Raw genomic sequence first — 115,343 nt, 5'->3', positions numbered from 1 at the left:
TCCCAAGGATATCCTGCTCGTTACCGGCATGTCGGGCGCGGGGAAATCGACCGTGTTGCGCACGCTCGAGGATCTCGGCTGGGAAGTGGTCGACAATCTCCCGCTGCTGCTGCTCGATCGCTTGCTCAATGCGCCGTTGCCCGAGGGGTTCGAGCGTTCGGCACAGCCGCTCGCGCTCGGCATCGGCGCGCGGACGCGCGATTTCGATCCCGAGCGGATCGTCGAGCGAATCAAGCAGCTGCGCGAAGTCCATGGCTATGACATCGGCACGCTGTTCCTCGATTGTGCGGGGAACGAGCTCGAGCGGCGCTATTCCGAGACGCGGCGGCGGCATCCGCTCGCGCTCGACCGGCCGGCATCGGACGGCATCGCGCGCGAACGCGAATTGCTGGCGCCGCTGCGCGGCTGGGCGAACCGGCTGATCGACACGACGAACCTAACCGCGAACGAACTCGCGCAGCAAGTGCGCGCGACGTTTTCGGGCGAGCAGCTCGGCGAGCGGCTCGGCGAGCCGACCTTGTCGGTGATGTCGTTCGGCTTTGCGCGCGGGTTGCCGCGGACGGCTGACCTCGTTTTCGACATGCGCTTCCTGCGCAATCCACATTGGGTGCCCGAGCTGCGCCCGGGGACCGGGCTCGATGCCGACGTCTCGGCCTATATCGCGCAGGACCCGGCGTATGACGCCGCGCTCGCGCAGATCGAGTCGCTGCTGCTGCTGCTGCTCCCGCGCTACCGTGCCGAGGGAAAATCGTATGTTACGATCGCCTTGGGCTGTACCGGAGGGAGACATCGCTCGGTCCATGTCGCGCAGCGGATCGCCGCGCGGTTGCGCGCCGAGGGATTTTCGCCCACGGTCGCGCACCGCGATCTCGCCGCTGCACCGCAAGACTCACTTGAGGGTGCGCGCGACGGGACGCCCGATGAGATTAGGGACGATGGGGCGCGTGTTGCATGAAGTGGGTGGGACGATGATCGGACTGGTTCTCGTGACCCACGGCCGTTTGGCCGATGAGTTCGTGACGGCGATGGAGCATGTGGTCGGCAAGCAGGAGCATGTCGCCACGGTCAATATCGGCCCCGAGGACGATATGGAGGCGCGCCGCAACGACATCGCCGAGGCGATCGGTCGCGTCGATACCGGGCGCGGGGTGATCCTGCTGACCGACCTGTTCGGTGGGACGCCGTCGAACCTCGCGATTTCGCTGATGGAGCGCGGGCGGATCGAAGTGATCGCCGGCATCAACCTGCCGATGCTGATCCGGCTCGAATCGGCGCGCAAGAAAATGAAGATCGTCGATGCCGTCGCCGCCGCGCGCGAGGCGGGGCGGAAGTATATTTCGGTCGCCTCCGAGGTTCTCGGCGAGGCGGCCGCCTGATGTCGGTCAAGCGTTCGGTGTTGATTACCAACAAGCGCGGGCTGCATGCGCGGGCGAGCGCCAAGTTCGTCACGCTCGCCGCCTCGCAGCCGTGCGAGCTGCAGGTCGAGAAGGATGGCGCCGGGTCGGTGACGGGCACCTCGATCATGGGGCTGATGATGCTCGGCGCGGCGATGGGCGACACGATCTCGATTTCGGCCGAGGGCGAGCATGCCGAGACTGCGGTCGGCGCGCTGTGCGCGCTGGTCGAGGCGAAGTTCGGCGAGGATTGAGCCACCCCTTCCCCCCTCCCGCTTGCGGGAGGGGTAGGGGGTGGGCACGCGCTGTCAGCGTCAGCTACCGTACATGTCGGGTGCCCACCCCCAGCCCCTCCCGCAAGCGGGAGGGGAGTAAGAAGAAGATGATGCCCCGCGAGATCACCGCTTATTCCAACCCGCTGATCAAGCGCATCCGCAGCTTGCGCGAGAAACGCCATCGCCGCGAGGAAGGGCTATTCCTGGCGGAAGGCCTGCGCATCCTCACCGAGGCGCGCGAGGCCGGGCGTATCCCGCACTATCTCTTCTTCGCCCGCGACAGCGCGGCACATCCGCTCGTGCTCGCGCTGGTCGAAGCGGTCGAAGCCGCGGGTGGCGAGGCGATCGAGACCGTCCCCGACATTCTCTCCAAGCTCTCGGGCAAGGACAACCCGCAGGCGGTGGTCGGCGTCTTCGCCGAATTCGCGCACGCGCTCGACACGCTCGACCGCGGCGCCGCGGGGATCTGGCTGGTCGCCGAGCGGCTGCGCGATCCGGGCAATCTCGGTACGATCCTGCGCACCGGCGACGCGGTCGGGGCTGGCGGGCTGATCCTGATCGGCGAATGCGTCGACCCCTTTTCGGTCGAGGCGGTGCGCGCGAGCATGGGGGCGCTGTTCACCGTGCCCGTCGTCCAGTGCGAGTGGAGCGCGTTCCTGCCTTGGCTGCGCAGCGGGCCGGGGCAGCTCGTCGGCCTGAGTCTCGATACCAGCGTCGATTATCGCTCGGCGCAGTATCAGGCGCCAACCTTTCTGCTCACCGGCAACGAGGCGCAGGGCATGCCCGACGCGTATGCCGCGCAGTGCGACCTGCTGGTCAAGATCCCGATGCTCGGCAAGGCCGACAGCCTCAACGCCGCGGTCGCGACTGCGGTGATGGCGTATGAGGTGCTCGGGCAGCAGGCAAGGCGCGGCTAGGTCTTTTTGCGGCGCTGGTCTGCGATATAGCTGAGCTCGCTCTTCGCCTTGGCGTCGTTGGGGTCGAGCTCGAGGCATTTGCGATAGAGCGCCTCGGACTCGTCGAGCTTGCCCTGTTCGGTCAGCGCATAGCCCATGCAGCGCCAGGCAAAGCCGTGCTCGCTCGCAACCGCGTCGGGCGGCGCGAGATCGGCGAGCCCCGCCGCCCTGGTGCACAGATCGAGCATCTTGGGCCAGTTGCGATCGGGCCGGTAGGTCTGGCCGAGTTCGGTCAGGAAGTGCGCGTGCATCGGGGCGAGCGCGACGACGCGCTCGTATACGGCGCGCGCTTCGGGCAGGCGCTTGAGATCGACCAGCGCGAACCCTTTGACGTATAACGCAGTGCAATAGCCCGGGCCGAACGCGACCGCGTCGTGTTTCTCGGACGCGGCGAGCGCCATATAGGCGAGCGTCTGCGCGGTCGACATGCCGCAATAGATCTTGCGAGTCTCGCCCGAATATGTCGATTGATAGGCTGCGATCACCGGCTCGATCCGGGCAAGCGCCGCCTCAGGATGGCCGTCGAGCACGGCGCGCGACGCGGTGTCGATGGCTTCCTTCTGCGCCGCATCGATATCGGGGGACGCGGCCCCACCAGCGGTCGGCGCGCCAATCAGCAGCGCCAGTGCCATCCACGCTGTGCCGCTCATCCGCCGTCCCCGCTCAGTGAGGCCTATTCTGACGCCTTTTCCTCGGCATGCGTCAAGAGCTTCGAAGTCTCGTCATAGCGTGCGAGCGCTTCGACCGGTGACACATCCTCGAGCTCGCGCGCGCCGGTCTCGATGTTGAGGTCGCGGAACTTGCGGCCCGTCACCATCAATCGGCCGTTAAAAGAGTTCGAGAAGCTGTTGAAATTGTTGACCGCACTGTTGAGCCCGGCGCCGACCTTGCGCAGATCGTCGGCCACCTTGGCGAGCCGGTCGTGCATTTCCTTGCCGAGCCGGCCGATCTCGGCAGCTTCCTTCGCCAGCCGCTCCTGACGCCATACCGCCGCGACGGTGCGGGCGATCGCGATGAGGTTGGTCGGCGTTGCCAACAGCACGCGCTTTTCGAACGCGAAGTCCCACAGCGTCGGGTCCTGCTCGAGCGCGGCGGAGAGGAAATGCTCGCCGGGCACGAACATGATGACGTAGTCGGGCGCGTCGGCGAACTGGCTCCAATAGGCTTTGTTACCGAGCCCGTTGACGTGCGCGCGCATCGCGGCTGCGTGGAGCGCGAGGCCCTTGGCGCGTTCCTCCTCGTCAACCGCGCCGAATGCGTCCTGGTAAGCGTTGAGCGACACCTTGGCGTCGATCACCAGCGCACGCCCGCCAGGCACCTTGACGATTGCGTCGGGGCGGAGCCGCCCCCCTGCCCGCTCGTCGGCATCGCCACTCGCGACCGAGACTTCGGTCTGGAAATCGGTGTGTTCGGACAAGCCACAGGTTTCGAGCACATTTTTCAATTGCTGCTCGCCCCAGCGCCCGCGCGACTTGGGCGCGTTGCGGAGCGAGTTGACGAGCTTGGCGGCCTCGCTCGAGACCTTTTCCTGGCCGACGCGGAGGCCCTCGATCTGGCCCTTCAACTGGTCGAAAGCGCTGACGCGGTCGAGCTCGACCTTGGTCACGGCCTCCTCGTAACGCAGCAGGCGGTCGCTGACCGGCTGGAGCATCGACTTGAGGTTCGCGCCCGCGGTCTCCTCCGACTGGCGGAAGCGTTCGTCGGCGCGCTTGAGGAAGGCGTTCTGCGCGTCGGCCAGCAGCTTGTTCGAAACCTCGGCGAATTGCGTCGCGAGCAATTCCTTGGCGTGGAGCAGTTCGGCGATGCGAGTCGCGTGCGCGTCGCTCACCATCTTCTCGCGCGCCGCAGTGACTTGCCGGATATCGGCGATGCGGCCCTCATAGGTGTCGCGTTCGGCGCGTTGGCGCGCTTCGCTGGTGGCCTGCATGTCGGCGAGACGATTTTCGAACGCCGCGGTGTGGGTCTTGAGCGCGGTGTTCTCGAGCCGGGCGACATCGCGTTCGTCGCGGATCGTCGCGAGCTCGACGCGGAGCTGGTCGGCCGCACGCGCGCGTTCCTCGGCGCTGGCGAGATCGACGATCGCGCGTTTGAAATCCGCCTCGCGCGCGGCCGAATCGGCACGCGCGGCGGCGACCGGCTTGCTGCCGAACACCCAGCCGAGCGCGAGCCCGATCAGAAGCGCGGCTATCGCCACCAGGGCTATCGTCAATCCGGTCATCGTGGGTCTCGCTGGAACATTCTGCGAACCCGTAGCTTGCGCGATCGGGATGGTAAATGGTTGCGCGACAGACCGAATGGCGACGCGCGAGGGCGCCTCGCCTGCAGCATTCTCCATCTCCCTTTTTGCGCGGGATTTGGTAGGGCCGTCGTATGCTCACCGATATCGCGATCTCGCGCGCCGCCACTTTGCAACCCATCGGCGCGATTGCCGCCGCAGCCGGGATCCCGCCCGAGGCGGTCGAGCCGTATGGCCATCACAAGGCGAAGATCGATCTGGCCGCGCTTCCCGCGACCGCGCATCAGGGCAAGCTGATCCTGGTCACCGCGATCAACCCAACCCCGGCGGGCGAAGGCAAATCGACGACGTCGGTGGGGCTCGCCGACGCGCTCAACCGCACCGGGCGCAAGGCGATGCTCGCGTTGCGCGAGCCGTCGCTCGGCCCGTGCTTCGGCACCAAGGGCGGGGCGACCGGCGGCGGCTATGCGCAAGTCGTGCCGATGGAGGACATCAACCTCCATTTCACTGGCGATTTCCATGCGATCACCTCGGCGCACAATCTGCTCGCGGCGATGATCGACAACCATGTCCATTGGGGCAATGCGCTCGACATCGACGTGCGGCGGATCGTGTGGCGGCGCGTGCTCGATATGAACGACCGCGCTTTGCGCGATATCGCGCAGTCGCTCGGCGGGCCGGCCAACGGGTATCCGCGCGAGAGCGGGTTCGACATTACCGTCGCCTCGGAAGTGATGGCGATCCTGTGCCTCGCGAGCGACCTCCACGATCTCGAGGCGCGGCTCGGGCGAATCGTCGTCGCCTATACGCGCGGGAAGCAGCCGGTGACGGCGCGCGACCTCAAGGCCGATGGTGCGATGGCGGTGCTGCTCGCGCAGGCGATCAAGCCCAACCTCGTCCAGACGCTCGAGGGCACGCCCGCGTTCGTCCATGGCGGGCCGTTCGCCAATATCGCGCATGGTTGCAATTCGGTGATCGCGACGCGCGCTGCCTTGGGGCTGGCGGATTACGTCGTGACCGAGGCCGGGTTCGGGGCGGATCTGGGGGCGGAGAAGTTCTTCGACATCAAGTGTCGCCAGGCGGGATTGAAGCCAGCTGCGGCGGTGATCGTCGCGACCGTGCGGGCGCTCAAGATGAACGGCGGTATCGCCAAGGCCGATCTCGGCGCGCCTGATGCCGAGGCGGTGCGACGCGGTGGCGTCAATCTCGCACGGCATATCGAGAATGTCCGCGCGTTCGGGGTGCCGGTGGTGGTGGCGATCAACCGCTTCGACGGTGATACGCCCGAGGAAGTCGCGGTGATCCATGAAATCGCAGAGCACCAGGGCTGCGAGGCGGTGCTGTGCTCGCATTGGGCCGAGGGTGGCGCGGGCGCGGTTGAGCTCGCCGACAAGGTCGCGGCGCTGGCCGAGCATCCGTCACAATTCGCACCGCTTTATGCCGATGATCTGTCGCTGTTCGACAAGATCAACACCGTCGCGACGCGGATCTACCGTGCCGAGGAAGCGGTTGCCGAGCCGTCGGTGCTGGCGCAGCTCGCGCGGTTCGAGGCGGCGGGGTTCGGGCATCTGCCGGTGTGCATGGCCAAGACGCAGTACAGCTTCTCGACCGACCCGGCCAAGCTGGGGGCGCCGACCGGGCATGTCGTGCCGGTGCGCGAGGTGCGCCTCAGCGCAGGCGCGGGGTTCGTCGTGGCAATCTGCGGAGAGATCATGACGATGCCGGGCCTGCCGCGCGTGCCGGCGGCGGAGGGGATCCGGTTCGGGGCTGGGGGCGAGATCGAGGGGCTGTTCTAGCCTTCTCCCTCTCCCGCTTGCGGGAGACGGTCGGGGTGAGGGCCGTGCCGCGCGCGTCCCTTACTGCCCTCACTGCGCTCGGCCACCCTCTCCCGCAAGTGGAAGAGGGAGTGGGCGATCACGCCGCCTTGCGCATCTTAGTCAGCTTCTTGAGCAGCATATCGCGCTTGAGCTTCGAGATGTGGTCGATGAACAGTACGCCGTTGAGATGGTCGATCTCATGCTGCAGCGCGGTCGCGAGCAGGCCGTCAAGGTCGCCCTCCTGGACCGCACCCTGCTCATCGAGCCAGCGGGCGCGGCAACTGGTGGGGCGCTCGACCTCGGCATATTGCTCGGGGATCGACAGGCAGCCTTCGTTGTAGAACGAGGTTTCCTCGCTCACCGATACCAGCTCGGGATTGATGTAGACGAGCGGCTTGCGGACCGGCTTGGCGTCTTCACCCTCGCCTTCGGTCTCCTGCAGATCGATCACGACGATGCGCTGCTCGATCGCGACCTGCGTCGCGGCGAGGCCGATGCCGCGGGCGTCGTACATCGTGTCGAACATGTCGGCGACGATTTTCCGCACGGCGTCGTCCACCGTTTCGACGGGCTTGGCGACGGCGCGGAGGCCGGGGTGCGGGACTTCGAGGATTTCTAGGACTGCCATTCCCGCGAGCTAGGAAAGGTCGGGGGGCGCGTCAAGGTTTCAGCTGCGGAATGGATTCACGCAAAGGCGCGAAAGCAGAAGAAGATTGGTTCGCGCAGAGGCGCGGAGGACGCGGAGGCGGCGTGCGTGTGGGGTATCGCCCCCGCAGCGGGCAGCCTCAGTCTTTGCGGCTGGCGATGACGCGGGCGGCCGCGCGGCGCAATCAGCTCTCCGCGCCGATCGCTCTCCTGTCTTCTTCTCCGCGTTTTCTGCGCCTCTGCGCGAACCACATCTTCTTGACCGCGTTGCTGGCTAAGCCACCGGCCGCCGCGCACGCAGGGCCTGCGCCAAAGTGCCCTCGTCGAGATAATCGAGCTCGCCCCCGACCGGCAAGCCATGCGCGAGCTGGGTGATGCGGATCGGGAAGCGTTCGATCCGTTCGGCGATGTAATGCGCAGTGGTCTGGCCCTCGAGCGTCGCATTCATCGCGAGCACGACCTCGTCGATCCCGCCATCCGCGATCCGCCGCACGAGCGACTCGATCGCGAGATCCTCGGGCCGCACGCCCTCGAGCGCGGACAGCCGACCGCCGAGCACATGGAAGCGCCCCGGGAACAGCCGCGAGCGATCGAGCGCCCACAGATCGGCGACTTCCTCGACGACGCACAACGCGCGCGCATCGCGGCGCGGGTCGGCGCATACGGCGCACGGATTGGTCGTGTCGATATTGCCGCAAATCGAGCAGTTTGAAAGGTTTTTCTCGACCGCCATCAAAGCGTTGAGCAGCGGCGCGAGCGCCCCCTCGCGCTTCTTGAGCAGATGCAGCACCGCCCGCCGTGCCGATCGCGGGCCGAGCCCGGGCAGTTTGGACAGCGCTTGCGTGAGTGCTTCGATTTCGGGAGAGGCCATCGCCTAGAGATAGGGGGCGGAACGGCGTTCGTCACTATCCGTCGCCCCGGCGGAGGCCGGGGTCGATCGAGCGGCCCCCCGGCTGGCTCCGGGTGACGGGACTTGCCTTTGCGCAGCCCCGATCGCAAAGCGCGGGCATGCGGATACTCTTCATGGGCACGCCCGATTTCTCGGTCCCGGTGCTGCAGGCGCTGGTCGATGCCGGGCACGACGTCGTCGCGTCGTACAGCCAGCCGCCGCGACGCGCCGGGCGTGGCAAGGCGCTCAAACCCTCGCCCGTCCAGGCGCGCGCCGAGGCGCTGGGGATCACGGTGCGGACGCCGGTGTCGCTGCGCGACGCCGAAGCGCAGGCCGAGTTTGCGGGTTTTGGCGCGGACATCGCGGTGGTCGCGGCGTACGGGCTGATCCTGCCGCGCGCGGTGCTCGATGCGCCGGCGCGCGGGTGTCTCAACGTCCACGCCTCGCTCCTGCCGCGCTGGCGCGGGGCGGCGCCGATCCAGCGGGCGATCCTTGGCGGCGATGCGGACACGGGTGTGTGCATCATGCAGATGGAGGCCGGGCTCGATACCGGGCCGGTGCTGTTGCGCGATGCGACGCCGGTCGACGGCAAGACGGCGGGTGCGCTGACCGACGAGCTGAGCGCAATGGGCGCGCGGTTGATGGTGGCGGTGCTCGCCGACCTTGCCGGCTATCCGCCGGTGCCACAGCCCGAGGACGGCGTGACCTATGCCGCCAAGATCGACAAGGCCGAAGCGCGGCTCGATTTCAGCCAGAGCGCCGCTGTGGTCGAGCGGCAGGTGCGTGGGTTCAATCCGCCAGGCGCCTGGTTTGAAATTGCGGGCGAGCGTGTGCGTGTGCTGGCGGCCGACCTTGATCGTCATCCCGGCGAAGGCCGGGATCGCGCGATGGAGCACGCATCCGAGCAAGCGGACGGCCCCGGCCTACGCCGGGGCGACGGCGTGGTGCTGGACGAGTTCCTTACCATCGCTTGTGCCGACGGCGCGATCCGGCCGACGCTGCTCCAGCGCGCAGGGCGTGGCGTCATGACCGCCGGCGAACTGCTGCGCGGGTTTGCGATCCCTGCGGGCACGCAGCTTTGACGCGCTTTGCGCTGACGGTCGAATATGACGGGCGCCCGTTCGTCGGCTGGCAGCGGCAGGACAATGGCGCGAGCGTCCAGGCCTCGATCGAACGCGCGGTCCATGCCGTCACCGGCGAGACCGTCGCGGTCCAGGCAGCGGGGCGGACCGATGCCGGTGTCCATGCGCTGGGCATGCGCGCGCATGTCGATGTCGCGCGCGAGATCACCCCGTTCCGGCTTATGGAAGCGCTCAACGCGCTGGTCCGTCCCGATCCGGTCGCGATCGTCGATTGCGAGGTCGTGCCCGACGACTGGCACGCGCGTTTTTCGTGTATCCGGCGGCATTACGAATTCCGGATCGTCACGAGGCGCGCGCCACTGACGGTCGAGCGCGGGCTGGCGTGGCGCGTTCCCGCGCCGCTCAATGCCGCGGCGATGGCCGAGGGGGCGGCGCATCTGGTGGGGCGGCATGACTTCACCACCTTTCGCGCGGCGCATTGCCAGGCCGACAGTCCGGTGCGGACGCTCGATCGGCTCGATGTCGTCGCGGACGGGGACCGGATCAGCGTGTTCGCCTCGGCGCGCTCGTTCCTGCATCATCAGGTGCGCTCGATGGTCGGGTCGCTGTCGCTCGTCGGGCTTGGGAAATGGTCGCCCGACGACATGGCGGCAGCGCTCGAGGCGCGCGACCGCACCCGGCTCGGGCTCAATGCGCCGCCCGACGGGCTCTACTTCCTCCGCGCGGATTATCCCTGACGGCTGAACCGCGCGGCGAGTTCGGCATGCGTCGACCAGCGGAACTGGCCGACCGGCTGGATCCAGTCGAGCGTGTAGCCACCTTTCGACAGGATCTCAGCATCGCGGGCGAAGCTGCTGGGATTGCATGAGACATAGGCGATTACTGGCACTTTCGATTCGGCCAGCTGCGCGATCTGCTCCTTCGCCCCGGCGCGCGGCGGATCGAGCACGATCGCGGTGAAGCGGTCGCATTCGGCCGAGATCAGCGGGCGGCGGAACAGGTCGCGATGCTCGGCGAACACCGCCCGTCCCGCTCGCGCCGCCCCCGCCTTGAGCGCGAAGATCGCGTCGCGTCCTGCCTCGGCGGCATAGACCTTCCCCGGCAGCGACAGCGCGAAGGTGCCGAGCCCGGCGAACAGATCGGCGCTGATCCTGGCATCGCCGATCGCTTCGCGGACCGCCGCGACGAGCGCCGCCTCGCCCTCCTGCGTCGCTTGGAGGAAGCTGCCAGCGGGGAACGGCACCGCGACACCGCCGAGCGTGATCGTCACCGCCTCGGGCTCCCAGCGCGTCTCCGGCCCGATCCCGTCGTCGATCGCGAGGCGGGCGACACCGTTCGTGCCGCAGAAGGCGGTGATCGCCTCGGCGATCGCGAGGCCATCGGCGATCGTGCCTTCGATCAGCACGTCGATGCCCTGGTCGAGCTCGGTCAGATGGACGCGCGCGCGGCCCTTCAGCGCGCGGTCGAGCAGTTTGCGCAAGGGGGCGACGAGCGCGAACAGCGTCGGCGTCAGGATCCAGCATTCGCGCAGGTCGACGATCGCGTGGCTCGCCTGCTCGCTGAAACCGAGCTGGAGCCCCCCGCCCTTCGCCTCGGCATGCAGAGTCGCGCGGCGGCGAGTATGCGAGGGGGAAAGCGCGGGTGGGCGGATCGGGGCGGTCAACCCTTGCGCGGCGAGCGCGCCGGTGATGCGGTCGGTGAGGAAATCGGCGTAGCTCGCATCGTCGAGATGCTGGAGCTGGCACCCGCCGCAGACGGGGAAGTGGCGGCATGGCGGGGTCTGATGGTGCGGGCCGGGCACGACGACATTGTCGGCGGTCAGCGTATCGCCAGGCGCGGCATAGGCGGCGTGACGGCCATCGGCGGTGATGCCGTCGCCGCGGGCCGCTACTCGAACGATGACGTCGCTCACAGGGCGCCCCTTACTTTGGAAAGTTCTGCCGCCAGATCATCGGCGAGGAAGGCCGCGCCGAGCCGCCGCGCGGCTTCGGCGTGGAGCCAGACCCCCGCCTCGACCGGGTGCGGGGCGTCGCTGGCGAGCATCGCGCCGATCGTGCCGGCGAGGACGTCGCCAGTGCCGGCGGTCGAGAGCCAGGGATTGGCGTTGGTCGCGGTGCGGGTGCGGCCGTCGGGATAGGCGATCACGGTGTCGGGGCCCTTGAATACGACGATCCCGCCGGAGCGCGCGGCGGCGGCGCGGGCGGCGTCGATCTTGCTGCCGGTATAGGCGCCGAAGATGGCGCGGAACTCGCCGGCATGCGGGGTGAGCACGACGAGAGCGTCGGCGTCGCGCGCCTTGATCCGTTCGAACATTGTGTCGTCGAGTTGGTGAAGTGCGTCGCCGTCGATCACGAGGCGATAGCCGCTCGCCAGCGCGTGCTCGAGCTTTTCGGCGGCGTCCGCGCCTTTGCCGAGCCCGGGGCCGACGATGATCGCGGTCGTCTCATGCTTCTTGCCATCGAGCGTTGCGGCCAATGCCTCGGGCGACCAGGCGCGCTGGACGAGCGCGTGCGGCATGTCGGGCGCCGCGCCGAGCAGCGCAGTGTAGCCGGCGCCGACGTGCATGGCGGCGCTTGCTGCGAGCGCGGCAGCGCCGGGCATCGCGCCGCCGATCACAACGACGAGACCGCGCGAATATTTGTGCATCGCCGGGGTCGGCTGCGCGAGCTTGGGTCGCGCGAGCGTCCAGTCGTGGCTCGCGCTCGCGTCGAGTCCGATATCGAGCACGCGCACCGCGCCGCACACTTCCGCAGAGGGTTGCAGGACATGCGCGGGCTTGAGGGCACCGAGCGCCAGCGTCAGCGCGAAGGGGGGGATCTCCGCTTCCCCGAGTATCGCGCCGGTATCGGTATCGACCCCGCTCGGCACGTCGACGGTGATCGCGAGATGCGCGTGGCGGGTCAGCGTGGCGAGCAGCGCCGCCGTCTCCGCCGCGAGCGGTCGCGTGAGGCCGGTGCCGAACAGGGCATCGACCAGCACCGCGCCGTGGCTGGCGTCGGGGGCGAGCGCCGCGAAATCCTCGACCGGGCCGTCCCAGCCGGCGCGCGCGGCCTTTGCCGCTTCGGTTTTGGGATCGCTCAGCGCGGCCAATCGGACGTCGAGCCCGTTCGCCCTGAGCAACCGCGCCGCGACATAACCGTCGCCGCCATTATTGCCCGGCCCGCACAGCATCAGGACTGGCGCGCCGCCTGCAAGCCGCCGCACAGCTTCGGCGACGGCCGCTCCGGCACGCTCCATCAGCGCTTCGACGCTCGTGCCGGCATCGACAGCGCGCTGCTCGACGGCGCGCATCGCTGCCGCGCCGACGATCGGCTGCCCCTCGCTTCGGATCATGACGCCGTGGCGGCCTTGCCCTTGACCGTTGCAGGCAAACGATAGCGATCGCCGCCGAGCGCGACTTCGATCTCGCCGCTGCCGATCACGCTGACCATGGCCTTCTCGGCGCCATCGGCGGCGATCACGCCGCGGCCGTCGCGCGTCACCAGCAAGCGGTGGAAGGTGCCGTCGGGATGGCGCAGCGTCAGCACCAGCCCGTCGGCGCTCTGCGTACGGTCGACCGTGCAGACGCGCGCGAAATCGCCCGAGCCGCGCTGCGCGCAGACGATATTGCCGCTATCGTCCTGGCGCGCGCGCTGCTCGGCCTCGACCTTGGCGAGCGTCGCCTTGTCGGTCTGCGGCTCGCCGCAAGCCGCGAGCGCGAGGAGCAGCAATGCTGCGCTAGATATCCGCATAGACATGGGTTTCGGCACTGGCTCCTGGGTGCGTGACCGCGCCCCTATACGCCGGGCCGACGGTTTTGGCATAGCGCCACAGCACACCTGATTGATAATCGTTGACGCGCGCCTGCCACGCCGCTTTCCGCGCTGCGAGGACATCGGCGGGGACATCGAGATCGATCGTGCCGGCCTCGGCGTCGATCCGGATCGAATCGCCGTCCTCGATCAGCGCGATCGGACCGCCGTCGGCGGCTTCGGGCCCGACATGGCCGATGCAGAAACCCCGCGTCGCGCCGGAGAAACGGCCGTCGGTGATCAGCGCGATCTTCTCGCCCATGCCGAGACCGTAGAGCGCGGCGGTGGTCGACAGCATTTCGCGCATGCCGGGGCCGCCCTTGGGCCCTTCGTAACGGATCACGAGCACTTCGCCCTCGTTGATCGAACGCGCCTCGACCGCGGCGAAGCACTCTTCCTCGCAATCGAACACGCGCGCGGGGCCGGTGAACTGGAGCCGGTGCATGCCCGCAACCTTGACGATCGCGCCGTCGGGGGCGAGCGAACCGCGCAGGCCCACCACGCCGCCGGTCGCCGAGAGCGGCGCCTTGACGTCGTAGATGACCTTCTGGTCGGGGTTCCAGGTGACCTGATCGATATTCTCGCCGAGCGTCTTGCCGGTAACGGTCAGGCAATTGCCGTCGAGGAACCCGCCCGCGAGCATCGTCTTCATCAGCATGTAGACACCGCCGGCCTCGTACATGTCCTTGGCCACATACTTACCACCGGGCTTGAGGTCGGCGATGTAAGGCGTTGATTTGAAAGCTTCCGCCACGTCGAACAGGTCGAAGTCGATCCCCGCTTCGTTGGCCATTGCGGGCAGATGCAGCGCGGCGTTGGTCGAGCCGCCGGTCGCCGCGACGACGCGCGCGGCGTTGATGAACGCCTCGCGCGTGCAGATGTCGCGTGGGCGGATACCCCGCGCGACGAGCTCCATCACCTGGTCGCCCGCCGCGCGCGCGATCTCGTCACGGCCGCGATAGGGGGCGGGCATCATGTTCGAATTGGGCAGCGACAGGCCGATCGCCTCGCCGACACACGCCATCGTGTTGGCGGTGAACTGGCCGCCGCACGCGCCGTGGCCGGGGCACGCGACCTTCTCGAGCTCGATCAGTTCCTGCAGCGGGCACGAGCCGGCGGCGTATTGCCCGACCGCCTCGAACACGTCGACGACGGTGACGTCCTTGCCGTGATAGCTGCCCGGCAGGATCGAGCCGCCATAGACGAAGATGCTCGGGATATTGAGGCGGAGCATCGCCATCATCATGCCGGGGAGCGACTTGTCGCAGCCGGCAAAGCCGACCAGCGCGTCGTAGCAATGCCCGCGGACCGAGAGCTCGACCGAATCGGCGATCACTTCGCGGCTGACGAGCGAGGATTTCATCCCCTGATGCCCCATTGCGATGCCGTCGGTGACGGTGATCGTGTTGAAGCGCCGCGGCATTCCGCCGCCCGAGATGACGCCGGCTTGCGCGGCATCGGCCTGCGCGTCGAGCGTGGTGTTGCACGGTGCGGAGTTGTTGCCGGCGGAGGCAAGCGCGACGAACGGCTTGGCGATATCCTCCTCGGCGATTCCCATCGCGTAATAATAGCTGCGGTGCGGGGCGCGCTCGGGGCCGACGGAGACATGGCGGCTGGGGAGCTTGGATTTGTCGAAGGTGCGAGTCATGCGACAGCCTATTGCGTAGGATGGTCGCTCGGCGCAAGTCTGTTGCTGATTTCACGCAAGATTGGCGCGAGGACAGCGGTCCAGCGGCCGACGCCTGCCGGGTCGGCGATGAGATCGTTGCGGATTTCGATCGACAGGCTCGGAATGCCATTGCCCTCGCCGTGGCGGTCGAGCGTCGCGTTGAGCAGCTGGCCTGAATAGGGCTCGTTGTCGCCAGTGACGAGACACTGCGCTGCGAGCAGCGGTAGCGCGAGATCCGCTGCGCGGCGATCTGTGTTCGACAGGATGCCGATCTCCCACGGGCGGGGCGCACCGTCACCGTGTTCGAGCCGCGGCGTGAAGCTGTGAATCGCCGCAATGAGCGTGGGCTGCGTCTCGACGATCAGCGCTTCGAGCACGTCGTGATAGGGCGTATGGAAGCGGACGATCCGGTCGGTGCGGTCTGCCGTGGCATTTCCGGGAATGGCGTGGCCGTCGCTCGCGAGCGGGATCAGGCCGGGATGGTCGGTCGGACGATTGAGGTCGATCACCAGCCGCGACAACGTGGCGAGCAAGGCAGGCGTGCCCATTTCCGCCGCGAGCGATTCGGTAAGCGCGGCGGTGCCGATGTCGATCGCGATATGCTTTTCGAGCAAGGCCGGCGCGATGCCGAGATCGATACCGTCGGGAACCGCGTTCGACGCGTGATCGCAGATCAGCAAGATGCCGCCGGGTTTGCCGGAGAGGATGTGGGGGCGCGTCATAGGGTCACGACCGGGGGGATGACATGGATGTCACCACCCCGGCCGGGGAATGGCGCAAGGCTGAGCCATGGACCATCAACGGGCGCTCCGCAGGGGGGCGGCGGACCCATCTTCCCCTAGCACAGCAAGCGGCGCGCCAATCGCGGTTTTCCGACGGTTTTGGCGCTGACCCGCGTGCCCTTGTCCCAGAATGACGCGGCGATCCGTCACGCGAGTGTCGTTTCGAGACACCAGTAGCCGGGCTGCACAGCGCGGATCCGCTCGGCGGCGGCGCTGCGCTCGGCGGTAGTGGCGTAAAGCGCGAAGCACGTCGCGCCCGAACCCGACATGCGCGCGAGCAGCGGCGTGCCCTCGGCGAGCAGCGCGAGCACTCCGTCGATTTCGGGCGCGAGCCGGCGCGCGGGCGGCTCGAGGTCGTTGCGCGCGGCGAGCGCGACGTCGAGCACGTCGCCTTCGGGCATCGCGCCGAGATCGACGCCGTCCCACGCCTTGAACACCGCGGCGGTCGACACCGCGACGCCCGGATTGACGAGCAGCACCGGCATCCCGCTCGGGCCGTCGAGCGGGACAAGGCGCTCGCCCCGCCCCTGCCCCAGCGCGGTGCGGCCGAGCAGGCACGCCGGAACGTCGGAGCCGAGCGCGGCGGCGATGTCGAACAGCTTGGGATCGTCAATCGCGATGGCGTTTGCGCGGGCGAGCGCGCGGAGCGCCGCCGCAGCATCGGCCGAACCGCCGCCGATCCCCGAGGCGACCGGCAAATGCTTGTCGAGCGTGAAGGCGCCGCCCTCTGGCAGATCGAACGCCGCGGCGAACGCGCGCGCGGCGCGGAGCACGAGATTGTCGCCCTCGCCGCTCAAGCCTTCCGAGAACGGCCCGGTGATCGCCAGCGAGAGTGGCCCGGGGGCGAGCGTCACCGTGTCGCCATCGGCAACGAAGGCGAACAGCGTTTCGAGCTCGTGATAGCCGTCGCTCCGACGCGCGCGGACGTGGAGCGCGAGGTTGATCTTGGCGGGGGCGGTTTCGGTGATCATTCGCTTCGTCCGGTTGAGAGCGCCGCGGCGAAGCCGCGTCGTCAGACGGCGCTTAAGGCGTCGCCGGCCGGGCGCGCCTTGAGGCGCGACGCAGCTTCGCTGCGTCTTGCCCGGCGCGCCTTACATATTGGGGTAGTTGGGGCCCCCGCCCCCTTCGGGCACGACCCAGTTGATGTTCTGCGTCGGGTCCTTGATGTCGCAGGTCTTGCAGTGGACGCAATTCTGCGCGTTGATCACGAACTTGGGATCGCCGGTTTCCTCGCCGACGATCTCGTACACGCCCGCCGGGCAGTAACGCTGCGCGGGCTCGTCATACAGCGGCAGATTGTGCTTCACCGGGACGTCGGGATCCTTGAGCGTCAGATGGACCGGCTGGTCCTCCTCGTGATTGGTGTTCGAGATGAACACCGACGACAGACGATCGAAGGTCAGCACGCCGTCGGCCTTGGGATAGACGATCGGCTGGACCTGGTCCTTGCGCCACAGGCTCTCGTGATCGGGGTGATGGTGCAGCGTGAAGGGCACCTTGAGGCCCCAATGCTCGAGCCACATCGTGATCCCGGCAAGCCCCGAGCCGACGAAATCGCCGAACTTCTTGACCAGCGGCACGACGTTGCGGACGACCGACAGCTCCTTTTTCACCCAGCTCTGCTCGAACGCCGCGGGATAGGCGGCGAGCTCGTCATGTTCCCGCTGGCTGAGGATCGCATCGGCGGCGGCCTCGGCGGCGAGCATGCCCGATTTCATCGCGGTGTGCGTGCCCTTGATCCGCGGCACGTTGAGGAAGCCCGCGCTGTCGCCGATCAGCGCCGCGCCGGGCATCACCAGCTTGGGGATCGACTGCAGCCCGCCATCGCTGATCGCGCGCGCGCCGTAGCTGACGCGCTTGGCGCCCTTGAGCAGCGCGGCGATCTCGGGATGCGTCTTCCAGCGCTGCATCTCCTGGAACGGCGAGAGATACGGATTGGTGTAGTTGAGCCACGTCACGAAGCCGATCGACACCTGGCCATTGGCCTGGTGATAGATCCAGCCGCCGCCGTTCGAGCCGTGTGTCTCGCTGAGCGGCCAGCCCTGCGTGTGGATCACGCGGCCGGGCGAATGGAGCGCTGGATCAATGTCCCACAATTCCTTGACGCCGAGGCCGTAAACCTGCGGATCGCTGTCCTTGGCGAGATCGAAGCTGCGGATCAGCTGCTTCGACAGATGCCCGCGGCAGCCTTCTGAGAAGAAGGTGTATTTCGCGTGGAGCTCGAGACCCGGCGTGTAATCGCCCTTGTGCGAGCCATCGCGTGCGACGCCCATGTCGCCGGTCGCGACGCCCTTAACCGAGCCATCGTCGTTATAGAGGATTTCGGCGGCGGCAAAGCCGGGGAAGATTTCGACGCCGAGCTCCTCGGCCTTGCCCGCGAGCCAACGGCACAGATTGCCGAGGCTGCCGGTATAGGTGCCCTTGTTGTGCATGAACGACGGCGTGAGGAAGTGCGGCAGATTGCGCTTGCCACCCTTGCTCAGCACCCAGTGGTGGTTCTCGGTGACGGGCACTTCGGCAAGCGGGCAGCCGTCCTCGCGCCAGTTCGGCAGCAATTCGTCGAGGCTCTTGGGATCGATGACCGCGCCCGAAAGGATGTGCGCGCCGACCTCCGAGCCCTTTTCGAGCACGCAGACCGAGAGATCGGCGCCCTTCTCGGCGGCCACCTGTTTCAGCCGGATCGCAGCCGACAGGCCCGAGGGGCCGGCGCCGACGATGACCACATCGTACGGCATGGACTCGCGATGGTTTTCGCCTTCACTCACGGTACTTCTCCATCCGGGGCGCCGTCGCATCGGTCTCGTCGCGCGCGCGGCACTTCCTGTCCTGCTGCGCGTGCCAGCGAATTGACCTTCGCGTCAACATGGTAGCTATAGGCATATATGGGGGCTGACCAAAATATCGACTGGCGGATGGCCGCGGCGAGCGCGCTCGAATGGTGGCGCGACGCCGGCATCGATTCGCTGGTCGACGAGGCACCGCGCGATTGGACCGCTGCCCCGGTCGCCCCGGTCGTCGTCCCCGAGCAGCGCGCACGCGTTGCCGCCGTAGCGGAACCGGCCGTCCTGCCGCTGCCGCGCACGCTCGAGGATTTTCTGACCTGGCGCGCCGGGGACGATGCGCCCGAGGCCGACTGGCGCGGCGATCCGATCGGCGCATCGGGCGATCCGTCCGCCGACATCATGATTTTGACCGACGTGCCCGATCGCGAAGATGGCGACTCGGGAAGCCTGTTCGGCGGGCCAGTAGGCAAACTGTTCGACCGGATGCTCGCCGCGATCGGGCGGAGTCGCGAATCGGTCTACATCGTGCCGATGTGCAGCAAGCGCCCGACCGCGGGCCGGATCGCGCCCGAGATCGAGCAGCGGATCGTCGAGGTTGCGCGGCATCACGTCGCCCTGGTGAAGCCGATGCGGCTGCTCGTGCTGGGAAATGCGCCGAGCCGTGCGCTGACGGGGATGGACGTCGCACATGCCCGCGGCAGTTTACACCCAATTAACCTAGAAGATGCCATGCCAGCGGTAACGGTCGATGTGGTGGCCAGTTTCCATCCGCGGCTGTTGCTGGAACGCCCGGCCGACAAGGCCCGGGCGTGGAAGGATTTACAAATGTTGATCGCGGGGTTGAGCGCATGAGCGCAAAGCGGGTTCTTCTCACCGCTCTTATCCTGGCGGTGCCGGGCATCGCACAGGCAGCGGGCGAACCGCCGATGGCGTCGGTTCAGACCAGCCAACGCAGCATCATCCCGACGCAGCTCGACGCCGAACAGCGCGATGCCTATCGCGCGGTGTTCGCCAATATCCGCGCGCAGAAGTGGCAGGATGCGCAGCTCCTCCTGGCCTCGCTCAAGCCGGGGCCGCTCCACGCGATCGCCGAGGCCGAGCTGCTCACCGCCAAGGGCTCGCCCAAGGCCGATCTCGACCCGCTGATGAAGCTGCTGGCCGATGCGCCCGAGCTCCCGCAGGCCAAGCAGATCCTGACGATGGCGGCGTCGCGCGGCGGCGTCGGCCTGCCACCCTTGCCCGAGGCGCGTGCGCTGCGCTGGATCGACGGCGCACCGGCCCGCAAGCGCGCCAAGAGCTTCGGCACTGGCGACATGCTTGCGGTCGAGCTGGCGCTCAAGATGCAGCCCTTCATCAAGGAAGATCGCGGCTTCGAAGCCCAGCAGTTGCTCGAATCGACCCCCGGCCTGTCGTCGGATTCGGTCACCGAGTGGCAACGCAAGATCGCCTGGATGTATTATCTCGCCGGCGACGACGCCAACGCCCGCACGATGGCGGCGCGCGCGGGCAGCGGCTACGGCGATTTCGCGGTCGAAGCGGTGTGGGTCGGTGCGCTCGCCGCGTGGCGGCAGCGCGATTGCGCCGCCGCGGGCGATCTCTTCCAGAGCGTCGCCGCGCGCGCGAGCGATATCGAACTGCGCGCCGCCGGGCTCTATTGGACCGCGCGCGCCGACATGCAGTGCGGCCGTCCCGACCGGATCGAGAACCGCCTCAAGAACGCCGCGCAATATCGCGAGACCTTTTACGGCCTGCTCGCGCGCCAGGCGCTCGGCATCAAGGATGCGCCCAACCGCGCGGCGACGCTGTCGGGCACGAGCGACTGGCAGCAGGTCGGGCGTCGTCCCAACGTCCGCGTCGCGGCCGCCTTGGTCGAGATCGGCGAGAACGGCCTCGCCGATGCGGTGATCCGCCAGCAGGCGCGGATCGGCGATCCCTCGGAATATCCTGCGCTCGTCCGCGTGGCGGCGGCGCTCGATTTGCCCGCGACACAAGTGTGGCTATCGCATAATGGACCGGTCGGCGCGACGCCGCCGCTCGAGGCGCGCTTCCCCGCGCCGAACTGGGCGCCCGATGGTGGCTGGCGCGTCGACAAGGCGCTGGTGTTTGCGCACACGCTCCAGGAATCGCGCTTCCGCACCGATGTGGTGAGTCCAGCGGGCGCTTACGGCTTGATGCAGGTGATGCCGCGCGCCGCGACCGACATCGCGCGCAAGCAGGGCCGCAGCTTCGACCGCAGCGCACTGTCGCGCCCCGGTACCAATTTCGAGGTCGGCCAAAGCTATCTCGAGCAATTGCGCGACCAGCGGTGCACCGAGGGGCTGCTGCCCAAGGTCATCGCTGCCTACAATGCCGGCCCCGGCCCGGTCGAGTTGTGGAACGCGCAGACGCGCGATGGCGGCGATCCGCTGCTCTATATCGAATCGATCCCCTATTGGGAGACGCGTGGCTACGTCACCACCGTGCTGCGCAATTACTGGGTCTATGAAGCGCAAACCGGCAAGCCGGCTTCGGTCAGCCGCGCGGCGCTCGCGCAGGGCATGTGGCCGCGCTTCCCCGGTCTGCCCGGGGCGGCGGCGGTGCGGCTGACCTCGAGCAACGGCTATCGTGCCTCTGCAAGCCTACCCAACAAGGCGGTCGCCAGTGCCAATTGACGAAGCCGCGACGTTTCTTCCCGTCCGGATTGCCGTTCTCACCGTTTCCGACACGCGCAGCCTGGCCGATGATCGCTCGGGCGACACGCTCGTCGCGCGGTTGACCGACGCGGGCCACGTTCTGGCGGCGCGCGAGATCGTCAAGGACGATGCCGATCTGCTCGTGGCGACGCTGCACCGCTGGATCGACGATCCGGCGGTCGACTGCATCATCTCGACCGGCGGCACCGGGGTGACCGGGCGCGACGTTACGCCCGAGGCGATCGAGCGCGTTGCCGACAAGCTGATCCCCGGGTTCGGCGAACTGTTCCGTTGGCTGAGCTTCAAGACGATCGGCACCTCGACCGTCCAGTCGCGCGCGTGTGCGTGCGTGACGCGTGGGACGTATATCTTCGCGCTACCGGGCTCGACCGGCGCGGTGAAGGATGGCTGGGACGGTATCCTCGCGAGCCAGCTCGACTCTCGGCACAAGCCCTGCAATTTCGTCGAATTGATGCCGCGCCTGCGCGAACGGTGAGCCTTTCGAAGGGCTGTCCTTCTTCCGCGCATTGAAGGGCCAACACCGCTTCGACACGCTCAGCGGAACTCCGTCAGCCATCGTAGCGCGCGACGGCAAGTTCGTGCCCCGAACGATCGCGGAAATGGAAGCGGCGCCCGCCGGGAAAATCGAACGCCGCGCGCGTGATCTCCCCGCCTGCCGCGCGGATTGCAGCCTCGGTCGCTTCGAGATCGTCGACCGCGATCACCGCGAGCGCCGCAGCGGTAGCCTCGGCCGGGTCGGCCTGGAACCCGATCTCGGTATCGCCAGTCGTCGTCGCGGCATAGCTCGGCCCGAAATCGCTGAATTGCCAGCCGAATGCCGCCGAATAGAAAGCCTTGGCGGTCGCGGTGTCGCGCACCGGCAGCTCGAGATAGTTCAATCGTGCCATGTCCGTCCCCCCAACGTCGTTCTTGTTGTGTTCTGGTGCACTTGCTAGACAGCGTCAATGGCCGACAAACGCCCCAGTCGCGGTGCGACGCTCAATCGCGAGAGCCAGCGCTTCAACCTGCCAGCGCGCGAGGCCGATGGCGACTGGCTCGATGATAGCTTTGCGATCGACGGCGCGCCGCCGCGCCTGCGAACCACCGTGACAATCGAGCGCGCGCGGACGATCATCAGCCGCAACAGTTCGCCCGACATCGGCTTCGACCGCTCGATCAATCCGTATCGCGGCTGCGAGCATGGCTGCATCTACTGCTTCGCGCGGCCGACCCACGCGTTCCACGATCTCTCGCCAGGGCTCGATTTCGAGAGCAAGCTGTTCGCCAAGCCCGATGCCGCCGCATTGCTCCGCGCCGAACTCGGCAAGCGCGGCTATGTCGCGCAGCCGATCGCGTTTGGGACCAATACCGATCCGTATCAGCCGATCGAGACCGACTGGCAGATCACGCGCGCCTGCCTCGATGTACTCGCCGAAACCAACCACCCGCTGACGATTACGACCAAGTCCGACCGCGTCGTGCGCGATATCGATGTGCTCGCGCCGATGGCGGCGAAGGGGCTGGCGGCGGTGGCGATCTCGCTCACCTCGCTCGACCCGAAGATCGCGATGACGCTCGAGCCGCGCGCACCCGCCCCGACGCGGCGGCTGGCGGCGGTGCGCGCACTCGTCGCGGCGGGGATCCCGACGCACGTCTCGATCGCGCCGGTGATCCCGGCGATCACCGATCACGAGATCGAACAGCTGATCGAGCGTGCGGCCGAGGCGGGTGCGCGCTCGGTGTCGTTCATCCCGGTAAGGCTGCCGTGGGAGGTAGCGCCGCTGTTCAAGGCGTGGCTCGACGCGCATTTTCCCGAGCGGGCGAACAAGGTGATGGCGATCATCGCCTCGATCCGCGACGGGCGCGAGAACGATCCGGGTTTCTTCACGCGGATGCGCGGCAGCGGGCCGTGGGCGGAGCTGCTGCGGACGCGTTTCCAGATCGCGTGTCGCAAACATGGCATGAATGTCGAGCGGATTGCGCTACGCAGCGACCTGTTCCGCCCGCCGGCGGGGCCGCAGGGGGATTTGTTCGGATGAGCCGCGTCAAGCATCGCCTGCCCGACCGTGCCGCGGTGCTCGCGCTGGTCGACGCGCGCGGGCAGATCGCGGTCCGGGCCACGCCCAATGCGAGCGCGAACGCGGTGGTGCTCCCTGCCGAGGGGGCGGCACGCGTGCTTTCGATCCGGACGACGATCACGCCCGAAGACGGCAAGGCCAACGACGCGATCCTCGGATTGCTCGCCGAGGCGCTCGGCTGCCCGAAATCGGCGCTGACGCTGGTGCGCGGGGCGACCGCGCGGGATAAGGTCGTGCAGATCGAGCGCTAAGGTCGGCACGGCTTATTCTTCGCGCGTTCCCCGGCGAAGGCCGGGGTCCAGCAGTAGCGCGGCGAAGGCGCGCGGCGCGTTCGATCATCCAGGCCATCGCTCCTGGGCCCCGGCCTTCGCCGGGGAGCCGTGTTTCTATCGCGCTTATGCATGGCCGCGGTCGGCTCACCCCGCCAGCACATGATCCTTGAAGCGGGCGCGCAGCGCGGTCTTGAGGATCTTGCCGGTCGCGGTGTGCGGCAGGTCGTCGACGAAGACGATCTCGTCGGGCAGCCACCATTTCGCGACATGCTCGCCCAGATGCGCGCGAATCTCGGCCGCCTCAACGCTACTGTCGGGCTTGCGCACCACCACCAGCAGCGGGCGCTCGTCCCATTTCGGATGATAGATCCCGATCGCGGCGGCTTCGGCGACGCCGGGGCAGCCGACCGCGGCGTTCTCGAGGTCGACCGACGAGATCCACTCGCCGCCCGACTTGATCACGTCCTTGGCGCGATCGGTGATCTGCATTGTGCCATCACGATGGAGAACGGCGACATCGCCGGTGTCGAACCAGTTATCGGCGTCGACCGCGTCCTCCTCCGCACCGAAATAGCGCTGGACGATCCACGGCCCGCGGACTTGCAGCCGCCCCGAGGACACGCCGTCCCGTGGCTGCTCGACATCGTCGTCGTCGAGCACGCGCAGCTCGATCCCGAACGGGATGCTGCCTTGCTTCTGGAGCAGGTCGAGCTGGTCGTCGCGCGACAGTTCGTCCCAATTGGCTGGCGGCGCGGCGGCAGTCGCGACGGGCGAGGTCTCGGTCATGCCCCAGAGGTGGATCACCTTGATCCCCATATCGAGGAAGCGCGCAATCATCGCGCGCGGTGCCGCCGAGCCGCCGACGGTGATCGCCTCGAGCGTGCGCGGCAGCTCGCCGGTCGTGTCGATATGCTGGAACAAAGCAAGCCACACCGTCGGCACGCCGCCCGCCAGCGTCACGCGCTCGCGGTTCATCAGGCCGCACAGCACCGCGGCATCGTTGACCGCCGAGAAGACGAGCTTGGTGCCCGCGAGCGGCGCGGCGAAGCACAGCCCCCAGGCCGCGGCGTGGAAGAGGGGCACGATCGGCAGCACGGTCGACCGCGCGCTCAGCGTCATCACCGCGGGCGAGGCGGCGTGCATCGCGTGGAGCAGCGTCGAGCGGTGGGTGTAGAGCACGCCCTTGGGGTTGCCCGTCGTGCCGCTGGTGTAGCAGAGCATGCACGGCGCGCGCTCGTCGCCCTCGACCCAGGCATAGCCGCCATCCTCTGCGTTGAGCAGCGCGTCGAACGCGCCGTCGTCGAAGCAGATATAGTGCTCGATGCTCGTCCACAGCGGCTTGAGGCGATCGACCAGCGGCTGGAACTGCTTGTCGTAGAGGAGGACGCGGTCCTCGGCATGGTTGGCGATGTAGACGAGCTGTTCGTCGAACAGCCGCGGGTTGATCGTGTGGACCACCCCGCCCATCCCAATCGTGCCGTACCAGGCGACGAGATGCGATCCGTGGTTCATGCCGAGCGTTGCGACGCGGTCGCCGGGGGCGATGCCGAGGCGTTCGAGCGCCTGTGCCAGCCGTTTCGCGTCGTGCGCGACGCCGGCCCAGGTGCTGCGCGTTTCGCTACCATCGGCCCAGCGCGTGACGATCTCGCGCCCGCCATGCTCGCGCGCGGCATGATCGAGCAGTCGCGGCACCCGCAATTCGAAATCCTGCATTCCACCGAGCATTCCACACTCCACTCCTGTTTATGGGAGGGGCTGGGGGAGGGCATCTCGCTGCCCGCTCTCACCACTCCCCTCCCCTGACCCCTCCCGCAAGCGGGAGGGGGACTAGGTTGTCTCACCCCACCAGCGACAGCTGCGCGCCGCTGGTGCGCAGCACCACATTGCCGACATCCTGCAGCGCTTCGATCCGCCCGACAAGCTCGCCGTCGAGCAGGAAGTCGCGGCCGAGCAGAACGCGCGCGGTATTTCCCCCGGGAACCGCGACCGTCGCCCACACTTCGCCACGTGCGCCGCGCGCATCGCCGATCATCGCCGCGAGCGACGCCATGCCGGCGGGCGAGGCGATCGTCAGCTCGAGGCTGAAGCGCGCATCGTTGGCGAGCGCCTCGAACGGCTGGATCCGCTTGACCGAAACGCGCGGAGTCTCCTCGCCCGGACGGCGATCGAGCTCGACCGTCACCAGCCCGCACCCGCCGTTGCGCGCCGCTTCCTCGAGATCGGCGGCGACCGAATCGTCGAAGCACGTCGCGACGAACTGCCCCGACGGATCCGACAGCGTCGCCATCAGGTAGCGCTTGCCGCGCGCCGATGTCCGCCAGCGCGCATCCTCGACCAGCGCCGCCATCGTCGCGCCGGTCCGCGTCCCGTCGTCGGGGATGTTGAGCTCGCCCAAGGTCGCAAAGCTGCGCGCGCCGTGCATCTTGGCGAGGTGGCTGTGGCGATCGACCGGATGCGCCGAGAAATAGAAGCCGAAGGCGTCGCGCTCCTGGTCCATCCGCTCGGCAAGCGTCCAGCGCGCCGACAGCGGGAGCTTGATCGGCGGCTCGGACGCTTCCGCAGTGCCGAACAGACCGCCCTGCCCGCTGGTCTTCTGCTCGTGGATCCGCGCGGCGGTCGCCAGGATCGTCTCGGCGCAAGCGAGGATCCCCGCGCGATTATCGTTGAGTCCGTCGAACGCGCCCGCCGCAGCGAGCGTCTCGAGCTGGCGCTTGTTCATGACGCGCGGGTCGATCCGGCGCGCGAGATCGTCGATCGAGTCGAACCGCCCGTTCGCGTCGCGCTCGGCGACGACCTTCTCCATCGCCCCCTCGCCGACCGATTTCAGCGCGGCGAGCGCATAGCGGACGGCGAGCCCGTCGCCGCTGTCTTCCACCGTGAAGTCGGCTTCGCTGCGCAGGATGCACGGCGGCAGCAGCTTGACGCCGAGCCGCCGCATGTCGTCGACGAAGATGCTGAGCTTGTCGGTCAGCGTGAGATCGAAGCACATCGAGGCGGCGAAGAATTCGTGTGGGTGATGCGCCTTGAGCCACGCCGTCTGGTACGACAGCAAGGCATAGGCGGCGGCGTGCGACTTGTTGAAGCCGTAGCCGGCGAACTTGTCGATCAAGTCGAATAGCTCGTTCGCCTTGGCGGCGTTGATGCCGTTGATCGTCAGGCACCCCTCGGCAAAATGGGCTCTTTGCGCGTCCATCTCGGCCTGGTTCTTCTTGCCCATCGCGCGGCGCAGCATGTCGGCTTGCCCGAGCGAATAGCCCGCGAGGATCTGCGCGGCCTGCATCACCTGTTCCTGGTAGACGAAGATGCCGTAGGTCTCGGACAGGATGCCCTCGAGCAGCGGATGCGGGTACTCGATCGGTTCGAGCCCGTTCTTGCGGCGGCCGAACATCGGGATGTTGTCCATCGGGCCCGGGCGATAGAGCGAGACGAGCGCGATGATGTCGCCGAAGTTCGACGGCCGCACCGCCGACAACGTGCGCCGCATCCCCTCGGATTCGAGCTGGAAGACGCCGACCGTGTCACCCTTCTGGAGCAGCTTGTAGACGCCCTCGTCATCCCATTCGAGCGCGTCGAGATCGAGCACCACCCCGCGCGCGGCAAGCAGGTCGATCGCCTTCTTGAGCACGGAGAGCGTCTTGAGGCCCAAGAAGTCGAACTTCACCAGGCCCGCGCCTTCGACATATTTCATGTCGAACTGCGTGACGGGCATGTCAGAGCGCGGGTCGCGATAGAGCGGGACGAGATCGGCGAGCGGCCGATCGCCGATCACCACGCCTGCGGCGTGCGTCGAGCTGTGGCGCGGGAGGCCCTCGAGCTGCATCGCGAGGTCGAGCAGATGGCGGACGTTGCTGTCCGACTTGTACTCGGCGTGGAGCTCTACCACGCCGTCGAGCGCGCGCTTCAGCGTCCACGGATCGGCGGGCAAGTTCGGGATCAGCTTGGCGAGCCGGTCGATCTGGCCATAGCCCATCTGTAGCACGCGGCCGGTGTCCTTGAGCACCGCGCGCGCCTTCAGGCGCCCGAAGGTGATGATCTGCGCGACCTGGTCGCGGCCGTATTTCTCCTGGACGTAGCGGATCACCTCGCCGCGGCGGGTTTCGCAGAAATCGATGTCGAAGTCGGGCATCGACACGCGTTCCGGATTGAGGAAGCGTTCGAACAGCAGCCCCAGCTTGATCGGATCGAGATCGGTGATCGTCAGCGCCCAGGCGACGACCGAGCCTGCGCCCGAACCGCGGCCTGGGCCGACCGGGATGTCGTGATCCTTCGCCCATTTGATGAAGTCGGCGACTATCAGGAAATAGCCGGGGAAGCCCATCTGGATGATGACGTCGAGCTCGAAATCGAGCCGGGTGCGGTAGACGGCGCGCCAGTCATCGGCTCCCCCTTCTTCACCCCCCTCCCGCTTGCGGGAGGGGTTGGGGGTGGGCTCGCGCTCTCCGGCTGCGGTATCGCTTGTTGAGGTCGGGCGCCCACCCCCAGCCCCTCCCGCAGGCGGGAGGGGAGCAGAGACGGCGAGTTCCGCAATCCGATCCAGCCGTCGCTCCAACCCCGCATGCGCGTCTTCGCGCAGCTTCGCCGCCTCGGCGGTCGGATCACCCGCCAAACTCGGCAGGATCGGCTTGCGCTTGGGCGCCGCGACACCGCAGCGCTGCGCGACCACCAGCGTATTGTCGATCGCCTCGGGCAGATCGGCGAACAGCGCGCGCATGTCCTTGGCGGGCTTCATCCACGCATCGGGCGAGCTGCGCACGCGGTCTTCGCTGGCAATGTAGGTCGAGCTGGCGATGCACAGCAGGATATCGTGCGCCTCGCTGAAGCCGGGCTCGGCGAAGCAGCATGGGTTGGTCGCGACGATCGGCAGATCGCGGTCATAGGCGAGGTCGAGCAGCGCGTTCTCGGCCTTGGTTTCGATCTCGTCTCCGCGCCGCGTCAACTCGATATAGAGCCGGTCGGGGAACAGCGTCTCGAGGCGTTCGCAATAGGCCAGCGCGCGGTCGGGCTGATCCTCGGCGAACAGCTTGGCAAGCCCGCCCTCGCGCCCTGCGGTAAGCGCGATCAGCCCTTCCGTGCGGCCTTCCAGCGCGGCAAAATCGACATGCGCGTTGAGTTCGAGCGGACGATCGAGATGCGCCTGCGAGACGAGCACGCACAGGTTCTGATAGCCGACCTCGTCCTGCGCATAGAGCGCGATCCAGTCGAGCACCGGCGTCATGCCCTCGGGCATCCCCGGGCGACACACACCGAGCATTGCGCCGATGATCGGCTGCACGCCCGCCGCGCGCGCCGCATCGGAATAGGCCATCGCGGCATAAAGGCCGTTGCGATCGGTCAGCGCGGCGGCCGGGAAACCGAGTTCCTGCGCTCGCTTGGCGATGGCCTTGGGCTCGATCGCGCCGTCGAGCATGGTGAAGGAGGAGAAGATACGAAGGGGGACGAAACCGGAATGCGACATGGATGTGACTATGGGGGGTGCGCCCAATTCAGGGAAGGCGGTGACTCGCAAAATGCGGTGGATATCGTCGAGGGGAGGATAAGAAGTTTTGTTCGCGCAGAGGCGCAGAGGACGCAGAGCGGAAGACTGAAACGCGCGGCGCGCGTCAACCTGAAACGGGAGGGTCTATCAGTCGCTTGCTAGGAGCGCGCCATCTCTGCGTTCTCCGCGCCTCCGCGCGAACCAATCTACAGCAGCTTCGCGATATCCGCCTCGATATCGGCAGGCTTGGTCGTCGGCGCATAGCGCTCGACGACGCGGCCGTCCTTGCCGACGAGGAACTTGGTGAAGTTCCACTTGATGCCCTGCAGGCCGAGCAGGCCTGGGGCCTGTTTCTTGAGTTCGGTGAACAAGGGATCGGCGTTCGCCCCGTTGACGTCGACCTTGGCAAACACAGGGAAGGTCACGTCATACGTCAGCGAGCAAAAATTGGCGATCTCGGCGGCATCGCCCGGCTCCTGCGCGCCGAACTGGTTGCACGGGAAGCCAAGCACCTCGAAGGCCTGCCCGGCGAACTTGCGATGCAGCGCCTCGAGCCCCTCATATTGCGGCGTAAACCCGCATTTCGAAGCGGTATTGACGATCAGCAGCACCTTGCCGGCATAAGTGGAGAGATCGACGGGCGAACCATCGGCGGCCTTGACGGTGAGGTCGGTGATCGCGGTCATGCGGATGTCCCTTCGTTGCGCGCGAGCAGGAAGCACAGATTGCGCTCGACCCCGGCCCATTCGCTCGCGATGATCGAATAGACCACAAGATCGCGCACCCGGCCATCCATCACCTGATGGTTGCGCAAGATCCCGTCACGCTTGGCGCCGAGCCGCTCGATCGCCGCCTGCGAGCGCTTGTTGAACCAGTCGGTGCGGATCTGGACGGCGTTGCAACCCAGTACCTCGAAGGCATGACGCAGCAGCAGCAGCTTGGCCTCGGTATTGACACCGCTGCGCTGGACCGACTTGGCATAGAACGTCCCGCCGATTTCGAGCCGCTTATGGCCTGCGCTCATCCGCATGTAGCGCGTGAGCCCAACGACGCGGCCGTCGGGCGTGCACACGGTAAACGGCATCGCCCGCCCGAAGTCGCGTTCCTTGAACAAGGCCGCCATAAAGGCTTCGGGATCGGTCAGCGTCGAGACGTTGGTGAAGAACAGCTCGCTGATCTTCCCATCCGCCGCCGCCGCGACGATCGCGTCGCGATCCTCGGCCTGAGTGGGCCGCAACGTGACGTGCCGGCCGACCATCGTCGGCGCCTCGGTCCAGGTGGTCATTGCGGCGCCTTGGCCGGCGGAGACGCCGTAACCGTGCCGATCAGGAGCGTCGCGTCGTACGCGCCCGCCGGACTGTTCGGGCCGGCCGCGCCATTCGTGGCGACGATCCGCGGAGGGGCGACCCAGTCTTCCGGAACACCGGCCGAGTGCGGGCCGCAGTCGAGTATCGCGGCGGTGATCGGTCCCGGCGCCCGGACGTTGCCTTTGATCTGGCAATTCCATACTTGACCGCCGCTGTTCAGGACGTTGATCGATACGATCCGCGACGGATCGGCAAGGCGCATCGCCATCGGCTCGTAGGATACGCCGCCGGGCGCGATCGGCCGCTTGCGTGCGTGATAGTTGCCGACGAGCACCAGCACCCGTTCATAGGCTTGAACGGCGTCGGCGGCCCGGATGTTCTCCGCTTGTCCAGCCTCGTGCGGGCCCTGCCCCGGCAGATCCTTGAAGCGCGTCGATGCGGCTAGCGCCGTATCGTTGAACGCGACGACATGGATTTTGCGACCCGCGTCCTTCAGCGTGTGCAATGCGACCAGCAAGTCCAGCATCGCCTGGCTCGTCACGCCATCGTTGCGCGTCTTCCATTCGGGCATCGCCTGCAACGCCGCCGCTGCAAAGCCGGATTGTGGTTCCGACCAAGCGCGTTGCAGGCCGGCGTTATCCTCGAGTTCGACGGCAACCAGCAACGGCGTGTTGCGCTCAGCCAGCGCGCACGCGATCTCGCCGATTGCGGCGGGAGTCTCCGCGCTGCCGTGCAGTTCCCCGAAGACGATATAGTGCGCCTGCTTCCCGACCACGCCATCCCATCCGACGGGAAGGCTGCAGCGCGCCGATGCGGTGGAACCACAGAAAGCACCCAAGGTGCCGATAAGAATCCCGACCGCGCGTTTCATGCCAATCTCCCCTCGTGCAGCCGCACGACACGGTCCATCTTGAGCGCCATCCGCTCGTTGTGCGTCGCGACGAGCGCGGCGGTCCCCTCGCCGCGCACCAGCCGCAGGAATTCGGCGAGCACCACGTCGGCGGTCGCCTCGTCGAGATTGCCGGTCGGCTCGTCCGCCAGCACCAGCGCCGGCTGATTGGCGAGCGCGCGCGCGACCGCGACGCGTTGTTGCTCGCCACCCGACAATTGGCTCGGGCGATGCGTCAGGCGGTGGCCGAGGCCGAGCGCGGTGAGCAAGGCGGTCGAGCGCTCGTTGGCCTCTGCGCGCGTCTTGTCGCGGATCATCTGCGGCAGGACGACATTCTCGGTCGCGTTGAAGTCTGGCAGCAAATGGTGGAATTGATAGACGAAGCCGAGCTTGTCGCGCCGGACGCGCGTGCGCCCGTCGGCGTTGAGCCGCGCGGTCTCCTCGCCATCGATCAGGATCGAGCCGCCAAAGCCACCCTCGAGCAGCCCGACCGCCTGCAACAGCGTCGACTTGCCCGAGCCCGAGGGGCCGAGCAACGCGACGATCTCGCCCGCACCGACTTGCAGGTCGACGCCGCGCAGGACCTCGATCGTCTGCCCGCCCTGTTCGAAGCTGCGCGTCAGCCCGGTGACGCCGAGGACCGGATTATTCATAGCGCAAAACCTGGACGGGATCGGTGCTCGCCGCTTTCAGCGCGGGGTAGAGTGTGGCGAGGAAACTGAACAGCAGCGCCATCAGCGCAATGACGGTGACTTCGACCGGGTCGGTCTTCGACGGCAGTTCGCTCAGGAAGCGGATCGAGGGATCCCACAGGTTCTGCCCCGTCACGAGCTGGACGAAATCGACCACGCTCTGGCGGAAATAGAGGAAGATGAACCCGAGCATCAGCCCCGCGACGACGCCGAGCGCGCCGATCGTTGTGCCGACCGTCATGAAGATGCGGATCATCCCGCCTCTGCTCGCCCCCATCGTCCGCAGGATCGCGATGTCGCGGGTCTTGGCGCGGACCAGCATGATCAGCGACGACAGGATGTTGAACACCGCAACGAGGATGATGATCGACAGCACGGTGAACATCGCGACGCGCTCGACCGCGAGCGCTTCGAACAGCTGCGCGTTCATCTGCCGCCAGTCCTGGATGACCCCCATCTTGCCGACCTTATTCGCAAGCGGCGCGAGGATCGGCCCGACCTGATCGGCATTGCTCGTTTGCAGCTCGATCATGTTGACCGAGTCGCCGAGCATGAGGAGCGTCTGCGCGTCCTCCATCGGCATGATGATATAGGCCTTGTCGTAATCATAGACGCCGATCGTGAAGACCGCGCCGACAGTATATTGCACGATCCGCGGCACCGTGCCGAACGGCGTGGTCTGCCCTTGCGGGCTGATCAGCGAGATCTGGCTGCCGACGACCGCGCCCAATTGGTCGGCAAGCCCCGAGCCGATCGCGATCTGGCCGCTGCCCGGCATCAGCGACGACAGCGAGCCCATCACGACCTTGCTGCCGATCGTCTTGTTCGAACGGATGTCCGACACGCGCATCCCGCGCACCAGCACGCCTTCGACGCGGCCGTTATAGGTCGCCATCAGCGGCTGTTCGATCAGCGGCGTTGCGCTGGTCACGCCCTTGGTCGTCTCGGCGAGCCCGACGACTTGACGCCAGTCGCGCATCTGGCCGCCGTACGCCTGGACGACGGCATGGCCGTTGAGCCCGACGATCTTGTCAAACAGCTCGGCGCGAAAGCCGTTCATCACGCTCATCACGATGACGAGCGCGGCGACTCCGAGCATCACGGCGACAAGACTGATACCGGCGACGAGGAAGATGAACCCCTCGCCCTTGCCGGGCAGCAAATAGCGCCGGGCGATCATGCGTTCATAGCGGGAGAGGATCATGGCGAGCGCTCTAGGACGCGGCCGATGCGCTGGCAACCGCTTGCCCCAAGGACGCAGCTGTTGCGCAAGCGCCACAGCCGCGCCGCAATCGGTTCGCAACGGCCACATTCCCCATGACAACCTCCCGACGCGCTCGTAACGCTTTTGTCACTGACACACAGGCAACGGCCGTGGGTTCGGGGACTGGCCTTCAGCGCCGCCGCAGGGCTGGCAGCGAAGGCCTAAATGGGGGCTGACGAGCGATCGTCACGCAGGCGTCCGGGTCGGAAACGGCCCGGACGTTTGCATTTGGGCGAAGGCGGCCGTGCCGGCCGCCGGTCCGCACAGCGGATCGCCCAAATCGGCCGGCGGGTCGCCCTCGTGACGAACCCGTCCGACGGCGGCTTTGCCGACCGGCGTTTTCCCAACGACGCAACACACCCCTCACCCGACCTCGCTGCGCTCGGCCACCAGCATCGGGAAAACAGCGCCCCGCGCTGTTTAGGTCATACTGGGGGCATGACCGACCCGATGCTCCCGCATGCGGCAGAGGGAAAGGGAGGGAGAGCAACTCAAAACGTCTTGGAAATCGTACCCCCGAACGTCCGTGGATCGCCCGGTTGCCCGACGATCAACCCCGTGCTGCCCGATTGCGTCGACAGCAGCTCGAAGTACCTCTGGTCGAACGCGTTACGCACCCAGGCGTAGACGTTGAAATCCGTCTTGCGATATCCGAGCCGGAAGCTCGAAAGCGCATAGCCCCCGATCCAGGTATACGCCGAGGGCGACGGATTGGACGAGAAGCGCGAGCGATAGCTGCCGTCATACCCGACATAGACCTGTCCGCCCGATCGGCCGACCGGCACATTGTATTCGCCGCCGTATGAGAAGGACCATTTCGAGATCCCCGGCAGCCGCTGCCCCGATATGTCGCACGCCGCCGGGCTGACGCCCCCCGCGACGCCCGCCGCGGTCGCCGGACTGGTCGCGCTGGCGGCGCTCCCGCCCGAAAGCTCGGGCGGGCATGGCGCGTTCTTGAAGTCGACGTATTTGGCGTCGGTATAAGCGCCGTTGCCATAGACCGAGAAACGCCGGCTCGGACGGAAGCTCGAGTCGAACTCGAACCCGCGCGACCGCACCTTGCCGGCATTGGCGAGATACCCGCGGATCACGTTGATCGCATTGTTGTTCACGGTCGCTTGATAATCGGTGATGTCGGTCCAGAAACCGGCGAGGTTGAGCGTCAGCCGACGGTCGAGAAACTGCGTCTTGAGCCCGATCTCATAGGCGTTGACCTTTTCGGGCTTCACGCTCTGCGTCGTCAGGTCGACGCCGGTGCTGGTCGCGTTGAGCGGCAGGCCCGACAGGTTGATCCCGCCCGATTTGAAGCTGCGCGCATAGGAGGCGTAGCCGTGGAGGTCCGCCGCAAAGTCGTAAGATAGCGTGAGATCGCCCGACACGTTCCACGCGCTGAACCGCGGGCTGTAATGCTGCGGGGCGAGCGTGTTGATCTGGTTCTGGAAGGTGGTGCGCGCCGCGCCCGCTTGCGCCGCGGCGAGCAAGGCCGCGACATTCGCGCCGGTCGCGACGAAACTGTACTGGCTGTTGGCGATGCTGACGACCGCATCGTAGGTGCCCGATTTCTTGTCGTAATTGATGCGAAGCCCCGGCTGGAGGTGGAGCTTGTCGGTCAACGCCCAGTTGAGCTTGCCGAACACGGCGAAGCTCGTGTTGTCGAAGGCGATCGTGTTGGTCGAGGTGAGGCCGTTGAGCACGTTCGGATTGCTGGCGTCGCTGCCCGACAGGAGGAAGCGGCTCGCCGCCGATCCCTGTACCTGCGAACCTTGGGTCCGGATCGTCTGGTGGAACAGGAAGGCGCCGACTGTATAGTCGAGCCGGCTCTTGCCGTTCGAGGCGAGCCGGAACTCCTGCGAGAGCTGCTTCTGCTGCGACGGGTTCTGCGAGATCGTGGTGATCGGCAGTCCGATGAAATCGCGGTCGTTGGCGGGCTGCCATTCCCAATAGCGCCACGCGCTGACCGAGGTCAGCGTTGCCGGCCCGAGGTCCCAATTGGCGACGAGCGACGCACCGCCGACTTCCTGGCGCGAATTGATGCTGGCATCGAGATCGGTGACGCGGTCGAACGGGTTTGTGCTCGGCGGGGCATAGCCGAACGCGGCCGCAAGCGCGCCATATTGCCGGTTCGCCGCGCGCTGCGTCGTGCCGACGCGCGCGTAATATTGCGCGCAGCAGAGCGGGTTCTGCACATTGAAATCGCCCGACAGCGTCAGGCTCAGCGTGTCGGTCGGCTTGTAGAGCGCCTGTCCACGAAAGCCGAGATTACGCTGGCGATGGAGATCGGTCTTGCTCGCAACGTCGTAGATCGTGCCGTCGCGCGTCGTCGCCGAGGTCGACAGACGGATCGCCAGCGTGTCGGTGATCGGGCCCGAAACCGAGGTCTTGAGCTGACCGAAATTGTAATTGCCGACGCTCACTTCGGCACGGACCTCAGGGGTGAAGCTGGGCGCGCGCGTCGTGATGTTGAGCGCGCCCGACGTCGTGTTCTTGCCGTACAGCGTGCCCTGCGGCCCGCGCAGCACCTCGACCCGGTCGACATCGATGAAGTCGAAGGTCGCCGCGCCGACGCGGCCGATATAGACGCCGTCGATATAGAAACCGACGCCCTGCTCGATCCCGTCATTGGTCAAGCCGAACGGCGCGCCGAGCCCGCGGATGTTGATCGCCGAATTGCGCGGGTTGCTCGAATAGAATTGCAGCGAAGGGACTTGCTGCTGCAGCCGGTTGACGTTGAACGTGCCGCTTTCGGCGAGCGATTTGCCGGTCAGCACCGAGAGCGCGATCGGCACGGTCTGCTGCGTTTCGGCGCGGCGCCGGGCGGTGACCAGGATGTCGCCGCTATTCTCCTGCGCTGCCGGCGCGTCCGCCTGCGTGGCAACCACGGGTGCGTCTGCGGCAACGGGCGGATCGGTCACCACGGCGGGACTTCCGAGCGCGGTCGACGCGAGCAGCAGAGCCGGAAAGGAAGCAAGCATGACGGTCCCCTGGTTTCGGGCTTTTCCCGAGTCGCGCCATATGCCCACCAAATGCGGGGACTATCACTCGCGCTCGTTCTTGGGGCCGCGATAGGTGCGCTTTAGCATCGCATCAAAAACCGCGGCGGGGCCTCTTGAACTCGGTGCGCGGCCGACCAAATTCAGCGAGTGCGGCGCTCCTTGGGAGGCGGCACCGGGCGGGTCGCGCAGCAGCGGACCCGGCTCGATTTCGACGACACTCGCTTAATCAAAGGAGTTTTTATGCGTACGTTCGATCTGACCCCCTATCGCCGCTCGACCGTCGGCTTCGACCGGCTGTTCGACATGCTCGAGGCCAATGCGCGCCAGGCGAGCGCCGATAATTACCCGCCCTTCAATCTCGAGCGACTCGATGGCGACCGCTATCGCATCACGCTCGCCGTCGCCGGTTTCGGCCGCGACGACATCGAGATCACCGCGCAGCAGAACCTGTTGCAGGTGAAGGGGCGCAAGGAAGCGCAGGACGAGGCGACCGCCGCGTTTCTCCACATCGGCATCGCCAACCGCAACTTCGAGCGCCGCTTCGAACTCGCCGATTTCGTGCGGGTCGAGGATGCGCGGCTCAATGATGGCTTGCTGGTGATCGACCTGGTCCGCGAAGTGCCCGAGGCGATGAAGCCCAAGACCATCGCGATCAAGACCGGTGCCCCGCTGGTCGCGGTCGACTCCGCGAGCGACGTCAAGGCGGCATAACGCTCGTTCGAGCGCCCTTACGGCGGTGTCGGGAGCAATCCCGGCGCCGCCGATTGCGCACTCTGGCCGGTTGCGGATCGGAGCGCCCCTGCTAGCCTGACAGGACCGAACCCGGCCGATCAGGAGACTCCGCCATGCCGCCTCGACCGCGCGACACCGCCTGATGGCAACGAGCCTCCCGGTCGAGCGCTATCTGAACGAAGGCATCGCAGCGCTGCGCCGCGGCGACGCGACGCGCGGTCGCGCCTTGCTCTCCGCGATCGAAAGCGATCCACGCGCGCTTTTCCCGCTCGCCTTCGCGTGCGGGGCGTTGCGCGACGAAGCCGGTGCCCGACGCGCGCTGCAGCGGCTGCTCGGTCTGCAGCCCGATCACATCCCAGCGTTGATCATGATGGGCGACCTTGCCACGCAAACCGATCAGCGCGGTGCCGCTGCGTATTATCAAGCCGCGATCGCCAATGCGGCGGGGCAGCGCGATGCGCTCCCGCCGGAGCTGCAGGCTGATCTCGAGCGCGCGGCTGGCTTCATCGCCGCGACGTCGCGCGACTATGAAGCGTTCCTGCACGATCATCTGGCGGCGAGCGGCATTCGGCTGAGCCCGGCGACTCGCCGCGTCGAGCACGCGATCGACTTGCTGACGGGCAAGATCGAGATTTTCGTCCAGCGACCGTCGAGCTTCTACTTTCCGGGGCTGCCGCAAATCGGCTTTTTCGATCGCAGCCAGTTCGACTGGCTCCCTGCCCTCGAAGCCGCGACGGGCGATATCCAGGCCGAACTGCACGCGGTGATGGCGCGCGACTGGGATTTTCCACCCTATGTCGCGACGCCGGCCGATCGCCCCCCGCCCCCCAACCCGCTGCGCGACGACCCGAGTTGGGGCGCGTTCCATCTGCTGCGCGCGGGCGCGCCGGTCGCGGGCAATGCCGAGCGCTGCCCGGCGACAATGGCGGCGCTCGCCGCGACGCCGATGCCGCGGATCGACCAGCGCGCGCCGATGGCGTTGTTCTCGCTGCTCAAGCCCGGCACGCACATCACCCCGCATCACGGGATGCTCAACACGCGGCTGATCGTCCATCTGCCGCTGATCACCGCGCCCGAGTGCGGCTTGCGCGTCGGCGCCGAGACGCGCGGCTGGACGCTCGGCGAAGCGTTGGTATTCGACGATTCGATCGAACACGAAGCCTGGAACCGCGGCGACACGACGCGTGTGGTCCTGCTGTTCGCGATATGGCGGCCCGAGCTCACCGAACCCGAGCGCGAGGCGCTGAGCGTGCTGTTCGGTGCGGTCGAAGCGTTCGTCGATCAGGGGTGAGCGTGTCGCCCACCCCCGACGACCAGCTCAGACGAGCCGCGACTGCTTGACCGCCGCGGCGATGAAGCTCTTGAACAGGGGATGCGGGTCGAACGGCTTGCTCTTGAGTTCGGGGTGGAATTGCACGCCGACGAACCACGGATGGTCGGGCCGCTCGACGATCTCGGGCAGCGTGCCGTCGGGCGACATGCCGCTGAACACCAGACCGCCCTTTTCGAGCCGCTCGCGATACGCGGTGTTGACCTCGTAACGGTGACGATGGCGCTCCGAGATATCGGTTTCGCCATAGATGCTCGACACCACGCTGTTGCCGTCGAGCTTCGCCGGATAGGCGCCGAGCCGCATCGTGCCGCCGAGATCACCGCCATGTTCGCGCTTCTCGATGCCGGCCGCGCTCATCCATTCGGTGATCATGCCCACGACGGGCTCGTCGGTCGCGCCGAACTCGGTCGAGCTCGCGTCGGGGATCCCGGCGAGATCGCGTGCACCTTCGACGCACGCCATCTGCATCCCGAAGCAGATCCCGAAATACGGGATCTCGCGCTCGCGCGCGAAGCGCACGCTGGCGATCTTGCCCTCGGCGCCGCGCGACCCGAACGCCCCTGGGACGAGGATCGCATGCAGCGGCTCGAGCCGGGCGGTGATGTCGGCGTCGTCGGCCTCGAACAGCTCGGCGTCGATCCACTCGACGTTGACCTTCACCTTATTGGCGATCCCGCCGTGCACCAGCGCTTCGCCGAGCGACTTGTACGCATCCTGAAGCCCGACATATTTGCCGACCACGCCGACGGTGACTTCGCCTTCGGGATTGGTCACGCGGTCCATGATGTCGGTCCAGCGCGAAAGATCGGGTGCGCTGCCCGGCAGGATGCCGAACGCGTTGAGCACCGCGTCGTCGAGGCCTTGCTCGTGATACTGCACCGGCACCGCATAGATGCTCTTGGCGTCGAGCGCCGGGATAACGGCTTCCTTGGGAACGTTGCAGAACAACGCGATCTTCGCGCGGTCACTGTCGGGCAAAGGCTGCTCGCAGCGGCACACCAGCACGTCGGGCTGGACGCCGAGGGCTGCCAGTTCGCGCACCGAATGCTGCGTCGGCTTGGTCTTCAGCTCGCCGGCCGCCGCGATATACGGCACCAGCGTGACGTGGATGCTGACCGAATTGCCGCGGCCGAGATCGTTGCGGAGCTGGCGAATGGCTTCGATGAAGGGTAGCGACTCGATGTCGCCGACGGTGCCGCCGATCTCGCACAGTACGAAATCGAGATCGTCGGTCTGGTCTTGCGCGAATTCCTTGATCGCGTCGGTGACGTGCGGGATGACCTGAACGGTCGCGCCGAGATAGTCGCCGCGGCGTTCGCGCGTGATGATCTGTTGATAGATCCGCCCGCTCGTGACGTTGTCCGACTGGCGCGAGGCGACGCCGGTAAAGCGTTCATAATGCCCGAGATCGAGGTCGGTCTCGGCCCCGTCGTCGGTGACATAGACTTCGCCGTGCTGGTAGGGCGACATCGTGCCGGGATCGACGTTGAGATAGGGGTCGAACTTGCGAATCCGCACGCGGTAGCCGCGCGCTTGCAACAGAGCCGCGAGGCTCGCTGCCATGAGACCCTTGCCGAGCGAGGAGACCACGCCGCCGGTGATAAAGATGAACCGCGCCATGGGAGAAAAGGCCTAGCGTCAAACGGGGTGGCGCGGCAAGCGCGCGACTCCGGGAAATGGTGGATATGCGCGACCGATCGAGTCGCGCGCGAAGGGACCCGGTCGGGTTACTGTGCGAGCGGAACCGACGTGTTGCCGACCGGCGCCGCGCTATTTGGCGCGGCCTGCAGCGCACTGCGCGCGCCCGAGGCGAACGGCACGTTGGGATCGCCCGGCGCGACTGGCGCCTGGACCGGCGCGGTGACCGCAGCCGGCTTGGCGCTGGCATCGACCTTGACCGACTTGCCCTGCGCCGCGAGCACCGCGAGCAGGATGCTGAGCGCGATGAACAGACCGCCGAGGATCGAGGTCGCGCGCGTCAGGAAATCCGCTGCCCCGCGCGCCGACATCAAACCGGCCGGGCTCCCACCCATGCCGAGCCCGCCGCCCTCGGATCGCTGCATCAGGACGACCGTCACCAGCCCGAGAGCGATGACGAAATGGACCACGAGGAGAAACTGGAACAGAAACATGAAGCGGGCTGATTCCTTGGGGGCGCTTTGACAGCGAAGCCGGGCACATAGGCGAGGTAAGCCGCGCGATCAACCGCGCGCGCAACGACCGTTATCGCAACCTGTCCGTCACATTTCGCTATCGAACTGAAACCTGTGGCTTCCCGGAACGTTAGTGGACCAGGAATATCCCCGCTGGTGGGGGTTACCGAGTTATTTGCGGACACTAGCTGTGGCGATACAGACAGATCATGCGCTTGCCGACTGGATGCATACACTGGTCGATTATGTCCGGTCGGGTGAACCTGATCTGACCAATCGCCAGATGGCACTTCTGCTGGTAGTGTATCTCAAACCAGGGCCGCATACGGTGCGCGGGCTGGCGGCGATGCTCAACGTCTCTAAACCCGTTGTCACGCGCGCCTTGAACAGGCTCGGTACCCTGGGCTATCTGCGCCGCCAACGGGACGACAATGACAAGCGTAACATCTTTGTTGCGCGTACGTCCGAGGGGGCAAGTTTTCTTGACGATTTCGGCCAATTTATCGGCGACACCACGCCCCAACCCGCACGACAGCGGATCGTCCGGCACGCCGCCGCGTAGGAGCTTTGCGCTCAGCGGGCAGTCGGTCGAGCTCGATCCGCGCACCCACGCCGTGCGCCGCGACCTTGCCGACATCCGCTTGGCCGATCGCGTCTTCGCGCCGCATTATGCTTCTTGCGTGCAACGCGTCGTGATCAGCGCTACGGGCCTTCGCGAAGACGCTGATCCGGAGTCTGCCGTGCTGACCGATCTGAAAACGGGCGATGTGTTCGAAGTGCTCGAATTCGTCAAAGGCCGTGCCTGGGGTCGTGCGCCGGGCGCGGGACTCGTCGGCTATGTCGATGCCGACACGCTGTCCTGGCCTGCCGCATGAGCGTTTCGGTTTTCATCGACGGCGCCGTCGGCACCACCGGTCTCGAGATCCGCGAACGGCTGGCCGGACGCGATGACATCGCGATCGTGCTGCTCGACGAAGCGCGGCGCAAGGACCCGGTGGCGCGCGCCGAGGCGCTGAATGACAGCGACTTCGTGATCCTGTGCCTGCCCGACGATGCCGCGCGCGAGGCGGTTTCGCTCATCGCCAATACCCGCACCCGCGTGATCGACGCCTCGACCGCGTTCCGCGTCGCCGAGGGCTGGACCTACGGCTTTGCCGAGGTCGAGCCCGGCCAGGCAAATGCGATCGCCGAGGCAAAACGCGTTTCCAATCCTGGCTGCTATCCGACGGGTTTTCTTGCCTTGCTGCGACCGCTCGTCCGCGCCGGGCTGGTGCCGGTCGATTGGGGAATCACCGTCAACGCCATGTCGGGCTATTCGGGCGGCGGCAAGGCGATGATCGCCGAATATCAGGGCGTGAACCCGCCCCCGGCCACGCGCGCCTATGCGCTTGGGCTTGCGCACAAGCATGTGCCCGAGATGCAGAAGCATGCCCGGCTCGAACATCCGCCGATCTTCACCCCGTCGGTCGCCAACACCTATCGCGGGATGATCGTCGAGGTGCCGCTCGCACTGTACCGTTTCCCGCGCCGGCCGACCTTGCTCGCGTGCGAAACCGCGTTGCGCGAGGCCTATCCCGAGGGTGGGCTGATCCGAATCGCCGATGGCGATGCGTCCGCAGTGCAAATCGAGGATGACGCCGGCACCGATCGGCTGACGCTGCGCGTCTGCGGCAATGCCGAGACCGGGCAGGCACGGCTGATCGCGACGCTCGACAATCTCGGCAAGGGTGCGGCGGGCGCCGCCGTGCAGAATCTCAACATCATGGCCGGGCTCGATCCGCTCGCCGGCCTCACTGTGTAACGCAAGGTTTCAGCTTGGCGGGACGTCCGGCGTTCCCTAGGTGATGCCTTCCCCAGGAGCTCGAATTTCGCATGGCCAATCGCACGCCCGTCGGCAAACTCCTTCTGTTCGGCGCGACCGGCGACCTTGCGCAGCGCATGTTGTTGCCCTCGCTCTATGGCTTGCACGCCGACGGCCTCCTCCCCGAAGGGCTGACGATCACCGGCACCGCGCGCTCGGAGAATAGCGACGAGAGCTATCGCAAGTTCGCCAAGGAAGCGCTCGAGAAGTTTGTCCCCAAGGACCGGATGGACGCCAAGGCGATCAAGTCGTTCCTCGAGCGCGTCCAGTACCAGGCGCTCGATGCGACCGACATGGCGCATTACAAGGAACTCGCCGCCAAGGTCGGCGACGTCGCCGGCGGTCTCGCGATCTTCCTGTCGACCGCGCCGTCGCTGTTCGAAGCGGTGATCCGCGGGCTCGACTCGGCGGGCCTCGCCGGCGAGACCGTCCGCATCGGGCTCGAAAAGCCGCTCGGCTACGACCTCGCGTCGAGCCGCGAGATCAACGACACCGTCGCGACCGCCTTCCCCGAAGAGCGAACCTTCCGGATCGATCACTACCTCGGCAAGGAGACGGTGCAGAACATCCTGGCGCTGCGCTTCGGCAATTCGTTGTTCGAGCCGGTGTGGAATGCGCGCGGCATCGACAACGTCCAGATCACGATCTCCGAGACCGTCGGGCTCGAGGAGCGCGCGGCATATTATGACGGCGCGGGCGCGTTGCGCGACATGGTCGCCAACCACATGCTGCAATTGCTTGCGCTGATCGCGATGGAGCCCCCTGCCCGCTTCGACGGCAATGCGATCCGCGACGAAAAGGCCAAGGTCTTCCGCTCGCTGCGCACGATCGAGCCGCAGGACGCGCCGCGCGACACTGTGACCGGCCAGTACGGCGCGGGCGCGAGCGGCGGCGAGATCGTCAAGGGCTATATCGACGAGCTCGAGAAGCCGTCGACGACCGAGACCTTCGTCGCGATCAAGGCGCATGTCGACAATTGGCGCTGGCAGGGCGTGCCCTTCTACCTGCGTACCGGCAAGCGCATGCCGACGCGGCGCTCCGAGATCGCGATCCAGTTCAAGCCCGTGCCGCATTCGATGTTCTCGAACCGTGGCGGGCTGCTCCAGCCCAACGTGCTGGTGATCCGCCTGCAGCCCGAGGAATATGTCCAGCTGCTGGTGATGGCAAAGGAGCCCGGGCTCGACCGCGACGGGATTCGTTTGCGCGAAGTGCCGTTGAACCTCAGCCTCGATGCCGAGTTCGCAGGTTCGCGCCGGCGTATCGCCTATGAGCGGTTGCTGCTCGATCTGATCGAGGGCGACCAGACGCTGTTCGTTCGCCGCGACGAGGTCGAGGCGCAATGGACGTGGATCGACGCGATCCGCGCCGGCTGGGTGGCGAACGACATAAAGCCCAAAAGCTATGCCTCGGGCAGCTGGGGCCCGAGCGCCGCGATCGCGCTGACCGAGCGCGACGGGGTTACGTGGCTAGACGAGTAGTTCGTTTTTAAAGCCCTCTCCCGCCCTTTGCGGGAGAGGGTTGGGTGAGGGCCTTCTTCTTCAACGATCGAAAAGAAGACCCTCACCGACTGCGACTAGGCCGCGCTGAAGAAGCGCGACCAAGTCTCCGTAGCCTCTCCCGCGTGCGGGAGAGGGCAAGCAAAGAGAGAAGACATGAGCGACGAACACGAAATCGAATGGTGGGACTATGAAGACGCCGAGGAGATGGCCGCGGCCGTCGCCGGCGACATCGGCTTCATCATCGACAGCGCGATCGACGCGCGCGGCGCGGCGGTGATCGCACTGTCGGGCGGCAAGACGCCGATCCCGATCTACGCCAAGCTCGCCGCCGCCAAGCATGACTGGAAGCGCGTGACGATCGTCCCAGTCGACGAGCGCATCGTGCCGCTCGGCGATCCGCTGTCGAACGTCACGATGATCGCCAAGGCGTTCCTGCCGAAGGGCGCGCGCGTCATGCCGATCGTCCCGACCGCGACCGCCGACTACAAAGCCGCCGGCCGCTCGGCCGATGCGCTGATGCAGGATCTGCACTGGCCGCTCGATTTGTGCCTGCTCGGCGTCGGCGCCGACGGCCATACCGCGTCGATCTTCCCCGGCCCCGATTATGACGAAGCGCTGTCGGGCCCGAACGAGCGCCGCGCGCTCGGCGTGATGCCCGATCCGCTGCCCAAGGAAGCCCCCGTCCCGCGCGTCACGCTCAGCCGCGCCGCGATCGTCTCGGCGCGCGCGCTGATCATCGCGGTAACGGGCGACGCCAAGAAGTCGGTGATCGAGGCCGCGATCAAGCAGGGTCCGTCGTCGAAATATCCGATCGGACGCGTGCTTGCCGATGCCGAGCTGCCGGTGGATATTCACTGGGCCGCCGAATGATCTCCAACCCCTCCCCGGGAAGATTGTCGTGACCCTCCATTCCGAAATCGCGGCCGTCACAGACCGCATCATCACTCGCTCGAAGCCGACGCGCGACGCCTATCTCGCGCTGATCGGCCGGGCGCGCGACACGCATATCGAGCGGCCCGCAATGGGCTGCGCCAACGCCGCGCATGCCTATGCCGGCACCGAGGAGGATCGCCCCGCGCTCACCGCGGGCAAGGCGATGAACATCGGCATCGTCACCTCGTACAACGACATGCTGTCGGCGCACGCGCCGTATTATCGCTACCCCGAGCAGATGAAGGTCTGGGCGCGCGAAGCCGGCGCGACCGCGCAGGTCGCCGGCGGCGTGCCGGCGATGTGCGACGGCGTGACGCAAGGGTATGCGGGCATGGAGCTGTCGCTGTTCAGCCGCGACACGATCGCGCTGTCGACCGCGATCGCGCTCAGCCACGGCATGTTCGAGGGCGCGGCGTTGCTCGGCATCTGCGACAAGATCGTGCCGGGCCTGCTGATGGGGGCTTTGCGCTTCGGGCATCTGCCGATGGTGCTGATCCCCGCCGGGCCGATGCCGTCGGGCCTTCCCAACAAGGCCAAGGTCGAGGTGCGCGAAGCCTATGCCGAGGGCAAGGTCGGCCGCGATGCGCTGCTCGAGGCCGAGATCGGCGCCTATCATTCGAAGGGCACCTGCACCTTCTTCGGCACCGCCAATTCGAACCAGATGATGATGGAGATGATGGGCCTGCACATGCCCGGCGCCGCCTTCATCAACCCCGGCACCAAGCTCCGCCAGGAACTGACGCGCGCCGCCGTCCACCGCGTGACCGAGATCGGCTGGCACGGCGACAGCTATCGCCCGATCGGCCTGTGCGTCGATGAAAAGGCGATCGTTAACGCGGCGATCGGTTTGCTCGCGACCGGCGGATCGACCAATCATCTGCTGCATCTGCCCGCGATAGCGGCGTGCGCCGGGATCGTGATCGACTGGGAAGATTTCGATCGCCTGTCGAAGGCCGTCCCGCTCGTCGCGCGCGTCTATCCCAATGGCGCGGCCGACGTGAACGGCTTCGAGGATGCCGGCGGCATGCCGTACATCATCCGCGAACTCGCCGATGCCGGGCTGCTCCACCGCGACCTGATGACCGTCGCGGGCGCGGACATGACCGACTACGGCCGCAAGCCGCGGCTCGACGACGCTGGCACGCTCGCCTGGGTCGATCCCGGCCCGAGCGGCGACGAGACTATCGTCCGCACCCCCGCCGCGCCGTTCGCGCCCGAAGGTGGCTTCCGCATCCTCACCGGCAATCTCGGCCGCGCGTGCATCAAGGTCTCGGCGGTCGAGCGCGATCGCTGGACGATCGAGGCGCCGGCGGCGGTGTTCCACGATCAGGCGGCGGTGCTCGCCGCGTTCCAGGCGGGCGAACTGACGCGCGACGTCGTCGTGGTGATGCGCTTCCAGGGCCCCCGCGCCAACGGCATGCCCGAGCTGCACAAGCTCACGCCCGCGCTCGGCGTGCTCCAGAACCGGGGTTACCGCGTCGCGCTCGTCACCGACGGGCGCATGTCGGGCGCGAGCGGCAAGGTGCCCGCGGCGATCCATTGCTCGCCCGAGGCACTCGGCGACGGTCCGTTGTCGCGCGTGCGCGACGGCGACATCATCCGGCTCGATGCCGAAGCGGGTGTGCTCGAGGCTTTGGTCGATCCGGTGGAGTGGGCCGCGCGCGTGCCCGCGACCGCGCCGCCCGAGGCCGACGGCATGGGCCGCGAACTGTTCGGCCTGTTCCGCGCCAATGCGAACGAGGCCGAGCGCGGGGCATCGCCGCTGCTAACGGGTATGGGCTGGTAATTGCCCCACGCGCTGCGGCCAACGCAGCAGCGCGCACGATGCGAGATATTGGAGGGGATTAGAATGGAAGTCGTTTCGGTCGATATCGGCGGCACGCACGCGCGCTTCGCGATCGCGGAGGTCGACACGGGCCGCGTCGTCACGCTCGGCGAGCCGGTCACGCTCAAGACCGCCGAATATGCCGGTTTCCAGACCGCCTGGGAGGCGTTCGGCCAGCAGATCGGCCGCCCGCTGCCGCGTGCAGCCGCGATCGCGGTTGCCTCGCCGATCAGCGGCGACGTGATCAAGCTGACCAACAACCCCTGGGTCATCCGCCCGCCGCTGATCAAGGAACGGCTCCACGTCGACGACTTCGTGCTGATCAACGATTTCGGCGCGGTCGGCCAGGCTGTCGCACAAGTCGATCATGGCGATTTCCTGCATCTGTGCGGTCCCGACATACCCTTCCCCGAGCACGGCGTGATCACCGTCTGCGGGCCCGGCACCGGGCTCGGCGTCGCGCAAGTGCTGCGCACGCCCGAGCGCTATCACGTGCTCGAAACCGAAGGCGGGCATATCGACTTCGCGCCGCTCGACGCGATCGAGGATGCGATGGTGAAGCGGCTGCGCACCGCCTATACGCGTGTGTCGGCTGAGCGCGTCGTCTCGGGCCCCGGCATCGTCGCGATCTACGAGACGCTCGCGCATATCGAGCATCGTTCGATCACGCGGCTCGACGACAAGGCGATCTGGAGTTCGGCGCTCGACGAGGGCGACAGCCTTGCGGTCGCCGCGCTCGATCGCTTTTGCATGGCGCTCGGTGCAGTCGCGGGCGATCTCGCGCTGGCACACGGCTCGAACGCCGTCGTCATCGCGGGCGGGCTCGGGCTGCGGCTCAAGGACCATATCCGCAAATCGGGTTTTGCCGAGCGCTTCGCCGCCAAGGGCCGCTTCCAGGGCCGGATGGCGGCGATCCCGGTCAAACTCATCACCTATCCGCAGCCCGGCCTGTTCGGCGCGGCTGCCGCCTTTGCCCAGGAGCATACGCTATGACGACCATCACCGACATCATGCGCACCAGCGCCGTCATCCCCGTGCTGGTGATCGACGATGCCGCGACCGCGCGCCCGCTTGCCGAGGCGCTCGTCGCTGGCGGCCTGAAGGTGCTCGAAGTCACGCTGCGCACCCCCGCCGCGCTCGAGGCGATCGCCGAGATGAAGAAGGTGCCCGGCGCGATCGTCGGTGCGGGCACCGTCGTCAATCCCGATCAGTTCAAGCAGGCGGTCGATGCCGGGGCCGAGTTCATCGTCTCGCCCGGCCTGACCGAGCGCCTCGCCAAGCCGATCATCGCGAGCGGCGTGCCGTTCCTGCCCGGCATCGCCAACGCCGCCGACATCATGACCGGGCTCGACCTCGGCCTCACCAACTTCAAGTTCTTCCCGGCTGAGGCGAATGGCGGGTTGAAGGCACTCAAGGCGCTGGCCGCGCCCTTCTACCAGTGCAGCTTTTGCCCGACCGGCGGCATAACCGAAGCAAGCGCGCCCGAGTGGCTGAGCTTCAAGCCGGTGCTGTGCGTCGGCGGCAGCTGGGTGACGCCCAAGGGCGCGACGATGGAAGAAGTCGAGGCGATCGCGCGGGCTGCGAGCGGGTTGCGCGGGTAAGACCTCCCCGTCACCCCCGGCCTCGTGCCGGGGTCCACCGAGATGCGCGATCTGCGCGTGCAGGATGTGCGGCCCGGTAGACCCCGGCACACGGCCGGGGTGACGCTCTGATTGGTCAGAGGGCGATCGTCGACAGGCTCGCGCCGCCCCCCGCTAGATCCCGTGCGCCGCGCGATACGCGCGCCACTTCACGACATTGGCGTTATGCTGTTCGAGCGTGTCGGCAAACACATGCCCGCCTGACCCGTCCGCCACGAAATACAGCGCGTTCGACTTGGCGGGGTTGAGCACGGCGTCGATCGACGCGCGCCCGGGGTTGCAGATCGGCCCGACCGGCAGCCCGACCATCGCATAGGTGTTGTACGCGTTGACCGCATGCACCTCGGACAGCAGGATCTTGCGCCCGAGCGGACGCCCCTTGGTGATCGGATAGATGATCGTCGGGTCAGCCTGCAGCATCATCCCGCGCTTCAACCGGTTCGAATAGACCGCCGCAACCATCGCACGCTCGCTTGGCTTGCCGGTTTCCTTCTCGACGATCGAGGCGAGGATCAACGCTTGCTCGGGCGTCGTCACGGCTAGCCCCGGCGCGCGCTTCGCCCAGGCGGCGGCGAGGTAGCGTTTGCGCACGTTCTGCATCCGTTTGAGGATGAAGCTGCGCTCGTCGCCGCGCTGGAAGGCATAGCTGTCGGGCAGCACGCTGCCCTCGGGCGGCACCTCGACGCTGCCTTTTAGCTCGGTCGCGCGGTCGAGGGCGTCCTTGACCATCACCGCGGGCCACCCTTCCGGGATCGTCACGAAACGCTGGATCGTTTTGGTGCCCTGCAACACCTTGAGGATATCGGCCTGGCTGAGATGCGCGGGAATGCGATATTCGCCCGCCTTGATCGGCGAGTCCGCCCCGAAGACCTTAGCGAACATGCGGAAGCGGCTCGCCGACGCGATCGCGCCCGATTTCTCGAGCTCGACCGAGGCCGCTGCCAGACTGCTGCCCGGCGCGATCTGTACGCTGATCGGACGCGCGAGCGGCCCGCGGCCGCCCCACATCTGCACGACGATCAGCAACGCGGCGACCGCCGCCAGGCCAATCAGCAGTCCCAGGCACCCGACCTTGCGCATGGCGCTATCCTTGCTTCGGGTTGAACCGCGCGCCGGCCGCCGCGCGCCGCGTTTGGGCGGACGCACGGCGCGCCGTCACATCGCGCGCAGGACGAGGCTCGCATTCGTCCCGCCGAAGCCGAACGAATTGTTGAGCACCGCCTTGACCGAACGCTTCTTGGCGACATGCGGCACGAGGTCGACGCCGATGCAATTGTCGCTCGGATTGTCGAGGTTGAGCGTCGGCGGGACGATCTGGTCGCGCATCGCGAGGATGCAGAAGATGCTCTCGACTGCGCCCGCGCCGCCGAGCAGATGCCCGATCGCCGACTTGGTCGAGCTCATCGACATCGTCTTGATATTGTCGCCGAACAGGCGGCGCACCGCGTTCAGCTCGAGCTCGTCGCCGAGCGGGGTCGAGGTGCCGTGCGCGTTGATGTAATCGATGTCCGAGAGCTCGAGACCCGACTTGCGCATCGCCATTTCCATCGACCGGAACGCGCCCGAGCCCTCGGGATGCGGCGCGGTGACGTGATAGGCGTCACCCGACAGGCCATAGCCGATCACCTCGGCATAGATCTTCGCGCCGCGTGCCTTGGCATGCTCATATTCCTCGAGGCAGACGACGCCTGCGCCCTCGCCCATCACGAAGCCGTCGCGATCCTTGTCGTACGGGCGGCTGCCCTTTTCGGGGGTTGCGTTGAAATTGGTCGACAGCGCGCGTGCCTGCGAGAAGCCGGCGATGCCCAAGGGGCAGATCGCACCCTCGGCGCCGCCTGCCAGCATCACGTCGGCATCGTCCATCGCGATCATCCGCGCGGCGTCGCCGATCGAATGCGCGCCGGTCGAGCAAGCGGTGACGACGGCGTGGTTGGGGCCCATCAGGCCGTATTTGATCTGCACCTGGCCGGTGATGAGGTTGATGAGGCGACCATGGACGAAGTGCGGGCTGACGCGGCGCGGGCCCTTTTCGTGCAACACGATCGATTCGCTGGCGATTCCCGGCAGGCCGCCGATGCCGGCGCCGATCGAGCAGCCGGCGCGATATTTCTGCTCGAGCGTCATGTCGAGTAGTCCGGCATCCTCGAGCGCCTGGCCGGCGGCATCGATGCCGTAGATGATGAACGGATCGACCTGGCGCTGGACCTTGTGGTCGACGCGCTTGTTGGGGTCGAAGCCATAGGGATGGTCGGCGGGCTTGACCTCGCACGCGATCGTGCAGGCATAATCGGTCGCGTCGAAGCGCGTGATCGTCCCCGCGCCCGATTTCGCCGCGAGAATATTCGCCCAGGCGGTTTCGACATCGGCGCCGAGCGGCGTCACGAGCCCCAGTCCGGTTACGACAACACGCCGCATGGCCATCTCCGTGTAAATTCTTGATCTTCGTAAATGGGAACGGCCCCCCACCCCCGGTCATTGCCCTGGGACGGGGAGCCGTTCCTGTACATCAGCCGTGCGGCCGCGCTAAAAGCGCTAGGCTCAGCTCTTGTGCTCGTCGATGAAGGTGATCGCGTCCTTGACGGTCGTGATCTTCTCGGCGGCATCGTCGGGGATCTCGACTTCGAATTCTTCTTCGAAGGCCATGACGAGCTCGACGATGTCGAGGCTGTCCGCGCCCAGATCGTCGATGAAGCTCGCGTCTTCGGTCACCTTGTCGGCTTCAACGCCGAGATGCTCGACGACGATTTTCTTAACGCGGTCTGCGGTCTCGCTCATGTGTATCGTCCCTCTATCGATGGGGGTGTTGGAATTCCTGAACGCACGTAGAACGCGCGTCCGAGGCTTGCAAGTAGGGACACTCAGATCCCCTTTAGATCATGGCCATGCCGCCGTTGACGTGCAGCGTCTGTCCGGTGACATAGCCCGCCTCGCGGCTCGAGAGATAGACCACTGCCGCGCCGATGTCTGCCCCCGCGCCCATTTTTCCCATGGGAATGCGGGCGTTGAGCGCATCTTTCTGAGCATCGGGCAGCGTTTCGGTCATCGGGGAGGCGATGAAACCGGGTGCGACGCAGTTGACGGTGATGCCGCGGCTGGCGAGTTCCTGCGCGAGCGCCTTCGACATTGCGGTGAGCGCGCCCTTTGACGCGGCGTAGTTCGCCTGGCCCGGATTTCCGGTCGTCCCGACGACTGAGGTGATCGACACGATTCGCCCGAAGCGCGCCTTCATCATCGGCCGCGCCGCCGCGCGCGCGAGGCGGAAGGCGGCCTCGAGATTGACGCGGATCACTTGATCCCACTCGTCGTCCTTCATCCGCATGACGAGATTGTCGCGCGTGATGCCGCCATTGTTGACGAGGATGTCGAGCTTGCCGCCCAGCGCCTCGACCGCGGCGGGCACGAGCGCATCGACCGCGGCACCATCCGACAGATCGCACGGCAGCGCGACATGCTCGCCGCCGAGGCTGTCGCGAAACGCCTCGAGCTTGGCGACGTTGGAGCCCGAAACCGCAAGCCGCGCACCCTGCGCCGCCAGCGCCTGAGCGATCGCCGAGCCGATCCCGCCGGAGGCCCCGGTCACGAGCGCGGTCATGCCTGTTAGGTCGAACATTCTACTCTCCACCAGATTTGATTCACGCGGAGAAGTGGGGATCGTTGACGATCCGTCGCACTCCTCTTTCACCGTTTCGTCTCTTCCTAAAGGACCTTAATCAAAGCCTCGACATCGTCCATCGTCACCACGCTGACCGCCTCGACATCGCCCGCGATCCGATTGACCATCGGCGTCAGTACCTTCGCGCCGAATTCGACGAAGCGCTCGACCCCTGCTGCCTGCAGCGCCAGCACGGATTCGCGCCAGCGCACCATGCCCGTCACTTGCTCGACCAACAGGCGGCGGATCGTGTCGGGGTCGCCGACCGGCGTCGCCGTCACATTGGCGAACAGCGGCACCAGTGGAGCATCGATCCGGGCTTCCGCCAGAGCCTTTTCCATCGCATCGGCGGCGGCCTGCATCAGCGGGGAGTGGAACGGCGCCGAGACCTGCAGCAGAACCGCGCGCTTGGCTCCCATCTCCTTAGCGAGCGCGACCGCGCGTTCGATCGCGCCGCGGTGGCCCGAGATCACCACCTGCGACACATCGTTGTCATTGGCGATCGTGCAGACCCATGAGTCTCGGCCTTCCAGCGTAGGGCCCGCGGCGGCGGCCTCGGCAATCGCGCGCGCCTTGGCGAGATCCGCGCCGAGCAATGCCGCCATCGCGCCAACGCCGACTGGCACGGCCGCTTGCATCGCCTGGCCGCGCAGCTTGAGCAGCCGCGCGGTCGTCGCCAGATCGATGGCGCCGGCCGCGCACAACGCGGTATATTCCCCGAGCGAATGGCCCGCGACGTAATCGGCCTTGTCGGCAAGGCGGACGCCGCCCTCTTGTTCTAGCACGCGCAGCGTCGCGATCGCGTTGGCCATGATCGCCGGTTGCGCATTCTCGGTCAGCTCGAGCTGTTCCTTAGGACCATCCGACATCAGCCGAAAAAGATGCTGACCGAGCGCATCGTCGACTTCCTGGAACACCGCGCGTGCAACCGCACTGGCTTCGGCGAGTGCCTTGCCCATGCCGACCGACTGACTGCCTTGCCCCGGAAAGATAAACGCACGCATCATGATACTCCTTTGCCCGGGCGGTTAGGCGCTCGGCCAAACCCGCGTCAAGAACCGGGCGGGCAACATCCACGGCAGCACCCAAGCTGAACGGGACCGTTCCGGCCGGGACACTTTGCGACCATTTCGGGTTCTGGTCGTCACGGATGCGCGACAAACGCTTCCTAGATTGGGTTCGACGCCGGGAGTTAAGGCGCCGTCCGAAACAAGGAGTTCATCATGAACAAGTTCATTCTCGCAGCCCTCGCTGCATCGTCGATTCTGAGCCCGCTTGCCGCAACCGGCGCATCGGCCCAGCAGCGCGACGAGCGCCGCACCACAGTGATCCGTCAGCAGCCCAATGGCCGCACCGTCGTTACAGAGCGTCGCGTCGTCCGGCCGCAGCAAGCTCGTCGCTGGGCGCGCGGCCAGCGCTTCGATCGCCGCTATGCCAACAATTATCAGGAGATCCGCGATTGGCGCCAGTATCGCGGCCGTCGCCTCTACGCCCCGCCGCGCGGCTATCACTGGGTGCGCTCGGGGAACGACGCCGTCCTCGTCGCACTCAGCGGCGGCCTGATCGGCGCTGTGCTTGGCGGCGCGTTCAACTAAGACCCACGAACCGGCGCGGGAGGCTTGCCTTCCGCAGCGATTTCGCTATGGCACACCGATCGGGGTGGAGAGCGCACGATTTCCGCCCCGGTTGCTATTGAAGACGCCAATTTACTGAAGATAGCCGGAGGGGCGTCTCGCATGGTGCGGGCGTCAGCGATCGGCCAAGAATGAAAGACGAGACACATGGCTCTATACGAGCACGTGTTCCTTGCGCGCCAGGATCTGGCACAGGCGCAGGTGGACGCTCTGGCGGAAATCGCCACCAAGATTGTCAACGACAACGAAGGTCGGGTCGTCAAGACCGAGAATTGGGGTCTGCGCAGCCTCGCGTACAAGATCGCGAAGAACCGCAAGGCGCATTACGTCATGCTCGAGATCGATGCCCCGGGTAACGTGATCGCCGAGTTGGAGCGCCAGACGCAGATCAACGAAGACATCATCCGCTACATGACCGTCAAGATCGATGCCTCGGAAGAAGGCCCGAGCGTCATGATGCGCAAGTCGGACCGCGACCGTGAGCGTCGTGGCGACCGCGAGGGCGGCCGTGAAGGCCGTGGCGATCGTCCCGACCGTGGTGATCGTGAAGATCGCCCCCGCCGCAGCTTCGACGGCGAATAAGGGAGTTATAGACAATGGCACGCCCATTTTTCCGCCGCCGCAAGTCCTGCCCGTTCTCGGCCAAGGATGCCCCCCGGATCGACTATAAGGACGTCCGGTTGCTCCAGGGCTTCGTGTCCGAGCGTGGCAAGATCGTTCCCAGCCGCATCACTTCGGTGAGCGGCAAGAAGCAGCGTGAGCTCGCCCAGGCGATCAAGCGTTCGCGCCATCTGGGCCTGCTGCCCTACATCGTTAAGTAAGGGGCCCAACAGATGGATATCATCCTGCTGGAACGCGTCGAGAAGCTCGGCAACATCGGCGACGTCGTCAAGGTGAAGGACGGGTTCGCCCGCAACTTCCTCCTGCCGAACAAGAAGGCGCTGCGTTCGAACGAAGCCAACCGCAAGGTCTTCGAGAAGAACCGCGAGAAGATCGTGGCCGACAACGCTGTGAAGCGCACCGAGGCCGAGGTCGAAGCCAAGACGATCGACGGCATCACGCTGACGCTGATCCGTCAGTCGTCGAACACCGGTCAGCTCTACGGTTCGGTCGCGGTTCGCGATCTGATCGACGGGCTCGAGGCCGAAGGCCACAAGGTGCCGAAGTCGGCGATCGTGCTCAACAAGCCGATCAAGGCGATCGGCCTCTATGAGGTCAAGGTTTCGCTCCACCCGGAAGTGGCCGTGACGATCAAGGTCAATATCGCCCGTTCGCCCGAAGAGGCGAAGATGCAGGCCGATGGCGTCAACGTCATGGAAGCCATGTTCGAAAAGGACGAGGCCGGTTTCGTCGAGGATTACGATCCCAACGCCGAGCCTGGCGCGACCGCCGAAGTGTCGAACACTTCGGACGAGGCGACCGCAGAGGCCTAAGCCTTTGCAGCGTCTGTCGACAAAAAAAGGGCCGTCCGGAGCAATCCGGGCGGCCCTTTTCTTGGTCTCCGCCCCGGGGAGAGGGGGCTGGAGCGGAGCGGGTTTAGCCTGTCACGGCGCACGCGCCGACGAGCGCTGCGAACGGGATTAGGGCGAGGACAACCGGGAGAACTTTGGCCATTGGGCGAATCGCTTTGCTGAACTGTTTTGCAGGGGTTGCCTCTAGAATGCGCGACCCCGGCAAAGGTTCAGCTTTTGGAAAGCTTTCTTGCTTTCACCCTGGTGTCGAGGCGCCGCCGGGCTCGACGCCCGAAAGCACCCAGCGCAACGCCTCGTCATAGGTCGAAGTGAAGCGGGTAAAGGGCTGCGAGAAGATCCGGCGGACCTGCAGCCGCGCGAGCATCGCGCCCGTGACAATCGCGATCGCGCGGACGCGCTGCATCTTCGTCAGATGCTCGCCCATCGCGGCGATCATCTCCTGCGACTGGATCGGACACTGCGCGATATCGAGGATCAGCGCATAGCTTGCGAGGCGCGCCTCCGTGATCTGCGCGTTCAGCTCGGACACGAGCCGCGCACTATCGGCGACATCGAGCATCGCGCGCATCTCGATCTTGACCAGCGCATGACCGCGATCGACCGTGATCTTGTACATCCTCGCCTCCGGGGCGAGCGGTAGCAGACCAAGCGTTGAAAAGCGGTTGATGCGCGGCGGGCCGACCCGCTATTTGCGTCCGAACAGCTTTTCGATATCGCCATGTGCGAGCTTCACCCACGTCGGCCGTCCGTGGTTGCACTGCCCAGAATGCGGGGTGACTTCCATTTCGCGCAGGAGCGCGTTCATCTCGGCAACCGACAGGATCCGCCCGGCGCGGACCGAGCCGTGGCAGGCCATCGTCGCCGCGACATGGTCGAGCCGTTCTCGCAGCGACAGCGCCTCGTCGAACGCGGCGAGTTCGTCGGCGAGATCGGTGACGAGCCCGGTAACATCGCTTTGCCCGAGCATTGCGGGCACGCCGCGCACCAGCATCGCATGCGGGCCAAAGCGGTCGAGATCGAGGCCGAATTCGCTGAGCTCGGCCGCGCGCGCTTCGAGCCGATCGCAAGCCGGTTCGTCGAGTTCGATCACTTCGGGGAGGAGCAGCGCCTGCGAGGAGACGCCGCCGCTCGCCATCGCCTTGCGCATCCGTTCGAGCACGAGCCGTTCGTGCGCGGCGTGCTGATCGACGAGGATCAGCCCGTCGGGGCTCTCGGCGACGATGTAGGTTTTCGCGACTTGGCCGCGGGCGACGCCGAGCGGGAAGTCGATCGTTTCGGGCGGGGGGGCATAAGCGGGTTCGGCGCGGGCCTGCGGCGGCGGGGTGAAGACGCTGCGGCGCTCGTTGAGCGCGTACGAACGCTGATCCAGTGAAAGCCCCTCCCCTTCAGGGGAGGGGTTGGGGGTGGGGACGGCTGACCAAAAAGCAGGCGCCTCGTCTTGTGGCACACGGCCCCACCCCAACCCCTCCCCTGAAGGGGAGGGGCTTTGCTCTTGCGTCCAGGCAGCTAGCGCGCTTTCGGGGGCCGACTGGCTGCGATGTCCCGCCTCGTCCAAGGCCCGCCGCAAGCCACTGACGATCAATCCGCGCACCATCGCCGGATCGCGGAAGCGCACCTCGGTCTTCGCGGGATGGACGTTGACATCGACCGCGTCGGGCGGAACGTCGAGAAACAGCGCCACCACGGCGTGCCGGTCGCGCGGCATCATCTCGGCATACGCCCCGCGAATCGCGCCGATCAGCAGCCGATCCTTCACCGGCCGCCCGTTGACGAACAGATATTGATGGTCCGCCACGCCGCGGTTGAAGGTCGGCAGCCCGGCGATCCCGCCCAGCCCGATCCCCTCGCGGACGAAATCGATCCCCACCCCATTGTCGACCAGCCCGCGATCGGTCAGCGCCGCCACGCGGTCGGGGAGCGTCTCGCCGCCGGCCACGCCGAGCGAGCGCCGCCCGTCATGCTCGACCGAGAAGCCGATATCGGGCCGCGCCATCGCGAGCCGCTTGACCACGTCGAGGCACGCGGCGAACTCGCTACGCGGTGAGCGCAGGAACTTGCGCCGCGCGGGTACTCGCTCGAACAAAGCCTCGACCCGGACGCGCGTCCCCGGGGGAATCGCGGCGGGGCCTTCGGACACGACCACACCGTTATCGACGACGCGCGCCCAGCCTTCTTCACCGCGCACCCGGCTCTCGAGCGTCATCCGCGCGACGCTCGCGATCGAGGGCAACGCCTCGCCGCGAAAACCGAGCGTGCTGACGTTTTCGATAGCCTCGTCGGGAAGCTTCGAAGTGGCGTGCCGCTCGAGCGCGAGCGCCATGTCTTCGGGCGTCATGCCGCAGCCGTCGTCGGTTACCTCGACAAGGTCGGTTCCCCCGCCCGCCAGGCGCACAGCGATGCGGGTGGCGCCGGCGTCGACCGCATTTTCGACCAGCTCCTTCAACGCGCTGGCGGGCCTTTCGACCACTTCACCGGCAGCGATACGATTGACGAGATGTTCGGGCAGGCGGCGTATTGACATGGTGCAGGCTCTAGCCCAATCGCAGGCCTCCCGCGACCCGCATTCCACCACGTATCAGAGCGGTTTCACCGCCGCGCTGAACGCCTTGGTTGTAAGCGACGTCACGATATTGTGCGACCTGTCGGCAGTTCACTAAGTCCGGCGTGAAACGGAACGATCCATGGGCTTTTTCTCGAATCTCTTCCGCTTTTCCTCCCATGACATGGCGATCGATCTGGGGACCGCCAACACGGTGGTCTATCTGCGCGGCAAGGGCATCGTGCTCAACGAACCGTCGGTCGTCGCGGTCGAGACCTTGAACGGCGTCAAGCGCGTCAAGGCCGTCGGCGACGACGCCAAGCTGATGATGGGCAAGACCCCCGACAGCATCCAGGCGATCCGCCCCTTACGCGACGGCGTCATCGCCGACATCGACGTCGCCGAGCAGATGATCAAGCACTTCATCCACAAGGTGCATGGCGGCCAACGCCGCTTCATGCGCTGGCCGCAGATCGTGATCTGCGTGCCGTCGGGGTCGACATCGGTCGAGCGCCGCGCGATCCGCGATGCCGCGTCGAACGCCGGGGCCAGCCAGGTCTGGCTGATCGAGGAGCCGATGGCCGCCGCGATCGGCGCCGACATGCCCGTCACCGAGCCGATCGGCTCGATGGTCGTCGACATCGGCGGTGGCACGACCGAAGTTGCCGTGCTTTCGCTGCGCGGCCTCGCCTACACGACGTCGGTGCGCGTCGGCGGCGACAAGATGGACGAGGCGATCGTCTCCTACGTCCGTCGCAACCACAACCTCCTGATCGGCGACGCGACCGCCGAGCGGATCAAGCAGGAAGTCGGCGTCGCCAAGCCGCCGGCGGACGGCATCGGTCTCACGATCCACGTCAAGGGCCGCGATCTCGTCAACGGCGTTCCCAAGGAAATCCAGATCAACCAGGGCCAGATCGCCGAAGCGCTCTCCGAGCCCGTCGGCCAGATCGTCGAGGGCGTCCGCATCGCGCTCGAGAACACCGCGCCCGAGCTGGCGGCCGACATCGTCGACCAGGGCATCGTCCTCACCGGCGGCGGCGCGCTGCTCAAGGGCATCGACGAAGTGCTGCGCGACGAGACCGGCCTGCCCGTCACGATCGCCGACGACCCCCTCACCTGCGTCGCGCTCGGCACCGGCCGCGCGCTCGAGGATCCGGTCTATCGCGGCGTCCTCCACAGCGCGTGACGCGGTGAAGTGAGCCGTTGCGCGGTCTGGGCCGAGGGATTGACCCTACTCAGGGCGCGGCACATCGCGTAAGGCGAAACAAGGTTTTTACTGGCCCTCGGGCTTTTTGATGGGGGTATGATGGCGCCGCCTCGCAATCGGCGTCCGGGGTTTTCGCGGCGGGCGCAATACAGCCTTTTTGCAGGATATGTCGTCGCCGTAGCGGGGTCGCTCGTCGGGGCGGTGCTGCTTGCCTTGTCGACTTTGGACCCCGTCGCCTTTGCAGCATTGCGCGCGAGCGTCGCCGAAGTGAGTACGCCACTGTCGTCGGGGCTGGCGGGCGTCGGCCGCGGGATCGGCGCGATTCCCGGCGGGATCGGCAGCTATTTCGCGGTGCACGACCAGAACGCCGCGCTGCGCAAGCAGCTTGCCGCGCAGCATGCGCTGTTTCTGCGCGCGCGCTCGCTCTCCTATGAGAACCGCCGCCTGCTCGCGTTGCTCCAGGTCCGCGAACGGATATCGGAACCCGTCGTCACCGCGCGGCTCGTCAGTTCATCGGCGTCGAGCACGCGGCGCGTCGCCGTGCTCAACGCTGGATCGTGGCAGGGCGTCGCAAGCGGCCAGCCGGTGCGCGGGCCCGAGGGGCTGATCGGCCGTGTGCTCGAGGCGGGGCCAAACAGCGCCCGCGTGCTGTTGCTGAGCGACCCGGAAAGCGTCGTGCCGGTGCGCCGCACGCGCGACGGCGTGCCCGCGCTCGCGACCGGACGCGGCGACGGGCTGATCGACGTCAAGTCGGTCGCTTCGGCGACGACCGATTTCGCGCCGGGCGATGTGTTCGTGACGTCGGGAACAGGCGGCATCTATCCGCCCGACGTCCCCGTCGTGCGCGTCCTGCGGCGTGGACGCGATGCCGCGATTGCGCGCGCGTTCACGCAGGCCGATACGGTCGATTATGCGCTCGTCCAGCGCGCTTTCATGCCGCCCGCGCCGCCGATCCCAGTCCCCGCGCCGCAGCCCAAGGCGACGGCCACGCCGCGTCCGCCCAAGAAGAAGCCGTGAGCGCGCGATGAGGCAAGCCCGCGGCCCCTTCGACGAGGTCCCCGACCAGAGCTTCCGCCGGTTCGTGCCCGCGATCACCGTCGCGATCGGATCGGCGCTGACGCTGTGGCCGATGGTCGCAAGTTTCCCGGTGCTGCCGCCATTCGGCTTGTTGATGCTGCTCGGTTGGCGGCTCACGAAACCCGAGAGCCTGCGCATCTGGGCGCCGCTGCCGCTCGGTTTCTTCGATGATCTGCTCAGCGGGCAACCGCTCGGCAACGCGATGCTGTTCTGGACGTTGTGCCTGTTCATGATCGACCTGATCGACCAGCGCATCGTCTATCGCGATTTTTGGCAGGACTGGCTGATCGCGGCGGGCGCGATCGCCTTCTGCCTGCTCCTCGGGCGTCTGGTCGCATCGCCGATCGGCGCGCATGTCGATACCGGGCTGATGCTGCAGATCGCGGTGTCGATCCTGTTGTTCCCGCTGGTGGTCCGGCTGTGCACGCTGCTCGGCGACGACGAGGAGGAGATGTGAGCGGCGGCGCCTTTCGCCCGAGCGGCCGCGTCGCGACCGAGGCGGCGCAAAGCTACAGCTTCTCGCGGCGCACCGTGATGCTCGGCGCGGCGCAGGGCGTGTTCGGCCTTGCGCTCGCCGGGCGGATGACGTGGCTCGCGGTGGTCGAGAACGAGCAATATACGCTCAAGTCGGAGAGCAACCGCGTCAACATGACGCTGGTGCCGCCGCGCCGCGGCTGGATCGTCGATCGCCACGGCGCGCCGATCGCCAACAACCGCACCGATTTCCGCGTCGACATCATCCCCGACCGGCTCGAGAACAAGGACCATGTCCTCGCGCTGCTGCGCGACCTGCTCAAGCTGCCGCCCGAGGAAATGGATAGGCTCGTCGCCGATCTCGAACATGCCGCCGGGTTCCAGCCCGTCCAGGTCGCCGAAAATCTCGACTGGGAGCGCTTTGCCGCGGTCAGCGTGCGGTTGCCCGAGCTGCCCGGCGTCGCCCCGACGCGCGGCTTCTCGCGCAGCTATCCCGCAGGCGCGGCGGTCGCGCATCTGACAGGCTATGTCGGCGCGGCTTCGGCCGAACAATATAAGCAGACGCACGACCAACTGATGGTCACGCCGGGCTTCAAGCTCGGCAAGGACGGCCTCGAAAAGACGCTCGAGAAGCAGCTGCGCGGCGTCGCCGGGCAGAAGCGTGTCGAGGTCACTGCGCGCGGCAAGCTCGTCGCAGAGCTCGCCACCAGGCCCGATCAGCCCGGCGCGAACGCGCGCCTGACGATCGATGCCGGGCTGCAGGACTATGCCGCACGCCGGCTCGGCACGCAGTCGGGCTCGGTGGTGGTGATCGACTGCCTCACGGGCGAGATGCTCGCGATGGTGTCGATGCCAGCCTATGATCCCAACAATTTCTCCGACGGGATCAGCCATCTCGAATGGAAGATGCTGTCGGAAAACGACCATGTGCCCTTGATGAACAAGGTGCTGCAGGGGCTCTACCCGCCAGGCTCGACCGTCAAGCCGATGAACGGGCTCGCGCTGCTCGGTGCGGGCGTGCCGGCGTCGGACCGCGTCGTCTGCTCGGGCGCGCTGCGCGTCGGCACGGGCGTGTTCCATTGCCACAAGAAGAGCGGGCACGGCGCGCTCGATCTCAAGAATGCGATCATGCAGAGCTGCGACATCTATTTCTACGAGATGATCCGGCGGCTCGGCTACGATCATGTCGCCCCGGTCGCGCGGTCGCTCGGGCTCGGGCAGAAGTTCGAGCTGCCGTTCAACAGCCAGCGCTATGGCACCGTCCCCGATACGGCGTGGAAGCTGCGCCGCTATAAGCAGCAATGGACCGTCGCCGATTCGCTCAATGCGTCGATCGGCCAGGGCTATGTGCTCTCCAATCCGCTCCAGCTCGCGGTGATGGCGTCGCGGCTCGCCTCGGGTCGCGCGCTCCAGCCGAGCATCCTGGCGGCGGATGTCCGTCACGGCGCCCCTGCCCTGCCGTTCGCGCCCGAGCATCTCGATACGATCCACCAGGCGATGTGGGGCGTGGTCAATGGCGGCGGGACCGGCGGCGCGGCGCGGATGCTCATCCCGGGCGTCGCGCTTGCGGGCAAGACGGGGACCGCGCAGGTCCGCCGGATCACCATGGCCGAGCGCGCGGGCGGCGTGCTCAAGAATGGCCAACTTCCCTTCAAGATGCGCGATCACGCGCTGTTCCAGGGCTTCGCGCCGCACGACAAGCCGCGCTACGCGATCGCCGTCGTGCTCGAACATGGCGGCCATACCGTGCGCAATCTCGATACGCCCGCGATCGCACGCGACATCATGACATATCTGTTCGATCGCGACCGCGCGATGGCGTCGCTGATCGAGGGCGAGGCGACTTGGGGTGGCGACATCCGCACGCGCATGGCGGCCGAGACCGCGGCCTACCGCGCCGCCGCCAACGCGCCGCCGCTCGCGGTCGGCGCGCAGACCGAATTCGGTGCGAGCGCCCCGACCGACGCGCCCGCGGTGCAAGCCGCCGCGGCGGCCGACGTCGCGACCGCAGAAGAGCTCGCCAACACCGCCGCGCACGGCAACACCGTCGCCGAGGACGGCACCACCGAGCGGGATGTCCCATGAGCGGTCTGAGTTTCGTCCCTGCCCCGCTCGCGCAATTGCCGTGGAAGATTCTGCTGCTCGTCCTCGCGATCGGCTGTTTCGATTCGCTCGTGCTCTATTCGGCGGCGGGCGGCAGCATTCGCCCCTGGGCGCTGTCGCAAGGCATCCGCTTCTTCGTCTTCCTCAGCGGCGCGATCGTGCTGTCGCGGATCCCTGAGCGGGTGTGGAGCAATGCCGCGCTCCCTGCTTATGGCGCGCTGTGCGTGATGCTCGTGCTCGTCGAACTCGTCGGTGCGATCCGCGGCGGCGGACAGCGCTGGCTCGATCTCGGGATCGGCTTCCGGCTCCAGCCGTCCGAGCTGATGAAGCCGTGCATCGTGCTGACCTGCGCCAAATTCTACGATCTGCTGCCGCCCAACGAGACGCGGCGCTTCGGCGCGATCTGGCCGGCGGCGCTGCTGATCCTGGTTCCTGCGGCGCTGGTGATGAAGCAACCCGACCTCGGCACCGCATTGATGATCATGATCGGCGGCATCACCGTGATGTTCCTCGCCGGCGTGCCGCTCCGCCTGTTCATCGGCGGCGCGCTCGCGCTCGGCGCGGCGGTTCCGCTCGCGGTCAATTTCGTGCTGCACGGCTATCAGCGCAACCGCATCCTGGTGTTTCTCGACCCCGAAAGCGATCCGCTCGGGATCGGCTACCATATCAGCCAGTCGAAGATCGCGATCGGATCGGGCGGGATCTTCGGCAAGGGCTTTCTCAACGGTACGCAAAGCCATCTCGATTACCTGCCCGAGGGGCATACCGATTTCGCGCTCGCGACGATGATGGAGGAATGGGGGCTGGTCGGCGGCGTGCTGCTGATCATCGCGTTCCTCGTGATCGTGCAATGGGGTCTGTCGACCGCGATGCAGGCGCAATCGCGCTTCGCCAAGCTGACTGCGGCCGGGCTTGCCGCGACGATCTTCTATTATGTTTCGATCAACATGGCGATGGTGATGGGGATGGCGCCGGTGGTCGGCGTGCCGCTGCCGCTGATCAGCAACGGCGGATCGAGCCAGATGACCTTCATGCTGTGCCTCGGGATTCTGATGTCGATCGACCGGACCAACCGCCGTTCGCCGGTGCGCTGGTAGTTTTTTTGCCGCTCTGCACAAAAAGGGTTTGCATCGCGCGGCGACGCTGCTAATCGACCGCCTCCCGCAGCGGTCGCGCCACCAAGCGCCTCGCAGATCGCCGCGATATGGACGCATAGCTCAGTTGGTAGAGCAGCTGACTCTTAATCAGCGGGTCCTTGGTTCGAGCCCAAGTGCGTCCACCATACCTTCATAACGTTAGAGTGATCGGGTGGAGTTGTTTTACCTTGCGGGGTAACGCCACGGGTAACATTTAGGTGTGCAGGTCAGTCGGTTGCGATTGCGGTGGCTGAAGACCAATCGGACCCAATGGCGGACGTCCCGCGCCGCGTCAGCGCTCCCCGAAACCGGCCATTCGTTCAGATCGGGAGTTTGGAGCGATATACTAGGGGCGTCGGACCACAAGATAGTCGGTCATCCAGCGCATATTAGTTTAGCACGATTACGCTACATTTTCGGCTGGATAAAGCTGATCTCCGGCAAACCGCTCCCAAGCAGCGCAAACCGCGGGTTTACCGCCGTTTCGGTTTACCGGTTTGCGCATAGCGTCGTCGATCAAACCGTTGCGTCAGTCAGTCAGTCAGCGCAAGAAGCGCGAACGTCGCTAGCCAATGCTCACCCATATAATCGTCCGCGAGATGGGGCAGCGCGGCTTGGAGGTGTGCGTGGGCGATCAGGCGGGCCGACGTTGGCTCGGGCAGATCGTCGGCGAGGCGCTGCCAGCACCAAGCCCGCGCGAGGTTCAGGCCGTCGAGATGGGCGAGGCGACCGTCGCTGCGATCGGTGACGACGGCCGGCGTGCGCAAGCAAGCGGTCGGTGCGCCGTAGGGATGCGGCAGGAAGGCGCCGAGCCACGCCAGAAAATCCGCGCCGAGCACGTCCTGCATCAAGACCGCTTCACACAAAGTCGCGGACAGGAAGTCCTCGCCGCTCGGCTCCCATGGGTGCGCCGCGCGGTCCGCACCGAACCAAAGTCTTGATCGCTCCTCGATCACCCCGACAAGGGCCGCGTCATGCGTTCGCGCCCACCGCAACGCGTGGATCAGCGCGAAGGCCGTACTGTCATGCTTGCCGCTACGCACGGGATACAAGAGCTTGGGCAAATAGGCGGCAAAGCGCGCGGCGAAGGCCCGCGCAAGCGGCTCCAGCGCCGCGGCCCATGGCCGATCGGGGCGCAACGCGAGCTCGTCATGCAACGCCAGCAGCCACCCCCAGCCGTACGGGCGTTCGAACCCGCCGGTCATCGGTCGATCGAGATAGGCGACCTCGCCGGCCACGCGGTTCGGCACCAGCATCCGATCCGCCAACGCTTCGATCGCGGCTGCCTGGTCCATCGTAGGGAATAGGCGGGCGAGCCGCATCACTTGCCACCAGCCATGGACGCAACTGTGCCAATCGAAGCTCCCATGGAAGATCGGGTGCAGCGTCGCGGGGAGCGCGAGATCGGCCGGGCCGTTGAGGACCTGATCAAGCTTGTAGGGCCATTCGCGCGTCAAATGGCCAAACGTCAGCGTGGCGAACCGCTCGGCGGTGGCAGCATCGAGCATCAGCGAAATCCCAGCCAGTAGAGCAACACGATATTGACCGCCAAGAGCGGCAGCGCGGTCGGCACCTGCGCGCGGATCACCGCGCCCTTGTCCTTCAGGTCGAGCAGGGCGGCGGGCACAAGATTGAAGTTCGCCGCCATCGGCGTCATCAGCGTGCCGCAAAACCCGGCGAGCATGCCGATCGCCGCGATGACTGCCGGGTCGCCGTGATGGCGGCCGATCAGCAGCGGCATCGCGACCGCCGCGAACATCACCGGAAAGGCCGCGAAGGCATTGCCCATCACCATCGTGAAGGCCGCCATGCCAAGCGCGTAGACGAGCACCGCGCCGATCAAGCTGCCCTCGGGGATCGCTGCGCCGGCAATACCGCCGACGACGTGCCCAACACCGGCGAGCGCGAACACCGCGCCGAGGCTCGCCAGCATTTGCGGCAGCACCGCCGCCCAGCCGACGCCGTCCATCAGCCGCAACCCCTCGGCAAACGGCGTGGCGGGGCTCGGCCGGAACCAGGCGTAGCCGATGGCCAGCGCGAGCAGGACGCCGCACGTGAGGGCCACCAGCGTGATTTGCTTGGGATCGACCAGCGCGGGCATGGCCTTGAAGGCAAGGGTGCCCAGCATAGCCGTCGCGGGAATGACCAGAGCGGGCAGGAACAGCCGATTGCCGCGCGTGGTCGCGTCCGCCTGTCGCTCGACCGCGCCGGTGGTGCCGCGCGCGCCGCGTCCCATCGCTCCAGTGCCCGCGATTGCGACGAGACCAAGGACGAGGACACCATTCCCGATATCGCCGATCCGGTCACCGATTGTGAAGCTGACCGCAAGCAAGGCGTAGAAACAGGCGCTGCCGAAGCGCTTAGGATTGCTGCGATCGGTCGCGCTTAGCCATGCGAACATCGCGAACATCAGCCCGGCAAGGGTGTAGATGAAATTCGTGCCGATCATGTGCCACGCGCCAGGCGGCGGTCGAGCCACCACAGGCGGCCCCCATGGATCATCAGCGCCGCGACCGCCGTCGGGATCGCCCAGAGCGATAGATGCAGCGGCTGGATGACGATGCCATAGCCCTCCAGCACCCCCTTCATCAGCAAGATCGATCCAATTGCAATGAAGATATCCTCGCCGAAGAACAGTCCGATATTGTCGGTCGCGGCGGCCAGCGCGGGGATCGCGTCGCCGCCCGGCGCGACGCCTTGCCGCTCCGCCGCCGCCTCGGCCATCGGCGCGACCAGCGGGCGTACGCTCTGCGCCGGTCCGGCGATCGAGGTCAGGCCAAGCGCGGACGTGATCTGCCGGAACAGGAGATAGCCGATCAGCAACCGCCCGACCGTCGCGCCCCGCAATGCCGCGATCACGCCGCGCGCGCGCTCCTGCAGGCCATGGCGTTCGAGCAGGCCGATGACGGGCAAGACGATATAAATCGCGCTGACGAAGCGGTTGGCGTTGAACGCCTTGCCGAACGCAGCGAGGATCGCGAGCGGAGCGATTCCCGCGGCAAGGCCGGTGACCAGTGCCGAGACCGCCACGACCAGCAACGGGTTGAAGCGCAACAGGAAGCCCGCGACGATCACCGCGATCCCGGCCAGAACAAGCATTCAATCGCCTCCGAATCCGCCGCCGCCAGGCGTTTCGATGACGAACACGTCTCCCGCCCGCATGTCCACCTTTGCCGTCGATCCGAGGCGATCGATCGATCCGTCGCTACGCTCGACGCGCGCAGCGCCCACGGCGCCCGCCGACCCGCCATGCAGTCCGAACGGCGGCACGCGGCGGCGATTGGCGAGGATGCAGGCGGTCATATCGGACAGGAACCGAACGCGCCGCAGCCCCCCGTCACCGCCTTTATGCGCCCCTGCACCGCCCGAACCCGGGCGGATCGCGAACGCTTCGAGCAGCACCGGAAAGCGCGTCTCGAAGATTTCGGGGTCGGTCAGGCGGCTGTTGGTCATGTGCGTCTGGATCACCGCCGTGCCGTCATAGCCCGGGCCGGCCCCCGATCCTCCGGCGATCGTCTCATAATATTGGTAGGTGGCGTCGCCGAAGGTGAAGTTGTTCATCGTCCCCTGGCTCGCCGCCATTGCCCCCAGCGCCCCGAATAGCGCGTCGGTGACGACCTGGCTGGTCTCGACATTGCCTGCGACCACAGCCGCCGGGAAGCGCGGATTGAGCATCGACCCTTCCGGCACGCGGATCGTCACGCCGCGCAGGCAGCCATCGTTGAGCGGCACCTCGGTGTCGATCAGCACGCGCAGGACGTATAGCACAGCGGCGCGAACGATAGAGACCGGCGCGTTGAAGTTGTTCGGACGCTGCTCGCTGGTCCCGGCGAAGTCGATCGTCATGGTCCTGCTTGCGCGATCGATCCAGATGGCGACCCTGACGACCGCACCGTCGTCCATCGCATAGGTGAAAGCGCCATCGTCCAGCCGGGCGATCAGGCGGCGCGCCGCGGCATCGGCATTGGCCTGAACATGCTCCATATAGGCGCTGACACCATCCGCGCCGTATTCGTCGGCGATCCGCGCTAAGCCAGCCGCGCCCCGCGTGCAGGCGGCAAGCTGGGCTGCAAGATCGGCGATATTCTGGTCGATGTTGCGCGCCGGATAGCGGCCGCTAGCGAACAACGCGCGCAGTTCGGCTTCGCAGAAATGCCCTTCGTCCACCACCAGCACATCGTCGAGCAACACCCCTTCCTGCTCGACCGAAACACTGTCGGGCGGCATCGATCCAGGCGTAATCCCGCCGACATCGGCATGGTGGCCGCGCGCGGCGACGAACCAGTCCGGCGCACCGCTTCCACCCGACGATCCTGCGGCGAAGACCGGCATGATGACGGTGATGTCGGGCAAGTGCGTGCCTCCGCGATACGGCGCGTTCAGCGCATAGGCGTCTCCGCGGCGGATACCGCGTCCGTCGGCATTGCCACCGCGCGCGGCGATGATCGTGCGGATGCTCTCGCCCATCGAACCGAGATGCACCGGGATATGCGGCGCGTTCGCGACGAGATTGCCCCCGGCGTCGAACAGAGCGCACGAGAAATCGAGCCGCTCGCGGATGTTGACCGACGCGGCGGAGCGTTGCAGCGCGGCGCCCATCTCCTCGGCGATGCTCATGAACAGTCCGGCAAAGATCGCCAGGCGGGTGGGGTCGCTTTGCGTGCCGAAGCTGGCGACGCGTCGGGCGGTGACCCGATCGAGCAGCAGGTTTCCGAGATTGTCCACGCGCGCGCGCCAGCCGGGTTCGACGACCGTGGTCGACATCGGATCTATGATCAAGGCGGGCCCGTCGAGCGTATGGCCGGCGGGCACGCCCTCGCGCGCCATAACTGGCGTATCGTGCCACGCTCCCGCCATATGCACCGGCACGATCGCCAGCGGTGCGGCGGCATGACCAGGCAGATCGACCAGCATGGTCTCGACCGGCGGACTCTTCGCGACGGCTTCGGCGACGAGACGATCGACGATCAAAGGTTGCGTGCTGGCAAAACCGAATTGCGCGACATGTGCGCCGTCGAAACCGGCGATCATCGTCGCCGTGTCCCCAAAATCGAGCTCGATCGTATGTTCGGTCTGGCCGCGACGGAGGTGGACTCGGCGCTCGACCACGACGGCGTCGGGTGCGACGCCCTGCGCCACCAGCGCTTGCTGCGCCTCGTCCACCAGCATATCGAAGGCCGAGGCGATCGCCGCGCTGTCCGCGATCCCCGCGCCCAGCGTCCGCTCGCGCAGCACGCGGCGATCGGCCAGCCCCATGCCATACGCCGACAGCACGCCCGCGAGCGGGTGGATCATCACCTGATCCATCCCCAGCGCGTCGGCGACGAGACACGCATGCTGCCCGCCGGCGCCGCCGAAACAGGCAAGTGTATAGCGAGTGACGTCGTGCCCGCGCGCGACCGAGATTTTGCGGATCGCATTGGCCATGTTCGCCACGGCCACCGCTACGAAGCCTTCGGCGGCGGCATAGGCGTCGAGCGGCAGTTCGGCGAAACGCGCCGCCACTGCCGCCGGGTCGAGCGGCTCGTCGCCCTCCGCCCCGAACAGCGCGGGGAAGAATTCGGGGCGCACCTTGCCGAGCATCACGTTGCAGTCGGTGACGGTCAGCGGCCCGCCACGGCGGTAACAGGCCGGCCCCGGCATCGAGCCGGCGCTGTCCGGCCCCACTCGCAGCCGCTGCCCGTCGAAGCTGCAGATCGAGCCCCCGCCCGCTGCCACGGTATGGATGCGCAACATCGGCGCGCGGATGCGAGCGCCCGCGATCAGCGTCTCGGTATCGCGTTCGTAGCTGCCGGCATAATGCGACACGTCGGTAGATGTGCCGCCCATATCGAACCCGATGATTCGGTCGAACCCGGCCGCGCGCGCGGTCGCCGCCATCCCGACGATGCCACCTGCCGGCCCCGACAGGATCGCATCCTTGCCGCGAAAGCGTGCCCCATCGACGAGGCCACCCGACGATTGCATGAACAGCGCGTTCCGGCCGAGCGCTGCGTGCAGCCCCGCGACGTAGCGATCGAGCACCGGCGACAGATAGGCATCAACCAACGTCGTATCGCCGCGCCCGATCAGCTTGATCAGCGGCGCGACGCGGTGGCTGACCGAAATTTGCGTGAAGCCGATCGCCGTCGCGAGCGCGGCCAGCGCCGCCTCATGCGCGCTGAAGCGATAGCCATGCATCAGGACGATGGCGATCGACCGGAAACCCGCCGCAAAGGCCGTCTGCAAACCGGCCTCCGCCGCGTCGCGGTCGAGCGGGGTCACCACCGTGCCATCCGCTGCGATCCGTTCGTCGATCTCGACGACGTGCGCGAACAGCGGCACGGGACGCGCCAGGTCGCGCGCAAAAATGTCGGCCCGCTCCTGGTGTCCGATCAGCAGCGCATCGCCGAAGCCGCGCGTGATCGCCAGGACGGTCGGCTCGCCCTTGCGCTCGAGCAGCGCATTGGTCGCGACGGTCGTGCCGATGCGCAGTTCGAGCGGCACGTCCACGCGCCCGGTCAGGCGCCGGATCGCCTCAACCGCCGCATCGGCATAACGCTCGGGGTCTTCGGACAGCAGTTTGGCGGTGACGATTTTTCCGCAGGGCTTGCGCGCTACGACGTCGGTAAAGGTACCGCCGCGATCAATCCAGAACTGCCATGGCACCATCAGTCCGTTTCTCATTTCCGCAGTGAAGGATCAAGCGGGAGATCCTTTGATTGCACCGGCTAAGCCAAGCCGCTTGGCGCATGGGCCGATTTACCGCAAACTGACGCGATGCTGACCCTGCTCCTCCTCCTCGCCCAGGCGAGCGCACCGCAAACCCCTCCGCTCGCCGCCGCGACCGCGCCCGCCGCGCAGACGTCGAGGTGGCCCGCGCGCGAGGCGCAGGTCACCTTTCGCAATTTCCGCTTCAAGTCTGGGGAAACCCTGCCCGAACTCCGCATCACCTACACCACGCTCGGGCAACCGCACCGCAACGCGCGGGGCGAAATCGACAATGCGGTGATGGTGCTCTACGGCACCGGCGGTACCGGCCGCCAGTTCCTCAGCCCGCAATTCGCCGACGAGCTCTACGGACCCGGCCAGCCGCTCGACATCGCGCGCTACTGGATCATCCTGCCCGATGGCATCGGCCACGGCAAATCGTCCAAGCCGTCGGACGGCTTGCACATGCGTTTTCCCCAGTACGATTATGACGATATGGTCGAAGCGCAGTATCGGCTGCTGCGCGATGCGCTGGGCATCCAGCGGATGCGTCTCATCATGGGCACGTCGATGGGTTGCATGCACAGCCTGATATGGGGGGAGACGCATCCCGATTACGTTCGCGCGCTGATGCCGCTCGCGTGCGAGCCTGTGGAGATCGCCGGGTTGAACCGCATGTGGCGCGAACTTGCGGTGGAGGGGATCGAGGCGGACCCGGCCTGGGCCGGCGGCGACTATCGCGCGCCGCCGACGCAGGGCTTGCGAACTGCCGCGAGCCTGCTGTTCGTAGCGGGGGCGGCCCCGCTCTATTTCCAGTCGCAATATCCGCATCGCCAAGCGGCCGAGGCCTTCGCACGCGAACGGGTGGCGGCATCAATCGCTGCGACCGACGCCAACGATTTGATCTACCAGATCAACGCGTCGCGCACCTACGCACCATGGCCTCGGCTGGAGGCGATCACCGTGCCGACGACCTGGATCAATTCCGCAGACGATTTCATCAACCCGCGCAACCTCGATTATCCCCGGCAAGCGGTCGCGCGGATGAAGGACGCCCGCTTCCGGCTCATTCCGGAAACCGCGGAAACACGCGGCCACGGCACACACACCGCGGCGCGCTTCTGGAAGCAGGATCTGGTCGAACTGCTTCAGCGCACCGAGTAATGCGCCAAAATCATCACGACCCAGAAGTCGCCGTTCGGGCGTCCCTTGCCCCCCCCCCCCCCCGAAACCTGCCGTTCATGCACAATGTGATGTCGGCTCGGTCCGGCTGAGTTTGACCGGCAGCTTTGCCGCGACAGCTGCTGGTCGACCTTCAGTTTTCATGCACAGGCTTGCGACTTGGAAAATAGGCTGCGAACGATTGCGTGCACCGTCTTGCTGATAGCCAACATGTACGCAGCTAAAGCAGCTTTCCGTCCAAAGCGCCGCCAAACGCATCGCGCTCAATCCAAGTCGCCGTAGCCGTGGCCGACCGTGATCCGCGCGCCCGTACCCAAGCCGCCATTCGCGCCTTCCCACCAATATGGCAGCCGCTTGCGCGTTCCGGTGGCGACCTCGTTCAGCGTCGCCGCGTCGTACAACCGGCCGCCGAGCATGACCTGCGCGACCTTGTCGCTGTTGCGGATGTCGACGCTGGGATCGGCATCGAGCACGACGAGATCGGCAAGCTTGCCGACCTCCAGCGAGCCGACATCCTTCTGGTAACCCAGCGAGCGTGCCGACTCGATCGTACCGGCACGGAGGGCCTCGACCGGCGTGAAACCGCCGCGCACGAAGCTCCACAGTTCCCAATGCGCGCCCAGCCCCGGCTGCTGGCCGTGCGCGCCGATCGCCACCGGCACGCCCCTGTCAGCAAGCCTCTTTGCCTCGCGCGCAGTGGCGCCATCGACATAATCCTCTTCCGGCGCGATCTCGCGGCGGGCGTTCTGTGCGGCTAGCAAGGCAGGCGGCGCATGGCGGCGGAGCAGCGGATGCCGCCACACGTCGCTATGTGCGCGCCAATACGGGTCCCCCGCTGGGCCGCCATAGGCGACGACCAAGGTGGGCGTATAGCCGACGGTTGATTGCGACCACAGGCTGACCACGTCGGCGTAGAAATGCTCCAGAGGCACGTTGTGCTCGACCGTGGAATTGCCGTCCTGCACCAGGCTCATGTCCAGCGTGAACAGCGAGCCGCCCTCGGGCACCACCTCCATATTTTCGGCCTGCGCGGCGGCGACGACCATTTGGCGCTGTTCGCGACGTGGCTGGTTGTAGTTCTTCACGCTGTGCGCGCCCTGCGCCTTGAGGCGGCGGACGACGGCGAGCGCATCTTCGTAGGTGTCGATCTGGGCATAGACATCCGCGGCCTTCGCGCCGTAGATGATCTCCCCGGTCGAGAAGGTCCGCGGGGCAAGCAGCATCCCGGCCTGTTGCATTTCTGCAGCTGGGAAGATCTCGGCCGAGCGCGACGAGGGATCGTGGATCGTCGTCGTGCCGAGTGCGAGATTGGCCATCGCCGACCAGTTCTGCTGCGGTACCAGCTCGTCCTCGCCCTGCGGCCCGTGCGCATGCGCATCGACGAGCCCCGGGATGATCGTCTTCCCCGCGACATCGACCGTCTTGGTGCCCGCGGGGATCGTCACCGAGCCGCGCGGACCGATCGCGACGATGCGGTCGCCCCGGATGAGGATCGTGGCGTCGTCGATGATTCCGCCATCCTTCGTCGCCATCGTGACGACGCGGGCACCGGTGAGGGCAACACTGCCAGTGGCCTTGGCGGCGGTTACAGGCATCGCCAGCGATACGCCGATACGCGGCGCGGCGAACTTGTGCGCATCCTCGCCTGCCGGTGCGTCGCGGAAGAGCGCGGCGGTCTGCGCGGTGTAGAGCGTCGGGCCGGCGCTCCAGTGGAGCGCCTTGCCGTCGTTCGACCAGTTGATGAAGTCTGCGCCGTCTCCGCTCACGCGGGTGATCGGCAGCGGGCCAGCTTTGGCCGATCCGTCGGTAGCCACCGCCTGCTTGCCCGGCATCAGCGGCATGACGAACGCTTCGTAATTCTGTCGGAAGGCAATGTAATCGCCTGCAGGCGAGACTTGATAATCGTTGACCAGTTCGCCTTCGGCATGGACGCGGCGGTCCTGCCCGTCGAGCCCGGCGCTGATCAGCTGGTGCTTGTCCTTTTCGGTGACGATGAGGAACACGCGGTCGCTGGTCGCGCCGAACTGCGGTCTGGCGGCATCCTTGCTGATGCGCACCGGCGCACCACCGGTCGCCGCAACGCGGTACGCGCCAGTGCCCGCGGCGCCGCGCGCCGCGGTCAGATTGCCGCCCTCGCCCTGTTCGAACACGATCGTCTTGCCATCGGGCGAGAAGCGCGGGAGGCGATAATGGCCAGCAACCGTGGTGACGGTGCGGGCGTTTCCGCCGCCTGCCGCCACTGCGCGGACCTGGCCTAGCCCGGCATCGCTCCAGCCAACGAACACGATCGTCCGCCCGTCCCGCGACCAGCTCGGGAACAGCTCCAACTCGTCGCCACCGCGCGTTAGCCGGTTCGCGGTGCCGCCGGCTGCGGGCTCGATCCACAGCTTGCCGAGCGTCTCGAACACCACCGTCCGGCCATCGGGCGAGACGGTCGCCCAGCGCGGCATCTTGGTCGTGAACGTCGCCGGTGCCACCTCGATCTGCGGATGCACCGCATCGACGATCACGCGCGTATCGTCGATCCGGAACGGGATCACCGCTGCGCCGCTGCCGTCCGCCGCGACCCGTCGCAGTTTGCCGCCGGCCCAGAACACGATCTGCTGGTCGCCCGGCGTCCAGGCCATTTCGGGATACACCCCAGTCACGGCCCAGGTTTCCTGCACGTCGCGATCGAGCGGGCCATACACCACGCGCTCGACGCCGCTTGCCAGATCCTTGACCCATAATTTGGTGACGTTGTCCTCACGTCGCACGAACGCGATGCGTTTGCCGTCGCGGCTCGGCGTCGGGCGCACCGATCCGCCAACGCCCGAAACTGCCGTGGTAACCTCGCCGGTGTCGATATCGTAGCGCTCGATGTCGAACAGGTCGGTGCGCGAATTCTGCGCATATTGGAAGATCGGGCCGGGCGAGACGTTGCGTGAGTAATAAATGCTCTTGCCGTCGCGGGCGTAGATCGGCTCCCCCAATTCCTTTTGCAGCACTTCGCTCGCGCGCTTGACCAACTGCACGCCGCCGCCGCCAGACACGTGATACAGCCAGATCTCGCCGGTGCCGAGCGAACGCCCGGTGGTGAAATGCTTTTTCGCCACGATAAAGCGCCCGTCCGGGCTCCAGCTCGGCTGGTTGAGGAGGCGAAAATCCTCCTTCGTCACTTGGCGCTTGTCGCTGCCATCGGCGTTCATCACCCAGATATTGTCGCCACCCCCACGATCCGAAGTGAAGGCGATGCGTCGTCCGTCGGGCGAGAAGCGCGGCTGGTGCTCGAACGCCAACCCGTCGGCGATGCGCGTCGGCGTGCCACCGATGATCGGCATGGTATAGATATCGCCGAGCAGGTCGAACGCGAGTGTGCGGCCGTCGGGGGAGACGTCCACGTTCATCCAACTGCCTTCATCGACCCGGATCGGCACTTCACGCGTTTTCAGACCGCGCGGCGCGTTGACGTTCCAGGCGGGCGGTTTCTTCGGCGTGGCGACGGCCACGGGCGCGGTGGGCGCGACGGGCGGCGGGGGCAACGTGCCGGTCTTTTGCGGGACCGGGGCGATCGCCTTGTTCTCCGGCCCCTGGGTCTGCTCGACCGGCTTGTTCACTGGCGGCGGCGAGGTCTGAGCCGAAAGCTGCGTGGCGAACAGGCACGAGACAATAGCGGTATAGGTGTGCTTCACGGTTCGCGGATCTCCTGTTACGCCCCAGCTTAACCAATCCGCAGCCGCGGTCACCCTGAAAGATCGAGGGCCCACGCAGGCGTTTGACTGTCAACAATCAAAGGGTTGCTTCTGACCCGCCTGATCGTCTTGAGAGGCCGACAGTCGCTCGAATGCGCGTTAAGACTGAGGTTTCGGCGCTTTAAATCGGCAGATATAACATCGTCGAAAAAAATCCGTGCCTTCCCCAAAGATGTGTCCGCAAGATCCAGCAGATCTTCGTTAATAAGCAAAGATGCGGGCTGACGTGACTCCCGTCTTTGATCCAGCCGCAACCAGAGACTGGCCATTGTTTGAGCTGCTACCCATTCTTGGACCACCCGGCTGGGCGTCATCCAGTGCCTGCCGGCCAGGGCGGGCCATGTGGTCGCACCTCGTTATAGTCCCTACGCCAAGTCTCGCATTTTCCGACCGCGTCCTCGAGGCTCATGCACCAGTGCTGGTTCAGGCACTCCGCCCGGAAGGTGCCGTTGAAGCTCTCGATGAACGCATTGTCCGTCGGCGTGCCAGGCCGCGAGAAGTCCAGTACGACACCCCGCATGTACGCCCACCGGTCGAGGTCTCGGGAGATGAACTTGCTGCCCTGATCCACCCGGATCGAGGCTGGATAGCCGACCCCACCGCAAACCCGGTCAAGCACGGCGATCACGTCAGGCGCCCGGAAGCTGAACCGCGGCACTACTGCTGGCGAGAACCGGCTGAAAGTGTCGATCACCGTCAAGATGCGCAGCTTCGATCCCGTGGCGAGTTGGTCATGGACGAAGTCCATGGCCCATGCTTCATTCGACACGACGCCGCGCAGCGTCCTTCTCTCAGCTTTGCGTTTACCCGGCGATTCGGTGGCTTTTGTCGCAGCTGCAGCCCCAACTCCTTGTAAAGCCGATAAACACGCTTCGCGTTCACATCCCACCCCCCCCGCCGGGGCAGCACATGGATCCGGCGATAGCCGTAACGCACGCGCGTTTCAGCGATCTCCTGCATCCGCTTCTTCAGGTCGGCCTGATCCGCGGGGCGTACACGATAGTGGTAGCTCGATCGCTCCGCCCGAAGCACGCTGCACGCCCGTCGGATACTGACGGACCAGATGCCCCGGATGTCGTCGACGAGCTGACGCCGCCGATCAGGCCTCAGAGCGTTCGCGACCCATTCGGCCTACAATCGATCCCCCGGATCGATTGTCAAACGGCCTCATCCTGCAACATCGCCTTGTCGAGGCCCAGGTCCGCCACCAACCGCTTGAGCTTCGCATTCTCATCCTCGAGCTGGCATCATCGCCGCATCTCCGATGGCGTCAAACCGGCGTATTTCTTGCGCCAGGCATAGAATGTCGCATCGCTGATCCCGGCTTTGCGGCACACCTCGCCGATCGTCGTGCCGTCCTCGGCCTGCTTCAACACGAACGCGATCTGCGCCTCGCTGAACTTCGATCTTTCCATCGCTCACCCCCTTGCCTGACCCTCAATCCTAAACTGGACTTTTCCAGCTCAAAACGGTCCAGGAGCCGATGGATTTGCGGCGAGGCAACTTAAGGACGCTCACTTGTCTCCGCATGAGGATTTCAGCGCGGTCGAAATTTCTCTCAATGCCGAGTCGATAGCACCACCGGCCCTATCAGGCCGGAGGTCCGCAATGGCGCATCGGCGCGATACGTCGGTAGGGTGGTGAAGGTCACTTTCTCCGCGTTCGGCTGCGCATCGCCGATCAGGCGGTTGACCCAAAGGTTGGCAACCCGCACTTCGATCGTATTGCGGCCGGCGCGGACAGCGCTGCCGATATCGACGCGATACGGTGGGCGCCACAGCGTCCCCAAGCTCAGCCCGTTGATCCGCACCTCCGCCACGTCCCCGACGCTGCCAAGGTCCAACACCACCGATTTTGCCGCGCTTGCCTGCGGCAGGTCGAACCCACTGCTGTACGTCGCAATTCCCGAGAAATAGCGGATGCCCGGATCGGCGCCTTTATCGAGCGGCTGCAGCACGGTCATCGTGGTTTTGGCAGGCGCCCCGCGCCCCGGCTCGAATGTCACGGACCATGGCGCGTTCAGCGTTGCAAGGAGCGTCTCGACGGTCGGTACGACAGTCTCGCTGCTTAGCGCTGTGTGCTTGCGAAATACGACGAACACGGACTCATGCGCCTTTAGCGTAAGCGGGGTCACGGTTGACCCGCCGAACCGTCGCCAGGAGATCGACTCGCTTTGGCCGGTCTCGGCATGCCACAGTTCCGGAACCCTACCGCTTACCGAAAAGGTGGCATCGGTCTGCGCGACTCGATTTCCGCGGTTGTCGATCCAATAGATGTCCGCGTCAGCGGTGCGCCGATGCACGAACGCCAACTCGGCGTCGGCTGGCCCGCTATGCTGAAAATCGGGTGCGATCTTGGCGCGCGCCAGCCCTTGCGCGACGCTGTCGACAGCGATCACGCGGCCGGCCCCTACCCGCGTCTCTTGCCCCCCGGCCCACAACCGCGCGACAAGCGTTGCAAACGCTGCGGCATCGTCGGCAAGGCTCGGGCTGCTATCTGGCGCCTTGCCGATCACGGTCGCCCCCGCCTCGGCGAGCGCGGCAATGCGGCGCAGCGTCGGCAGCGTCATCCGGTGGGAGGTGCCACCAAGATAAAGCGCCTTGTAGCGCGCACCGCCCTTCGCGACGATCAGCCCGTGCTCGACCGTTACCGCATCGGTCAGCGCGGGTGCATTGATATAATCCCAGCCCCAGACAGGCGGCACGTCGGCCAACGGTGTGACCGCGTTGAGTGCAGTGATCGGCGCTTCCTCACCATAGAAATAAGCCAGATCGGCAACATTGCGCCCCTGCTGCAGCAGGAAGCTGGTGCGTGCGATATAGTCGATCCAGGGGCGTGCCAGCTCGGCCCAGGTCTCGTGCCGCGTGAAATACTGCCCGATCATCGCCAGGCTGAGCCCCGGCGCCCGGTCGAGCGGCTGATGGACCGAGGTGTGGATCACGGGCCGATTGATGCCGTTCGCGAATTCCAGGTCGATCATCGGCCGCAAATCGGCCGGCGCGAACGCCCACGGCCAAAAAGCGGCGGTCAGGGACTCGGCCGCGACCAAATTCTGCCCATAGATGTGCGCGACCGACGCCGCGCCGCGATCATCGCCGATCAGCGTCGCGCGTGGCCCTTCGGCGCCATACGTCCACATCGCCGCCATCGGAATGTCGGTATGCGCCCGCATCGCCATATCGTCGCCGAGCACCGGACGCTTGTCTTCGAGCGCTTCGCCATAGACTTTCAGCCCATGCTCATGCGCCACCGCAGCGAGCGTTCCATAATGCGCATCGGCGAGCAGATCGGCGAGCGTCTGGCGATAGTCGTACAGAAACGCGTCGGTCCGTGTCGCCGAGCCGATCACCGCCCCGGTCAGCGTGGGCAGCCACGGCGTAGGGTCGTAGCCCCGGAGCCGCTTGAACGCGGATACCATGTCCGGCGTCCAGTTCGATGCGCCGACCTCGATCGAATCGGTTAGCAGCGCGCCAAGACTCTTGCCGATCGCGTCCTTGCCCGCGGCGTCGCGATAAAGGTCGAGATAGGCTTCGAGATACCGCCGAACCGCTGCGGCATCATATTTGTCGACCTCGAGCCCGGTCGCCTCGGGGGTCGCGGGATGGTTGGTCTTGCCGAGCAGCGTCGAACCCAGCCGCACTATCCGCCAACGCCCCGGCGGCGGGCTCCAGTCGAGCGTGCCGTCGGGGTGCAGCCGGGTGGTGAGGTCGATCACGCGTGCGGGATCGACCTCCGGGCTCGCGGGCGCGTCGAGCGCATAATAGTCGAGCGCGATGTCGAACCCCGCCTTGGTCTCGGCGCGATGGACTCGCGCGGCATCGCTTACGCGGAACATGCCGAGGCGGACTGTTGGGCCCTGCGGGGCTTTCGGGAATATGTCGATGATCTCGGCACCCGGCGCGCCGATGCTCATCGGCCTTGGCCCCGACATGGCGGTCGGGACGAGCACCAGCCGTACCGCGCGCGTGCGGACGGGTGCGAACGACACCGTCGTCGGGACGCCCCCGAGCGGAACGTCGGCGAGCTTGCGCCAGCGGCCATCGACCTCTGCCTCGATGATCGGACGCAGCACCGGCGCGGAAAACGTCGATTTGGCATCGCTGATGAATACCGTCGCTGCGCGGATGGTGCGCGGGGCGGCGAACCGCAGGATGGCCAGTCCCGGCGCGGCGGCCGTTCCCCTTGCGACATCGACGGCGGAGACCAGCGATGCATCCGAGAGCGCCGCGGCATCGAGGGGCGTTCCGATAGCGTCGTTCGCCGTCACGCGCGGCGCGGCACCCTCGGCGATCGGGTACGCCAGAACCGCGACGTCGGTGTAGAAACTCGGCTTTGGCGACGCGACGGGCGCGCCGCCCGGTTCGTCATTCTTGAACGCGATATCCTGGAACGGTCCGGTCGTTACGGGCGGCGGCCCGAGCACACCGCGGAAACGCGTTCCGCCCACAATGTCGGTTTCGCTCCAGACGAGCTTCTTCATCGCATCGCGCGGCGCGACCCACGGACCACCTGTCTCACTCCAGCCGGGCGAGGCCGCGATCGCGAATTCGAGCCCCAGCCGATCGGCGGTCGCCACGGCGTGCGCGAAGGCATGTTTCCAGGGCCGCGTCATATAGGGCAGCCGCCGCTCGACGATTTGCGGCGTACCGAGCGTCGCGTCGAAGGTCTGCACCCCGCCGATGCCGATCCGGTGCATCCATTCGAGATCCTTGGTGATCCCGTCTTCGGTAATGTTGCCATTCAACCAGTGCCACCAGACGCGCGGTCGCGCGCTGGCGGGGGGATCGCGAAAGCCATCGACGAGAGGATCGGCCGCGGCAACCGGCTGGGCGTTCGCCGCGGTCGTGCTCAGCAGCGCCGCGAGCAAAAGGAGGGCACGCGCGCGCATCATATCGGAGGCCTTTCCAGCATGGTTGGCCGCTGCCTGGACGCAACGGCCATGACCAGATCCAGACGGACAGCGACGGCGCGGACGCCGGCGCTGCCCGCGACGATCAGTATTTGAAGCTCAACCGCATGCCGTAGGTCCGCGGCGGCTGGAACTGATAGGTGTTGATCGACGGGATCGCCGTGAAGTTGCGCGTCGCGTTCGCGAACACCGCCTTGTCGGTGAAGTTGCGAACGAACGCCGAGATCTGCAGGTGCCCGCCCGCCGGCGCATAGGTCAGTTGCGCATTGCCCGTCGCATACGCCGTCTGGCGCGTGTCGGCGTCGTTGAACACGCTGTAATAATAGGCCGTCGAATATTTCCCATCGACCCGCGGCGTCAGCGTCGCGCCATTGGCGAAGTCGAAGCGATATTCGAGCCCACCGGTCAGCGCGAAGCGCGGCGCGTTTGGCAGATCGTTGCCCGAGACGTTGCGCGACACCGCCGCACCGGTCACCGGATCGGTGCTGCTCACCGTGCCGATATTCTTGTCGAACTGCGCGTGCAGGTAGGTGCCGTTGAGATCGAGACGCGCGGCACCGAACAAGGCGATGAACTGCGCCTCGGCGCCGTAGATCTTGGCGCTGCCGATGTTGAACACGCCAGACCCCGACGAGACCACGGGCGAAGCCTGCGACGCCTGATAGCCCTTGTAGTTCTGGTAGAAGATATCGGCGTTGAGCTGCAGCTTGCGATCCGCGAAACGGTTCTTGGTGCCGATCTCCCACGAATAGACGTTCTCGGGGCCGTAATCGACCGACGGCGCCGATCCGTTGGAATTGAAGCCGCCCGATTTGTAGCCGGACGAATATTTCGCATAGACGAGATTGCGATCGGTCGGTGTCCAGTCGATCCCGCCAAGGAAGGTCGGACGCTGCTGGCGCAAGGTGCCGTTGCCCAGCCCCGGAAGGATCGGCGGGTTCCCCAGGCACCCGATGATCGGATAGAGGAACGCCGGGATATGCGCGATATCGCAGCGCAGCTGCGAGGTCCCCGTGCGGTCCTTCTTGTCCCAAGTGTAGCGCGCGCCCGCGGTCAGCTTGAGCGTGTCGGTCACGCGCAGGCTCGCCTGGCCGAAGACGGCGTCGGAGCTGGTCTTGGTATTGTAGCGGAAGCGGACCAGATATTGCCCGGCATATTGCCCCGATAGCTGCAGCAATCCGCTGTCGAGCGAGTTCGACTCGTCGAAGTGGAAATAGCCGACCTGCGCCGAGAATGCGCGGCCCTGCGGCGTGGCGAGGCGGACTTCGTGGTTCCACGTGTCGGGATTTTCGGCCTGACGGAAGTTGACCGGGTTGGCCGCGTTGCCGCTTGCGTCGAGCGCATGGCGCCACTGCTGCGAGTCGTACCCACCAGCATAGGTCAGCGTCAGACCGAGCGGGAGGCGATCATAGCTGAATTCCCACCGGATGCGGTTGCCATTGATGCGGTTGAAGGTCGGCGCGTAATTGACGAACTGCTTCTCATCGAAGCTGGCCGGAAGGATCGTCGCAATCGGACGGATCGCCGCGACGTCGCCGACATTGTTGATATCGTCATGCTGATACTGGATCATGCCGTCGAAGCCGGCAAAGGGCTGCACCGCCAGTGTGACGCGCCCCGACGTCGTCTGATCGTCATCGCCGCGACCGCCGACGCCGAGCAGCTCGCGATACCCGTCGTGCCGGCGCGCGACGCCCGAGAGGCGCAGCTGCGCCCAGCTCGCGAGCGGAATATCGATACCCGCTTCGGCGTTGACCGTCTTGTAATTGCCGGCCTCGAGCGAGAAATTGCCCCCGAGATCCTTGCCCGGCCGCCGCGTGATCAGGCTGATCAGGCCGCCGGTCGAATTGCGACCGAACAACGTCCCCTGCGGCCCTTTCAGCACTTCGACGCGCTGCAGATCGTAGATCGAGGTGGCGATGCTGAACGAGCGGTTGGTGAAGAAACCGTCGCGCGCGATCGGCACCGACGGATCGCCGATCTCGGTGACATCGGTAGAGGCGATGCCGCGGATCGCGACATAGGCAGCGCCGGTCGACGTGACGATGTTCACGCTCGGATCGATGCGCTGCAGGTTGGTGACGTTGGTCACGCCAGCAGCGGCGAGGTCGGCGCCGCTATAGACCGTCAACGCCGTGGCGGTCTTCTGCGCGCTCGATTCGACGCGGTTGGCGGTGACGATAATGTCCTGCAGCTGGTCGGCAGGGGCTTGGTCGCCCGTGGCTGCGGCAACCGCCGGAGCGCCCGGTTGCGTGGTCGGCGCAGGCGCCGGCTCGGTCTGCGCCATCGCCGGCAGCGCGGTGGTGATCAGCGCCGTCGTGGCCATGAGCCGCAGGAAATCGGATGTGTTCATGCTGTCCTCCCCTTCATCCGCGGGTCGGTCGCCATCCGGCACCGCCCGCATTTCATGATCGACACCATCGTCGAATTATAATCAGCGTTCTAATACCAATATAGCTATGCCGTCAAGACGGTCGGAACGGCCTCCATCGTGATGACGAGTGGAAGATCGTCCGACGCTTGTCCGACGTGCAGCGACAGCGGCCCGGCGATGGCTGCCCACCCGTCCGCGGTCCAGACGCGCAGCATTCTCGGCTCGATATCGATGGCGATTCGGCGTTGCGCGCCTGCCGCGACGAAGACCTTCGCGAACCCGACCAACGCGCGCTCGGGGGCGGAGCGATAGACCTGGACGACGGTGCCGCCGTCGCGTGTGCTCAGATTGCGCACCGTCACGCTGACGCGCGCGCCGTCGATCGTCGGCTGTTCGATCGCGAAGCGGGCATAGCCCATGCCGCTGCCGAACGCGTAGGCAGGCGCCTCCATCCCGCGCCAGCCGACGGCAAGTCGCTCCGAATACGCAAGGTTACCGTCAGCGTCGGGCGTGAGCCCCAGCGCGGGATAGTCGGCCTCGTCGCGCGCGATCGACACCGGCATCCGCCCGCCCGGCTCGCGATCCCCGGCGAGCACTTCGGCCAAGGCGCGACCGAACGCCTGCCCAGGATACCAGGCGACCAGCACGGCGGCGGCGCGCTCGGCCCAGGCGGCATCGAACGCATGGCCGACATTGGCGACGATCACGGTGCGCGGGTTCGCCGCCGTCACCGCTTCGATCAACGCGATCTGCTCGGGGGCGAGCCGCGTATCGACACGGTCCTTGCTCTCGACGCTCGAATCCGATGTCTCGCCGACCACTAGGATCACCGCATCGGCGCTGCGCGCGAGCTCCACCGCGCGATCGTGCATCGCCTGCGCCGAATCGGGCGTGCGAACGCCGAACCACAATCCCTGGACCCGCGCGGGCGTGTGCCGGAAGACGATCTCGACGAGGACGTCGCGGCCCGCCACGAGCGGCACGATCGAACAATCGGCATCGCCGCGCTTGAGCGTACCCATCACGTCCGACGCCGCTACGGCCTCGTCGCGGCGCAGCACCTCGGTGCCGCCGACCGTCATAGCCACCGCGCCGGTACCACCGAGATAGAAACGATAGTCGCCGTCGCGCTCGGGCGTGAACCAGCCGCGCGCACGGATCGCAGCCGGGCGATCCCAGGAGCCCTGCTCATGGACGCCGACGAACCAGACGAGCGAATTGGTCGCGCGAGTCTCGCTGAAGCGCGGCGTGCCCGACACAGCGGTGTCGTCGAAATAGTCGATCGTCATGCCGACGGTGCAGCCGTCGCCCAGATCGCGCTCGGGCCGCATGGGCATCGAGGGCAGTCGCGGCTGCGGATCGACGCCGACTTCGTGGACGATCTGCGCCTGTCCGGCATAGTGGCGGCGGATCGCCTCGAGCGGGCGCACCGCGTCGGGCGTCACCGCGATCTTGGCGAAGGTGCCGCCCTGATAGCAGGGCGCATCGGCGTTGGGCCCGATCACCGCGATCGTCGCATCGCGACCGCGAACCAGCGGCAGCAGATCGTCCTGGTTGCGCAATAGCACGAAGCCCGCCGCGGCGGCCTCGGTCAACAGATCGTCGACATCAGCCGTGGCGATCGAGGGAGTCTTGGCACCGGTGAACCGCCGCGCGAAGCCCGCGACCCGCGCCGCGGCATCGGCCACGCGCGCGGGATCGACCTGATCGGCCAGGACCGCCGCGCCGACCTTGGCGCCGAGGAAGCGGGCCGGCCCCGGCATTTCGAGATCGAGCCCCGCGCTGATCGTCGGAACGGTGCTGTGCGTGCCGAACCAGTCGCTCATCACGACGCCGCCAAAGCCCCATTCGCCCTTCACGATATCGGTCAGGATATGATGCTGTTCGGCGCAATAGCTGCCGTTGACGCGGTTATAGGCGGCGAGCATGCCCCCCGCCCCGGCCGCCGCAGCGAGCTCGAACGGCAGCAGATAGACTTCGCGCAGCGTGCGTTCATCGACCACGACGTTCACCGTGTCGCGCGCCGTCTCGCTGTCGTTGCACACGAGGTGCTTGACCACCGATGCGGTCCCCGTCGATTGCAGGCCGGTCGTCCAGGCTGCGCCGAGCGCGCCGGTGAGATAGGGATCTTCCGAGAAGTATTCGAACGCCCGCCCGGCGAGCGGACTGCGCGCGAGATTGACGTTGGGCGCGAGCACCGCGTCGACGCCGCAGCGAACGGCTTCCCCGCCGACCAGCGCGCCGACCCGCGCGACGAGATCGACGTCCCAGCTCGCGCCAAGCGACGTCCCGCACGGCGTCAGCAGCGACACGTCGCGTTCGTCGACGCGGCCGCTGGCGATCCCCATCGGGCCATCGGCCATCGTGGCCGCCGGAATGGCGTGCGCGGGCAGCGCCAGCGTCGACCACATCGCGCCGCCGGCGGACAGGCTGGCTTGCTCTTCGAGCGAAAGCGTATCGGTCATGCGGCGTGCGCCTCGAGTGCGAAGGTCATGATCTGCCGCGCTTGTGCGGAAACTGCCGAATCGATGCCGGCGTCGACCAGATCGCCGTTCGCATCGAACGGCCGCTGCTCGACCGAATTGATCGCGATACCGATCGGCGTCGGCCAGCCGCGCATCGCGTGGACGATCCCGCGCAACGCGCTCAGCGTCACGCCGCCCGCCTGCCACCCGGCAGCAGACACGATCAGCCCGACCGGACGACCCTCGAAATATGGACGCGTGTCGCCGCGCAGATCCTCGAGCAGGTCGATCGCGTTCTTGACGAGCCCCGAGACCCCGCCGTGATACCCCGGCGTGCCAAGCACGAGACCATCGGCCGCGCGCACGCTTTCGACAAAGGCCCGCTGTTCGTCGGTGCACGCAGTGTCCTCGACATTGAAATGCCCGAAGCGCGCGAGCGCCGCGCCGTCGAACAGCGTCGTCTCGGCCCCCGCATCGGCGCAGGCGGAGAGCACCGCGCGCACCAGCCGCTCGCTGCTCGAACCGGCGCGCAGCGTGCCGCCGATCCCGACGATCCGCTTACGACGAACGCTCATGCCGCGTCGCGCAGCGCCGGCATGACCCGCGTCGACAGCAGTTCGAGCGTCTGGTCGGCATAGCGCAACCGCTCCGCCGTCAGCGGGCCGGTCGTCGTGCCGCACAGGATGTTGCCGATGCCGAGCGCCGCATAGGGCTTGAGATGCTCGATCACCGTCTCGGGGCTGCCATAGAGACACCACGTCCCGATCCAGTCCTCGGTCAGCGCGTTCGGCGTGCGATCGGTCTTCTTGTTCGCGCCATCGGTCTCGGCGCGCGCGTTGAACGCCGCCTCGCGCTCGATCGCTTCCTGATAGCTCGTCAGGATTTCGAGCAATTCGGTCCGCGCCTGTTCGTCGGTCTCGGCGAGGTGGACGACCTGATAGGTATGCGTCGACCAGGACAGCGCGTCGGCGACGATTTCGGGCGCGTGGCCCGCCGCTTCGAGCATCGTGCGATAGGCGGTGAAATGCTTGGTGACGTGCTTGAGCGGCTCGGTCCCGCCGATCACTGGCGGGGTGAACGCAGGGATGAACGCCGGCCAGCCATTTTCCGCGGCACGCCGCGCGCTCGTTTCCTTCATCGCAACGGGCATCAGCCGGGCGTGTCGCGGCGTATAGGCCGCTGGTGCGATGCGCTGGAGGACGCGGCCCTTATATGGGCCATTGTCGATCTCGACCGCGGGATCCTCGACACCCTTGGCCCAGAGCTGCTCGGCAATCGCAAGGTTGCGGTCGGCGATCGCCCCGGCGTCCTGATAATTGACGCCGAAGCCGATCATTTCCTCGGGCGTCGTGCCGCTGCCGACGCCGACGAGCAGTTTGCCGTCGGTCAGCTGGTCGAGGATGTTGATCCGCTCGACGAAGCGCACCGGATGATGCAGCGGCACCGACGTGATCGAGAAGCCGAAATACATCTGCGGCAGCTTTGCCGCGAGATAGGCGGCGAACATGTAGCTGTCCGACGCGATCGGCATATAGCCGTTGAAATGGTGGTCGGGCAGGAAGATCGCATCGAAGCCGAGCTCGGCCGCGCGGGTCGCATGCCCCTCCAGATCCTTGATCAGCGCACGATCTTCTTCCGGCGCCATCGATCGGGCATTCAGGAAAACCGAAAATCGCATAGTCTATCCCCTCGCACGCTCACGCGGTGATGCCTTGCCGGCCATCCCGCATCGTTGTATGATTTAGAACTAGAACGGTAGTTCTGATATGTCCAGTCCCATTTGCGCGGCAAGTGCCGTAGAACGCGTCTTGCTATGAACGTCGAAACCAAGATCAGCGCGGTCCGCGCCCCGCAACAAGGTCGCAGCCGTGCGTCGTTCGAACGCATGTTGATTGCTGCCGAAGAGTTGATGTCCGAGCGCGGCACCGACGACTTCACGCTCAATGAGGTCGGCAAACGCGGCAAGGTGTCGATCGGCTCGATCTACTGCCGCTTCGACAGCAAGGACGATCTCGTCCACGCGGTGCAGACGCGCGTGCTCGAGCGCGTCAATGCCGAGCAGCTCGCGATGGTCGAGTCGGCGCGGACCGAGGCGCCCGATCTCGTCATCCTGGTCGATCGCCTGGTCGAAGGCACCGCCGAATCGCTCCGCCGTTTCGCCGACGTGATGCGCCCGTTCATGATCCGCGCGAGCACCGACACCGTCGTCGCCGCGCAAGGCAAGGCGCGCTATGCCGAGATCGCCGATGCCGTCTGCGCGGCTTTGCTCGAGCACAGCGCCGAGATCGCGCAGCCCGACGCCGAGCGTGCGGTGCATTCGGCCTATCGCATTCTCTATTCATCGATCGCGCGCTATCTCGGCTTCGGCTCGACGATGGGATCGGCCTGGGATGGCGATTGGCAGATCCTCAAGGAAGATCTCGCTCGCATGATCGCAGCCTTTCTCACCACTTCACCGCGGATCGCTTGACCACCGCCCCTGCTGCCGCGTATCAGAACTGTAATTCTGATAACAGAATGGGAGTGGGATGCGGCGTTTGCGCATGGGTATGGTCGGCGGCGGGCCGGGTGCGTTCATCGGCCCGATCCACCGCATCGCCGCCGAACTCGACCGCGAGATCGAGCTGGTCGCGGGCGCATTCGGCAGCACGCTAGAGCGCTCACGCGCCGCGGGCGATGCGTATCGCATCGATCCGTCGCGGGCGTACGGCAATCTCGCGGAGCTGCTCGCGGCCGAAGCGACGCGCGACGACCCGATCGACTTCATCACGATCGCCTCCCCCAACCATCACCATCTGCCGGCGGCACGCGCAGCGCTCGCCGCGGGGATCCCGGTGCTCAGCGACAAACCAGCCACCGCGACGCTCGCCGAGGCGCACGCGCTCGCCGGCCTCGTCGCCGACGCCGGACTCCCGTACGGGCTGACCTACACCTATTCGGGCTACCCGCTGGTGCGCGAGGCACGCGCGCGGATCGCGGCGGGGCTCGTCGGCACCGTCCGCAAGGTCGTTGTCGAATATCCGCAAGGTTGGCTGGCGGGCGAAGGCGCCGGCAAGCAGGCCGAGTGGCGGCTCGATCCGGCGCGCGCGGGCGAAGGCGGCGCGATCGCCGATATCGGGGTCCACGCCTTCCATCTCGCCGAATTCGTCACAGGGCTGCGCGTGACGCGGCTGCTGGCCGATCTCGCCGCGGTCGTGCCGGGGCGCCGATTGGACGACGATTGCCAGGTGCTGCTGCGCTTCGACAATGGCGCGCGTGGAGTCCTGCTCGCCTCGCAGATCATGCTCGGCGAGCGCAACGGGCTGCGGCTGCGCGTCTATGGCGACCGCGGCGCGCTCGACTGGCGGCAGGAATCGCCCAATGTCCTGACGCTCCACCACGCCGATGGCCGTACCGAGCTAGTCCAGGCGGGCGACGCCGGGCTTGGCGACGCAGCACGCGCCGCCAGCCGGACGCCCGGCGGGCATCCCGAGGGCTATCTCGAGGCGTTCGCCAATCTCTATCGCGATTTCGCGCGCCAGCTGCGCGGCGAACCCGGCAGCCTCGTCCCCGGGATCGACGAAGGTCTCCGCGGGATGGCGTTCATCCATTTGGCCGTCACCGCCAGCCGCGCCGATGCGGGCTGGGTAGATTTCGAGGTCTGACCCCCATGCGCACGATCAAAGGCCCCGGCATCTTCCTGGCGCAGTTCGCCGGCGACGCGGCACCGTTCGACAGCCTCGAGCAGATCGCCGATTGGGCGGCAGGGCTCGGCTATAAGGGCGTCCAGATCCCGAGCTGGGATGCGCGGCTGTTCGACCTCGCCCGCGCCGCCGAGAGCAAGACCTATTGCGATGACATCGCCGGGATGCTCGCCGAGAAGGGACTCGCGGTTACCGAACTGTCGACGCATCTCCAAGGGCAGCTGGTCGCGGTCCACCCCTCCTACGACGCGCAGTTCGACGCCTTCGCCGTCGAAGCGGTCCGCGGGAATCCGACGGCACGGCAGGCCTGGGCCGTCGAGCAACTCAAGCTCGCCGCACGCGCCAGCGCGCATCTCGGGCTGGCGGCGCATGCGACCTTCTCGGGCGCGCTCGCCTGGCCCTATCTCTATCCCTGGCCGCAACGCCCCGCGGGGCTGGTCGAGGATGCGTTTGCCGAGCTCGGGCGGCGCTGGCGCCCGATCCTCGATGCGTTCGACGAGGTCGGGGTCGACCTCGCCTTCGAGATCCATCCCGGCGAGGACCTCCACGACGGCGTGACGTTCGAGCGCTTCCTCGCCGAAGTCGGCGACCACCCGCGCGCGAACATCCTCTACGATCCGAGCCACTTCCTGCTGCAGCAGCTCGACTATCTCGCCTTCCTCGACATCTATCACGACCGCGTGAAGTGCTTCCACGTCAAGGACGCCGAGTTCCGCCCGTCGGGCCGCTCGGGAGTCTATGGCGGCTATCAGGGCTGGGTCGACCGCCCCGGCCGGTTCCGCTCGCTCGGCGACGGCCAGATCGACTTTGCCGGCATCTTCTCGAAGATGGCGCAGTATGACTTCGCCGGCTGGGCGGTGCTCGAATGGGAGTGCGCGCTGAAACATCCCGAGGCGGGTGCCGCCGAAGGCGCGCCGTTCATCGCGCGCCACATCATCCCGGTGACCGACCACGCCTTCGACGATTTCGCCGCGAGCGGCAGCGACCGCGCGCTCAATGCGCGGCTGATGGGACTTGACGCATGACCAGCTTCGACCGCCGCGAGATGATCGGTGCGGGCGCGCTCGCGCTCGGTGTGATTGCAGTGCCGATCGCGGTGCTGCGCGCGATGCGCGCGCCGACCGACGACGAACCGAGCGACCGGCAAAAGCTGATCGCGCAGCAGGTCGCGCAAATCCTGATCCCGCGCACCGATACGCCCGGCGGCGCCGATGTCGGCGCCGACGCCTTTCTGCTGCTCGCGCTCGCCGCGGGCCTTGACGGGACGCGCACACCCGACGGCGGCGCCGCGATCCAGGGCGCGACCGCGCGGTATCGCCGGCCCGACGGTTCGCTCGATCACCTGACCTGGCTCGAGGAAGAACTCGACCGCAAGGCGCATGGCGATTTCCTCGCCGCCCCGCTCGCGCGCCAGCAGGCCGCGCTCGACACGCTCGACGGCGCCGCCTTCGCCAACCACCAGTCGACCGGCCCGTGGCCCAAGATCAAGGGGCTGCTGCTGACCGGCTATTACACCTCGCAGCCCGGTGGCGCGAAGGAACTCACCTACGAATTGGTGCCGGGTCGCTTCGACCCCGATCTGCCGCTCCGTCCCGGCATGCATGCGTATTCGAGTGACTGGACCGCGGTGGAGTTTGGATGATGACGGTGAATTTCGACGCGATCGTGGTGGGCTCGGGCATCACCGGCGGGTTCGCCGCCAAGGAACTGACCGAGAAGGGCCTCAAGGTCCTGATGATCGAACGCGGGCCCAAGATCGAGCATGGCACGGGCTACAAGACCGAGACGCTCGCGCCGTGGGACCTGCCGTTCCGCGGGCTCGGCGATGCCGAGCAATATGCGTCGGTCTATCCCGTCCAGTCGAAGAACCGCCACTTCACCGAATTCACGCAGGACCATTTCTGCCGCGACGACGAGAACCCGTATACCACGCCCGCCGGCGGCGAATTCACCTGGTTCCGCTCGTACAATCTCGGCGGCCGCTCGCTGACCTGGGGGCGGCAATGCTATCGCTGGTCGGATTACGATTTCGGCGCCAACAAGCGTGACGGGAACGGCACCGACTGGCCGATCCGCTATGCCGAGCTCGCGCCCTGGTATGACCGGGTCGAGGATTTCGTCGGCGTGTCGGGCGCGGCCGAGGGAATGCCGCAGCTCCCCGACGGGCATTTCCAGCCGCCGATGCCGCTCAACGTGGTCGAACAGCACGTCCGCGAGGGGATCAGCGCGCGCTGGCCCGGACGGCGGCTGACGATCGGCCGCACCGCCAATCTGACGCAGGAGAAGGACGGGCGCAGCGCGTGCCAGTATCGCAGCATCTGTGCGCGGGGCTGCTCCTACGGCGCCTATTTCTCGACGCAGAGCGCCTCGCTTCCCGCCGCGATGAAGACCGGATTGCTGACCGTCGTCACCGACAGCGTCGTCGAGGGCGTCGATTACGATCCGGTCACGCGCCGCGCGACCGGCGTGCGTTTCCTCGACACCGCCAAGAAGGAACGCCACCGCGCCACCGCACGGCTCGTCTTCCTCAACGCCGGTGCGTTCAACACCAACCACATCCTGCTGCGCTCGCACTCGGAAGCGATGCCCAACGGCCTCGCCAATTCGAGCGGCGTGCTCGGCACGCACATCATGGACCACGCGACGACGCTGTCGGCGATCGCGATCATGCCGGGGTTCGAGCAGCATACCACCTTCGGCAATCGCCCGACCGGCATCGTCATCCCGCGCTTCCGCAACCTCGAGACGCTCGACGGCAACGGTTTCACGCGCGGCTATTCGTTCCAGGGCGGCGCGCTGCAGAGCACGTGGACGCAGGGCAAGCGCCAGGCGGGGATCGGCCACGGCTTCAAGACGCACCTGCGCACGCCGGGCGACTGGAAGATGATCCTCGTCACCTTCGCCGAGTCGATGCCACGCGCGAGCAACCGGCTGACGCTCGATCCGGCAAAGATCGACGCGAACGGTGCGCCCGCGCTCAACATCGCTTTCGCGCACGGCAAGGAGGAGCATGCCGCGCTCGCCGACGCCAAGGCCGAGGCGGCGGCGATGCTCGGTGCGGTCGGCGGCCAGGTGGTGATGGGGATGGACCAGCCTGGGCCCGGCGGCTCCGCGATCCACGAAATGGGTGGTGCGCGCATGGGGCTCGATCCGACCACTTCGGTGCTCGACAAATGGAGTCGGGCGCATGACGTCGCCAATCTGTTCGTCACCGACGGCGCGCAGATGAGTTCCTCGGCGTCGCAGAATCCGTCGCTCACCTATCTCGCGCTTACCGCGCGCGCCTGCGACGCTGCCGTGTCGATGCTACGCTCGGGCACGCTGTGACGCACCAAACCTTTTCCGGAGAGAGAGCATGATCGACCGTCGTACCCTGCTGGCGGCGACAGCCGCGTCGCTCGCCGCGCCGGCGTTCGGCCGGCAAGCCAGCCCGAGCTTCCCCAAGGGCTTCCTGTGGGGCGCGTCCACCGCGGCGTATCAGGTTGAGGGCAACAACATCAACAGCGACCTCTGGCCGCTCGAGCATGCGAAGCCGACTGCGTTCGCCGAGCCGTCGGGCGATGCCGCCAACAGCTTCGAATTGTGGCCGACCGATCTCGATCTGGTCCGCGCGATGGGGCTCAACGCCTATCGCTTCAGCCTCGAATGGGCGCGGATCGAGCCGGCGCGCGGGCAATTCTCGCAAGCGATGCTCGATCATTATGCCGCGATGATCGACGGTTGCCGCACGCGCGGGCTGACGCCGTTCGTCACCTTCAACCATTTCACCACCCCGCGCTGGTTCGCCGAAGCCGGCGGCTGGACCAACCCCGAAGGCCCGGCGCTGTTCGCGCGCTTCTGCGACCGCGCCGCGCGGCACCTCGCGCACGGCATCGGCTATGCGACCACGCTCAACGAGCCCAACCTCAACGGGCTGCTCAGCGAGCTCCTCCCGGCAGGCGTGGGTGAACGGCTGATGGAAACCGACAAGGCGATGGCGGCCGCCGCGGCGCGTGCGAGCGGCGTCCCGCTCTATTCTGCGGGCAGTGCGCTCTACGTCGCCGATCCGCAGCTCACGCAGAAGCACCTGCTGGCGGCGCACCGGCTCGGGCGCGCGGCGATCAAGGCGGTCCGGCCCGATCTGCCGGTCGGCGTCAGCCTTGCGATCATCGACGACCAGCCGGTCGGCAAGAACAGCGTGCGCGACGCCAAGCGCGCGCGCTTCTACGCCGCGTGGCTCGACGCGGCGCGCGCCGACGATTTCGTCGGGGTCCAGAATTACACGCGGACGCTGTGGGATTCCTCGGGCAAGCTGCCCGTGCCACGCGGAGCGCCGGTCAACGATGCGGGCGAGGAAATCTACCCCGCCTCGCTCGCCAATGCGGTGCGCTATGCGCATTCCGTAAGCGGCGTGCCGGTGATCGTCACCGAACACGGCATCAACGCGACCGACGATCGATGGCGCGTGGCGCTGATCCCCGCGGCGCTCGCCGAGCTCAAGAAGGCGATCGACGAGGGCGTGCCGGTGAAGGGCTATATGCACTGGTCGCTGATCGACAATTTCGAATGGGTGTTCGGCTACACGCCCAAGTTCGGGCTGCACAGCCTCGACCGCGTCACGTTCCGCCGCACCGCCAAGCCGAGCGCCGCCGTGCTCGGCGCGATCGCACGGCGCAACGCGCTCTGAGACTCGCGCGCCGTTAGCGCGGCGCGCGGCCCTGCAGGAACAGCGCAACGCTCGCCGCCGCGTGGTCGGCGAGCGCCGCTCCCGCGAGACGCTCGGCGCCATACAGCGCGCGGCTGACCGCCCCCGCGATCGCGAGGTCGAACAATCGCTGCGCATCGGCGGCGGGATCGTCGCACGCGAGACTGCCATCACGCGTCCATCGCTCGAGATGCTCCGCGAGTTGCCGCTGCAGCGGCGCGCCCGCCGTTGCATGGAAGACGCCGCTCAGCGTCGGCAGCTTATGCCCTTCGGCAATGCCGAGCCGGCCGAGAAACAGCGCATCGTCCCCGAGAATCCAGCTCAACACCTGTGTGACAAACGTCGTCAGCCAGGCAGAGGGATCATGCTCCTGCCCGACGACGCCGCTAACCCGCGCTTGCCCGCGCGCGGTGATGCGGCGGATCACCGCTTCGAGCAGCGCCTGCTTGGTCGGGAAGTAGCGGAACAGTGTCGCCTTCGACCCACCGAATGCAGCGACCATCCGATTGGTGCTCGCCGCTTCATACCCCGACGCCATGAACTCGGCCTCGGCTGCATCGAGAATGCGCGCCGTCACCGTCTCCGGATCTCGGCTCACAGGGGGTTTGCGCACGCCACCGGACGCGCTATAAGAACCATCTGGTTTCTTTATAATCATGACTAGGAAAGGAATGCCGATGGAACCGTATGTGCGCAACCTGTGGTATGTCGCCGCGTGGGAGGACGAAGTTCCCGAAGGCGGCATGCTGCCCCGTACCCTGCTCGACGAGCCGCGCCTGCTCTATCGACTCGCCGACGGTAGCTACGCCGCGCTTGCCGATCGGTGTCCGCATCGCTTCGCCCCGCTGAGCCGTGGCAAACGCGATGGCGACCGGATCGTCTGCGGCTATCACGGCCTCGAATTCGGCGCCGACGGGGGCTGCGTGCGCAACCCCTTTTCCGACCTGATCCCGCCTAACACCCAGGTCTCGTCATGGCCTGCCGAAGCGCGCTGGGGCGCGGTCTGGGTCTGGCCGGGCGACGCCGAAGCGGCGGATCCTGCGCTGATCCCCGATTTCTCGTTCATCGACGCCGGTCCGCCGATCGTCCGCGGCCGCACGCACATGCGCGCGAATTACGAGTTCATCACCGACAATCTGATGGACCTCAGCCATGCCGAGTTCCTCCATATCGAGACCTTTGCCACCAACGGCGCGCTGTTCAACGGCGAGCATAGCGCGACGCAGGACGACAGCGGCGCGATCTGGTCGAACTGGCGGATGCCCGACACCCCGCCGCGGCCCTTCGCCACCGCGCTGGTGCCCGACGGCGGCCGCGTCGACCAATGGCTCGAGATGCGCTGGCACGCGCCTGCGTCGATGGCGCTGTTCATCGGCGTCGCGCACGCCGGCAGCGAACGGCAGGCGATGGTCGTGCCGGCGATGGCCAATCCGCATATCATCACGCCAGAAACCGCGACGAGCTCGCATTACTTCTTCACCCGCGAGCCCGGGGAGGCATCCGAAGCGATGGCCAAGCAGGTGTTCGACGCGGAAGATGGCCCGATGCTCGAGGCGATCCAGCAAGCCATGCTCGGCCGCGATTTCTGGGCCGAGCGCCCGGTCATCCTGTCGGTCGACGCCGCGGCGATCCGCGCGCGGCGCCGCCTGATGCAGCTGCGCCGCTCGGAGGCACCAGCCCCGATCGAGGTAGCCGCCTGATCAGCGCCTGACCGGAACGCTCCCGCGCGTTCCGGTCAGGCGATCGCGCGATATCGAAAATCGCGGAAGTGGACCCTGCCCGCCCCGCTCGCGAAGAGCGCCGGGCGAAGCTGCGCGAGATCGTCGATCGTGTTGGCATTGTAGCCCGAGACTTCGCTGCGCACGCCGTGGCGCGTCCAGCTCTTGCCGTCGACGCTGTAATAGAAGGTCACGATCTGCCGATCGTTGACGATCCGCAGGAGCAGGCGCCGCACCGCGGGTGCCGGCTCGGGCCAATAGCTCGCCTTGCCGCCCCGATACGTGATCATGCGCTTTCCATCGATCCCCATGCCGAGGAACAGCCGGTCGTTGAAGAACAGCAGCAGCCCGCCCTGCGCGTCGCCATCGAGTTCGCACTCGACGGTCACTTCGTAAGCATGGTCGCCGACGATTTGCGTCAGCGGTGCGCAATCGTTCGGGCCAGTGCCCTTCCCCGCGATCGTCAGCGTATTGCGCTCGATCCGCGCTCGCGAAAGCTCGTCCGGCCCCCCGCCGTAGAAGCTCCAGCGCGTTCCGAACGCGGGCTTGGAGAAATCGTCCGAGCCCGCAATGCCGTGCGGCCCCGCCACGCCACCGGGCCGCGGCAGCGGTTGCGAGAGATCGCCACCTGTCGCGCGGAACCAGCCATCGTCACCCCACACGATCGGCTCGAGCAAGGTCTGCCGCCCGAGCGAGCGATAGCCGTTTTCATAGCCGTGATAGACCATGTGCCAGCGGCCGCCCGGACCCTCGACGCAGGTCGCATGGCCGCGCGACCACCAGCGTTCGGCCTCGCTGCGCGTCCGCACGATCGGGTTGTGCGGGCAATTCTCCCACGGCCCGGCGAGCGTCCGCGCGCGCGCGGCGATCACCATGTGCCCCGTCGCCGGGCCGCCCGTTCCGCCGACCGCGCTGACCAGATAATGCCAGCCCCCGCGCCGGAAGAGCTTTGGTCCCTCGAGCGAATAGGCTTCGGTGATCCAGGCATCGGGATAGTGCCAGCCATCATAGACCTTCTCGACCTTGCCGACGGTCGACAGCCCATCGGGCGCAAGCCGGACGCGGTTGACGCCCGACAGGAACAAGTAACGCTGGCCGTCGTCATCGACCGCATGGCCGGGATCGATCAAATCGCCGATGCCGAGATCGATCGGATCGCTCCACGGCCCGTGCATCGACGGCGCATGGATGACGTAGATGTTGGCGAAACTCGGCAATGCCCCCGACCACGACGCCTTCATGAACGGGATGTAGATGAAGTACCGCCCGTCATGCTTGACGATGTCGACCGCGAAGACCGTGCCGAGCGGCTTGGCGAGCGCCGGCCCGACCGGCGTCCAGTTCACCAGATCGCGCGAATGCCAGATCAGCAGCCCGGGCGACGCATCGAACGACGAATGCGTCATCCAATAGTCGTCGCCGTCCTTGAGGATCGACGGGTCGGGCCGATCCCCTGCCAGGATCGGATTGAGATAGCGCCCATCGCCGAGATCGGGCGCGCGCTGCCCCTCGACCCCGCGCCGAGCGGAAGGCGGCAGCGCTGCCACCGCCGGTAGCGCCGCGCCGCCCGCCAGCGCGAGCGCCAGCACATCGCGGCGCGACGCGCTCACGCCGCGACTTCCAGCGTCTTGGCGTCGCTGTTCATCGCAGGGAACGGCAGATACGAGACCCTCAGCTTCTCGCTCAACGTCAGGCTGTGCGCGCCTGGTGCCAGCGGCTCGGACGCGATCACGCTGATGGTCGCGACCGCGCCGAAGTTCCACTGGCGGTCATAGTTGGTTTCCATCTCGTCGAGCGTCAGCGGCGCGCCACCACCGGTCTCGTCGAAGCGGATCGCCTCGCGGGCCACTGGTTCGTCGTCGATCGTCACGACCAGATCCTCGACCATCGAAAGCCCGAGCCCGCGATAATAGCCCAGCCGCGCGTCGAACGCGAAGCCGTCCGCCGTCGCGCGCAGGCTGTCATCCACGATCAGATATTTGTCGAACATGCGGGCAATCCCTTCAGGAAGCGGTCGTGGTCGCGCCGATCAGGCGCTCGAACATCGTGTGCTGGCGGCGGACCTGCTCGCGGCTGTCGACCGGCTCGACGTCCTGGATCCAGCGATTGCCTTCATATTCGCTCGACAGATAGCCGTTCCACTCGGCGGCCGCGAGCACCGGGATGACCTCGTCATACGAGATCGACGGGTCGGTCGCCTCAGGCGTCATTTCGTAAAATTTCGCCTGGATGTGCCGGAAGTAGGGCGCATATTCGGCGAGCCGCTTGGGGTTGGCATAGGGCGCGTGGCGCAGCGTCTCGGCCATCGCCACCTCGGCCTTGTTGCCGCCCATCTTCACCGCGACCTCGTAGATCGTATATTCGGCCATGATCTTGGCTTCATGGCTGTCGACGATGAACTGCGCGACCTCGGGCCGCGCGCCCTGCCGCTCGAAGCGCGCGCGGAACACCGGCGGGTAATGCTTCATGAAGATGCCCATGTCGGGCAGGATACCGAGATGCTTCGTCCCGAGCCGGTCGGCCGTGTCGATCGTGCGCAGGATCCAGGCATGTTCGAGGTGCCACGGCGCATGGACCTCGACCCCCATATGGACGTCGAGCGCCTCGGCATAGGGCACGCACTTTTCGAGAATCTCGGGCCGCACGAACACGAGAATCCGCATCGATCGGATGCCGAGCCGATGGCACAATTCCAGGTCGCGGCGGATCGAGGCGACCTGCTCCTCGTCGGTCATCGGGCGATCCTTGCGGATCTTGGTGTCGAGGAACATGTCGTAGCAGCTGAGCTCGCAACCATGCTTGGCGACGGTGTCCTTCCACCAGGCGACTTCGGCGTCGCTGACATTGGGGAAGCTCGGCATGTTCTGTTCGGGAAGCACCTCGATCCCGGTCGCGCCGATCGAAGCGGCGAACGCGATCGCATCCTCGACGGTCATCTGGCGCAGGAACAGCTCTTCCTGGAAACTGTAGAGGCTGACGCCCCGCTTGATCGTGGACGGCATCGGCATCAAACCTCGACTGGATGGGAAACGGGGGCGCGCAGCGCCATGCCGACGCTGACCAGCGCGCAGAGCACGCCGAGCACGCCGGCGGTGAGGAAGGCGGACTGCATCGTGACGACCGCGCCGCGCACGACGCTGACGAGCAGCGGACTGGCGAACTGGCCGAAGAAGAAGCACGCGGTCCAGACGCCCATGCCGCGACCGCGATGTTCGAACGGCAGCTTGGTCTGCGCCCAGGCGATCAGCGTCGGGATCGTCATGCCGGCGCCGGTCTGCTGGATCACCAGTCCGGCGAGCATCCACTTCCAATCGGGCGCCAGCCCGATCATCGCGAGCCCGACCCCAAGCAGCCCGAAGCACGACGCCAATTGCAGCTGCGCGCGCGCGCGGCCCATCAGCCAGAACAGGCCCGCGCCGACGACGACGAACAGGCTCGGCAGCGCGGTCAGCTCACCGAGCTTCGCCGAGGACTGGATCCCGACCTCGCGGAACGCCATCCCGCCATTCACGATGAAGACGTAGTATAAGACGGCGGCGGCAAGCGTCACCGCGCCGATCTGCAGCACCGAAGACCAGGGAAACGGCGTGCGCGCGACCCGATCCTGGTCGATCCCGAGCATCTTGCGCGCGGTCGCATCGCTTGCCGGTTCGTACAGATACACCACCATCGCCGCGAAGATCGGGAGAGCGACGAGATAGATCAGGAACACGCCGTTCCAGCGCACCGCGGTGAGCATCCCGGCGCAATAGATCATGCCCGCGGCGAGCAACGGTCCGACCGTCCCCTGCAGTGCCAGCCAGTGACGCCGCCCGCGATCGTCCCAATAATCGCCGATCAGCGTATTGAGCGTCGTCAGGATCGCCGCTTCTGTGACCCCGAGCAGGATGCGCGAGCCATAGATCGCGTTGAGATTGTCGAGAAAGAACGGAATGACGCCGATCAGCGCGTAGAAAAACGTCGAAAACAGCAGCAGCCGCCGCCGCCCGAAGCGATCGACCAGAATGCCGGCAAATGGCGCGATCGCCGCGATCGCGAGGCCGGGCGCCGACACCATCGCCGGCACTTTCCAGCCCGCCTCCGGGTCGCCTGCGAAATGATCGATGATCGACGGGACCGCTGGGAATAGCGAGACGATCGCCAGGATCGGCAGGAATCCTGCGGCGATGACGGTCGAACCTTGCCCAAGACCGGGTCGTCGCCCGGCGTTCGACGCAATACGTGCAGTGGCTTCCACGATTCGCCTCTCCTACGCGCCGGGCTCATGCCGACATCAAATTAGAACTATTGTTCTGAAACCAGTATCGATATGCTGCTGTGCATGTCAAGCGAGACGATCCCACCACATCCGCCGTCCCCACTGCTTTCGGAGGTCGGAGTCGCGCAGCTGCTCGGCTATCGTCGACGACTTGCCTTCACGACCGTCATCCTCGCGCTCGTGCTCGAGATTGTCGACACGACGATCGTCAATACCGCGCTCCCCGCGATCCAGCGAGGCCTGGGCGCGAGCGAGAGCGCGACGCAATGGGTCGTCACCGGCTATTTCCTGATGTTCGCGATCCTGCTCGTCGCCGGCGGGCGGCTGGGCGATCTTTATGGGTACCGGCGGCTGTTCCTCGTCGGCGTCGGCGGGTTCACGCTCGCCTCGCTCGCGTGCGGATTGGCGCCCGATGCGACGACGCTGATCGCGGCCCGCTTCGCGCAGGGCGCCGCCGCGGCGATCATGGCGCCGCAGATGATCGCGCTCGTCCAGCTGATGTATTCGCCGCTCGAACGCGTCGCGCGGCTGGCGGTATTCGGGCTGGTCGGCGGGCTCGCGGCAATCGGCGGGCCGATCCTTGGCGGTCTGCTGATCGCCGCCAATCCCGCAGGGCTCGGCTGGCGCGTCGTATTCCTGATCAACTTGCCGATCGGGCTGGTGGCGCTGGTGGCGGGGTGGTGGCTGCTGCCGCGCGGGCGCTCGCCGCACGCGCTTCGGCTCGATCCGATCGGGACGCTTCTGCTCGGCGCCGCGCTGATCGCGTTGCTGATCCCGGCGATCGAAGGTCGCGCGCTGGGCTGGCCGTGGTGGAGCATCGCACTGCCGGTCGCGAGTGTCGTTCTGGCGATCGCCTTCTGGCGCCATTCGGTGCGCCGAACGGCGCGCGTCGGATCGGCGCTGATCGCGCCCGAACTGTTCGCCGCACCCACCTTCCGCCTCGGCCTGTCGATGACGCTGCTGTTCGCGACCGCGACCAACGGCTTCCTGCTGGTGCTGAGCATGGTGCTGCAGCGTGGCCTCGGCATGAGCCCACTCGACACCGCCTTGCTCCACTTACCCTTCGGACTGGGCGTGATGGCGGGGATCGCGCTGATCGGACCGCGCGTCCTGCCGCGGGTCGGCGCAGGGCTGCTGATCTTCGGCGCGCTGACGATGGCGCTCGGCCTGGCGGGAACCGCCGCGGCGGTGGCGTTCGCGCCGATCCCGGGGTTGATCGCCGCGACGCTCGCGCTGAGCGGTATCGGCATGGGCTGCATCACCGGGCCGCTCGGGCCGGTCACGCTGGCGCGGGTCGATCGCGGGCATGCCGGGGTCGCCGGCGGGATGCACAATGGCGCGCAGCAGATCGGCGGTGCGCTCGGCGCAGCGGTGATCGGCTCGCTGTTCTTCGCGATCCTCGATCACGGCGGCGCGCAGCGCGCCTTCGGTGGTGCCGTCGCGCTCGACATCGTGTTGCTCGCCGCGGTGGCGCTGCTCGCCCGTTTTCTCCCCGGCGCGATCTTCGCGCCCGAAGGCTAATCGGCGGCGGCCTCGATCCGCGATTGGTCGCGCCGCCAGCGCAGCCCCGGATCGGCATCGCGCGCACGGTGATGCTGGATCACTTCGGCCATTTCGGGAAAAACAAAGGGCACGGGTACCAGCACGATCGGCAAGCACGTCCGCATTGAGCAGGCCAGCCGTCATGCATCAATGCGATGCGCCGCGTGCCGACCACCATCCACAGGACTGCGGCGAAGCTCGGCACCGTCACGCCCATCTGCCGGACCTTGCCGATCTCCTCGAGCTGCCGGTCCGCGAACGCCGCCGGAACATTGGTGCCAAGCAGCACCGCGACATGGTCGAGCGCGAGAAAATCGGCCTTTCTGATCCGCCGCTCGGCCAGCGCCGGGTTGTCCGCACACCCCGCGACGCCGCCGCTCAGCAAACAACAATGCGACCGGATGACGCGGCGAGGCGAACTCCTGCGGCGTGACGAACAGGCCGATCCGTCCCTCGTCGAGCCGCGACCGCGTCCGTTTCTCGATCAGTTCGAGCACGATGCGGATCCCCGGCGCGATGTGCTTCAGCCGCCGGACGAGCCGCGGAAATACCACGACCGCGATATCGTCCGACGCAGCGATTCGGAAAGTTCCCGGGGAGCGCGCCGGATCGAACGTTCCCGCCGGATCGACGATCGCCCCGGCCCCGTCGAGCACCGCAGCAACCTGTGGCGCGCGTGCTTCTGCAAGCGCGAACGGAATATCCCTTTTCCCTTCGTCACCAGCGATGTGTCGCCGACATAGATTTTCAGCCGAGCAAATGCGCCGCTGGTTGGCTCAGGTGTAGCCGATCGGCCGATCGCCCGACACGCTACGCTCCTCGATCAGCATGGCAAAAGCCGCGAGGAGATAAAGATCGAGACCTTCGAACCGGATCTTACATACAGAGCGGATCTGGATGGCGCTGCATCCAGACAATCACTCTAACGGGATTCGATTACTGCGCTATCGGTAGCCCGCGTCACAACCAGCCGGCCGCAATCGAGAGCATGGACATGAACGGAGGGCCACTTACACTGATTTACCGTGCGAAAGCGGTCCGGCTGTAATCCACTGGATCCAGACCTTTCGCCGTATAACAGCGTCGCTGGCGATTGACGCCATTATACGTTCGGCCACGGGAGATACCGAGGTCACTGACGTCAAGCGTAGCCGAATTTCATCGATCATCGCGCGGCTAGGCCAGCCCTAGTCCGTGGGTTTTTGCGGCGGGAGAAAATCGCTGTTGATACTCGGCTCGTCAGTTCCGCGCACCCACACGACGCCCAGATGCGACATCGAATGCCTGATCGTAAAAACGGGTAGTACCCTCGACCTATCGACTTTTGTGATCGCAATAGAGTGCGATGCTGTTCGAGTATCCACCAGATGCGTATTTCCACCCGGCCGCATATCGAGTTCGGCAGGTTGGGTGCTGGAACCGGACTCTGGAGAGCGACAGCAGCGGTTATCGGGCTGATTCGGTCTACATTTTGCTGTTAGCGAGATCGTGCTACAGTTCGACGCCTCGAGCCATCCGCCATGCTAGCTCAAACAACGGAAGGTCAGTCGTTTGAGCGAAGGCAGTGTGGACGACGGCAGCGACGAACTTGCGGCTTTATACATCCAGCACCGGGCTGCCCTCGTACGTTTTCTGACTGCCCGAACCGGTAGCGCCGCCGAGGCAGAAGACGTTGTGCAGGAGATGTGGCTCAAAATCGGATCGGTGCCGTCCGGACCGATCGGCAACGGCCGTGCCTATCTGTACCGCGTTGCCCAGAACCTCGTCCTCGACCGTCTCCGCGCGGGACGACGGCGCGCGGTCCGCGAGCAGGATTGGGCGGATGTCGAGCAGGGCCAGCGCTCCAACGGCCCCGAACCGCACGCAGAGCCAGCCGCCGAAACCGATCTGATCGCGCGCGGGGACGCCGCGCGCCTCGCTGTGGCGATCGACCGGCTGCCCCCCGGCGCCGCCCGCGCGCTCCGCCTGCACAAGCTCGACGGCCTCAGCCATGCCCAGACCGCAGCACGGCTCGGGATCAGCCGCAAGGGCGTCGAAAAGCATATGGCAGTCGCGATGGCGCATCTGAGACGGATGCTCGATGCAGGGGAACTGGGGTGAACGACACGCCGCGCCGTCTTGGCAATGGAACAGAGAGCGGCGGCAGCAAAGGCTGCGGCGAGGTGATGCAATGAACGAGGATATCACGGAACGCGCGGCACAATGGCACGCGGCGCAGGATGCCGACGACATGGATTGGGACGGCTTTGCCATCTGGCTCGAAGCAGACCCGCGCCACCGCGCCGCGTTCGACCGCATCGCGCTGCTCGATGACGACATCGTCGCGCAACGCGCAACCATCGTCGCGCATCTCGCCGCCCCTGCCCCGGCCCAGCGTGAACCGAGGCGCTGGCGCTGGGCGGTGGTGGCAGGCGGTGCGATGGCGGCCGCGCTGGCCGTCGTTGTAGCTCTGCCGCGGCCAGCCGCCGACGTTGCCTGGCAAACCGACGCGACATCGCGCACGATTGCGTTGATCGACGGTAGCAGCGCCACGCTCGCGCCGCATAGCCGTCTCGTCGCGCAGCACGGCGATCAAACACTGCTCGCGCTCAACGGTACAGCCTATTTCGATGTGCCGCACCGTGCCGACCGGACGCTGTCGATCACCGCCGGGCGCTACCGCATCAGCGATATCGGGACACGTTTCGATATCGCGGTTGATGGTGCAACGACCCGCATCGCGGTGGCCGAGGGCCGCATCGCGGTGGCCGAGGGCCACATCGCCGTGGCGGCAGCGGGTCTGCATACGCCGGTCACGCTGGTGCAAGGCCGGGCGCTGCTCGGGCAACAGGGGAGCGTCACGCTAACCAGCATCGCCGCCGAAAGCGTCGGGAGCTGGCGTGGCGGGCAGCTCGTCTATGCCGATGCGCCGCTGGCGCTGGTTGCAAGCGACATCACGCGCTATGCGGGAGCCGAAACGACGGTCGATCCCGCAATCGCCAATCTCCGTTTCTCGGGGGCGTTGAAGATTGGAAAAGGAACGCAAGCTGCGGACGCGCTGGCCACGATCATCGGGCTCGAGGCGCGCCATGCTGGTGCTGGCGTTCGGCTGGAGCGCCGCCACCACTAGCCCGGCGCGCGCGCAGACGCTGCGGCTCGATATTCCGGCAGGGCAAATCGACCGCGCTATCACCGCGCTGGCGCGCCAGTCGGGATCCTCGATCGGGGCTGACATTCCGCTGGGTACCACGCTCACGCGCGGCGTCCATGGCCGCATGTCGGTGGCCGCGGCGCTCGCAGACATGCTGCGCGGCACCGGGCTGCGGGCGATCCGCGTCGGTCCGGATCTTTGGCGGATCGAACGCGCGCCGCGCCAGGTCATACGCTCCCCGCGCGCCATTTCCCCACTGGCTGCGCGCGAGGCCGCCGAGCATGACGACATCGTGGTGACCGCGACCAAACACCGCGAAACTCTGGCATCGGCGGCAATTCCGCTCGCGATAGCAACGCCCGAACGCCTAGCCGCTCTCGGCGATACACCCGGCACGCGCGATCTCGCCGCATCGATCAACGGCCTTTCGGTCACCAATCTCGGCTCCGGGCGCAACCGGCTGTTCATTCGGGGCATCGCCGACAGCCCGTTCGACGGTTTCGGGCAATCGAGCGTCAGCGTCCAGGTCGATGAATCGCGCGTGACCTACGACGCGCCGGACCCCGATCTGCGCCTGATCGACATGGCGCAAGTCGAAGTGCTCAAAGGTCCGCAGGGGCCGCTCTACGGCACCGGCGCGCTTGGCGGCGTGTATCGGCTCGTACCGGCCAAGCCCGACCTCATGCGCGCCAGTGGATCGCTCCGCAGCGGCGGCAGCGCGACGCAAAACGGGAGAGGCGCCGGCGATTTCGACGGCGTTGTCAATCTCCCACTCGTACCCGGCCGGCTCGCCATCCGGTTGGTCGGCTATCGGATCGGGCAAGGCGGCTGGATCAATTCGACCGACGGCACGCGCGACCTCAATCACGGGCAGACCAGCGGTGGCCGGATCGCGGTGCGCGCCCGGCCATTTGGCGACTGGATCGTCGATCTTCAGGGAATCACCCAAGACTCGTCGGTTGCCGACAGCCAATATGTCGAAGCGCCGCACACACTGACGCGCACCCCGCGACTACGCGAGCCGCAGGAAACCGGGATATCGCTCGTCAGCGCGACGGCGAATGGGTCGATCGGCGGGGCCCGGATCACCGCGGTCGCAAGCGCCACGTCGCAGGAGGTCAACGCCACCTACGATGCGTCGTCCAAGGCCGGGTTGCTCGGCGGGACCGCGCCTGCGTCCTATCGCGATGCGCGAACCTACCGTGTCTATACCGGCGAGATACGCGCGACCGGCTCGGCCGGACGGTTCGATTGGCTCGGCGGCGCAGCGCTGCTCGCCGCAGAAACCGCCGCGACCGGAACGCTGGTCGGCGCGACCACTGTGCCGGTGCTCCGCGTCACCCGCAGCGTCGATGAGGCCGCTATGTTCGGCGAGGTGACTTGGCATCTGTCCGATCGGCTGCGTGTCGGCACCGGTGTCCGCGTCTTCCGGTCTTCGGTCGATGACGAACGGGCGGAGGGCTCAATCGGCGGCACCATCAGCCGTGCGATCGTCCGCGCGAGCCCGAGCGCGACGATCGCTTGGCAGCACGATCCGCGCTTGCTGGTGTTCGCGCGCTATGCCTCCGCGTTGCGTCCCGGTGGGGTAGACACGACGTCGGTCGGCCCTTCGTCGCCGACCTCGTATCAGTCAGACGAATTGCAGGCCTATGACCTTGGGGTCCGCTGGTCGTCGCCCAACGATCGCATGTCGCTCGATCTCGGGCTGTTCGCGTCGGACTGGGCGCATGTCCAAGCCGACTATCTCGCCACCGACGGCCTGATCTCGACGCGCAATGCCGGCGATGCGAGCAATCGCGGGATCGATCTCAGCCTGCAGTGGCGGCCCGCAGGACGCATCTCGCTCTCGGCCGGAACGCTGCTCCAGCACGCGCGGATCAATCCCGGCGCGCTTCCTGGGGTCGAGCCCGACCGCCGGCTCCCGATCATTCCCGACGCCAGCGCGCATGGCGAGGCAAGCTACGCGCTCAGGCTCGGCCGGTGGCAGCTGCGCGCGACCGGGCGCGCAAGCTATATCGGCGAGACGCGGCTCAGTTTCGATCCCGCGCTCGACCGCGAAAGCAGCCCGATCCTGCTGCTTTCGGGATCGCTGAGCGCGGAGATCGCCGCGTGGCAAATCCGCGCCGGTCTCGACAATGCGGGCGATACCCGCGCCGACAGTTTCGCGTTCGGCAATCCGTTCACGGTGACGGCCGCGCCGCAGCGCACCCCCGTCCGTCCGAGGACCGCATCGCTTTCGGTACGCCGAAGTTTCTAGCCCGAACGATTTCTCTCGACCGCCAAGGTAGGGTGGCCGGCCATGCGTGACGTCTCTCGTGCATCGACGAGGTGTTCATGCACGATACGGCCATTCGCTCCCTGATTGCCGACCGCTATGCGGCAGTCCATGCGGCCTTTCCGCCATCCGACTATCCGACCTATCTGAGCGTCGGCCAGCCCGAGGCGCCACAGGCCGTGTTGGGCTTCCGCGCTGCCGACGCCGGCGCGTTGCTGCTCGAGCGCTATATCGACGAGCCGATCGAGGTCGTGCTCAGCGAGCGGTTCGGACGCAGCATCGCGCGCGATCGGATCGCTGAAATCGGCAACCACGCCTCGCACCGCCCCGCCGCGACGATCGCCCTGTGGCGCGAGGCCGCCGCTGCGCTGCAGGGCCAGGCGGATATTGCCGTCGCCGTCCTGACACAGCCGCTGCGCGCGATGTTCGCACGGCTCGATCTGCCGATCGTCGTTATCGCCCCCGCGCGGATCGAAGCGGTGGCGGCCGAGGCCTCGCGCTGGGGCCAGTATTACGACTCCGACCCGATGCTGTGCGCCGGCGACGTCGCGCTGTGTCGCGAGAAACTCCACCGAAACTCGATGCGAAGGACATTTTCGTGAGCGACCTTTGGAAGGCGATCCTGCGCCACGCGGCAGAACGACCCGACAGGCTGGCACTCGACGGCGCAGAGCCGCTGAGCTGGCGGGCCTTGGCGGATGCTTTGCCTGGCTTGACGGCTTTCGTTTCGGCGGAGTTCGAAGCAGGCCGCCCCGTTGCGACGCGCGTCGACCACGGCGTTGCGGAATGCCTTCTTGACCTCGCACTCATCGAAGCGCGCATTCCAACCATCCCGTTGCCGGCGTTCTTCACGCCGGCACAGGTCGAAGCCGCACTCGACCACGCCGGCGCGGCGGCGCTGATCAGCGGGCCGGTTGCGCTCGTGCGCGATCCGCAGGGCGGGTTTTCGTTCACCGCCGCGCGAAAAGTGCGCACCGCCGCAGCGCTGCCCGAAGGTACCGCGCGGATCACCTTTTCCTCGGGGTCGACCGGCGATCCCAAGGGAATATGCCTGTCGCTCGACCATCTCTCGCAAGTCGCGGGTGCGGTGGTGGCCCAACTGGGCGCGGATCATGCCGGTCGACACTTGCCGCTGCTCCCGCCGGGGATCCTGCTCGAGAACGTCGCGGGTTTCTATGCGACGATCCTGGCCGGCGGCACCTATGTCGCCCTGCCGCAAGCGGCGGTCGGCATGGCCGACCCGTTCCGCCCCGATTTCGGCGCGATGCTCCGCGCGATCGACGCACACGCGATCACCTCGCTGATCCTGGTGCCCGAATATCTGGCGGGCCTCGTCGCGGCGATGACCGCGAGCGGCGTGCGGCTCCCGCGCCTGACACTCGTCGCGGTCGGCGGCGCGCGGATCGAGCCCAAACTGCTCGACGCCGCCGCAGCCGTGGGATTGCCCGTGCGGCAAGGCTATGGCCTGACCGAATGCGCCTCGGTCGTCGCGCTCGATGACGGCGCAACGGGGTCGCGCGGCAGCGTCGGCCGGGCGATCGGCGCGAACAGGATCCGCCTTGCCGAGGATGGCGAGATCCTCATCGACGGGCCGGTCTATCTCGGCACCGTCGGCGCGCCTCGTTCACCTGGCCCGCTTGCGACCGGCGATATCGGTCGGATCGACGACGTGGGAAGGCTCTGGATCGAGGGCCGCAAATCGGCGCTGATCGTGACGAGCCATGGGCGCAACGTCTCGCCGGAATGGGTCGAAGGCGTGCTGAAGGCCGATCCGGCGATCGCGCAGGTCATGGTCCGCGGCGACGGACGCGCGACCCTCGACGCGCTGATCGTGCCGGCCACACCGGATGCCGATATCGCCACAGCGGTCGCCACGGCGAACCTGACCTTGCCGGCATATGCGCGGGTCGGCGCGTGGCAGATCGTACCGCCGTTCCTGCCCTCCGCGGGATTGCTCACTGGCAACGGTCGGCTCCGCCGCGCCGCGATCGATACGGCCTATCCGTATCGCGACGCCGCCGCCGAGCAGCCCTTCTTCGACCGCCTCGTCGCCGAGACGCGCGAGGCGCAAGCGCGCTTCGCGATGACGCCGCAGTTGATCGCCGGGCTGACCGGCCGGATCTCGGTGCCGGACTATATCGCCTATCTCACCCAGGCGTATCATCACGTCCGCCACACCGTCCCGCTGATGCAGGAAGCACGCGCACGGCTCGCTGCGCGCCCGACGCTCGTGCGCGCGCTCGACGAGTATATCGAGGAGGAGACCGGCCACGAACAGTGGATCCTCGACGACATCGCCGCCGCCGGGGGCAATCGCGCAGGTGCCGCAGCGAGCGCCCCCTCCCCCGCGACCAAGGCAATGGTCGATCACGCCTATCGCACGATCCGCGAGGGTAACCCGGCGGCGTTCTTCGGCATGGTCTATGTGCTCGAAGGGACGAGTATCGCGATGGCGAGCCACGGCGCAGGCGCGGTGAAAGCGTCGCTCGGACTGCCCGAAGGCGCGTTCCATTATCTCACCTCGCACGGTGCGCTCGACCAGGACCACATGCTGTTTTTCGAACGCCTGATGAACCGGATCGACGATCCCGGCGACCAGGCCGCGATCATCGCGATGGCGCGCGCGATGTTCGGCCTGTTCGGCGGTCTGTTCGCCGGGATCGAACTGGAGGCGATGCGTGTCGCGGCTTGAGGGGAAGCGCGTCGTCCTGACCGGGGCCGCCGGCGGGATCGGGTCGCTCGTGGCGAAGCGGCTCCGGTTGGCGGGTGCCCATGTCATCGGCGTCGATCGGGTCGATGCCGTGGCATGCCAGGACTGCTTTGCGTGCGACCTGTCCAATCCCGATGCGCTCGAGGCGCTGGCGAGCACGCTGGCCGCGACCCACGTCGACATTCTCGTGAACTTGGCCGGCCTGCAATATTTCGGCCCGCTCGACGCGCAGGGCGCAGCCCGCATCGCGCTTGGCTATGCGGTCAACCTCGTCGCGCCCGCGATCGTGAGCGGTGCCGTGCTGCCGCAGATGATCGCGCGACGGGACGGTCAGATCGTCAATATCGGATCGGTGATGGGCGCGGTGCCCTATCCCTATTTCACGACCTATTCGAGCGCCAAGGCGGGCCTCAAGGCGTTCAGCCAGGCGCTGCGGCGCGAGGTTGCAGGGCGCAATATCGCGATCACCTATATCGCGCCGCGCGCCGTTCGCACTGCGTTCAACACCGCCGCGATCGAGCGTTTCATGGCGCTGAGCGGGATGGCCGCCGACCGCCCGGAAGACGTTGCCGACACGATCGTCGCGGCGATCGAACGGCGCGCGACGGATGTCTCGATCGGAATGCCCGAACGCGTCTTCACCCAGCTCAATGCCGCGGTACCACGCCTGATCGACCGCGGCCTCGCCAAGCAAGTCGCGACCGCGCGCACCCTTTTCGTCGAACCATGATCCAGGAGCTTCCCATGCGCCGTCTTCGTCTCGCCGCCGCCTTATGCACGCTGCTCGCCGTCTCGAGCGTCGCGCATGCTAGCAACAACCCGCAGATGGACGCAGCGGTGCAGCGCATCAACGATCAATGGGCGCACATCCGCTACGAAGTTACCGATCGCGACCAGCAATACCGCCAGCTCGATGTCCTCGCCGCACAGGCCGCGCAGGTCGCCGCGCGCTTCCCGGGGCGCGCCGAGCCGTTGCTGTGGCAGGGCATCGTCACCAGCGAGGAGGCGGCGCGCGCGAGCGTGTTCCGTCAGCTCGGGCTCGCCAAGGCGGCCAAGGGCATCCTCGAGCGGGCGCAGGCGATCGATCCCAACATCGCCGATGGCGGCGTGAAGATGAGCCTGGGCGTGCTCTACTACCGCGTCCCCGGCTTCCCGGTCGGGTTCGGCAGCACGCCCAAGGCGCGCGCGTTGCTCGAAGCCGCGCTGCGGCAGGATCCGCGCGGGCTCGACAACAATTTCTTCTACGCCGACTTTCTGAACGACGAGGGGCATCCCGCCGACGCGAAGGTCTATGCCCAGCGTGCGCTCCAGGCCCCCGTCAACGCCGCGCGCCCGGTCTGGGATGCCGGACGCCGCGCGGAGCTGCGCGCCTTGCTGGGCAAGATCGACGCGAAGCTCCGACACGCATGAACGCCGTCGCGTCGGCACTCGGCCGACAATTGGCACGGCCGCAAGGCTTGGGCGGGCGCGTCGTCGCGCAGGCGATGCGGCTCGCCAACCGTCGCCCGACCGCGCTCGCCATCGCGGCGCTCGACGTGCGGGCGGGCGACGCGGTGCTCGATCTGGGCTGCGGTCCGGGCGATGCCATCGCGGCTTTGCAGGCGGCCGCGGCAGGCGGTGCCGTCCACGGCCTTGATCATGCGGAGGAGATGATTGCGCGGGCGCAGCAGCATCACCCCGAGGCGCGATTTTCGGTAGCGGATTTCAACGCGCTTCCGTTCCCCAACGCGCGCTTCGATCGCATCTTGGCCACCAACGTCGCCTATTTCTGGCAGGACGATCAGGCGGTCCTCGCCGAGCTTGCGCGCATCGTCCGGCCAGGCGGCCGGATCGCGGTCTACGTCACCGAAGCCGCCGCCCTGCGCCGCATCGGGTTGCACGAGACCGGGACGCACCGTCTGTTCACCCCAGAGCAGTTTTCGGAGATGCTCGGCGCCACGGCGACGATTCGCGCGGTCGATGCCGGGTTCGGGGTGCGCGGCCTCATCGGTACGATCGATCGATGATCGCTTCGCTGCAGTCGACCCTGTCCCGGCATCGCGGGGCGATCCTCCGCGCAGCGCTGGCGCTGAGCTGGTTCAGCGTGGCAATCTTCGCTTTCCGGCAATTGCCTGTCTCGGGGATCAGCGCGCTGCTGCGCGCGTCGCCCGGCTTCTGGTATGCGGCAGGAGGCTATGTTTTGGTGCATCCGCTCGCCGATCTCGTGATCTTCCGGCGGCTATGGGGAAGACGGAAGGGTATGCTCGGCGTGCTGACCCGCCGCTTCATCAGCAATGAAGTGATGTTCAGCTATTCGGGCGACGTTTACCTGTTCGCGTGGGCACGAGGACAGCGGATCGACGCACCGTTGCACGCGATCAAGGACGTTTCAGTGCTGTCGGCTCTGGTCGGCAATGTCGTGACGATCGGTCTTATCGCGGCATTTGCCCTGGGCCCAGGACTCGAGTCGCTCGGCTTGGGCGCCGCCCATATCTCTCTATCCATAGCGCTGGTGGTCGTTCCGAGCCTGGCGATGGTCGGCTTTCGTCGACGCCTGCTCAGGATGTCGGGACGCGATGCGCTGTTTGTCGGGAGCGTTCATGTCGTGCGAGCGGTCGCGATGCTGGCGCTGCTCGTACCGCTTTGGCGGGCGGCCGAGCCAACATTGGGGTGGGGCACGTGCTTGCTGTTTCTGACGATCCGCCAACTGCTCTCGCGCGTCCCGCTGATGCCGGGCAAGGACATGCTGTTCGCCGGCTCTGTCGCCCTGATCGGCAAAGCGGGCGCCGCGGCGACCGTCGCGGCGGCGAGCGGGGCGCTTGGAATTACCGCGACCGAGACGCTGCTCGCCCTTTTCCTGGCGGCCGCGACCCTGCTTCCCGCCGGGCTTAAGATCCGCCGCGCGGTTCCCGGCGGATGGCGCGTGCCGCGCCTCAGAGCATCCGCTGGAGGGTTCGATCCCGCACGATCACGCCGTGATACAGCGCACCCAACACGTGCAGCCCGATGACGACCAGCAACCCGATCGCGACGGCTTGATGCACGTCGCCCAATTGGCGGCCAAGCGGCGACCCGGTCGCGGATAGCGGCGGAAGCGGCAAGATGCCGAACAAAGTGACCGGCCAACCGCGCGCCGAGGCATTGGCCCAGCCGAGCAGCGGCAGCGCGACCAGCAGCGCATGCGTGACGCGCGATACGATCCGCAAGGACGCAGGCAGCGCCACCGGCGGCGGCGGTTCGCGGCGGCTCAGACGCCATAGCGCCCGCACCAGCATCACCGCCAGAATCGCTACGCCGAACGAAAGATGCCAGGCGATCAACCCAACCGGCTCGGTTCCGCGGCCGATATCAGGCATGGTCCAGGCGATCGCGAACTGCACCGCCACAAGGCCCACCACCGACCAGTGCAGCAGCCGAGCGACGGCGCTGTATCGCTCCGTGCGGATCGTCTCGTTCATGCGCCATCTCCCGTCTTCGTCGTCTGTCCATCTCGGTCGCCGGGCGCCACCAGAGTCTGCGCGCTCGGGGTTTGCACAGCGTCGACATGAGCTGCCGCGTCTGCCGGAGGCGTCGATGGCGACTGGGCCGCCTTGCCGCGGATATGGTCGATTTCCTGCTGGCGCCGGCGCAGGTAGAAATCGCGCGATGTCGCATAGGGATCGGCGACGCCGTCATGCAGGACGTGGAGTTGATCGTCGAATTCCGCGCGGTGATCGAGCGTGCTCAGCACCCCGACCGGCACCGAGAATGCCAATTGGTTGAACGGGCTGCCCACCGCGACGGGGAGCACGAAACGATCGAGCATTCCGCCCACTAAATCGCGCAGCGTCGTGGGGCCGATCAGCGGTACATAGAGGAAGGGGCCGTTCTTGATGCCGTAAATCCCGAACGTGTCGGCAAAGCCATTGGGACGGCGGGGCAGCTTGAAGGGCCGCCGCTTTGCAACATCCACGAGCCCCCCTACCCCCAGCGTGCTGTTGAGGGCGAAGCGCCCAAGCGTTTCCACAGCCTTGCCTGGCTTCAACTGCAGAAGGTAATTCACGAACACGTCGGGCTCGTGGAGATTGTACAGGAAATTGCGCAATCCGCTGCGCACGGGCGACGGGAGAACTCTCTTGTAGGCGAGCGCGACCGGCCCGACCAAGGCTTGATCGATGGTCTGTGTCGCCTCGAACGCTTTCGCGTTGACGCCAGCCAAGGGGTCGTCTGGTCTTCCCTTCCTGCCAGTCACGACGATGTCGCCCTGGTCGGCACTTGACCTTCGGTCGGCACCGGCCTCGCTCGAAACATTCGGGGCTGCGAAGGTGCGTTCGCTGCCCACCAGATCTGTCGATCTGGGTTGTTGCCATTCGCCAGCGGAGGAGAAGCCGCTCACGTTCGCGGGAGTGGCACCGACCGGCCCTTGCGCGAAGACCAACGCTGCGGCGAGCAACGCTGCGGTCACGCGCTCGTTCTCGGCTGTCTTGCGCTCGACCCTGGCGGGCTTCCTAACGTGTCTTCCCGGCACTCAATCATGGATACTCTCCGCATTGCATACCCATGACGCCGATTGCCTGTCGCCACCCCAGTGGTCGTGAGCTCGGCGCGCAACCATTCGAAACTTATTTGCCGCAGGCTTCTTCGACCGAAGTGCTGCAATTCGGCTGTCGACCTGGCTTTTGCGCTCTCGGCCGCTCGCTCACTGACATAGCGCGACCAAAGATTCGCACGCCCGCTTTACCATTGCTGCTGTAGCGGCTGCGATCACTCGACACCGTTGAGGCAAGCGATGGGACACTCGTCGTTAGATCCAACTTTTCACGAGCTTCGCCCGTAAACTAACGGTCGCGTGCACGGCCCAAAGCGCGCACTTGATCGACAGCATGCATGGGCCAGCGCGCGGACGCGTTCCACGCCCAGCGCCCGACGCCGCCCTGCGCGGTCATACCGCCGTGCAGCGTCGATGCCTGCCCCTGCTGCCGCAAGATGATACCCGGCAAATAGCGATTGACGAGGACAGGCGTCGTGAACGGCAAAGCCGGCAGGCCCGCTGGAACCGTGATCGCGGCCGCCGCCAAGCCGTTCGACCCGGCCGTCCAGTTCTGCTGCGCCGAGAGGTTAAACGACAGATCGATCGTCTTGATCGGCACTGCAAGCGTGCCGTCGAACCGCAGTTGGTCAGTCCTCGGCGGGAGCGTTCGATAGGGTCCGATGTCGGTCATCGCCTGCCCCGCCGCCGCATAGCTGGATAGGTTACGGCGCGCCTGCGCATCGGGCGGAACCGCCGCGAGCATCACTGCGCGCCCGGCACGTGCGTCGAGCGCGGGATCGATGCTGCCGCCTCCAATGCGCGTAACGTTGCCCTGAAGCGCGAACGGCACGGCGGGATCAGGAAGGATCGACCAGCTGCTCTGCAGGATGTTGTCCTGATGCGTGTACGATCCAGTTAGCGACAAGCGGCGGCCGTCATTGATCCGCGTCGCATTAACTTCGGCATAGTGCGTGCCGCCACCACCTTCAGTGGTAGTGCCGGCTGTTTCATGGACCGACAGCGCACGGAAATGCTTCTTGGTGATGAAGTTCATCACTCGCACAGTTGACGGGAAGCCCAACCGCGCGGCGTCCTGCTCCGACAAAATCTCCGTCCGCTCGATCGCTTCAAACGGAAGGCTGTAGAGGTCCTCCACGCCCGACACGCGCCGTCCGTTCAGCAGGCCGCGGGATCTCCACCCGCAGCCGACGTGGCGATCCCCTTGAGCCGCGCTAGGACGTCTTTGATCGTCGTCACCCCCCAAGCCTTTGAGCGCATTCTCGTCCAGCACCGCGATCGGTTCGATCGAGCCAACCGCGCTTCCGCGGACGTGGCGGCCGCGCACGATGATGTCCGTGCTGTTGTCAGAAGAGTCCGAAATAGGTGGATCGCTTTGCGTCAAGGCTGTGGCGCCGGCGGACGTCGCCGTGAATACGACAATTACCGCGAGCGCGCTGTTACCCGTTGTCCGCACTGCACGTCCCCGCAATCGTTGCGAAGTTCGATAACCGTCCGAAAGTACAAGAATATGGCAATGACGGTCATCTAAGGATCCCACTGGAACGAAAGGAGGCGGTCGGTATCGGCGCTACATTGTTGCCTGCAATGACCCAGACTCAGACGTTTAGCGGCGCTCCGCTCGATCTTCAAAGACCCTACTTATCCATGTCGTGATTTACGTCGTCCGCACGTGTAAAAACGGTAAAGTCACGCAACCGAACCTGTTGAGGCGAACCCGATGCTGAGAGTCCTAGCGAGCTTCCTAGCTCTGATATTGGCGGCGGCGGCGGCGGGGCCGGCGATGGCGGCCGACGGAGACAGGCGTGCTTTCCTGATCAAGAATTTTGCACTTGAGAACGGCAAGGTCTTGCCCGAGGCCAAGGTCATGTACGCGACCTACGGGACACTCAACAGCGCGCGCGACAACGTCGTGCTGTTGCCGTCGCACTACATGGCAGATGCGCATGGCTACGAATGGCTGATTGGCCCAGGCAAGGCGCTGGATCCAAAGAAGTATTTCATGGTCGCTACCGAATTGTTCGGCAACGGCAAATCCTCCTCGCCCAGCAACACACCCGCACCGTTCGACGGACCACGCTTCCCGGTCACCAGCATCCGCGACAATGTCGCAGCAGTGCACCGCTTGCTCGGCGATGCGCTCGGCGTGCGGCATCTGCGCGCGATCGTGGGATTTTCGATGGGTGGCGAGCAGGCTTTCCAATGGGCGGTTACGTATCCCGACTTCATGGACCGCATCGTCGTCACCTC

99 protein-coding genes, 1 tRNA gene and 1 pseudogene (1 of these 101 running past the window's edge) are annotated in these 115,343 nt (G+C 66.7%); 52 read left to right on the top strand and 49 right to left on the bottom strand.

Translation table 11 applies throughout. From position 1 onward, the window contains the following. The 4 genes from rapZ to IE187_RS00490 all read left to right on the top strand — a co-directional run. A protein-coding gene (rapZ, locus tag IE187_RS00505) for an RNase adapter RapZ (RefSeq protein ID WP_189674672.1) crosses the window boundary here: on the top strand, positions 1–955 show its 3' portion. It extends 11 nt beyond the left edge of the window; the window shows 955 of its 966 coding nt (coding positions 12–966); the start codon falls outside the window, past its left edge; its stop codon occupies positions 953–955. A gap of 13 nt (positions 956–968) precedes the next feature. After that, on the top strand, positions 969–1,376 hold the full coding sequence (locus IE187_RS00500) for a PTS sugar transporter subunit IIA (protein WP_133188118.1): 408 nt from the start codon (positions 969–971) through the stop codon (positions 1,374–1,376). After that, entirely contained in the window at positions 1,376–1,648 is a 273-nt protein-coding gene (locus IE187_RS00495; RefSeq protein WP_133188116.1) for an HPr family phosphocarrier protein, read from the top strand. The genes IE187_RS00500 and IE187_RS00495 overlap by 1 nt, the downstream gene beginning before the upstream one ends. A gap of 131 nt (positions 1,649–1,779) precedes the next feature. Continuing rightward, entirely contained in the window at positions 1,780–2,586 is an 807-nt protein-coding gene (locus tag IE187_RS00490; protein ID WP_189674671.1) for a TrmH family RNA methyltransferase, read from the top strand. Here IE187_RS00490 and IE187_RS00485 read toward each other — a convergent pair. Together IE187_RS00485 and IE187_RS00480 are read right to left on the bottom strand one after the other, a co-directional pair. Then, on the bottom strand, positions 2,583–3,275 hold the full coding sequence (locus tag IE187_RS00485; protein WP_189674670.1) for a tetratricopeptide repeat protein: 693 nt from the start codon (positions 3,273–3,275) through the stop codon (positions 2,583–2,585). The genes IE187_RS00490 and IE187_RS00485 overlap by 4 nt on opposite strands. Before the next feature lie 23 nt (positions 3,276–3,298). Further along, on the bottom strand, positions 3,299–4,843 hold the full coding sequence (locus IE187_RS00480; RefSeq protein WP_189674669.1) for a DNA recombination protein RmuC: 1,545 nt from the start codon (positions 4,841–4,843) through the stop codon (positions 3,299–3,301). Positions 4,844–4,995: 152 nt separating this feature from the next. On the opposite strand from IE187_RS00480, the gene IE187_RS00475 reads away from it, so the two are divergent. Then, entirely contained in the window at positions 4,996–6,657 is a 1,662-nt protein-coding gene (locus IE187_RS00475; RefSeq protein WP_189674668.1) for a formate--tetrahydrofolate ligase, read from the top strand. 118 nt (positions 6,658–6,775) lie between these two features. Here the strand turns inward: IE187_RS00475 and def are convergent, their stop codons facing one another. Both def and recR read right to left on the bottom strand, forming a co-directional pair. Further along, complete coding sequence (gene def, locus IE187_RS00470; protein ID WP_133188106.1) at positions 6,776–7,306, bottom strand: peptide deformylase; 531 nt, start codon at positions 7,304–7,306, stop codon at positions 6,776–6,778. 291 nt (positions 7,307–7,597) lie between these two features. Beyond that, positions 7,598–8,194 (bottom strand): recombination mediator RecR, encoded by a 597-nt coding sequence (recR, locus tag IE187_RS00465; protein WP_189674667.1) that lies wholly within the window; start codon positions 8,192–8,194, stop codon positions 7,598–7,600. Between the two features lie 137 nt (positions 8,195–8,331). On the opposite strand from recR, the gene fmt reads away from it, so the two are divergent. Beyond that, positions 8,332–9,294, top strand: a complete 963-nt coding sequence (gene fmt, locus IE187_RS00460; protein WP_189674666.1) for a methionyl-tRNA formyltransferase — start codon at positions 8,332–8,334, stop codon at positions 9,292–9,294. After that, positions 9,291–10,031 (top strand): tRNA pseudouridine(38-40) synthase TruA, encoded by a 741-nt coding sequence (truA, locus tag IE187_RS00455; protein WP_189674665.1) that lies wholly within the window; start codon positions 9,291–9,293, stop codon positions 10,029–10,031. Before fmt ends, truA begins: the two co-directional genes overlap by 4 nt. Here truA and IE187_RS00450 read toward each other — a convergent pair. The 7 genes from IE187_RS00450 to IE187_RS00420 all read right to left on the bottom strand — a co-directional run bounded on the left by IE187_RS00450 (position 10,022) and on the right by IE187_RS00420 (position 18,271). Next, positions 10,022–11,206: a class I SAM-dependent RNA methyltransferase gene (locus tag IE187_RS00450; RefSeq protein ID WP_189674664.1), complete on the bottom strand. Its 1,185-nt coding sequence runs from the start codon at positions 11,204–11,206 to the stop codon at positions 10,022–10,024. The genes truA and IE187_RS00450 overlap by 10 nt on opposite strands. Continuing rightward, on the bottom strand, positions 11,203–12,627 hold the full coding sequence (locus IE187_RS00445) for an NAD(P)H-hydrate dehydratase (protein WP_189674663.1): 1,425 nt from the start codon (positions 12,625–12,627) through the stop codon (positions 11,203–11,205). The genes IE187_RS00450 and IE187_RS00445 overlap by 4 nt, the downstream gene beginning before the upstream one ends. Further along, the gene (locus IE187_RS00440; protein WP_308435265.1) at positions 12,624–13,025 is read right to left on the bottom strand and encodes a hypothetical protein; all 402 of its coding nucleotides are present in this window, start codon (positions 13,023–13,025) and stop codon (positions 12,624–12,626) included. The genes IE187_RS00445 and IE187_RS00440 overlap by 4 nt, the downstream gene beginning before the upstream one ends. After that, positions 13,012–14,733: a dihydroxy-acid dehydratase gene (gene ilvD / locus IE187_RS00435; protein WP_189674661.1), complete on the bottom strand. Its 1,722-nt coding sequence runs from the start codon at positions 14,731–14,733 to the stop codon at positions 13,012–13,014. Before ilvD ends, IE187_RS00440 begins: the two co-directional genes overlap by 14 nt. 8 nt (positions 14,734–14,741) lie before the next feature. Then, positions 14,742–15,476 (bottom strand): N-formylglutamate amidohydrolase, encoded by a 735-nt coding sequence (locus IE187_RS00430; protein WP_189674660.1) that lies wholly within the window; start codon positions 15,474–15,476, stop codon positions 14,742–14,744. Positions 15,477–15,682: 206 nt separating this feature from the next. Next, positions 15,683–16,507, bottom strand: coding sequence for a 4-(cytidine 5'-diphospho)-2-C-methyl-D-erythritol kinase (locus IE187_RS00425; protein ID WP_189674659.1), 825 nt, complete (start codon positions 16,505–16,507; stop codon positions 15,683–15,685). A 120-nt stretch (positions 16,508–16,627) separates the two neighbouring features. Next, positions 16,628–18,271: an electron transfer flavoprotein-ubiquinone oxidoreductase gene (locus tag IE187_RS00420; RefSeq protein WP_189675539.1), complete on the bottom strand. Its 1,644-nt coding sequence runs from the start codon at positions 18,269–18,271 to the stop codon at positions 16,628–16,630. A gap of 147 nt (positions 18,272–18,418) precedes the next feature. Between IE187_RS00420 and IE187_RS00415 the strand changes: the two genes are divergently transcribed. Genes IE187_RS00415 through moaB form a run of 3 tightly spaced genes read left to right on the top strand, consistent with a single transcriptional unit; the run spans position 18,419 to position 21,487 of the window. Beyond that, positions 18,419–19,171 carry a uracil-DNA glycosylase gene (locus IE187_RS00415; protein WP_189674658.1) on the top strand — a complete coding sequence of 251 codons (753 nt, stop codon included), beginning with the start codon at positions 18,419–18,421 and terminating at the stop codon, positions 19,169–19,171. After that, on the top strand, positions 19,168–20,970 hold the full coding sequence (locus IE187_RS00410; RefSeq protein WP_189674657.1) for a lytic transglycosylase domain-containing protein: 1,803 nt from the start codon (positions 19,168–19,170) through the stop codon (positions 20,968–20,970). Before IE187_RS00415 ends, IE187_RS00410 begins: the two co-directional genes overlap by 4 nt. Beyond that, entirely contained in the window at positions 20,960–21,487 is a 528-nt protein-coding gene (moaB, locus tag IE187_RS00405) for a molybdenum cofactor biosynthesis protein B (RefSeq protein ID WP_189674656.1), read from the top strand. Before IE187_RS00410 ends, moaB begins: the two co-directional genes overlap by 11 nt. A gap of 73 nt (positions 21,488–21,560) precedes the next feature. On the opposite strand, the gene IE187_RS00400 is transcribed toward moaB, so the two are convergent. Next, on the bottom strand, positions 21,561–21,899 hold the full coding sequence (locus IE187_RS00400; RefSeq protein ID WP_189674655.1) for a VOC family protein: 339 nt from the start codon (positions 21,897–21,899) through the stop codon (positions 21,561–21,563). 57 nt (positions 21,900–21,956) lie between these two features. On the opposite strand from IE187_RS00400, the gene IE187_RS00395 reads away from it, so the two are divergent. Then, complete coding sequence (locus tag IE187_RS00395; protein WP_189674654.1) at positions 21,957–23,030, top strand: PA0069 family radical SAM protein; 1,074 nt, start codon at positions 21,957–21,959, stop codon at positions 23,028–23,030. Further along, on the top strand, positions 23,027–23,320 hold the full coding sequence (locus tag IE187_RS00390) for a DUF167 domain-containing protein (protein ID WP_189674653.1): 294 nt from the start codon (positions 23,027–23,029) through the stop codon (positions 23,318–23,320). The genes IE187_RS00395 and IE187_RS00390 overlap by 4 nt, the downstream gene beginning before the upstream one ends. A 165-nt stretch (positions 23,321–23,485) precedes the next feature. Here the strand turns inward: IE187_RS00390 and IE187_RS00385 are convergent, their stop codons facing one another. From IE187_RS00385 to IE187_RS00350, 8 genes are all read right to left on the bottom strand, one after another. Next, on the bottom strand, positions 23,486–25,066 hold the full coding sequence (locus tag IE187_RS00385; RefSeq protein WP_189674652.1) for a long-chain fatty acid--CoA ligase: 1,581 nt from the start codon (positions 25,064–25,066) through the stop codon (positions 23,486–23,488). 112 nt (positions 25,067–25,178) lie between these two features. After that, positions 25,179–28,796 carry a DNA polymerase III subunit alpha gene (dnaE, locus tag IE187_RS00380; RefSeq protein ID WP_189674651.1) on the bottom strand — a complete coding sequence of 1,206 codons (3,618 nt, stop codon included), beginning with the start codon at positions 28,794–28,796 and terminating at the stop codon, positions 25,179–25,181. Between the two features lie 227 nt (positions 28,797–29,023). Then, positions 29,024–29,503 (bottom strand): glutathione peroxidase, encoded by a 480-nt coding sequence (locus IE187_RS00375; RefSeq protein ID WP_229839161.1) that lies wholly within the window; start codon positions 29,501–29,503, stop codon positions 29,024–29,026. Continuing rightward, complete coding sequence (locus tag IE187_RS00370) at positions 29,500–30,102, bottom strand: GNAT family N-acetyltransferase (protein WP_189674650.1); 603 nt, start codon at positions 30,100–30,102, stop codon at positions 29,500–29,502. Before IE187_RS00370 ends, IE187_RS00375 begins: the two co-directional genes overlap by 4 nt. After that, entirely contained in the window at positions 30,099–30,995 is an 897-nt protein-coding gene (locus tag IE187_RS00365) for a hypothetical protein (RefSeq protein ID WP_189674649.1), read from the bottom strand. The genes IE187_RS00370 and IE187_RS00365 overlap by 4 nt, the downstream gene beginning before the upstream one ends. Continuing rightward, entirely contained in the window at positions 30,992–31,666 is a 675-nt protein-coding gene (locus tag IE187_RS00360; RefSeq protein ID WP_189674648.1) for an ABC transporter ATP-binding protein, read from the bottom strand. The genes IE187_RS00365 and IE187_RS00360 overlap by 4 nt, the downstream gene beginning before the upstream one ends. After that, positions 31,659–32,909, bottom strand: a complete 1,251-nt coding sequence (locus IE187_RS00355) for a lipoprotein-releasing ABC transporter permease subunit (RefSeq protein ID WP_189674647.1) — start codon at positions 32,907–32,909, stop codon at positions 31,659–31,661. Before IE187_RS00355 ends, IE187_RS00360 begins: the two co-directional genes overlap by 8 nt. 551 nt (positions 32,910–33,460) lie before the next feature. Next, positions 33,461–35,941 carry a TonB-dependent receptor gene (locus IE187_RS00350; RefSeq protein WP_189674646.1) on the bottom strand — a complete coding sequence of 827 codons (2,481 nt, stop codon included), beginning with the start codon at positions 35,939–35,941 and terminating at the stop codon, positions 33,461–33,463. 261 nt (positions 35,942–36,202) lie between these two features. On the opposite strand from IE187_RS00350, the gene IE187_RS00345 reads away from it, so the two are divergent. Together IE187_RS00345 and IE187_RS00340 are read left to right on the top strand one after the other, a co-directional pair. Continuing rightward, positions 36,203–36,673 (top strand): Hsp20 family protein, encoded by a 471-nt coding sequence (locus tag IE187_RS00345; RefSeq protein WP_189674645.1) that lies wholly within the window; start codon positions 36,203–36,205, stop codon positions 36,671–36,673. A gap of 163 nt (positions 36,674–36,836) precedes the next feature. Then, positions 36,837–37,985, top strand: coding sequence for an aspartyl/asparaginyl beta-hydroxylase domain-containing protein (locus IE187_RS00340; protein WP_189674644.1), 1,149 nt, complete (start codon positions 36,837–36,839; stop codon positions 37,983–37,985). A gap of 27 nt (positions 37,986–38,012) precedes the next feature. Here the strand turns inward: IE187_RS00340 and pyrG are convergent, their stop codons facing one another. Together pyrG and secG are read right to left on the bottom strand one after the other, a co-directional pair. Then, on the bottom strand, positions 38,013–39,647 hold the full coding sequence (gene pyrG, locus IE187_RS00335; RefSeq protein ID WP_189674643.1) for a CTP synthase: 1,635 nt from the start codon (positions 39,645–39,647) through the stop codon (positions 38,013–38,015). 107 nt (positions 39,648–39,754) lie between these two features. After that, the gene (gene secG, locus IE187_RS00330) at positions 39,755–40,159 is read right to left on the bottom strand and encodes a preprotein translocase subunit SecG (protein ID WP_133188054.1); all 405 of its coding nucleotides are present in this window, start codon (positions 40,157–40,159) and stop codon (positions 39,755–39,757) included. Between the two features lie 247 nt (positions 40,160–40,406). Between secG and IE187_RS00325 the strand changes: the two genes are divergently transcribed. The 8 genes from IE187_RS00325 (at position 40,407) to eda (ending at position 47,899) form a co-directional block, all read left to right on the top strand. Further along, complete coding sequence (locus IE187_RS00325; protein WP_029625324.1) at positions 40,407–40,742, top strand: MarR family transcriptional regulator; 336 nt, start codon at positions 40,407–40,409, stop codon at positions 40,740–40,742. Beyond that, positions 40,663–41,055, top strand: coding sequence for an SH3 domain-containing protein (locus IE187_RS00320; protein ID WP_229839160.1), 393 nt, complete (start codon positions 40,663–40,665; stop codon positions 41,053–41,055). Before IE187_RS00325 ends, IE187_RS00320 begins: the two co-directional genes overlap by 80 nt. Next, positions 41,052–41,981 carry an N-acetyl-gamma-glutamyl-phosphate reductase gene (argC, locus tag IE187_RS00315; RefSeq protein WP_189674642.1) on the top strand — a complete coding sequence of 310 codons (930 nt, stop codon included), beginning with the start codon at positions 41,052–41,054 and terminating at the stop codon, positions 41,979–41,981. Before IE187_RS00320 ends, argC begins: the two co-directional genes overlap by 4 nt. A gap of 71 nt (positions 41,982–42,052) precedes the next feature. Then, positions 42,053–43,519 carry a glucose-6-phosphate dehydrogenase gene (zwf, locus tag IE187_RS00310; RefSeq protein ID WP_189674641.1) on the top strand — a complete coding sequence of 489 codons (1,467 nt, stop codon included), beginning with the start codon at positions 42,053–42,055 and terminating at the stop codon, positions 43,517–43,519. A 174-nt stretch (positions 43,520–43,693) separates the two neighbouring features. Next, the gene (pgl, locus tag IE187_RS00305; RefSeq protein WP_189674640.1) at positions 43,694–44,410 is read left to right on the top strand and encodes a 6-phosphogluconolactonase; all 717 of its coding nucleotides are present in this window, start codon (positions 43,694–43,696) and stop codon (positions 44,408–44,410) included. Positions 44,411–44,438: 28 nt separating this feature from the next. Next, the gene (gene edd, locus IE187_RS00300) at positions 44,439–46,259 is read left to right on the top strand and encodes a phosphogluconate dehydratase (RefSeq protein WP_189674639.1); all 1,821 of its coding nucleotides are present in this window, start codon (positions 44,439–44,441) and stop codon (positions 46,257–46,259) included. Positions 46,260–46,322: 63 nt separating this feature from the next. Beyond that, complete coding sequence (gene glk / locus IE187_RS00295; protein ID WP_189674638.1) at positions 46,323–47,291, top strand: glucokinase; 969 nt, start codon at positions 46,323–46,325, stop codon at positions 47,289–47,291. Further along, positions 47,288–47,899 carry a bifunctional 4-hydroxy-2-oxoglutarate aldolase/2-dehydro-3-deoxy-phosphogluconate aldolase gene (eda, locus tag IE187_RS00290; RefSeq protein ID WP_133188042.1) on the top strand — a complete coding sequence of 204 codons (612 nt, stop codon included), beginning with the start codon at positions 47,288–47,290 and terminating at the stop codon, positions 47,897–47,899. Before glk ends, eda begins: the two co-directional genes overlap by 4 nt. A gap of 153 nt (positions 47,900–48,052) precedes the next feature. On the opposite strand, the gene mltG is transcribed toward eda, so the two are convergent. The 5 genes from mltG to fabD form a co-directional block, all read right to left on the bottom strand. Then, positions 48,053–49,018: an endolytic transglycosylase MltG gene (gene mltG / locus IE187_RS00285; RefSeq protein ID WP_189674637.1), complete on the bottom strand. Its 966-nt coding sequence runs from the start codon at positions 49,016–49,018 to the stop codon at positions 48,053–48,055. A 75-nt stretch (positions 49,019–49,093) separates the two neighbouring features. Next, positions 49,094–50,353, bottom strand: coding sequence for a beta-ketoacyl-ACP synthase II (gene fabF / locus IE187_RS00280; protein ID WP_189674636.1), 1,260 nt, complete (start codon positions 50,351–50,353; stop codon positions 49,094–49,096). Between the two features lie 123 nt (positions 50,354–50,476). Further along, a complete protein-coding gene (locus tag IE187_RS00275; protein WP_010186338.1) occupies positions 50,477–50,713 on the bottom strand; it encodes an acyl carrier protein in 237 nt (78 codons plus the stop codon). A gap of 94 nt (positions 50,714–50,807) precedes the next feature. Beyond that, entirely contained in the window at positions 50,808–51,548 is a 741-nt protein-coding gene (gene fabG / locus IE187_RS00270) for a 3-oxoacyl-[acyl-carrier-protein] reductase (RefSeq protein ID WP_133188036.1), read from the bottom strand. Between the two features lie 86 nt (positions 51,549–51,634). After that, positions 51,635–52,594: an ACP S-malonyltransferase gene (fabD, locus tag IE187_RS00265; RefSeq protein ID WP_189674635.1), complete on the bottom strand. Its 960-nt coding sequence runs from the start codon at positions 52,592–52,594 to the stop codon at positions 51,635–51,637. 219 nt (positions 52,595–52,813) lie between these two features. On the opposite strand from fabD, the gene IE187_RS00260 reads away from it, so the two are divergent. The 4 genes from IE187_RS00260 (at position 52,814) to rplI (ending at position 54,657) form a co-directional block, all read left to right on the top strand. Continuing rightward, positions 52,814–53,185, top strand: a complete 372-nt coding sequence (locus IE187_RS00260) for an RcnB family protein (protein WP_189674634.1) — start codon at positions 52,814–52,816, stop codon at positions 53,183–53,185. Between the two features lie 186 nt (positions 53,186–53,371). Next, positions 53,372–53,806, top strand: a complete 435-nt coding sequence (gene rpsF / locus IE187_RS00255) for a 30S ribosomal protein S6 (protein WP_133188028.1) — start codon at positions 53,372–53,374, stop codon at positions 53,804–53,806. Positions 53,807–53,820: 14 nt separating this feature from the next. Beyond that, positions 53,821–54,045: a 30S ribosomal protein S18 gene (gene rpsR, locus IE187_RS00250; protein ID WP_010186331.1), complete on the top strand. Its 225-nt coding sequence runs from the start codon at positions 53,821–53,823 to the stop codon at positions 54,043–54,045. A 12-nt stretch (positions 54,046–54,057) separates the two neighbouring features. Beyond that, positions 54,058–54,657: a 50S ribosomal protein L9 gene (rplI, locus tag IE187_RS00245; protein ID WP_133188026.1), complete on the top strand. Its 600-nt coding sequence runs from the start codon at positions 54,058–54,060 to the stop codon at positions 54,655–54,657. A gap of 274 nt (positions 54,658–54,931) precedes the next feature. Here the strand turns inward: rplI and IE187_RS00240 are convergent, their stop codons facing one another. Together IE187_RS00240 and mutL are read right to left on the bottom strand one after the other, a co-directional pair. Then, positions 54,932–55,312, bottom strand: coding sequence for a hypothetical protein (locus IE187_RS00240; protein WP_189674633.1), 381 nt, complete (start codon positions 55,310–55,312; stop codon positions 54,932–54,934). A gap of 69 nt (positions 55,313–55,381) precedes the next feature. Beyond that, complete coding sequence (mutL, locus tag IE187_RS00235; RefSeq protein WP_189674632.1) at positions 55,382–57,217, bottom strand: DNA mismatch repair endonuclease MutL; 1,836 nt, start codon at positions 57,215–57,217, stop codon at positions 55,382–55,384. A gap of 160 nt (positions 57,218–57,377) precedes the next feature. On the opposite strand from mutL, the gene IE187_RS00230 reads away from it, so the two are divergent. The 6 genes from IE187_RS00230 to IE187_RS00205 all read left to right on the top strand — a co-directional run bounded on the left by IE187_RS00230 (position 57,378) and on the right by IE187_RS00205 (position 63,381). Further along, positions 57,378–58,424 (top strand): rod shape-determining protein, encoded by a 1,047-nt coding sequence (locus IE187_RS00230; RefSeq protein ID WP_010186326.1) that lies wholly within the window; start codon positions 57,378–57,380, stop codon positions 58,422–58,424. Positions 58,425–58,544: 120 nt separating this feature from the next. Next, a complete protein-coding gene (locus tag IE187_RS00225; RefSeq protein WP_189674631.1) occupies positions 58,545–59,462 on the top strand; it encodes a rod shape-determining protein MreC in 918 nt (305 codons plus the stop codon). Between the two features lie 7 nt (positions 59,463–59,469). Next, positions 59,470–59,979 (top strand): rod shape-determining protein MreD, encoded by a 510-nt coding sequence (gene mreD, locus IE187_RS00220; protein ID WP_189674630.1) that lies wholly within the window; start codon positions 59,470–59,472, stop codon positions 59,977–59,979. Positions 59,980–60,056: 77 nt separating this feature from the next. Next, positions 60,057–62,081 carry a penicillin-binding protein 2 gene (gene mrdA, locus IE187_RS00215; protein WP_426263913.1) on the top strand — a complete coding sequence of 675 codons (2,025 nt, stop codon included), beginning with the start codon at positions 60,057–60,059 and terminating at the stop codon, positions 62,079–62,081. Continuing rightward, a complete protein-coding gene (gene rodA, locus IE187_RS00210) occupies positions 62,078–63,196 on the top strand; it encodes a rod shape-determining protein RodA (RefSeq protein WP_133188014.1) in 1,119 nt (372 codons plus the stop codon). Before mrdA ends, rodA begins: the two co-directional genes overlap by 4 nt. Before the next feature lie 109 nt (positions 63,197–63,305). After that, a tRNA-Lys gene (locus IE187_RS00205) sits at positions 63,306–63,381 on the top strand. Between the two features lie 387 nt (positions 63,382–63,768). On the opposite strand, the gene IE187_RS00200 is transcribed toward IE187_RS00205, so the two are convergent. Genes IE187_RS00200 through IE187_RS00185 form a run of 4 tightly spaced genes read right to left on the bottom strand, consistent with a single transcriptional unit; the run spans position 63,769 to position 69,886 of the window. Beyond that, entirely contained in the window at positions 63,769–64,743 is a 975-nt protein-coding gene (locus IE187_RS00200) for a DUF2891 domain-containing protein (RefSeq protein WP_189674628.1), read from the bottom strand. Continuing rightward, complete coding sequence (locus IE187_RS00195) at positions 64,743–65,684, bottom strand: DUF979 domain-containing protein (protein WP_189674627.1); 942 nt, start codon at positions 65,682–65,684, stop codon at positions 64,743–64,745. Before IE187_RS00195 ends, IE187_RS00200 begins: the two co-directional genes overlap by 1 nt. Then, entirely contained in the window at positions 65,681–66,334 is a 654-nt protein-coding gene (locus tag IE187_RS00190) for a DUF969 domain-containing protein (protein WP_189674626.1), read from the bottom strand. Before IE187_RS00190 ends, IE187_RS00195 begins: the two co-directional genes overlap by 4 nt. Next, positions 66,335–69,886 (bottom strand): hydantoinase B/oxoprolinase family protein, encoded by a 3,552-nt coding sequence (locus IE187_RS00185; RefSeq protein WP_189674625.1) that lies wholly within the window; start codon positions 69,884–69,886, stop codon positions 66,335–66,337. Positions 69,887–69,994: 108 nt separating this feature from the next. Here IE187_RS00185 and IE187_RS00180 point away from each other — a divergent pair, with 108 nt between their 5' ends. Beyond that, positions 69,995–71,089 carry an alpha/beta fold hydrolase gene (locus IE187_RS00180; protein ID WP_189674624.1) on the top strand — a complete coding sequence of 365 codons (1,095 nt, stop codon included), beginning with the start codon at positions 69,995–69,997 and terminating at the stop codon, positions 71,087–71,089. Between the two features lie 281 nt (positions 71,090–71,370). Here IE187_RS00180 and IE187_RS00175 read toward each other — a convergent pair whose 3' ends face one another. From IE187_RS00175 to IE187_RS00145, 7 genes and pseudogenes are all read right to left on the bottom strand, one after another. After that, complete coding sequence (locus tag IE187_RS00175; RefSeq protein WP_189674623.1) at positions 71,371–74,778, bottom strand: amidohydrolase family protein; 3,408 nt, start codon at positions 74,776–74,778, stop codon at positions 71,371–71,373. Between the two features lie 397 nt (positions 74,779–75,175). After that, positions 75,176–76,253: pseudogene (locus IE187_RS00170) on the bottom strand (IS3 family transposase); the annotation flags it as partial. 143 nt (positions 76,254–76,396) lie between these two features. Then, positions 76,397–79,729, bottom strand: a complete 3,333-nt coding sequence (locus IE187_RS00165; protein ID WP_229839159.1) for a glycosyl hydrolase — start codon at positions 79,727–79,729, stop codon at positions 76,397–76,399. A 103-nt stretch (positions 79,730–79,832) separates the two neighbouring features. Further along, the gene (locus IE187_RS00160; RefSeq protein ID WP_189674622.1) at positions 79,833–82,100 is read right to left on the bottom strand and encodes a TonB-dependent receptor; all 2,268 of its coding nucleotides are present in this window, start codon (positions 82,098–82,100) and stop codon (positions 79,833–79,835) included. A gap of 104 nt (positions 82,101–82,204) precedes the next feature. Continuing rightward, entirely contained in the window at positions 82,205–84,586 is a 2,382-nt protein-coding gene (locus tag IE187_RS00155) for a beta-glucosidase family protein (RefSeq protein WP_189674621.1), read from the bottom strand. After that, a complete protein-coding gene (locus IE187_RS00150; RefSeq protein ID WP_189674620.1) occupies positions 84,583–85,161 on the bottom strand; it encodes an NADPH-dependent FMN reductase in 579 nt (192 codons plus the stop codon). Before IE187_RS00150 ends, IE187_RS00155 begins: the two co-directional genes overlap by 4 nt. After that, entirely contained in the window at positions 85,158–86,264 is a 1,107-nt protein-coding gene (locus IE187_RS00145) for an LLM class flavin-dependent oxidoreductase (protein ID WP_189674619.1), read from the bottom strand. The genes IE187_RS00150 and IE187_RS00145 overlap by 4 nt, the downstream gene beginning before the upstream one ends. Positions 86,265–86,399: 135 nt before the next feature. Between IE187_RS00145 and IE187_RS00140 the strand changes: the two genes are divergently transcribed. From IE187_RS00140 to IE187_RS00115, 6 genes are read left to right on the top strand one after another with little or no spacing between them, the layout of a single operon-like run. Continuing rightward, the gene (locus IE187_RS00140) at positions 86,400–87,056 is read left to right on the top strand and encodes a TetR/AcrR family transcriptional regulator (protein WP_189674618.1); all 657 of its coding nucleotides are present in this window, start codon (positions 86,400–86,402) and stop codon (positions 87,054–87,056) included. 58 nt (positions 87,057–87,114) lie between these two features. After that, positions 87,115–88,230 carry a Gfo/Idh/MocA family protein gene (locus IE187_RS00135; RefSeq protein WP_189674617.1) on the top strand — a complete coding sequence of 372 codons (1,116 nt, stop codon included), beginning with the start codon at positions 87,115–87,117 and terminating at the stop codon, positions 88,228–88,230. A 5-nt stretch (positions 88,231–88,235) separates the two neighbouring features. Next, on the top strand, positions 88,236–89,294 hold the full coding sequence (locus IE187_RS00130) for a sugar phosphate isomerase/epimerase family protein (RefSeq protein ID WP_189674616.1): 1,059 nt from the start codon (positions 88,236–88,238) through the stop codon (positions 89,292–89,294). Continuing rightward, a complete protein-coding gene (locus tag IE187_RS00125; protein ID WP_189674615.1) occupies positions 89,291–89,911 on the top strand; it encodes a gluconate 2-dehydrogenase subunit 3 family protein in 621 nt (206 codons plus the stop codon). Before IE187_RS00130 ends, IE187_RS00125 begins: the two co-directional genes overlap by 4 nt. Continuing rightward, positions 89,911–91,596, top strand: a complete 1,686-nt coding sequence (locus IE187_RS00120) for an FAD-dependent oxidoreductase (protein WP_189674614.1) — start codon at positions 89,911–89,913, stop codon at positions 91,594–91,596. The genes IE187_RS00125 and IE187_RS00120 overlap by 1 nt, the downstream gene beginning before the upstream one ends. Before the next feature lie 28 nt (positions 91,597–91,624). After that, the gene (locus IE187_RS00115) at positions 91,625–92,935 is read left to right on the top strand and encodes a glycoside hydrolase family 1 protein (RefSeq protein ID WP_189674613.1); all 1,311 of its coding nucleotides are present in this window, start codon (positions 91,625–91,627) and stop codon (positions 92,933–92,935) included. A gap of 13 nt (positions 92,936–92,948) precedes the next feature. Here the strand turns inward: IE187_RS00115 and IE187_RS00110 are convergent, their stop codons facing one another. Continuing rightward, positions 92,949–93,530: a TetR/AcrR family transcriptional regulator gene (locus tag IE187_RS00110; RefSeq protein ID WP_229839157.1), complete on the bottom strand. Its 582-nt coding sequence runs from the start codon at positions 93,528–93,530 to the stop codon at positions 92,949–92,951. Between the two features lie 100 nt (positions 93,531–93,630). Here IE187_RS00110 and IE187_RS00105 point away from each other — a divergent pair, with 100 nt between their 5' ends. Then, complete coding sequence (locus IE187_RS00105) at positions 93,631–94,653, top strand: Rieske 2Fe-2S domain-containing protein (protein WP_189674611.1); 1,023 nt, start codon at positions 93,631–93,633, stop codon at positions 94,651–94,653. Between the two features lie 35 nt (positions 94,654–94,688). On the opposite strand, the gene IE187_RS00100 is transcribed toward IE187_RS00105, so the two are convergent. The 4 genes from IE187_RS00100 to IE187_RS00085 are packed head-to-tail and all read right to left on the bottom strand — an operon-like array spanning position 94,689 to position 98,908. Further along, positions 94,689–96,281, bottom strand: a complete 1,593-nt coding sequence (locus IE187_RS00100) for a family 43 glycosylhydrolase (protein ID WP_229839156.1) — start codon at positions 96,279–96,281, stop codon at positions 94,689–94,691. Beyond that, the gene (locus IE187_RS00095; RefSeq protein ID WP_189674610.1) at positions 96,278–96,661 is read right to left on the bottom strand and encodes a C-glycoside deglycosidase beta subunit domain-containing protein; all 384 of its coding nucleotides are present in this window, start codon (positions 96,659–96,661) and stop codon (positions 96,278–96,280) included. Before IE187_RS00095 ends, IE187_RS00100 begins: the two co-directional genes overlap by 4 nt. Positions 96,662–96,674: 13 nt before the next feature. After that, the gene (locus tag IE187_RS00090) at positions 96,675–97,679 is read right to left on the bottom strand and encodes a sugar phosphate isomerase/epimerase family protein (protein ID WP_229839155.1); all 1,005 of its coding nucleotides are present in this window, start codon (positions 97,677–97,679) and stop codon (positions 96,675–96,677) included. After that, positions 97,679–98,908 (bottom strand): MFS transporter, encoded by a 1,230-nt coding sequence (locus IE187_RS00085; RefSeq protein ID WP_229839154.1) that lies wholly within the window; start codon positions 98,906–98,908, stop codon positions 97,679–97,681. The genes IE187_RS00090 and IE187_RS00085 overlap by 1 nt, the downstream gene beginning before the upstream one ends. A gap of 84 nt (positions 98,909–98,992) precedes the next feature. Between IE187_RS00085 and IE187_RS00080 the strand changes: the two genes are divergently transcribed. Further along, positions 98,993–100,450, top strand: a complete 1,458-nt coding sequence (locus IE187_RS00080) for an MFS transporter (protein ID WP_189674609.1) — start codon at positions 98,993–98,995, stop codon at positions 100,448–100,450. Here IE187_RS00080 and IE187_RS00075 read toward each other — a convergent pair. After that, positions 100,447–100,584, bottom strand: coding sequence for a hypothetical protein (locus IE187_RS00075; protein WP_189674608.1), 138 nt, complete (start codon positions 100,582–100,584; stop codon positions 100,447–100,449). The two genes, IE187_RS00080 and IE187_RS00075, sit on opposite strands and share 4 nt — an antisense overlap. Positions 100,585–100,635: 51 nt before the next feature. Here IE187_RS00075 and IE187_RS00070 point away from each other — a divergent pair, with 51 nt between their 5' ends. From IE187_RS00070 to IE187_RS00025, 10 genes are all read left to right on the top strand, one after another. After that, on the top strand, positions 100,636–101,214 hold the full coding sequence (locus IE187_RS00070; RefSeq protein ID WP_189674607.1) for a hypothetical protein: 579 nt from the start codon (positions 100,636–100,638) through the stop codon (positions 101,212–101,214). Positions 101,215–102,022: 808 nt separating this feature from the next. Then, on the top strand, positions 102,023–102,571 hold the full coding sequence (locus IE187_RS00065) for an RNA polymerase sigma factor (RefSeq protein WP_189674606.1): 549 nt from the start codon (positions 102,023–102,025) through the stop codon (positions 102,569–102,571). A 70-nt stretch (positions 102,572–102,641) separates the two neighbouring features. Continuing rightward, positions 102,642–103,580 (top strand): FecR family protein, encoded by a 939-nt coding sequence (locus IE187_RS00060; protein ID WP_189674605.1) that lies wholly within the window; start codon positions 102,642–102,644, stop codon positions 103,578–103,580. Next, a complete protein-coding gene (locus IE187_RS00055; protein WP_189674604.1) occupies positions 103,540–105,858 on the top strand; it encodes a TonB-dependent receptor in 2,319 nt (772 codons plus the stop codon). Before IE187_RS00060 ends, IE187_RS00055 begins: the two co-directional genes overlap by 41 nt. 77 nt (positions 105,859–105,935) lie before the next feature. Beyond that, positions 105,936–106,478, top strand: coding sequence for a thermostable hemolysin (locus IE187_RS00050; protein ID WP_189674603.1), 543 nt, complete (start codon positions 105,936–105,938; stop codon positions 106,476–106,478). Next, positions 106,475–108,568: an AMP-binding protein gene (locus IE187_RS00045; RefSeq protein WP_189674602.1), complete on the top strand. Its 2,094-nt coding sequence runs from the start codon at positions 106,475–106,477 to the stop codon at positions 108,566–108,568. Before IE187_RS00050 ends, IE187_RS00045 begins: the two co-directional genes overlap by 4 nt. Beyond that, on the top strand, positions 108,555–109,316 hold the full coding sequence (locus IE187_RS00040) for an SDR family NAD(P)-dependent oxidoreductase (protein WP_189674601.1): 762 nt from the start codon (positions 108,555–108,557) through the stop codon (positions 109,314–109,316). Before IE187_RS00045 ends, IE187_RS00040 begins: the two co-directional genes overlap by 14 nt. A 14-nt stretch (positions 109,317–109,330) precedes the next feature. Continuing rightward, positions 109,331–109,996 carry a tetratricopeptide repeat protein gene (locus IE187_RS00035; protein ID WP_229839153.1) on the top strand — a complete coding sequence of 222 codons (666 nt, stop codon included), beginning with the start codon at positions 109,331–109,333 and terminating at the stop codon, positions 109,994–109,996. Continuing rightward, the gene (locus IE187_RS00030) at positions 109,993–110,592 is read left to right on the top strand and encodes a class I SAM-dependent methyltransferase (RefSeq protein ID WP_189674600.1); all 600 of its coding nucleotides are present in this window, start codon (positions 109,993–109,995) and stop codon (positions 110,590–110,592) included. The genes IE187_RS00035 and IE187_RS00030 overlap by 4 nt, the downstream gene beginning before the upstream one ends. Next, positions 110,589–111,575, top strand: a complete 987-nt coding sequence (locus tag IE187_RS00025) for a hypothetical protein (RefSeq protein ID WP_189674599.1) — start codon at positions 110,589–110,591, stop codon at positions 111,573–111,575. Before IE187_RS00030 ends, IE187_RS00025 begins: the two co-directional genes overlap by 4 nt. Here the strand turns inward: IE187_RS00025 and IE187_RS00020 are convergent. The 3 genes from IE187_RS00020 to IE187_RS00010 all read right to left on the bottom strand — a co-directional run bounded on the left by IE187_RS00020 (position 111,499) and on the right by IE187_RS00010 (position 114,240). After that, positions 111,499–112,023 (bottom strand): cytochrome b, encoded by a 525-nt coding sequence (locus IE187_RS00020; RefSeq protein ID WP_189674598.1) that lies wholly within the window; start codon positions 112,021–112,023, stop codon positions 111,499–111,501. The genes IE187_RS00025 and IE187_RS00020 overlap by 77 nt on opposite strands. Continuing rightward, positions 112,020–113,009 (bottom strand): MlaA family lipoprotein, encoded by a 990-nt coding sequence (locus IE187_RS00015; protein WP_229839152.1) that lies wholly within the window; start codon positions 113,007–113,009, stop codon positions 112,020–112,022. The genes IE187_RS00020 and IE187_RS00015 overlap by 4 nt, the downstream gene beginning before the upstream one ends. Positions 113,010–113,382: 373 nt before the next feature. Beyond that, positions 113,383–114,240 carry a hypothetical protein gene (locus IE187_RS00010; protein ID WP_189674597.1) on the bottom strand — a complete coding sequence of 286 codons (858 nt, stop codon included), beginning with the start codon at positions 114,238–114,240 and terminating at the stop codon, positions 113,383–113,385. 609 nt (positions 114,241–114,849) lie between these two features. Here IE187_RS00010 and IE187_RS00005 point away from each other — a divergent pair. Beyond that, positions 114,850–115,343 (top strand): alpha/beta fold hydrolase (locus tag IE187_RS00005; RefSeq protein WP_229839151.1); only part of this gene is annotated, 494 nt, incomplete at its 3' end.

The sequence above is a fragment of the Sphingomonas glacialis genome, from assembly GCF_014653575.1.
Lineage (GTDB): Bacteria > Pseudomonadota > Alphaproteobacteria > Sphingomonadales > Sphingomonadaceae > Sphingomonas > Sphingomonas glacialis.
The sequence above is the reverse complement of the archived record's forward strand: the minus strand, read 5'-3'. Positions and strand labels throughout refer to the sequence as shown.

Coding starts and splice junctions, on each gene's coding strand:
- IE187_RS00260 (WP_189674634.1), top strand. CDS start 52,814: ATGAACAAGTTCATTCTCGCAGCCCTCGCTGCATCGTCGATTCTGAGC.
- IE187_RS00430 (WP_189674660.1), bottom strand. CDS start 15,476: ATGACGCGCCCCCACATCCTCTCCGGCAAACCCGGCGGCATCTTGCTG.
- IE187_RS00495 (WP_133188116.1), top strand. CDS start 1,376: ATGTCGGTCAAGCGTTCGGTGTTGATTACCAACAAGCGCGGGCTGCAT.
- IE187_RS00185 (WP_189674625.1), bottom strand. CDS start 69,886: ATGGTGCCATGGCAGTTCTGGATTGATCGCGGCGGTACCTTTACCGAC.
- glk (WP_189674638.1), top strand. CDS start 46,323: ATGGAAGTCGTTTCGGTCGATATCGGCGGCACGCACGCGCGCTTCGCG.
- IE187_RS00080 (WP_189674609.1), top strand. CDS start 98,993: ATGTCAAGCGAGACGATCCCACCACATCCGCCGTCCCCACTGCTTTCG.
- IE187_RS00325 (WP_029625324.1), top strand. CDS start 40,407: ATGCATACACTGGTCGATTATGTCCGGTCGGGTGAACCTGATCTGACC.
- IE187_RS00195 (WP_189674627.1), bottom strand. CDS start 65,684: ATGATCGGCACGAATTTCATCTACACCCTTGCCGGGCTGATGTTCGCG.
- IE187_RS00130 (WP_189674616.1), top strand. CDS start 88,236: ATGCGCACGATCAAAGGCCCCGGCATCTTCCTGGCGCAGTTCGCCGGC.
- IE187_RS00020 (WP_189674598.1), bottom strand. CDS start 112,023: ATGAACGAGACGATCCGCACGGAGCGATACAGCGCCGTCGCTCGGCTG.
- IE187_RS00050 (WP_189674603.1), top strand. CDS start 105,936: ATGCACGATACGGCCATTCGCTCCCTGATTGCCGACCGCTATGCGGCA.
- IE187_RS00420 (WP_189675539.1), bottom strand. CDS start 18,271: ATGCCGTACGATGTGGTCATCGTCGGCGCCGGCCCCTCGGGCCTGTCG.
- zwf (WP_189674641.1), top strand. CDS start 42,053: ATGGCCAATCGCACGCCCGTCGGCAAACTCCTTCTGTTCGGCGCGACC.
- IE187_RS00475 (WP_189674668.1), top strand. CDS start 4,996: ATGCTCACCGATATCGCGATCTCGCGCGCCGCCACTTTGCAACCCATC.
- argC (WP_189674642.1), top strand. CDS start 41,052: ATGAGCGTTTCGGTTTTCATCGACGGCGCCGTCGGCACCACCGGTCTC.
- pyrG (WP_189674643.1), bottom strand. CDS start 39,647: ATGGCGCGGTTCATCTTTATCACCGGCGGCGTGGTCTCCTCGCTCGGC.
- mltG (WP_189674637.1), bottom strand. CDS start 49,018: ATGCGCAAGGTCGGGTGCCTGGGACTGCTGATTGGCCTGGCGGCGGTC.
- mutL (WP_189674632.1), bottom strand. CDS start 57,217: ATGTCAATACGCCGCCTGCCCGAACATCTCGTCAATCGTATCGCTGCC.
- IE187_RS00375 (WP_229839161.1), bottom strand. CDS start 29,503: ATGACCGCGATCACCGACCTCACCGTCAAGGCCGCCGATGGTTCGCCC.
- IE187_RS00340 (WP_189674644.1), top strand. CDS start 36,837: ATGGCAACGAGCCTCCCGGTCGAGCGCTATCTGAACGAAGGCATCGCA.
- dnaE (WP_189674651.1), bottom strand. CDS start 28,796: ATGTCGCATTCCGGTTTCGTCCCCCTTCGTATCTTCTCCTCCTTCACC.
- IE187_RS00115 (WP_189674613.1), top strand. CDS start 91,625: ATGATCGACCGTCGTACCCTGCTGGCGGCGACAGCCGCGTCGCTCGCC.
- recR (WP_189674667.1), bottom strand. CDS start 8,194: ATGGCCTCTCCCGAAATCGAAGCACTCACGCAAGCGCTGTCCAAACTG.
- IE187_RS00440 (WP_308435265.1), bottom strand. CDS start 13,025: ATGCGGATATCTAGCGCAGCATTGCTGCTCCTCGCGCTCGCGGCTTGC.
- def (WP_133188106.1), bottom strand. CDS start 7,306: ATGGCAGTCCTAGAAATCCTCGAAGTCCCGCACCCCGGCCTCCGCGCC.
- rplI (WP_133188026.1), top strand. CDS start 54,058: ATGGATATCATCCTGCTGGAACGCGTCGAGAAGCTCGGCAACATCGGC.
- IE187_RS00145 (WP_189674619.1), bottom strand. CDS start 86,264: ATGCGATTTTCGGTTTTCCTGAATGCCCGATCGATGGCGCCGGAAGAA.
- IE187_RS00240 (WP_189674633.1), bottom strand. CDS start 55,312: ATGTACAAGATCACGGTCGATCGCGGTCATGCGCTGGTCAAGATCGAG.
- IE187_RS00155 (WP_189674621.1), bottom strand. CDS start 84,586: ATGACCGATACGCTTTCGCTCGAAGAGCAAGCCAGCCTGTCCGCCGGC.
- IE187_RS00345 (WP_189674645.1), top strand. CDS start 36,203: ATGCGTACGTTCGATCTGACCCCCTATCGCCGCTCGACCGTCGGCTTC.
- IE187_RS00165 (WP_229839159.1), bottom strand. CDS start 79,729: ATGATGCGCGCGCGTGCCCTCCTTTTGCTCGCGGCGCTGCTGAGCACG.
- fmt (WP_189674666.1), top strand. CDS start 8,332: ATGCGGATACTCTTCATGGGCACGCCCGATTTCTCGGTCCCGGTGCTG.
- eda (WP_133188042.1), top strand. CDS start 47,288: ATGACGACCATCACCGACATCATGCGCACCAGCGCCGTCATCCCCGTG.
- IE187_RS00410 (WP_189674657.1), top strand. CDS start 19,168: ATGAGCGCAAAGCGGGTTCTTCTCACCGCTCTTATCCTGGCGGTGCCG.
- ilvD (WP_189674661.1), bottom strand. CDS start 14,733: ATGACTCGCACCTTCGACAAATCCAAGCTCCCCAGCCGCCATGTCTCC.
- IE187_RS00485 (WP_189674670.1), bottom strand. CDS start 3,275: ATGAGCGGCACAGCGTGGATGGCACTGGCGCTGCTGATTGGCGCGCCG.
- IE187_RS00055 (WP_189674604.1), top strand. CDS start 103,540: ATGCTGGTGCTGGCGTTCGGCTGGAGCGCCGCCACCACTAGCCCGGCG.
- fabG (WP_133188036.1), bottom strand. CDS start 51,548: ATGTTCGACCTAACAGGCATGACCGCGCTCGTGACCGGGGCCTCCGGC.
- mreD (WP_189674630.1), top strand. CDS start 59,470: ATGAGGCAAGCCCGCGGCCCCTTCGACGAGGTCCCCGACCAGAGCTTC.
- IE187_RS00425 (WP_189674659.1), bottom strand. CDS start 16,507: ATGATCACCGAAACCGCCCCCGCCAAGATCAACCTCGCGCTCCACGTC.
- IE187_RS00385 (WP_189674652.1), bottom strand. CDS start 25,066: ATGCTCGGTGGAATGCAGGATTTCGAATTGCGGGTGCCGCGACTGCTC.
- IE187_RS00415 (WP_189674658.1), top strand. CDS start 18,419: ATGGGGGCTGACCAAAATATCGACTGGCGGATGGCCGCGGCGAGCGCG.
- IE187_RS00060 (WP_189674605.1), top strand. CDS start 102,642: ATGAACGAGGATATCACGGAACGCGCGGCACAATGGCACGCGGCGCAG.
- IE187_RS00490 (WP_189674671.1), top strand. CDS start 1,780: ATGCCCCGCGAGATCACCGCTTATTCCAACCCGCTGATCAAGCGCATC.
- IE187_RS00370 (WP_189674650.1), bottom strand. CDS start 30,102: ATGACCACCTGGACCGAGGCGCCGACGATGGTCGGCCGGCACGTCACG.
- rpsR (WP_010186331.1), top strand. CDS start 53,821: ATGGCACGCCCATTTTTCCGCCGCCGCAAGTCCTGCCCGTTCTCGGCC.
- IE187_RS00140 (WP_189674618.1), top strand. CDS start 86,400: ATGAACGTCGAAACCAAGATCAGCGCGGTCCGCGCCCCGCAACAAGGT.
- IE187_RS00180 (WP_189674624.1), top strand. CDS start 69,995: ATGCTGACCCTGCTCCTCCTCCTCGCCCAGGCGAGCGCACCGCAAACC.
- fabF (WP_189674636.1), bottom strand. CDS start 50,353: ATGCGGCGTGTTGTCGTAACCGGACTGGGGCTCGTGACGCCGCTCGGC.
- IE187_RS00230 (WP_010186326.1), top strand. CDS start 57,378: ATGGGCTTTTTCTCGAATCTCTTCCGCTTTTCCTCCCATGACATGGCG.
- pgl (WP_189674640.1), top strand. CDS start 43,694: ATGAGCGACGAACACGAAATCGAATGGTGGGACTATGAAGACGCCGAG.
- rpsF (WP_133188028.1), top strand. CDS start 53,372: ATGGCTCTATACGAGCACGTGTTCCTTGCGCGCCAGGATCTGGCACAG.
- fabD (WP_189674635.1), bottom strand. CDS start 52,594: ATGCGTGCGTTTATCTTTCCGGGGCAAGGCAGTCAGTCGGTCGGCATG.
- IE187_RS00445 (WP_189674663.1), bottom strand. CDS start 12,627: ATGATCCGAAGCGAGGGGCAGCCGATCGTCGGCGCGGCAGCGATGCGC.
- IE187_RS00275 (WP_010186338.1), bottom strand. CDS start 50,713: ATGAGCGAGACCGCAGACCGCGTTAAGAAAATCGTCGTCGAGCATCTC.
- secG (WP_133188054.1), bottom strand. CDS start 40,159: ATGTTTCTGTTCCAGTTTCTCCTCGTGGTCCATTTCGTCATCGCTCTC.
- IE187_RS00365 (WP_189674649.1), bottom strand. CDS start 30,995: ATGAAACGCGCGGTCGGGATTCTTATCGGCACCTTGGGTGCTTTCTGT.
- IE187_RS00395 (WP_189674654.1), top strand. CDS start 21,957: ATGGCCGACAAACGCCCCAGTCGCGGTGCGACGCTCAATCGCGAGAGC.
- rodA (WP_133188014.1), top strand. CDS start 62,078: ATGAGCGGTCTGAGTTTCGTCCCTGCCCCGCTCGCGCAATTGCCGTGG.
- IE187_RS00350 (WP_189674646.1), bottom strand. CDS start 35,941: ATGCTTGCTTCCTTTCCGGCTCTGCTGCTCGCGTCGACCGCGCTCGGA.
- IE187_RS00500 (WP_133188118.1), top strand. CDS start 969: ATGATCGGACTGGTTCTCGTGACCCACGGCCGTTTGGCCGATGAGTTC.
- IE187_RS00150 (WP_189674620.1), bottom strand. CDS start 85,161: ATGAGCGTTCGTCGTAAGCGGATCGTCGGGATCGGCGGCACGCTGCGC.
- IE187_RS00200 (WP_189674628.1), bottom strand. CDS start 64,743: ATGCTCGATGCTGCCACCGCCGAGCGGTTCGCCACGCTGACGTTTGGC.
- IE187_RS00480 (WP_189674669.1), bottom strand. CDS start 4,843: ATGACCGGATTGACGATAGCCCTGGTGGCGATAGCCGCGCTTCTGATC.
- IE187_RS00125 (WP_189674615.1), top strand. CDS start 89,291: ATGACCAGCTTCGACCGCCGCGAGATGATCGGTGCGGGCGCGCTCGCG.
- mrdA (WP_426263913.1), top strand. CDS start 60,057: ATGCTCGGCGCGGCGCAGGGCGTGTTCGGCCTTGCGCTCGCCGGGCGG.
- IE187_RS00120 (WP_189674614.1), top strand. CDS start 89,911: ATGACGGTGAATTTCGACGCGATCGTGGTGGGCTCGGGCATCACCGGC.
- IE187_RS00135 (WP_189674617.1), top strand. CDS start 87,115: ATGCGGCGTTTGCGCATGGGTATGGTCGGCGGCGGGCCGGGTGCGTTC.
- IE187_RS00355 (WP_189674647.1), bottom strand. CDS start 32,909: ATGATCCTCTCCCGCTATGAACGCATGATCGCCCGGCGCTATTTGCTG.
- IE187_RS00160 (WP_189674622.1), bottom strand. CDS start 82,100: ATGAACACATCCGATTTCCTGCGGCTCATGGCCACGACGGCGCTGATC.
- IE187_RS00095 (WP_189674610.1), bottom strand. CDS start 96,661: ATGTTCGACAAATATCTGATCGTGGATGACAGCCTGCGCGCGACGGCG.
- IE187_RS00190 (WP_189674626.1), bottom strand. CDS start 66,334: ATGCTTGTTCTGGCCGGGATCGCGGTGATCGTCGCGGGCTTCCTGTTG.
- IE187_RS00390 (WP_189674653.1), top strand. CDS start 23,027: ATGAGCCGCGTCAAGCATCGCCTGCCCGACCGTGCCGCGGTGCTCGCG.
- IE187_RS00035 (WP_229839153.1), top strand. CDS start 109,331: ATGCGCCGTCTTCGTCTCGCCGCCGCCTTATGCACGCTGCTCGCCGTC.
- IE187_RS00225 (WP_189674631.1), top strand. CDS start 58,545: ATGGCGCCGCCTCGCAATCGGCGTCCGGGGTTTTCGCGGCGGGCGCAA.
- IE187_RS00105 (WP_189674611.1), top strand. CDS start 93,631: ATGGAACCGTATGTGCGCAACCTGTGGTATGTCGCCGCGTGGGAGGAC.
- IE187_RS00400 (WP_189674655.1), bottom strand. CDS start 21,899: ATGGCACGATTGAACTATCTCGAGCTGCCGGTGCGCGACACCGCGACC.
- IE187_RS00090 (WP_229839155.1), bottom strand. CDS start 97,679: ATGCCGATGCCGTCCACGATCAAGCGGGGCGTCAGCCTCTACAGTTTC.
- IE187_RS00360 (WP_189674648.1), bottom strand. CDS start 31,666: ATGAATAATCCGGTCCTCGGCGTCACCGGGCTGACGCGCAGCTTCGAA.
- IE187_RS00025 (WP_189674599.1), top strand. CDS start 110,589: ATGATCGCTTCGCTGCAGTCGACCCTGTCCCGGCATCGCGGGGCGATC.
- IE187_RS00030 (WP_189674600.1), top strand. CDS start 109,993: ATGAACGCCGTCGCGTCGGCACTCGGCCGACAATTGGCACGGCCGCAA.